The sequence below is a fragment of the Streptomyces sp. NPDC002790 genome, assembly GCF_040295505.1.
GTDB lineage: Bacteria > Actinomycetota > Actinomycetes > Streptomycetales > Streptomycetaceae > Streptomyces.
The window spans coordinates 114,310-229,652 of the sequence record NZ_JBEOVM010000001.1 but is presented as its reverse complement, the minus strand read 5'-3'; the positions used below and the strand labels follow the sequence as shown (position 1 = coordinate 229,652).

The 115,343-nt window shown below is 71.0% G+C and carries 101 protein-coding genes, 4 pseudogenes and 1 riboswitch (2 of these 106 only partly in view); of the genes and pseudogenes, 54 read left to right on the top strand and 51 right to left on the bottom strand.

Going from position 1 to position 115,343, the window contains the following annotated elements:
• Positions 1-958, top strand: partial view of a sensor histidine kinase gene (locus ABT004_RS01050; protein WP_351330527.1) — the 3' portion only. Its footprint begins 290 nt before the window's first position; only the last 958 of its 1,248 coding nucleotides appear in the window; its start codon lies off the left edge, out of view; its stop codon occupies positions 956-958.
• A complete protein-coding gene (locus ABT004_RS01045) occupies positions 955-1,620 on the top strand; it encodes a response regulator (RefSeq protein ID WP_351330525.1) in 666 nt (221 codons plus the stop codon). The genes ABT004_RS01050 and ABT004_RS01045 overlap by 4 nt, the downstream gene beginning before the upstream one ends.
• 21 nt (positions 1,621-1,641) lie before the next feature.
• Here ABT004_RS01045 and ABT004_RS01040 read toward each other — a convergent pair whose 3' ends face one another.
• The 3 genes from ABT004_RS01040 to ABT004_RS01030 form a co-directional block, all read right to left on the bottom strand.
• Positions 1,642-2,385: a maleylpyruvate isomerase family mycothiol-dependent enzyme gene (locus ABT004_RS01040; RefSeq protein WP_351330646.1), complete on the bottom strand. Its 744-nt coding sequence runs from the start codon at positions 2,383-2,385 to the stop codon at positions 1,642-1,644.
• A gap of 71 nt (positions 2,386-2,456) precedes the next feature.
• The gene (locus ABT004_RS01035) at positions 2,457-3,701 is read right to left on the bottom strand and encodes an MFS transporter (protein WP_351330523.1); all 1,245 of its coding nucleotides are present in this window, start codon (positions 3,699-3,701) and stop codon (positions 2,457-2,459) included.
• A gap of 125 nt (positions 3,702-3,826) precedes the next feature.
• Positions 3,827-4,606 (bottom strand): DeoR/GlpR family DNA-binding transcription regulator, encoded by a 780-nt coding sequence (locus ABT004_RS01030; protein WP_351330522.1) that lies wholly within the window; start codon positions 4,604-4,606, stop codon positions 3,827-3,829.
• A gap of 157 nt (positions 4,607-4,763) precedes the next feature.
• Between ABT004_RS01030 and ABT004_RS01025 the strand changes: the two genes are divergently transcribed.
• Complete coding sequence (locus ABT004_RS01025; RefSeq protein WP_351330520.1) at positions 4,764-5,696, top strand: SIS domain-containing protein; 933 nt, start codon at positions 4,764-4,766, stop codon at positions 5,694-5,696.
• A gap of 34 nt (positions 5,697-5,730) precedes the next feature.
• Entirely contained in the window at positions 5,731-6,582 is an 852-nt protein-coding gene (locus ABT004_RS01020; RefSeq protein ID WP_351330518.1) for a class II fructose-bisphosphate aldolase, read from the top strand.
• Between the two features lie 48 nt (positions 6,583-6,630).
• Here the strand turns inward: ABT004_RS01020 and ABT004_RS01015 are convergent, their stop codons facing one another.
• From ABT004_RS01015 to ABT004_RS01005, 3 genes are all read right to left on the bottom strand, one after another.
• Positions 6,631-7,299, bottom strand: coding sequence for a TetR/AcrR family transcriptional regulator (locus ABT004_RS01015; RefSeq protein WP_351330517.1), 669 nt, complete (start codon positions 7,297-7,299; stop codon positions 6,631-6,633).
• A gap of 40 nt (positions 7,300-7,339) precedes the next feature.
• Positions 7,340-7,912, bottom strand: coding sequence for a VOC family protein (locus ABT004_RS01010; protein WP_351330515.1), 573 nt, complete (start codon positions 7,910-7,912; stop codon positions 7,340-7,342).
• Positions 7,913-8,256: 344 nt separating this feature from the next.
• Positions 8,257-9,912 (bottom strand): putative glycoside hydrolase, encoded by a 1,656-nt coding sequence (locus ABT004_RS01005; RefSeq protein ID WP_351330514.1) that lies wholly within the window; start codon positions 9,910-9,912, stop codon positions 8,257-8,259.
• Positions 9,913-10,202: 290 nt separating this feature from the next.
• Between ABT004_RS01005 and ABT004_RS01000 the strand changes: the two genes are divergently transcribed.
• The 3 genes from ABT004_RS01000 (at position 10,203) to ABT004_RS00990 (ending at position 13,095) form a co-directional block, all read left to right on the top strand.
• A complete protein-coding gene (locus ABT004_RS01000) occupies positions 10,203-11,078 on the top strand; it encodes a polysaccharide deacetylase family protein (RefSeq protein WP_351330513.1) in 876 nt (291 codons plus the stop codon).
• Positions 11,079-11,123: 45 nt separating this feature from the next.
• Positions 11,124-11,768: an alpha-ketoglutarate-dependent dioxygenase AlkB family protein gene (locus tag ABT004_RS00995; RefSeq protein WP_351330511.1), complete on the top strand. Its 645-nt coding sequence runs from the start codon at positions 11,124-11,126 to the stop codon at positions 11,766-11,768.
• Positions 11,769-11,835: 67 nt separating this feature from the next.
• A complete protein-coding gene (locus ABT004_RS00990) occupies positions 11,836-13,095 on the top strand; it encodes an ROK family protein (protein ID WP_351330510.1) in 1,260 nt (419 codons plus the stop codon).
• 27 nt (positions 13,096-13,122) lie between these two features.
• Here the strand turns inward: ABT004_RS00990 and ABT004_RS00985 are convergent, their stop codons facing one another.
• Together ABT004_RS00985 and ABT004_RS00980 are read right to left on the bottom strand one after the other, a co-directional pair.
• The gene (locus ABT004_RS00985; protein WP_451186876.1) at positions 13,123-13,536 is read right to left on the bottom strand and encodes a TetR family transcriptional regulator C-terminal domain-containing protein; all 414 of its coding nucleotides are present in this window, start codon (positions 13,534-13,536) and stop codon (positions 13,123-13,125) included.
• The gene (locus ABT004_RS00980; protein ID WP_351330508.1) at positions 13,490-14,188 is read right to left on the bottom strand and encodes a DUF998 domain-containing protein; all 699 of its coding nucleotides are present in this window, start codon (positions 14,186-14,188) and stop codon (positions 13,490-13,492) included. Before ABT004_RS00980 ends, ABT004_RS00985 begins: the two co-directional genes overlap by 47 nt.
• Positions 14,189-14,451: 263 nt before the next feature.
• On the opposite strand from ABT004_RS00980, the gene ABT004_RS00975 reads away from it, so the two are divergent.
• Genes ABT004_RS00975 through ABT004_RS00965 form a run of 3 tightly spaced genes read left to right on the top strand, consistent with a single transcriptional unit; the run spans position 14,452 to position 18,130 of the window.
• Entirely contained in the window at positions 14,452-14,793 is a 342-nt protein-coding gene (locus ABT004_RS00975) for an SHOCT domain-containing protein (protein ID WP_351330507.1), read from the top strand.
• The gene (locus ABT004_RS00970; protein WP_351330505.1) at positions 14,790-15,572 is read left to right on the top strand and encodes an ABC transporter ATP-binding protein; all 783 of its coding nucleotides are present in this window, start codon (positions 14,790-14,792) and stop codon (positions 15,570-15,572) included. Before ABT004_RS00975 ends, ABT004_RS00970 begins: the two co-directional genes overlap by 4 nt.
• The gene (locus ABT004_RS00965) at positions 15,569-18,130 is read left to right on the top strand and encodes an ABC transporter permease (protein WP_351330503.1); all 2,562 of its coding nucleotides are present in this window, start codon (positions 15,569-15,571) and stop codon (positions 18,128-18,130) included. Before ABT004_RS00970 ends, ABT004_RS00965 begins: the two co-directional genes overlap by 4 nt.
• 41 nt (positions 18,131-18,171) lie before the next feature.
• Here the strand turns inward: ABT004_RS00965 and ABT004_RS00960 are convergent, their stop codons facing one another.
• On the bottom strand, positions 18,172-18,684 hold the full coding sequence (locus tag ABT004_RS00960; protein WP_351330502.1) for an ATP-binding protein: 513 nt from the start codon (positions 18,682-18,684) through the stop codon (positions 18,172-18,174).
• Between the two features lie 207 nt (positions 18,685-18,891).
• Complete coding sequence (locus ABT004_RS00955) at positions 18,892-19,206, bottom strand: hypothetical protein (RefSeq protein ID WP_351330501.1); 315 nt, start codon at positions 19,204-19,206, stop codon at positions 18,892-18,894.
• 322 nt (positions 19,207-19,528) lie between these two features.
• Here ABT004_RS00955 and ABT004_RS00950 point away from each other — a divergent pair, with 322 nt between their 5' ends.
• Positions 19,529-20,680 (top strand): PLP-dependent cysteine synthase family protein, encoded by a 1,152-nt coding sequence (locus ABT004_RS00950; protein WP_351330499.1) that lies wholly within the window; start codon positions 19,529-19,531, stop codon positions 20,678-20,680.
• 132 nt (positions 20,681-20,812) lie between these two features.
• On the opposite strand, the gene ABT004_RS00945 is transcribed toward ABT004_RS00950, so the two are convergent.
• Positions 20,813-21,295, bottom strand: a complete 483-nt coding sequence (locus ABT004_RS00945) for an SRPBCC family protein (RefSeq protein ID WP_351330498.1) — start codon at positions 21,293-21,295, stop codon at positions 20,813-20,815.
• 124 nt (positions 21,296-21,419) lie between these two features.
• Entirely contained in the window at positions 21,420-22,271 is an 852-nt protein-coding gene (locus ABT004_RS00940) for a DeoR/GlpR family DNA-binding transcription regulator (protein ID WP_351330496.1), read from the bottom strand.
• Between the two features lie 237 nt (positions 22,272-22,508).
• On the opposite strand from ABT004_RS00940, the gene ABT004_RS00935 reads away from it, so the two are divergent.
• Positions 22,509-24,914 carry a hypothetical protein gene (locus ABT004_RS00935; RefSeq protein WP_451186881.1) on the top strand — a complete coding sequence of 802 codons (2,406 nt, stop codon included), beginning with the start codon at positions 22,509-22,511 and terminating at the stop codon, positions 24,912-24,914.
• Here the strand turns inward: ABT004_RS00935 and ABT004_RS00930 are convergent.
• The 4 genes from ABT004_RS00930 to ABT004_RS00915 form a co-directional block, all read right to left on the bottom strand.
• Positions 24,884-27,289 (bottom strand): right-handed parallel beta-helix repeat-containing protein, encoded by a 2,406-nt coding sequence (locus ABT004_RS00930; RefSeq protein WP_351330495.1) that lies wholly within the window; start codon positions 27,287-27,289, stop codon positions 24,884-24,886. The genes ABT004_RS00935 and ABT004_RS00930 overlap by 31 nt on opposite strands.
• A gap of 161 nt (positions 27,290-27,450) precedes the next feature.
• Complete coding sequence (locus tag ABT004_RS00925) at positions 27,451-28,056, bottom strand: Rv1733c family protein (protein ID WP_351330493.1); 606 nt, start codon at positions 28,054-28,056, stop codon at positions 27,451-27,453.
• A gap of 184 nt (positions 28,057-28,240) precedes the next feature.
• Complete coding sequence (locus ABT004_RS00920; RefSeq protein ID WP_351330491.1) at positions 28,241-29,065, bottom strand: MOSC domain-containing protein; 825 nt, start codon at positions 29,063-29,065, stop codon at positions 28,241-28,243.
• A 77-nt stretch (positions 29,066-29,142) separates the two neighbouring features.
• The gene (locus tag ABT004_RS00915; protein WP_351330490.1) at positions 29,143-29,583 is read right to left on the bottom strand and encodes a DUF6643 family protein; all 441 of its coding nucleotides are present in this window, start codon (positions 29,581-29,583) and stop codon (positions 29,143-29,145) included.
• Between the two features lie 266 nt (positions 29,584-29,849).
• Between ABT004_RS00915 and ABT004_RS00910 the strand changes: the two genes are divergently transcribed.
• Positions 29,850-31,046, top strand: a complete 1,197-nt coding sequence (locus tag ABT004_RS00910) for a TerD family protein (protein WP_351330488.1) — start codon at positions 29,850-29,852, stop codon at positions 31,044-31,046.
• A gap of 18 nt (positions 31,047-31,064) precedes the next feature.
• Here the strand turns inward: ABT004_RS00910 and ABT004_RS00905 are convergent, their stop codons facing one another.
• On the bottom strand, positions 31,065-32,228 hold the full coding sequence (locus tag ABT004_RS00905) for a glycosyltransferase (RefSeq protein ID WP_351330487.1): 1,164 nt from the start codon (positions 32,226-32,228) through the stop codon (positions 31,065-31,067).
• Positions 32,229-32,287: 59 nt separating this feature from the next.
• On the opposite strand from ABT004_RS00905, the gene ABT004_RS00900 reads away from it, so the two are divergent.
• A complete protein-coding gene (locus ABT004_RS00900; RefSeq protein WP_351330485.1) occupies positions 32,288-33,112 on the top strand; it encodes a glutamate racemase in 825 nt (274 codons plus the stop codon).
• A 75-nt stretch (positions 33,113-33,187) separates the two neighbouring features.
• Entirely contained in the window at positions 33,188-33,751 is a 564-nt protein-coding gene (locus tag ABT004_RS00895; protein WP_351330483.1) for a hypothetical protein, read from the top strand.
• Positions 33,752-33,770: 19 nt separating this feature from the next.
• On the opposite strand, the gene ABT004_RS00890 is transcribed toward ABT004_RS00895, so the two are convergent.
• Positions 33,771-34,856, bottom strand: coding sequence for an O-antigen ligase family protein (locus ABT004_RS00890; RefSeq protein WP_351330481.1), 1,086 nt, complete (start codon positions 34,854-34,856; stop codon positions 33,771-33,773).
• A 194-nt stretch (positions 34,857-35,050) separates the two neighbouring features.
• Here ABT004_RS00890 and lnt point away from each other — a divergent pair, with 194 nt between their 5' ends.
• The 4 genes from lnt (at position 35,051) to ABT004_RS00870 (ending at position 40,123) form a co-directional block, all read left to right on the top strand.
• Entirely contained in the window at positions 35,051-36,688 is a 1,638-nt protein-coding gene (gene lnt, locus ABT004_RS00885; protein WP_451186885.1) for an apolipoprotein N-acyltransferase, read from the top strand.
• Between the two features lie 51 nt (positions 36,689-36,739).
• Entirely contained in the window at positions 36,740-37,219 is a 480-nt protein-coding gene (locus ABT004_RS00880; protein WP_351330479.1) for an NUDIX hydrolase, read from the top strand.
• A gap of 55 nt (positions 37,220-37,274) precedes the next feature.
• Entirely contained in the window at positions 37,275-38,063 is a 789-nt protein-coding gene (locus ABT004_RS00875) for a 3-hydroxybutyrate dehydrogenase (RefSeq protein ID WP_351330477.1), read from the top strand.
• 137 nt (positions 38,064-38,200) lie between these two features.
• On the top strand, positions 38,201-40,123 hold the full coding sequence (locus ABT004_RS00870; RefSeq protein ID WP_351330476.1) for a helix-turn-helix domain-containing protein: 1,923 nt from the start codon (positions 38,201-38,203) through the stop codon (positions 40,121-40,123).
• A gap of 93 nt (positions 40,124-40,216) precedes the next feature.
• Here ABT004_RS00870 and ABT004_RS00865 read toward each other — a convergent pair whose 3' ends face one another.
• Together ABT004_RS00865 and ABT004_RS00860 are read right to left on the bottom strand one after the other, a co-directional pair.
• Positions 40,217-41,437 (bottom strand): FAD-dependent monooxygenase, encoded by a 1,221-nt coding sequence (locus tag ABT004_RS00865; protein WP_351330475.1) that lies wholly within the window; start codon positions 41,435-41,437, stop codon positions 40,217-40,219.
• Positions 41,434-42,831 carry an MFS transporter gene (locus ABT004_RS00860; RefSeq protein WP_351330473.1) on the bottom strand — a complete coding sequence of 466 codons (1,398 nt, stop codon included), beginning with the start codon at positions 42,829-42,831 and terminating at the stop codon, positions 41,434-41,436. The genes ABT004_RS00865 and ABT004_RS00860 overlap by 4 nt, the downstream gene beginning before the upstream one ends.
• Positions 42,832-43,221: 390 nt before the next feature.
• Here ABT004_RS00860 and ABT004_RS00855 point away from each other — a divergent pair, with 390 nt between their 5' ends.
• From ABT004_RS00855 to ABT004_RS00815, 9 genes are all read left to right on the top strand, one after another.
• Positions 43,222-44,622, top strand: coding sequence for an MFS transporter (locus ABT004_RS00855; RefSeq protein ID WP_351330471.1), 1,401 nt, complete (start codon positions 43,222-43,224; stop codon positions 44,620-44,622).
• 12 nt (positions 44,623-44,634) lie between these two features.
• Positions 44,635-44,922, top strand: a complete 288-nt coding sequence (locus ABT004_RS00850) for a hypothetical protein (protein WP_351330469.1) — start codon at positions 44,635-44,637, stop codon at positions 44,920-44,922.
• Positions 44,923-44,972: 50 nt separating this feature from the next.
• Positions 44,973-45,326: a sigma-70 family RNA polymerase sigma factor gene (locus ABT004_RS00845; RefSeq protein ID WP_351330467.1), complete on the top strand. Its 354-nt coding sequence runs from the start codon at positions 44,973-44,975 to the stop codon at positions 45,324-45,326.
• Positions 45,323-46,081: a hypothetical protein gene (locus ABT004_RS00840; RefSeq protein WP_351330465.1), complete on the top strand. Its 759-nt coding sequence runs from the start codon at positions 45,323-45,325 to the stop codon at positions 46,079-46,081. Before ABT004_RS00845 ends, ABT004_RS00840 begins: the two co-directional genes overlap by 4 nt.
• Positions 46,082-46,172: 91 nt before the next feature.
• Positions 46,173-46,568, top strand: coding sequence for a hypothetical protein (locus tag ABT004_RS00835; RefSeq protein ID WP_351330463.1), 396 nt, complete (start codon positions 46,173-46,175; stop codon positions 46,566-46,568).
• Between the two features lie 119 nt (positions 46,569-46,687).
• The gene (locus ABT004_RS00830) at positions 46,688-47,719 is read left to right on the top strand and encodes a PHP domain-containing protein (RefSeq protein WP_351330641.1); all 1,032 of its coding nucleotides are present in this window, start codon (positions 46,688-46,690) and stop codon (positions 47,717-47,719) included.
• A 181-nt stretch (positions 47,720-47,900) separates the two neighbouring features.
• Positions 47,901-48,590: a hypothetical protein gene (locus ABT004_RS00825; RefSeq protein ID WP_351330461.1), complete on the top strand. Its 690-nt coding sequence runs from the start codon at positions 47,901-47,903 to the stop codon at positions 48,588-48,590.
• 169 nt (positions 48,591-48,759) lie between these two features.
• The gene (locus ABT004_RS00820; protein WP_351330459.1) at positions 48,760-50,979 is read left to right on the top strand and encodes an NADP-dependent isocitrate dehydrogenase; all 2,220 of its coding nucleotides are present in this window, start codon (positions 48,760-48,762) and stop codon (positions 50,977-50,979) included.
• A 133-nt stretch (positions 50,980-51,112) separates the two neighbouring features.
• Positions 51,113-53,074 (top strand): M13 family metallopeptidase, encoded by a 1,962-nt coding sequence (locus ABT004_RS00815; RefSeq protein ID WP_351330457.1) that lies wholly within the window; start codon positions 51,113-51,115, stop codon positions 53,072-53,074.
• A gap of 122 nt (positions 53,075-53,196) precedes the next feature.
• On the opposite strand, the gene ABT004_RS00810 is transcribed toward ABT004_RS00815, so the two are convergent.
• The 8 genes and pseudogenes from ABT004_RS00810 to rho form a co-directional block, all read right to left on the bottom strand.
• Positions 53,197-53,916: a dienelactone hydrolase family protein gene (locus ABT004_RS00810; RefSeq protein WP_351330456.1), complete on the bottom strand. Its 720-nt coding sequence runs from the start codon at positions 53,914-53,916 to the stop codon at positions 53,197-53,199.
• Between the two features lie 61 nt (positions 53,917-53,977).
• On the bottom strand, positions 53,978-55,294 hold the full coding sequence (locus tag ABT004_RS00805; protein ID WP_351330455.1) for a hypothetical protein: 1,317 nt from the start codon (positions 55,292-55,294) through the stop codon (positions 53,978-53,980).
• A 402-nt stretch (positions 55,295-55,696) separates the two neighbouring features.
• Positions 55,697-56,287 (bottom strand): annotated as a pseudogene (locus tag ABT004_RS00800) (GTP-binding protein); the annotation flags it as partial.
• Positions 56,280-56,513: pseudogene (locus ABT004_RS00795) on the bottom strand (GTP-binding protein); the annotation flags it as partial. The pseudogenes ABT004_RS00795 and ABT004_RS00800, both read right to left, overlap by 8 nt.
• Positions 56,514-56,659: 146 nt before the next feature.
• Entirely contained in the window at positions 56,660-57,778 is a 1,119-nt protein-coding gene (gene nicT / locus ABT004_RS00790) for a Nickel transporter NicT (RefSeq protein WP_351330453.1), read from the bottom strand.
• A 32-nt stretch (positions 57,779-57,810) separates the two neighbouring features.
• A riboswitch (cobalamin riboswitch) is annotated at positions 57,811-58,026 on the bottom strand.
• 166 nt (positions 58,027-58,192) lie between these two features.
• Positions 58,193-58,696, bottom strand: coding sequence for an inorganic diphosphatase (locus tag ABT004_RS00785; protein WP_351330451.1), 504 nt, complete (start codon positions 58,694-58,696; stop codon positions 58,193-58,195).
• 65 nt (positions 58,697-58,761) lie between these two features.
• On the bottom strand, positions 58,762-59,253 hold the full coding sequence (locus ABT004_RS00780) for a GNAT family N-acetyltransferase (RefSeq protein ID WP_351330449.1): 492 nt from the start codon (positions 59,251-59,253) through the stop codon (positions 58,762-58,764).
• A 30-nt stretch (positions 59,254-59,283) separates the two neighbouring features.
• Entirely contained in the window at positions 59,284-60,429 is a 1,146-nt protein-coding gene (gene rho, locus ABT004_RS00775) for a transcription termination factor Rho (RefSeq protein WP_351330447.1), read from the bottom strand.
• 346 nt (positions 60,430-60,775) lie between these two features.
• Here rho and ABT004_RS00770 point away from each other — a divergent pair, with 346 nt between their 5' ends.
• Positions 60,776-61,486, top strand: a complete 711-nt coding sequence (locus ABT004_RS00770) for a methyltransferase domain-containing protein (RefSeq protein ID WP_351330446.1) — start codon at positions 60,776-60,778, stop codon at positions 61,484-61,486.
• 18 nt (positions 61,487-61,504) lie between these two features.
• On the opposite strand, the gene abc-f is transcribed toward ABT004_RS00770, so the two are convergent.
• Positions 61,505-63,151 carry a ribosomal protection-like ABC-F family protein gene (abc-f, locus tag ABT004_RS00765; protein WP_351330444.1) on the bottom strand — a complete coding sequence of 549 codons (1,647 nt, stop codon included), beginning with the start codon at positions 63,149-63,151 and terminating at the stop codon, positions 61,505-61,507.
• Between the two features lie 256 nt (positions 63,152-63,407).
• Here abc-f and ABT004_RS00760 point away from each other — a divergent pair, with 256 nt between their 5' ends.
• Positions 63,408-64,202 carry a VOC family protein gene (locus ABT004_RS00760; RefSeq protein ID WP_351330442.1) on the top strand — a complete coding sequence of 265 codons (795 nt, stop codon included), beginning with the start codon at positions 63,408-63,410 and terminating at the stop codon, positions 64,200-64,202.
• 19 nt (positions 64,203-64,221) lie between these two features.
• On the opposite strand, the gene def is transcribed toward ABT004_RS00760, so the two are convergent.
• Entirely contained in the window at positions 64,222-64,875 is a 654-nt protein-coding gene (def, locus tag ABT004_RS00755; RefSeq protein WP_351330440.1) for a peptide deformylase, read from the bottom strand.
• A gap of 167 nt (positions 64,876-65,042) precedes the next feature.
• Between def and ABT004_RS00750 the strand changes: the two genes are divergently transcribed.
• Positions 65,043-65,810: a GNAT family N-acetyltransferase gene (locus tag ABT004_RS00750; RefSeq protein ID WP_351330439.1), complete on the top strand. Its 768-nt coding sequence runs from the start codon at positions 65,043-65,045 to the stop codon at positions 65,808-65,810.
• A 52-nt stretch (positions 65,811-65,862) separates the two neighbouring features.
• On the opposite strand, the gene ABT004_RS00745 is transcribed toward ABT004_RS00750, so the two are convergent.
• Positions 65,863-66,315: a MarR family winged helix-turn-helix transcriptional regulator gene (locus ABT004_RS00745; RefSeq protein ID WP_351330437.1), complete on the bottom strand. Its 453-nt coding sequence runs from the start codon at positions 66,313-66,315 to the stop codon at positions 65,863-65,865.
• Positions 66,316-66,467: 152 nt separating this feature from the next.
• Here ABT004_RS00745 and ABT004_RS00740 point away from each other — a divergent pair, with 152 nt between their 5' ends.
• Positions 66,468-68,483, top strand: coding sequence for an oxidoreductase (locus ABT004_RS00740; RefSeq protein WP_351330435.1), 2,016 nt, complete (start codon positions 66,468-66,470; stop codon positions 68,481-68,483).
• 81 nt (positions 68,484-68,564) lie between these two features.
• Positions 68,565-69,092, top strand: a complete 528-nt coding sequence (locus ABT004_RS00735; protein ID WP_351330434.1) for a PadR family transcriptional regulator — start codon at positions 68,565-68,567, stop codon at positions 69,090-69,092.
• Positions 69,093-69,095: 3 nt separating this feature from the next.
• On the opposite strand, the gene ABT004_RS00730 is transcribed toward ABT004_RS00735, so the two are convergent.
• From ABT004_RS00730 to ABT004_RS00700, 7 genes are all read right to left on the bottom strand, one after another.
• Positions 69,096-70,094 (bottom strand): fibronectin type III domain-containing protein, encoded by a 999-nt coding sequence (locus ABT004_RS00730; RefSeq protein ID WP_351330433.1) that lies wholly within the window; start codon positions 70,092-70,094, stop codon positions 69,096-69,098.
• A 140-nt stretch (positions 70,095-70,234) separates the two neighbouring features.
• Positions 70,235-70,648, bottom strand: coding sequence for a dihydroxyacetone kinase phosphoryl donor subunit DhaM (gene dhaM, locus ABT004_RS00725; protein ID WP_351330431.1), 414 nt, complete (start codon positions 70,646-70,648; stop codon positions 70,235-70,237).
• Complete coding sequence (gene dhaL, locus ABT004_RS00720; RefSeq protein ID WP_351330430.1) at positions 70,645-71,253, bottom strand: dihydroxyacetone kinase subunit DhaL; 609 nt, start codon at positions 71,251-71,253, stop codon at positions 70,645-70,647. The genes dhaM and dhaL overlap by 4 nt, the downstream gene beginning before the upstream one ends.
• Before the next feature lie 82 nt (positions 71,254-71,335).
• On the bottom strand, positions 71,336-72,328 hold the full coding sequence (gene dhaK, locus ABT004_RS00715; protein ID WP_351330429.1) for a dihydroxyacetone kinase subunit DhaK: 993 nt from the start codon (positions 72,326-72,328) through the stop codon (positions 71,336-71,338).
• Between the two features lie 781 nt (positions 72,329-73,109).
• Positions 73,110-73,577 (bottom strand): transposase, encoded by a 468-nt coding sequence (locus ABT004_RS00710; protein WP_351330427.1) that lies wholly within the window; start codon positions 73,575-73,577, stop codon positions 73,110-73,112.
• 241 nt (positions 73,578-73,818) lie between these two features.
• Positions 73,819-74,799: an aldo/keto reductase gene (locus ABT004_RS00705; protein WP_351330426.1), complete on the bottom strand. Its 981-nt coding sequence runs from the start codon at positions 74,797-74,799 to the stop codon at positions 73,819-73,821.
• 14 nt (positions 74,800-74,813) lie between these two features.
• Positions 74,814-75,815 (bottom strand): EamA family transporter, encoded by a 1,002-nt coding sequence (locus ABT004_RS00700; RefSeq protein WP_351330424.1) that lies wholly within the window; start codon positions 75,813-75,815, stop codon positions 74,814-74,816.
• 84 nt (positions 75,816-75,899) lie between these two features.
• Here ABT004_RS00700 and ABT004_RS00695 point away from each other — a divergent pair, with 84 nt between their 5' ends.
• Positions 75,900-76,382, top strand: coding sequence for an Lrp/AsnC family transcriptional regulator (locus tag ABT004_RS00695; RefSeq protein WP_351330422.1), 483 nt, complete (start codon positions 75,900-75,902; stop codon positions 76,380-76,382).
• Here the strand turns inward: ABT004_RS00695 and ABT004_RS00690 are convergent.
• From ABT004_RS00690 to ABT004_RS00680, 3 genes are all read right to left on the bottom strand, one after another.
• A complete protein-coding gene (locus ABT004_RS00690) occupies positions 76,379-77,362 on the bottom strand; it encodes an IS481 family transposase (protein ID WP_351330420.1) in 984 nt (327 codons plus the stop codon). The genes ABT004_RS00695 and ABT004_RS00690 overlap by 4 nt on opposite strands.
• A gap of 272 nt (positions 77,363-77,634) precedes the next feature.
• Positions 77,635-78,672, bottom strand: coding sequence for an NAD(P)-dependent alcohol dehydrogenase (locus ABT004_RS00685; RefSeq protein WP_351330418.1), 1,038 nt, complete (start codon positions 78,670-78,672; stop codon positions 77,635-77,637).
• Positions 78,673-78,730: 58 nt separating this feature from the next.
• Positions 78,731-79,528 (bottom strand): SDR family NAD(P)-dependent oxidoreductase, encoded by a 798-nt coding sequence (locus ABT004_RS00680; RefSeq protein WP_351330417.1) that lies wholly within the window; start codon positions 79,526-79,528, stop codon positions 78,731-78,733.
• Positions 79,529-79,638: 110 nt separating this feature from the next.
• Between ABT004_RS00680 and ABT004_RS00675 the strand changes: the two genes are divergently transcribed.
• The 3 genes and pseudogenes from ABT004_RS00675 to ABT004_RS00670 form a co-directional block, all read left to right on the top strand.
• Positions 79,639-80,586 (top strand): AraC family transcriptional regulator, encoded by a 948-nt coding sequence (locus tag ABT004_RS00675; RefSeq protein ID WP_351330415.1) that lies wholly within the window; start codon positions 79,639-79,641, stop codon positions 80,584-80,586.
• Positions 80,587-80,634: 48 nt separating this feature from the next.
• Positions 80,635-80,784: pseudogene (locus tag ABT004_RS36345) on the top strand (IS982 family transposase); the annotation flags it as partial.
• Positions 80,785-80,852: 68 nt separating this feature from the next.
• Positions 80,853-81,585: pseudogene (locus ABT004_RS00670) on the top strand (IS5 family transposase); the annotation flags it as partial.
• Here the strand turns inward: ABT004_RS00670 and ABT004_RS00665 are convergent.
• Positions 81,530-82,726, bottom strand: coding sequence for a TetR/AcrR family transcriptional regulator (locus tag ABT004_RS00665; RefSeq protein WP_351330413.1), 1,197 nt, complete (start codon positions 82,724-82,726; stop codon positions 81,530-81,532). The pseudogene ABT004_RS00670 and the gene ABT004_RS00665 overlap by 56 nt on opposite strands.
• Before the next feature lie 243 nt (positions 82,727-82,969).
• Between ABT004_RS00665 and ABT004_RS00660 the strand changes: the two genes are divergently transcribed.
• From ABT004_RS00660 to ABT004_RS00650, 3 genes are all read left to right on the top strand, one after another.
• Entirely contained in the window at positions 82,970-84,334 is a 1,365-nt protein-coding gene (locus tag ABT004_RS00660) for an MFS transporter (protein ID WP_351330411.1), read from the top strand.
• A gap of 71 nt (positions 84,335-84,405) precedes the next feature.
• Positions 84,406-85,563: an acyl-CoA dehydrogenase family protein gene (locus tag ABT004_RS00655; protein WP_351330409.1), complete on the top strand. Its 1,158-nt coding sequence runs from the start codon at positions 84,406-84,408 to the stop codon at positions 85,561-85,563.
• Between the two features lie 128 nt (positions 85,564-85,691).
• The gene (locus tag ABT004_RS00650) at positions 85,692-86,840 is read left to right on the top strand and encodes a CaiB/BaiF CoA transferase family protein (protein ID WP_351330407.1); all 1,149 of its coding nucleotides are present in this window, start codon (positions 85,692-85,694) and stop codon (positions 86,838-86,840) included.
• A 181-nt stretch (positions 86,841-87,021) separates the two neighbouring features.
• On the opposite strand, the gene ABT004_RS00645 is transcribed toward ABT004_RS00650, so the two are convergent.
• The gene (locus ABT004_RS00645) at positions 87,022-88,197 is read right to left on the bottom strand and encodes a thiolase family protein (protein WP_351330405.1); all 1,176 of its coding nucleotides are present in this window, start codon (positions 88,195-88,197) and stop codon (positions 87,022-87,024) included.
• A 164-nt stretch (positions 88,198-88,361) separates the two neighbouring features.
• On the opposite strand from ABT004_RS00645, the gene ABT004_RS00640 reads away from it, so the two are divergent.
• The 7 genes from ABT004_RS00640 (at position 88,362) to ABT004_RS00610 (ending at position 97,623) form a co-directional block, all read left to right on the top strand.
• Positions 88,362-89,519: an acyl-CoA dehydrogenase family protein gene (locus ABT004_RS00640; RefSeq protein ID WP_351330403.1), complete on the top strand. Its 1,158-nt coding sequence runs from the start codon at positions 88,362-88,364 to the stop codon at positions 89,517-89,519.
• A gap of 59 nt (positions 89,520-89,578) precedes the next feature.
• A complete protein-coding gene (locus ABT004_RS00635) occupies positions 89,579-90,343 on the top strand; it encodes an SDR family NAD(P)-dependent oxidoreductase (protein WP_351330401.1) in 765 nt (254 codons plus the stop codon).
• Between the two features lie 43 nt (positions 90,344-90,386).
• Complete coding sequence (locus ABT004_RS00630) at positions 90,387-91,145, top strand: SDR family oxidoreductase (RefSeq protein ID WP_351330639.1); 759 nt, start codon at positions 90,387-90,389, stop codon at positions 91,143-91,145.
• 62 nt (positions 91,146-91,207) lie between these two features.
• Positions 91,208-93,595: an AMP-binding protein gene (locus tag ABT004_RS00625; protein WP_351330399.1), complete on the top strand. Its 2,388-nt coding sequence runs from the start codon at positions 91,208-91,210 to the stop codon at positions 93,593-93,595.
• A gap of 23 nt (positions 93,596-93,618) precedes the next feature.
• Positions 93,619-94,740, top strand: a complete 1,122-nt coding sequence (locus ABT004_RS00620) for an acyl-CoA dehydrogenase family protein (RefSeq protein WP_351330397.1) — start codon at positions 93,619-93,621, stop codon at positions 94,738-94,740.
• Positions 94,737-95,747 carry an acyl-CoA dehydrogenase family protein gene (locus ABT004_RS00615; protein ID WP_351330396.1) on the top strand — a complete coding sequence of 337 codons (1,011 nt, stop codon included), beginning with the start codon at positions 94,737-94,739 and terminating at the stop codon, positions 95,745-95,747. The genes ABT004_RS00620 and ABT004_RS00615 overlap by 4 nt, the downstream gene beginning before the upstream one ends.
• A 4-nt stretch (positions 95,748-95,751) precedes the next feature.
• Positions 95,752-97,623 carry an alkyl/aryl-sulfatase gene (locus ABT004_RS00610; protein WP_351330394.1) on the top strand — a complete coding sequence of 624 codons (1,872 nt, stop codon included), beginning with the start codon at positions 95,752-95,754 and terminating at the stop codon, positions 97,621-97,623.
• A 68-nt stretch (positions 97,624-97,691) separates the two neighbouring features.
• Here ABT004_RS00610 and ABT004_RS00605 read toward each other — a convergent pair whose 3' ends face one another.
• The 5 genes from ABT004_RS00605 to ABT004_RS00585 form a co-directional block, all read right to left on the bottom strand.
• Positions 97,692-99,392 carry a class I adenylate-forming enzyme family protein gene (locus tag ABT004_RS00605; protein WP_351330392.1) on the bottom strand — a complete coding sequence of 567 codons (1,701 nt, stop codon included), beginning with the start codon at positions 99,390-99,392 and terminating at the stop codon, positions 97,692-97,694.
• 84 nt (positions 99,393-99,476) lie between these two features.
• The gene (locus tag ABT004_RS00600; protein ID WP_351330391.1) at positions 99,477-100,241 is read right to left on the bottom strand and encodes a crotonase/enoyl-CoA hydratase family protein; all 765 of its coding nucleotides are present in this window, start codon (positions 100,239-100,241) and stop codon (positions 99,477-99,479) included.
• A gap of 14 nt (positions 100,242-100,255) precedes the next feature.
• The gene (locus ABT004_RS00595; protein ID WP_351330389.1) at positions 100,256-101,149 is read right to left on the bottom strand and encodes an acyl-CoA thioesterase; all 894 of its coding nucleotides are present in this window, start codon (positions 101,147-101,149) and stop codon (positions 100,256-100,258) included.
• Between the two features lie 9 nt (positions 101,150-101,158).
• Positions 101,159-102,313 carry a thiolase family protein gene (locus ABT004_RS00590; protein WP_351330387.1) on the bottom strand — a complete coding sequence of 385 codons (1,155 nt, stop codon included), beginning with the start codon at positions 102,311-102,313 and terminating at the stop codon, positions 101,159-101,161.
• A 44-nt stretch (positions 102,314-102,357) separates the two neighbouring features.
• Positions 102,358-103,515: an acyl-CoA dehydrogenase family protein gene (locus ABT004_RS00585; protein WP_351330385.1), complete on the bottom strand. Its 1,158-nt coding sequence runs from the start codon at positions 103,513-103,515 to the stop codon at positions 102,358-102,360.
• A 204-nt stretch (positions 103,516-103,719) separates the two neighbouring features.
• Between ABT004_RS00585 and ABT004_RS00580 the strand changes: the two genes are divergently transcribed.
• The 3 genes from ABT004_RS00580 (at position 103,720) to ABT004_RS00570 (ending at position 108,441) form a co-directional block, all read left to right on the top strand.
• Complete coding sequence (locus ABT004_RS00580; protein WP_351330383.1) at positions 103,720-105,180, top strand: aldehyde dehydrogenase; 1,461 nt, start codon at positions 103,720-103,722, stop codon at positions 105,178-105,180.
• 37 nt (positions 105,181-105,217) lie between these two features.
• Entirely contained in the window at positions 105,218-106,312 is a 1,095-nt protein-coding gene (locus tag ABT004_RS00575) for a zinc-binding dehydrogenase (protein WP_351330381.1), read from the top strand.
• 206 nt (positions 106,313-106,518) lie between these two features.
• Positions 106,519-108,441, top strand: a complete 1,923-nt coding sequence (locus ABT004_RS00570; protein WP_351330379.1) for an alkyl/aryl-sulfatase — start codon at positions 106,519-106,521, stop codon at positions 108,439-108,441.
• A 170-nt stretch (positions 108,442-108,611) separates the two neighbouring features.
• Here the strand turns inward: ABT004_RS00570 and ABT004_RS00565 are convergent, their stop codons facing one another.
• Complete coding sequence (locus ABT004_RS00565) at positions 108,612-109,673, bottom strand: PucR family transcriptional regulator (RefSeq protein WP_351330378.1); 1,062 nt, start codon at positions 109,671-109,673, stop codon at positions 108,612-108,614.
• 177 nt (positions 109,674-109,850) lie between these two features.
• Here ABT004_RS00565 and ABT004_RS00560 point away from each other — a divergent pair, with 177 nt between their 5' ends.
• From ABT004_RS00560 to ABT004_RS00550, 3 genes are all read left to right on the top strand, one after another.
• Positions 109,851-110,366, top strand: a complete 516-nt coding sequence (locus ABT004_RS00560; protein WP_351330376.1) for an NfeD C-terminal domain-containing protein — start codon at positions 109,851-109,853, stop codon at positions 110,364-110,366.
• A 101-nt stretch (positions 110,367-110,467) separates the two neighbouring features.
• On the top strand, positions 110,468-111,919 hold the full coding sequence (locus tag ABT004_RS00555) for a flotillin family protein (RefSeq protein WP_351330374.1): 1,452 nt from the start codon (positions 110,468-110,470) through the stop codon (positions 111,917-111,919).
• Between the two features lie 204 nt (positions 111,920-112,123).
• On the top strand, positions 112,124-112,735 hold the full coding sequence (locus tag ABT004_RS00550) for a TetR/AcrR family transcriptional regulator (RefSeq protein ID WP_351330372.1): 612 nt from the start codon (positions 112,124-112,126) through the stop codon (positions 112,733-112,735).
• Between the two features lie 34 nt (positions 112,736-112,769).
• On the opposite strand, the gene ABT004_RS00545 is transcribed toward ABT004_RS00550, so the two are convergent.
• A complete protein-coding gene (locus ABT004_RS00545) occupies positions 112,770-113,342 on the bottom strand; it encodes a TetR/AcrR family transcriptional regulator (RefSeq protein WP_351330370.1) in 573 nt (190 codons plus the stop codon).
• 76 nt (positions 113,343-113,418) lie between these two features.
• On the opposite strand from ABT004_RS00545, the gene ABT004_RS00540 reads away from it, so the two are divergent.
• A complete protein-coding gene (locus ABT004_RS00540; protein ID WP_351330368.1) occupies positions 113,419-114,591 on the top strand; it encodes an FAD-dependent monooxygenase in 1,173 nt (390 codons plus the stop codon).
• A gap of 24 nt (positions 114,592-114,615) precedes the next feature.
• Here the strand turns inward: ABT004_RS00540 and ABT004_RS00535 are convergent, their stop codons facing one another.
• On the bottom strand, positions 114,616-115,343 hold the 3' portion of the coding sequence (locus ABT004_RS00535; RefSeq protein ID WP_451187042.1) for a GntR family transcriptional regulator. The gene runs 73 nt beyond the window's last position; 728 of the gene's 801 nt are visible here — the last part of the coding sequence; the start codon falls outside the window, past its right edge; it ends in the stop codon at positions 114,616-114,618.

Here is a 115,343-nt window from a genome sequence, read left to right as displayed (position 1 = left end):
GTGCGTGACCGTGTACCTGGGCGCCGGGTATCCGTACGGACCCGTGTTCCTGCTCGTGGCCCTCGCGTGCTTCTCCGCGATCGTGGCGGGGCGCCGGTGGGCGGCGTGGGCAGCCGCCGGGATGCTCTGGGCGGGGCATCTGCTCATCGGCCACTGGCTGTACGCGTACCTGCCGCCGACCGGCGACGGGCCCGCCGGGTGGGGCGACGAGGGCATCGTCGCGGCCTGGGTGCTCGCGGTGATGGCGATCGCCGAACTGGCGCGCGTGCGGCGCGAACAGTGGCAGCACGCGCGCGTGGAGCGTGAGAAGGCGGCCAGGCGGCGGGCCGACGAGGAACGCCTGCGCATCGCCCGCGAACTGCACGACGTGCTCGCCCACTCCATCTCCGTGATCAACGTGCAGGCGGGCGTCGGGCTCGCCCTCCTCGACACCGACCCGGAACAGGCACGCACCGCGCTGACCACCATCAAGAGTGCGAGCAAGGAAGCGCTGGGCGAGGTGCGGCAGGTCCTCGACACCCTCCGGACCCCCGGCGACGCACCCCGCGCCCCCGCCCCCGGCCTCGACCGCCTCCCGGAACTCGTCGACCAGGCCGCGGGCGCAGGCCTCACCGTCGACGTCAGCACCGAGGGGCCACGGGCCGCGCTGCCGCCGGGCGCGGACCTCGCCGCGTTCCGCATCGTGCAGGAGGCACTCACCAACGTCGTACGGCACTCGGGCTCGCGCCACGCGCGCGTACAACTGTCCTACGGGGACGCCGAGATGACGCTCACCGTCGACGACGACGGGCCCGCGACCCACGCCCGGGCGGGCGGCAGCGGCAACGGGCTCGCCGGAATGCGCGAGCGCGCCGCCGCCCTCGGTGGCACGATCGAGGCGGGCCCGCGCGCCGACGGAGGCTTCCGCGTCGTCGCCCGCCTGCCCTTCACCGCAACGCCTCAGGAGGCCCCGGAGTGATCCGCGTACTGCTCGCCGACGACCAGTCGCTCGTCCGCGCCGGGTTCAGGGCACTGCTCGACGCGCAGAGCGACATCGAGGTCGCGGGCGAGGCGGCGGACGGCGAGGAAGCGGTGCGCCTGGTGCGCGAACTGCGCCCCGACGTCGTGCTCATGGACATCCGCATGCCGCTGCTCGACGGCCTCGCGGCGACCCGCAGGATCGGCGAGGACGCGGACCTGGAGGCGGTGAAGGTGGTCATGCTCACCACCTTCGAACTCGACGAGTACGTCTTCGAGGCCATCCGCTCCGGGGCCTCCGGGTTCCTCGTCAAGGACACCGAACCGGACGAACTCCTGCGCGCCGTACGGGCCGTCGTGCACGGCGACGCGCTGCTCTCGCCGGGCGTCACCCGGCGCCTGATCGCCGAGTTCGCGGCGCGCTCGAAGGAACCGGAGACCGCGGCGCCGCTCGCCGAACTGACCGAGCGGGAGCGGGAGGTGATGGCGCTCGTCGGCATCGGCCTGTCCAACGAGGAGATCGCCCGACGCCTCGTCGTCAGCCCGCTCACCGCGAAGACCCATGTGAGCCGCGCGATGGTGCAACTGGGCGCCCGCGACCGCGCCCAACTGGTCGTCCGCGCCTACGAGTCGGGTCTCGTCCGGCCGGGGTGGCTGGGCTGAGACGCCCCACCCCGGCGCGTGTCAGACCCCCGAGTTCTCCCGCCAGAGCGCGGCGAGCGTGGCGTCGCCGCGCACGGCCGGGAACGGCAGCCGGTTCCACAGCGACAGGTACAAGCGCGCCGCGCCCCCGGTCAGTTCGCACTCCGCCTCGCCCGAGGCGCCGCGCTCGGTGACCGGGGGATCCTGCGTGATGCGCACCGTCCATACGGCGTCGGGGCCCGCGTCGGTGGCCCGTACGCGCAGGATCCGGGGCACGTCCGAGCGGACCCGGCTGCGCTCCCGGGCGTGGAAACCGGTGAGCAGCTCGTCGATGCCGTCGGCCGCGAACTCCGGTGTGATGGTGGTGGGTTCCTCATCGCCGATCCGCGCTTGGGCCGACTGCGCGTCCACGCGGTGCACCGTCGTCTCGTGCGCCTGACGGCGCGCCCAGAACGCCAGCGGCGAGGGGGCGGGGAGGAAGGCCCAGCAGTCCACGTCGGACGGTGCGCTGGTCAGGGCCTCGACGAGCTGCCGGTGGCCTTCGCGATACCAGGCGAGCAGGTCGGCGCCGTCCAGGTTGGAGCGGTCCTCGATGCCGTGCGGTTTCTGGAGTCCCGCCACGTACGAGGTCGCCCAGCGGTGCACCGCGCCCTGGTGACGTAGAAGATCGCGTACCTGCCAGCCGGGGCACGTCGACACCTTGGCGTCGACGCCCGCCTCCGTGGCGGCCGCGGCCAGCAATTGGCCCTCTTCGTCGACGATTCGGATGTGCTCGGCAATCTGCATGGACTGAGACATGGACTGAGTCATGGGCTGAGTCTGCCGTCCGAAGTACGCATCCATGCAAGCCGATTGATTCAGTTCGTCGCCACGCGCCGCGTCGCGAAGCCTATCGTGGCCGCGACGGCGGCGAGCAGCGCCACGCTTGTCAGGGCCGCGGACAGCGAGAACCAGTCCGCCATGAAGCCGATCGCGGGCGGGCCGAGGAGCATGCCGCCGTAGCCGAGCGTGGACGCGGCCGCGACGCCCGTGGGTCCGGCGAGCGCCCCGGCCCGTTCGATCGCGACGGGGAAGAGGTTCGCGAGGCCGATCCCGGTGATCGCGAAGCCGATCAGCGCGAGCCACACCGTGGGCGCCAGCGAGCCGAGCAGCATGCCGAACGCCCCGGTCAGTCCGCCCGCCACCAATGTCCGGGTCCTGCCGAGCCGTTCGAGCAGGGTCGTGCCGGTGAGCCGGCCGATCGTCATGGCGAACGCGAAGCACGAGTAGCTGGCCGCCGCGATGCCAGGGTGGGCGTGCAGGTCCTGCTCCATGTGCAGCGCGCTCCAGTCGGCCAGCGCCCCTTCGCCGTACGCCGTGCACAGCGCGATGAGGCCGAAGACAAGCACGAGGAGGCGGGTGCGGCCGTCGATGCGCACCGGCTCGCGCCGGTCGTTCTGGGGCGAGTTCTGGGTCGATTTCTGCGGCGAGTTCTGGGGCGTACGGTCCGCCGGGACCGGCGCCGGGTGGCGCAGCAGTGTCGGGGCGGCGCACGCGGTGACGATCAGGCCGAGCGTGGCGATCGCCATCAGGTGCTTCGTGGGTGTCAGGTGCGCCGCGACCAGTCCGCCGAGGCCCGAACCGACCATGCCGCCGAGGCTGAACGCGGCGTGGAAGCTCGGCATGATCGGCCTGCGAAGGGCGCCGACCAGGTCGACGGCGGCGCTGTTCATCGCCACGTTGATGCCGCCGTACGCCGCCCCGAACGCCAGAAGGACGAGGCCGAGCGTGAGGGGTGAGTGCGTGAGGGGCGGAAGGATCACGGTCAGAGGGAGCAGCACGCCGCACGCGACGGTCACCGCGTGCGAACCGAAGCGCCGGCACAGCCGTCCGGTCAGCATCATCGTGATGACGGCGCCGGCCGAGACACCGAGCAGGGCCAGGCCGAGGTCGCTCGCGGACGCCCCGGTCTGCGCCTTCACGGCAGGGATGCGCACCACCCAGCCGGCGAAGACGAAGCCGTCGAGCGCGAAGAACGCGGTGATGGCCAGGCGCAGCCGGGCAAGGGACGCGGCGCGGGGGTCGTCGGCGCTGACGGCCCGTAGTTTGTTCAGTAGCGGCACAAAGTCAGAGTAGGCGGGACTCTGTGGCCGAACAAGGGGGCTGCTCGCAGGTGTGTGTAGGTCACACGGTGAGCGCCCGCATCCGCCCCCCGCCTACACCGTGAGCGCCCCGCACCCGACCCCGCCTACACAGTGAGCACCCGCACCCCCGCCTCCTCGAAGCGTTCAAGGGTCGCCTTCTCCGCCGCCGTGTCCGTGACGAGGACGTCCACCTGCGCCAGGTCGCAGATCCGCGCGAACGCCCGGTGGCCCAGCTTGCTGGAGTCGGCCGCGACCACCACGCGATCCGCCCGCTCGCACAGCATCCGGTTGATCGCCGCCTCCGCCTCGTCGTGCGCGGACGCGCCGTGCGTGACGTCGAGGCCGACGACGCCGAGCACCGCCGTGTCGAGCGTGACCTGGCCGAGCACGCCGTCGGCGAGCGGGCCGATCAACTCGTACGACTGCGGGCGCGCGACCCCACCGGTGAGCACGATCTTGAACTGGGGCCGCACCGCAAGCTCGTTGGCGATGTTGAGCGCGTTCGTGACGATCGTCAGCGCGGGCGTCCCGGAGGCGAGGTCGGGCCGGACGGCGAGCGCCCGCGCCACCTCCGTCGTGGTCGTGCCGCCGGTGAGTCCGACCGCCTCGCCAGGGGCGAGGAGTTCGGCGACGGCCTTGGCGATGCGCTGCTTCTCGGCGGCGCCGAGCGCGGCCTTGTAGCGCAGCGGGAGTTCATAGCTGACTCCGTGCACGACGGCGCCGCCGCGGGTGCGCACCAGCATCTGCTGCTCGGCGAGCCCGTCGAAGTCGCGGCGGATGGTTGCGGCCGAGACGCCGAGCTCGCTCGCCGCGTCCTCCACGTCCAGGCGCCCGCGCTCGACGAGTAGTTCCAGGAGGGACTTCCAGCGGGCGTCGCGGGACATCGGCGGCTCCAACTCGTCGTTCGGTTCGGTGGCACGACCTTAACTGGCATGCGCACGAATGCTTGATTGTGCGCGAAAGCTGGCTATATCTTGCAGGAACACGCATTCAGTCAGCGCGCCCCCAGAGGCGTGACCAACCGCGGAGCGGGGGCACGACATGAGCAACGACCAAGGCCGCACGGGCCACAAGGAAAGCCACGTCAAGGAAAGCCACGTCGAGAACGAACTGAACAGCCAGCCGGAGTGCTGGACCCGGGCCGCGGGGCTCGCCACCCGGCACAAGGCGGCGCTGCCCGCCTCGGGGGAGCGGGTGGCGATCGTCGGCTGCGGCACCTCGTGGTTCATGGCGCAGGCCGCCGCCGCGCTGCGCGAGCAGGCGGGCCAGGGCGAGACCGACGCATTCGCGGCGTCCGAGTTCCCGGCCGGGCGCTCCTACGACCACGTGATCGCGCTGACCCGGTCCGGCACCACCACCGAGGTCCTCGACCTCCTCGCCGCCCACCGGGGCAGGGCCCGCACCACGGCCATCACCGGAGACCCGGCGACACCGATCGCGGACGCCGCCGACGACCTGGTGGTCCTGGACTTCGCCGACGAGCAGTCGGTCGTCCAGACCCGTTTCGCCACCACCGCGCTCACGCTGCTCCGCGCGCACCTGGGCCTGCACTCCGAGCAGGCGGTCGCCGACGCGCGCACGGCGCTCGCCGAGCCGCTGCCCGAGGGGCTCGTGGACTGCGAGCAGTTCACCTTCCTCGGCCGCGGCTGGACGGTCGGCCTCGCCAACGAGGCAGCGCTGAAGATGCGCGAGGCGTCCCTGTCCTGGACCGAGGCGTACCCGGCGATGGAGTACCGCCACGGCCCCATCAGCATCACCACCTCCGGCACCGCGACGTGGATGCTCGGCGAGGCGCCCGAGGGCCTCGCCGAGCAGGTCGCCGCGACCGGCGGGCTGTGGATCGAGGGCCGCCTCGACCCGCTGGCCGAACTCGTCCGCGCCCAGCGCCTCGCGGTCGCCGTCGCGGCCCGCAGGGGGCTCGACCCGGACCGCCCGCGCCACCTCACCCGCTCGGTGATCCTTGACGCCAACTGACTGCCCCGGTACAGGACTTGAGAAGGGAGGGGCTGTGCCCCTCGCAGCAACAGGGACCCTCGTGGGTGCGGCGGCGCCCCGGCGCGGCGCCGTGGCCGCGTTCAACGTGATCACCCTGGAACACATCGAGGCCGTCGTCGCCGGCGCCGAGTCGGCCGACGCCCCCGTCATCCTCCAGATCAGCGAGAACGCCGTCCGCTACCGCTACGGCCGCCTCCTGCCCCTCGCCCGCGCCGCGGTCGCGGCGGCCGAGGGGGCGCGCGTCGACGTCGGCCTGCACCTGGACCACGTACAGAGCGACGAGCTGTTGCGGCAGGCCGCGGATGCCGGGTTCAGTTCGGTGATGTACGACGCCGCGCGTCTGCCCTACGACGAGAACCTCGCGGCCACCCGCGCCGCGGCCGACTGGGGGCACGCGGGCGGGCTTTGGGTGGAGGCCGAGTTGGGCCAGGTCGGCGGCAAGGCAGGTGAGCCGCCCCTGGACGCGCACGCGCCCGGCGCCCGCACAGACCCCGGTGAGGCCCGTGCCTACGTCACCGACACGGGCGTGGACGCGCTGGCCGTCGCGGTCGGCTCCTCGCACGCGATGACCACCCGCACCGCCATGCTCGACCACGACCTGCTGAAGAGCCTCGCGGACGGCCTCGACGTGCCGCTGGTGCTGCACGGCTCGTCCGGAGTGCCCGACGACGAACTGGCGGCGGCCGTTCGCGGCGGCATCTCCAAGGTCAACGTGGGGACGGCCCTGAACATCGCGATGACCGGGGCCATCCGCGAGTTCCTCACCGCACACCCGGAAGCCGTCGACTCCCGCAAGTACCTCAAGGTGGCGCGCGAGGCGATGGTGCGCACGGTGGGCGAACTCATCGGGGTGGTGCGGGGCTGAGGGGGGGGGACTGGGGCCTGATCGAAAACGAAGCCCAAACGACAGGCCCTACGCGCGCCAGTAGACGGACTTGACCCAGATCGTGGCGAGCGCGTCGATGGCGCGCTCCTCGTCCGCCGCGGTACCGCTGTCGTCGTGCCCCATGTGGATGTAGCAGGAGTGCTCCAGCATGGCCGAGAGGGCCGACGCCGTCAGTTCGGGGTCGGCCCCGGGGCAGTACCCGTCCTTCTGCGCGCGCCGGATCTCGGCCGCGATCATCCCGGTCCCCTCGGCGCGGATCGCCAGCCACCGGTCGCGGAACTCCTCCTCCAGCATCGACGCCTGGAACACCCCGACGAGTTCGCCGCGGTGCCTGCGGTACGTGTGCCAGAACGCGGCCACCGCCTCGCGCAGCGCCTCCTGGGGTGCGAGGCCCGCGCGGTAGGGCCGCTGTGTGCGCTCGGACGCCTCGTGGTGGAAGTCCTCGGCGAGCGCCGCCAGCAGGTCGGCCTTGGTGTCGTAGTAGTTGTAGAACGATGCCACCGACTTGCCGGCCTCGGCCGCGATGTCGCTGATCCGGGAGTTGAGGTAGCCGTCCCTGGCGAACACGGTCCGGGCCGCCGCACGGAACGCCTCGTCCGTCTCCCGGCCCTTCCGGGTCGCCTTCGCCGCGCGCTCGGCGCCCGGCGGGGGCACGGTCGTCGCCTTGCGCGCGGGTCTGACGGTGTGTCTCCGCATGCCGCGGCCTTCCCGTACATGCTGCTGGGCCGGCGCGCCGTCAGCGGGCGGTGGTCGGGGAGACCCGGTCGGCCGCCGTCCGCGGGGTGTGGGCGACGTCGCCCGGCGCGCCCATCTCCCGGCGCCAGCAGGCGAATTCGAGCACGATGCCGTCCGGGTCCTGGAAGTAGAAGGACCGCACGAAGACGCCGTCGTGCAGCTTCTCGGCGCGCCCGTCCTCGCTGTCGTCGTGGTCGATGACCGGACTGACCAGGATCCCGTCCTCCTGGAGCCTGCTGTGGTACTCCAGGAACCGCTCCTCGGGCACGTTGATCGCGACGTGGTTCATGGTGCCGACCGCCGAGGTCCACTCGCCGACGCCGGGCACGGTCACCGGGCGGGACACCCCCGGCACCGCGTCGGGCGCGTCGGCGAACCAGAAGAACGCCAGCGCGTTGCCGCCGCCCATGTCGAAGAAGAAGTGCTGTCCGGTGCCGCCAGGGAACTCGATCGTCTTGATCAGGCGCATGCCGAGGACCCGTGTGTAGAAGTCCACCGTGCGCTCCATGTCCGCACACACCAGGGCGAGATGGTTGACCCCGCCCAACTCGTACTTCGGGTTCCGCCATGTCATGGGCCGGACCTCCCTGTCGTCGACCGGTGAATCCGGTTCTGAATCTAAACTCAGATTCAGAACCGCGCCAGGGTGCCGACGCGGCACAGCCGCAGGAGCACGACCGGCACGCCACAGGTGTTCGTCAGCCGTTCTCGTCAGCCGTTCTGCTGGAACACCCGTTTCCGCGGCAATGAGCCGTACTTCCTAGGTCGCGGGCGTCGAGCGCGTCGTCCTGCTCGGCAACTCCGGCGGCGGCTCCCTGATGGCCGCCTACCAGTCGCAGGCGGTCGAGCCGAACGTACTTCCCACGGCGGGCGCCGGCCCCGTGACACCACACACGTACGCGGCCGGATGGGGACGTCTCAGTCCAGCGCCCCCGCGTGGTACTGAACTCCCGGGTTCCACAGCAGGAAGCCCTTGATGCCGTCGGAGCGGGCCGCGTCGAGTTGGGCGCGGACCTCCTTGTCGCCGTAGGAGACACCGAGGGAGAAGTCCTGGATCCAGGGGACGATCTGCGCGTCGGTGTGCCGGGTCTTCTTCGCGAAGGCGGCGAGAGAACGCTTGGTGATCGGGTATGGGTGGGCGTTGGGGTCGGAGACGCCGTACTCGCCCTGCGCCCAGTGCGAGGGGTAGATCATCGGCGCGATGTAGTCGGCCTCCTGCGCGAGCAGACCCACGTCCTGGGCGATCTCCTTCGGCCGGTCGACGGCGATGCCGAACACCGAGACACCGAGGAACGCGTCGTGCTTGCGGACGGCGGCGCGGGTCTCACCGACGACGTCGGCGACGGACCGCTCGGGCGTGGTGTCACCGAGGCCAGGGAAGGACATCTTCGACATCGGGCCGTCGGGGCGGCGGATGTAGTCGTAGAGGATGTCGTCGAAGCCCAGCTTCGCGGCCTCCGCGGCCAGGTCGATGTTGTACCGCCTGACCTCCTTGTTCGCGAAGTTCGTGAACGACAACTGGCCGTAGCTGCCGCCGTTGTAGGCACCCCCGCCGGGGGTCCGCACCACGCGGTCGCGGTGCCCGGACTTCCAGGACTTGGTGGCGAGGATCGGATCACGGAAGGCGACGATGCGGCCGACGACCGTGCCCCCTGCCGCATGGATCTCCTTGATGGCCTTCTTCGCGTCGTAGTACCCCTTGGCGGCGCCCACGCTCTTCGCGAGCGGCACCTTCGAGGCGTAACCGACCTCACCGAGCTCGTCCTTGATGTCGAGCTGCACCGCGTTGATCTTCTTCTGCTTCAGCATCTTCATGACCGGCCCCCGCAGCGCGTCGGAGGCCCAGCCCTGGGCGCTGACGTGCACGGCCTTCAACAACGGCCGGTGCACCGTGAGTTCGGCCTCGTGGCGTGCGGTGTTGCCCGCGGCGTCGGTCGCGGTGACCGTCGTACGTCCCGGTGGGCGGGGGAGCCGGACGGCGAAGGCGCCGTCCTTCGCGGGCTTCGCCGTGTGCCCCGCGACGGAGACCTTCCGCGCGCCGGCCGCCGTGCCCTTGACGGTGACGGGCTGCTGGAAGCCCTCCGCCTTGGTGTCTGCCACCTTGAGTCGGGGCGCCTCGGTGTCCACCGTCAGTTTTCGGACGACCTCGGTGTCACCGGCGGGCCACGAACCGGGTTGGACGACACGTAGTTCGTGGGTGCCGTCCTTGATGTCACCGAGGCCGATGGAGAGGCTGCTGCCGTGCGAGGCCCGCGTCCGCAGGGGCTTGCCGTCGAGGGTGACCTTGAGCTGGTCGCCCTCGGCGCCGGTGACCTCGAACTCCCCCGTGCGCAGGAGCTGCGCGCCCACCTTGCCGTCGTTCGGCAGGCCGACGAGGTTGAGGGTGGTTCCGTGTGCGGCGCGTAGCGAGAGTGTGCCGCCAATGGCGAGAACCAGTGCGAGCAGTACGCAGACGAGGATGACGGGCCTTCGGCGTGGGAAGCCCGCCGGGGAGGCGCCGGCCGCGGGGCCGGAAGCGGAACCGGACGTGGGGGAGGTAGGGGAGCGGAGCCAGTTCTTCCAGTCGAGCCGCATCGGCAGATCCTCCAGGAGGTCTCGTGCGTCGTGGTCTACTGCGTCACCTTCGTGTTCTTCGCGTTCACCGTCTTCTTCGTCTTCACCGTCTTCTTCGGATCGGCACAACTGCCTTAGCTGCTCTGGTCCTTGGGGCGGCCGCGGTCTCCTGTGGCGGTACCGGGAGCGATGCGTCGGATGAGGGGGGAAAGGCCCCGGAGTCCGCCGGTGACCGGCAGGCTTCCCGTTCCCCGACGTCCGGACACCCTTCCGGGGCGGCGAAACCGGCCAAACCTCCGGCGCCGGACAAGGTGCACGCCAACGAGCTGGGCGCCGTGCCGGTGCTCATGTACCACCAGATCCTCGAGCACCCGAAGAGCGCGTACGACCGGACACCCAAGGAGCTGCGCACCGAACTGGAACGCCTCGCCCGCGAGGGGTACGTGCCCGTGACCGCGGGCGCGTATGAGACGGGGAAGATCGACATCCCGGCCGGTGCCCACCCGGTCGTCCTCACCTTCGACGACTCCACCGACAGCCAGCTCCGCCTCGGCGCCGACGGCGAACCCACCGACGACTGCGCGGTCGGCGTCCTGCGCGCCGTCGCCCGGGAGCATCCGCGCTTCAAGGCCCGCGCCACCCTGTTCGTGAACGGCGACGCCTTCGCCGCCACCGGCCAGAAGAAGGCCCTGACCTGGCTGAACAAGAACGGCTTCGAGATCGGCAACCACACCCTCGACCACGCCAACCTCGCGCAGAGCGGCACCGCCAAGGCGCGCGCCCAGATCGCCGAGGGGCAGCGCTCCATTGAGCGCGACGTCCCCGGCACGGACGTCCGCTCCCTCGCCCTCCCGTACGGCATCCAGCCCGAGCCCGCCGACCTCGCCCTGACCGGCAGCGCCTCTGGCACGACGTACAAGAACAAGGGCGTCTACCTCGTCGGCGCGAACCCCGCCCCCTCGCCGTACGCGGACTCCTTCGACCCGGCCGCGATCCCGCGTATCCGCTCGGCCCCCGCCAAGGGCAAGGACGCGAACTACAGCTCCGAACACTGGCTCGACCAGCTGTCCGCGGGAAAGCTCACCCGCTACACGTCCGACGGCGACCCGGACCACATCGCGTACCCGAAGGGGACGGGGACGCGACCGGGGAAGGCGGCGGAGAAGGGGAAGCTCCGGCCGTACTGACCCGCGGACTACGGGAACGCCCGCGCTCTCGGGAACACTGGACCCATGAACGAACTGTTCGCCCGCGACCGCACGGAGGTCGCCCCCGGCGCCGTCCACGTCCCCGACTGGCTCGACGAGCGGGAGCAGCGGTGCCTCATCGAGCTGTGCCGGACATGGGCGCGCCCGCCCGCCGGCCTGCGCGATGTGCGGCTGCCGGGCGGGGGCCGGATGAGCGTGCGGCAGTTCGGCCTCGGCTGGCACTGGTTTCCGTACGGGTACGCGCGCACCGCGGTCGACGGTGACGGCGAGACGGTGAAGCCCATGCCGCGGGAGCTGGAGGCGCTCGGCCGACGCGCGGTGGCAGCGGCCTACGGTGAGTCCTGCGAGGGCGACCCGTACGACATCGCCCTGATCAACTACTACGACACCGATGCCCACATGGGCATGCACAAGGACCGCGACGAGAAGTCGGCGGCGCCGGTGGTGTCCCTCAGCCTCGGTGACACCTGCGTCTTCCGGTTCGGCAACACCGAGACACGTACGAAGCCGTACACGGACGTCGAGCTGCGCAGCGGGGACCTGTTCGTGTTCGGCGGCGACTCGCGGTTCGCGTACCACGGTGTGCCGAGGACCGAGCCGGGGACGGCGCCGCCCGGACTCGGCCTGACCGGGCGGCTCAACATCACGTTGCGGGTCAGCGGGTTGTAGCGGGGATCGGTTCGGGCGGCGCCGACCGGCTACCATTCCTGAGCGTGATCAGGGCGAGGAGTTGCTGATGGGCGGCGGCAAGGCGGCCTCCGGGGCCGGGGGCCACACGGCGGGCGACACGGCCGGGCGGCCACCCCGTCTGGAGCGGGGGCGCAGCGCGCTCGGTCCCGCGCTCGAACTCGTCCACACCGGGCGGGCTCCCACCCGCGCCGTGCTGACCGCCGAGCTCGGTGTGACCCGCGCGACGGCGGGCGCCGTCGCCGCGGAGCTGGAGGCGCTCGGCCTCATCCGCATCGACGCGAAGCCCAGCGCGGCGTCCGGCTCCCAGGGCCGCCCCTCGCACCGTCTTTCGGTGGCCGACGACGGACCGGTGGCACTCGCCGCCCAGGTCCACTCCGACGGCTACCGGGCGGCGCTCGTCGGCCTCGGCGGCGGCATCGTCGCCACCACGCCGGGCTGCGAGATCATCGACCCGGACCCGGCGGACGTACTGCGTTCCCTGGTGGAGGCGGGCGTCCAGCTCCTCGAATCCACGGGCCGACGCTGCGTGGGCGCGGGCCTCGCCGTCCCCTCCGCGGTCGCCGAACCCGACGGCACGGCCCTCAATCCCCTCCACCTGGCCTGGCCGGTGGGCGCGCCGGTGCGGCAGATCTTCACCGACTGCGTACGGGAAGCGGGCCTGGACGTCCCGGCGTTCGCGGCCAACGACGTCAACCTGGGCGCGCTCGCCGAGCACCGCCACGGCGCTGGACGCGGCGCGCGCGACCTGCTGCTTGTGGCGACCGGCCACCGCGGAGTGGGCGGGGCCCTGGTCCTCGACGGTCACCTCCACACCGGCAGTTCGGGCCTCGCCCTCGAGGTCGGCCACCTCACGGTGAACCCCGAGGGCCGCCCTTGCCACTGCGGAAGTCGCGGCTGCCTCGACGTCGAGGCCGACCCGCTCGCCTTCCTCACCGCGGCGGGCCGCACCCCCGACCCCGGCGGCTCGCTCCTCTCCCAGGCCCGCGACCTGCTGGCCGACGCGAAGGACGACCCGGCCGTCCGCGCGGCGACCGAGGCGCTGATCGACCGCCTGGGCCTCGGCCTCGCCGGCCTGGTCAACATCCTCAACCCGGACCGCATCGTCCTCGGGGGCCTCCACCGCACCCTCCTCGACGCCGACCCCGAGCGCCTGCGCGCCGTGGTCGCGGACCGCAGCCTGTGGGGCCGCAGCGGCAGCGTCCCGATCCTGGCCTCGACCCTGAGCCACAACAGCCTGGTGGGCGCAGCGGAGTTGGCCTGGCAACCGGTCCTGGACGATCCGCTGGGGGCGCTCAGCGGGGGGTGACGGCGGGGCGGACGTTCCCGCTCACCACTACTGCCCACGCGGCGGGCTCGCCCGCTCGGGCTGGGAGAGGAGCGCGAGCAGCCCGCGTACCCCCGCGTCGAACGCCGCCGCATCACCCGATGCCCGCGCCAGCACGTAGCCACCCTGGACGGTCGCCACGACCGCCGCCGCGATCTCGCGCGGCACCAGGCGGGCCGCCAACTCGCCGCTTTCCAGGGCCTCTTGGGCGATCTCGGCGATCCGGCTCTCGACGTACGCGATCGTCTCGGTGACCGGTGACCGGTGACCGGCGACCGCAGCTCGTCGCTGGTGATCACGTCCGGGTCCATCGTCAGCCGCCCGACGGGGCCGCCGCGCGGCACATCGCGCTCGCGGAGCAGATGCGCCTGCAGACTCAATGCGTGACCTGGGGTCCGCTCTCTGGCACCCCCTCGATCCCACCCGTGCCCGGAACCAGGCCCTGAACGTACCGGCCGAGCACGCCGACCATGATGACCTCGCACCCGAGCATCAGCCGCTCCACAAGCCCGATCAGCTCCCGGCCACCCGGCCCCGCCGAATAGGCCATCACCCCGGCCCCGACCACCGCGAGCAGGGACAGCGTGCGCAGCCACCAAGACGTACGCCCCGCCGTGGAGTTGAGCCGCCCCGCCAGGACGAGACCGGCCGTCGGCAGCGCCGCGAACGCCGCGACGGACGCGTAGCGGTGCACATATGCGGAACCGGTCAGCTGCGTGGTGAGCGGATCCGTGGGCGCCACGGCCGCGAGCACCAGACCCGCACCCCAGATGGCCAGCAGCACGGACGGCAGCCCGCGTATCGCCGCGAGCCGCTTTCTCGCCACCACCAGGAGCAGCAGCGAGACCACGCCGAGCGAGGCCATCGCGGTCTCGATCGGCCCGCCGCGGTCCAGCGCCGCGAAGTCGCTGACAGTGAGGGACAGTTGGCTGAGTCCCGGGTCGGTGTCCCGAGGAGCCAGTAGCGCCGCCATCATGGCCACGACCACGGTGGTCCACACCAAGGGTGCGAGCCGGCGGCCGAGGCCGCTGAACATGAACCGCCGGCTGAAGGTGTCTCGTCTCGAAGTCCGCACAACCCGATCTTCCGGCCGGACGGCGCCCCTTCACCATGGGGGCCGCCCCGGACGCACCCCTGGTCCGACCCTGACCCGTGTCAGGGGCAGCCGGGCGCCCAGGAGCAGCCCCACACCGCTCACGTACTCCCGCGGAGGTACACACAGTGCCGCTGGCCGTACGACGACCCGGACCCCCTCCCGGCGGGACGCTCGAGTCATCACCACAAGTGGACGCCCGGCACACCGGTCCGGCGCCACCGGAACAAGAGGAGATGAGTCGGATGCAGACCCTCGCGGAATTCGGCCCCGGCAACGGCCCCGGCCCGTGGATCCTGTTCTTCCCGCTGATCTGGGCGGCCGTCATCGTCGGTGTCGTCACCCTGCTGCGCCGCACCGTCTGGCGCGGCCGACGCGGACCCTGGGGCTCCGGCCCCGGCGACCCCCGCCTACGCACCCGCCTCGACGAGAACTCGCCGATCGCCGTGCTTGGCCGCCGCTTCGCCGCCGGTGAGATCGACGAGGACGAGTACTGGCGCCGACTGACCGTACTGAACGAGGAGTTCGGCCACTACGGCACAGACACCGGCACCGACCGCAAGTCCGGCAAGGGCGGCGCGTCATGAGCACCGCCACGACGCTCACCCCCACCACCCTCGCCGCGCGCGTCGACAACGCCGTCAAGGTGTACGGCTCCGGGGACACCGCCGTCCGCGCACTGGACGGCGTGAGCGTCGGCTTCCGCGCCGGACGGTTCACCGCGATCATGGGCCCGTCCGGCTCCGGGAAGTCGACCCTGATGCACTGCGCGGCGGGCCTCGACACCCTTACCGAAGGGGCCGCGTACATCGGTGACACCGACCTCGGCTCCCTCGACGACCGACGCCTCACCCTGCTGCGGCGCGACCGCATCGGGTTCGTGTTCCAGGCGTTCAACCTCGTACCGACGCTGAACGTCGCCGAGAACATCACCCTCCCGATCGACCTGGCGGGCGAGCGCCCCGACCGCGAGTGGCTCGACGCGCTCGTGGACGTCGTCGGGCTGCGCGACCGGCTGCACCACCGGCCCGCCGAACTCTCCGGTGGGCAGCAGCAACGCGTCGCCGTGGCACGGGCGTTCGCGGGCCGCCCCGATGTCGTCTTCGCTGACGAACCCACCGGAAACCTCGACTCCCGCTCCGGCGGCGAGGTGCTCCGACTCCTCGGCGACGCCGCCCGCCAGGCCTCCCGCGCGGTCGTCATGGTCACCCACGACCCGGTCGCCGCCGCCCACGCCGACGAGGTCGTCTTCCTCGCGGACGGCCGCCTCGTCGACCGCATGGAACGGCCGACCGCGGACCGGGTCCTCGACCGGATGAAGGCCTTCGACGGCCCTCCTCCCACTGAAGGCGGTGGCTCGTCATGAACGCCTCCGTGCGCCTCAGCCTCACCTCGCTGCGCGCCCACAAGCGGCGCTTCGCCGGAACGTTCAGCGCGGTCCTGCTCGGCGTCGCGTTCCTCGCCGGCACGCTCGTCATGGGCGACACCCTGCGCGCGAGTTTCGACTCGATGTTCGCGGGCGCCAGCAGCGGCACCGACGCCGTCGTGCGCTCCGGCAACGTGATCACCACCCCCGGCGAGAGCCAGGGCACCCGCCGCCCGGTGGACGCCTCGCTCGCCGACGATCTGGCGAAGGTGCCGGGCGTCGCCGCGGCGGCGCCGAACATCCAGGGCGCGGGCCAACTCGTCGACGCCCACGGCAAACCCATCGGCGGCCAGGGCCCGCCCACCCTCGCCGGAAACTGGATCGACGACCCGAAGCTCAACGCGTACCGGCTCGCCGATGGCCGCACTCCGCAAAAGAGCGGCGAGGTCGTCATCAACCGCGGCGCCGCGAAGACCGGCGACCTGAAGGTCGGTGACACGACCACACTGCGCACACCCGACCCGGTGAAGGTCACCATCGTGGGCCTGGCCACCTTCGGTGGCGAGGACGGCATGGCGCAGACCACCTTCACCGGCATGACCCGCGCCGACGCCGAGAAGTACCTCACCCCGAAGCCGGGGGAGGCGTCCACCATCCAGGTGCGGGCGGGGCCCGGCGTCAGCCAGCAGGAGCTAGTCGATTCCGTGAGTGGCAGGCTCCCCAAGGGAGTTGAGGCGATCACCGGCGAGGAGTCGGCGCAGGAGAACACCGACATGATCTCCGGCCAGTTCCTCACCCTGTTCACTACCTTCCTCCTCGTGTTCTCCGGCGTCGCGCTGCTCGTCGCGACCTTCTCCATCCACAACACCTTCGCCATCGTCGTGGCCCAACGTGCCCGCGAGAACGCCCTGTTGAGGGCGCTCGGCGCGGCCCGCCGGCAGATCGCCACGGCGACCCTGGTGGAGGCGACCGCGGTCGCCGTGGTGGCCTCGGCCGCCGGGCTCGCGGGCGGCATCGGCATTGCGGCCGGGCTCCAGGCGCTGTTTCCCGCCATCGGATTCCCGTTCCCGGAAGGGGACTTGGTGGTCAGCCCGCTCTCCATGCTGCTGCCGCTGGCCGTCGGCATCGTGGTGTGCGTCGGCTCGGCCCTGCTGCCCGCCCTGCGCGCCGGACGCACCGCACCGCTGGCCGCTCTGCGCGAAAGCGCCGTCGACGACTCCGGTGCCTCGCGGCGCCGCGCCGTCCTCGGTGGCGTGCTGGGCGCGGCCGCGATCTCGACGACCCTCGCAGGCGTACTGGTGTCCCCGTCGATCACCCTCGCGGGCGTCGGCGCTGTGCTGGTACTCGCCTCGTTCGTCGTGCTCGGCCCTGTCGCGTCCACGTCCGCCGTACGGGCCCTGGGCGCGCCGCTCGACCGGCTGCGCGGTGTCACCGGCGGGCTCGCCAGGCGCAATGCGCTGCGCAGCCCGAAGCGCACCGCCGCCACGGCGAGCGCCCTCATGATCGGCGTCGCGGTCGTCTCCCTGTTCACCGTCTTCGGTGCCTCGCTGAAGGCCACCATGGACCAGACCGTGAACCGTTCCTTCGCGGGCGACGTAGCCGTATCCACCCCGTCGTTCGGCGCGGGCGGCAGCGGCCTCAGCCCGAAACTGGCGCCCGCGATCGCCGAGCGGCCCGAGGTGGCCACGGCGGTGGGCCTCGGTAGCGGCGTCGCCGACGTCGACGGCAAGGGCCGCGCCCTCACCGTCACCGACCCGGCCGCCCTCGCGAACTCCTTCGACCTCGGCACGGTCACCGGCTCGATGAACGGCCTCGGCAAGAACGGCATCGCGATCACCCGCGCCGAGGCCGACCAGCAGCACCTCGCGGTCGGCGACACGGCACGGCTCGCCTTCACCGACGGCGCGAAGGCGCCGTTCTCGGTCCGCGCGGTGTACGGGCAGTCCGAGCTCGCGGGCGACTACGTGATCTCCCGCGAGGCCTGGGCACCGCACCGCACGCAGGACGCCGACAGGCTCGTCTCCGTCACTTTCAAGGACGGTGTCTCGGCGGCCGACGGCACGAAGGCGGTCGAGAAGGTCGCGGCGGCGTACGGCAATCCGGATGTGCAGACCCGTGACGCGTACGCACAGTCCTCCGCGTCCGGCATCGACATGATGCTGACGCTCGTCTACGCGCTGCTGGCCCTGGCCGTCGTCATCGCGCTGCTCGGCATCGCCAACACCCTCACCCTCGCCGTGCACGAACGGACCCGGGAACTGGGCCTGTTGCGCGCCGTCGGCCAGACGCGCGGGCAGCTGCGGGCGATGGTCCGCTGGGAGTCGGTGCTGGTCGCCGCGTTCGGCACGGCAGGCGGGCTCGTGCTCGGCGGTTTCCTCGGCTGGGTCCTGGTGAAGGCGTCCGACGGGGCGAGCGACAGCGCCTTCGCGTTCGCGCTGCCGCCGGGCCGGCTGGCGATCGTGGCCCTCGTCGGGCTCGCCGCCGGCGCCCTCGCGGGCCTGCGCCCCGCCCGCAGGGCGGCACGCCTGGACGTACTGCGGGCCATCGCCACCGAGTGAGCTGCCGAGTGTGCGACGTACCTTTGGTGATCACCGCCCGGTCAGCCTGCGACGGCCGACCGGGCGGGAGCATGCGGGGACACCGTGCGCTCGTGCGTGTCCGTGCGGTGCGCGGGCTGCGTCGCGTACACCGGGTACGGCGCGATGGCCATCGCGGGGGCGGGCGCCGGCAGGGCGAACCAGACGACCTTGCCGTCCTCGCCGTGCGGCCGCACACCCCAGCTGTCGCTCACCGCGGCGATCATCGCGAGTCCGCGGCCGCAGGTGGCGAGGGGGTCGGCGTCCCGTACCTCGGGGAGCCTCGGGTCGTGGTCGTGCACCGAGACGGTGAGCGTGCCGCTGAGCAGCTCGATCTCCACGGTGCAGAGCTTGTCCGGCTCGGCGTGCCGGTGGACGTTGGTCAGAAGCTCGGTGACACAGAGCGCGGCCATCTCGATCAACGGATCGAGATGCCAGTAGCGCAACTGCGCCGATACGATTCTGCGGACCTGACCTATCCGCGACGGCAGGGCTTGGAGCTCCACCGTGCAATGCCTGTTCGGCTGGCTGATCACGGCTACGACTCCCCGAAATTGAGTCCGGAAGAAGACGAAAACGGATCGAGCGGTGCGACTGCGCTGTGACAGGACTGCCCGCTCCGTGTCCGGCGGGCTGGTTCGCAGCGTTATCGCCGGTAAACCCTGAGTAGTGATGTGTGACCAGCGTTACTCAGGAGGCGTGGGCGTGCAACTTCGCCGGGGGTTCGCTGCGCAGACGGTGCGCTATCCGGTGTGCGAGGTGGCGGCGCGGACGGCCTCGATGAACCGCCGGGCCGCGGGTGGCCCGGCGGCGCCGCCCTGTCCGCCGAGGTGCAGCAGATAGCGCCGCCCGTCCACGGCGGCCATCGCCCGGTCCTCGGCACCGAACCACGGCCTGCCCGCCCGGACTTCACCCAGTGGAGCGCTGTCGATCTCGCTCCCGTAGCTCGTGAGCAACTCCAGCCTGCCGCCCGCGATCCGGACCTGCCCCGCCCGGGTCAGTGACCGCAGGCGCCGGCCGATGCGCACACCCGTCGCCGTGAACTCCGGCTCCGCCATGCCGTTTCGCCCCCTCGAGTGCGTGTCTGCGGTGCAGTCTGCACGCACCTGGCCAGGAGCACCAGTGCGCATGTGGACGCGCTGTGAAGCAGCGGGGGCAACTTCTTCGTGCGCCCCCCTCGCACGTACGTTCCCGGATTCTCCCGGCGTCCCGGGCGCGTGTTCCGTCTCTCTCCCAGGCGTTCCTTTGAGACGCTCAAAGATGCATTTATGCAGGTGAGAAGCGTGCGCAAGGTGCTTATGATCGTGGTGTCCGGCTGTCGTCGGCGTTCCGGACCGGCGCGCGGAACGATGGTCGGGCACGACGAGAAGGAGCCAAGCGGTGAGCACCACGGAACAAGGTCGGCCCACGGGCGAGGGCGCGGCATCCGGCGCCCTCCCGACGCTCGACGTCGACCACACGGACCTCGGCTACCGTGAGTGGCTCAAAGAAGCGGTACGCAAGGTACAGGCGGACAACAACCGCTCGGCCGACACTCACCTGCTGCTCTTCCCGCTCCCCGAGCAGTGGGGCATCGACCTCTACCTCAAGGACGAGTCGACGCACCCCACGGGCAGCCTCAAGCACCGCCTGGCCCGCTCGCTCTTCCTCTACGGCCTGTGCAATGGCTGGATCCGCCCGGGCCGCCCCGTCATCGAGGCGTCGAGCGGCTCGACGGCGGTCTCGGAGGCGTACTTCGCGAAGCTGATCGGCGTCCCCTTCATCGCGGTGATGCCGCGTACGACCAGCGCCGAGAAGTGCCGCCTGATCGAATTCCATGGCGGCCAGTGCCACTTCGTGGACGACTCCCGAACGATGTACGCGGAGTCGGCGGCCCTCGCCTCTCGCACCGGCGGCCACTACATGGACCAGTTCACGTACGCGGAGCGGGCCACGGACTGGCGCGGGAACAACAACATCGCCGAGTCGATCTATCGCCAACTCGCTCTGGAGCGCTACCCCGAGCCCGCCTGGATCGTCGCCACCGCGGGCACCGGCGGCACCTCCGCGACGCTCGCCCGCTACGTCCACTACATGCAGCACGACACCCGCATCTGCGTCGCGGACCCCGAGAACTCCTGCTTCTTCGAGGGCTGGACGACCGACAATCCCGACGCGACGAGCGACTGCGGTTCCCGCATCGAGGGCATCGGCCGCCCCCGCATGGAACCGAGCTTCGTGCCGGGCGCCATCGACCGCATGATGAAGGTCCCCGACGCGGCGAGCGTCGCCGCGGTCCGCGCCCTGGAGTCGGCCATCGGCCGCAGAGCGGGCGGCTCGACGGGTACGGGCCTGTGGAGCGCCCTCAAGATCATCGCGGAAATGGTGGCGGAGGGCCGCACGGGTAGCGTCGTGACCCTCCTCTGCGACCCGGGCGACCGCTACTTGGACAAGTACTACTCGGACGCCTGGCTCCGCCGGCAGTCCCTGAACATCACCCCATACGCCGAGGCAATCACGCGCCTACTGGAGACGGGGGAGTGGACGGACTGATCCCGGGCGGGCGCATCGAGCGTGTGCGTGGGCTTCGCGGGCGGCGGTCCGGCAAAATCAAGCCCCTGCGGCGATTGAGCAGCGGGGTCCGGGGCAGAGCCCCCGAGGCGTCAACCCCGGTCGACCGCACCATCACGCCGCCGCCGAAGCCACCCGCCGGTCAAGCGCCCCCACCGCATCGCGAAACGCCTTCCCGAGCCCACCCCGCCCAAGTCTCATCCCCACCCGCACCGCGCCCCCCGCATCCACCGCGAACGTCCACCGCACCCGAGACCCCCCACCGGGAACCCCTTCGATCCGCCACTCCTCCACCATCGCCCGCAGCCCCGGCACATTCGTCTCGTCAACGCGATACGCGTAGACCTCACCGGGCTCCGCGGCGACGATCGTCTCCAGGAACCGCGTCCCACCCTTGAGCCGAACCTCCCGCCGAGCCCCACCGTCCAACGGCCGCGCCAGCGTCACCGCGGAGAACCACTCGGGCCACCCGACGACATCCTCGGCGAGCGCCCGATACACGGCATCCGGAGAAGCCGACACCTCACGGGCGAACACGAGCCGCAGCGGCGCACTGTCGACGAAGTCGAGCTCGACGGGGAGAAGACGGCGTGCCATGAAGGTTCAGCCCCCAACGGTTGAATCGGCGGACGCGACGCCCGGCCCAACAGGCGCCACCAGTGGCCGAGTTGACGTACTCCAAGTGACGTGACCGGTCCCGGTCACCATAACTGGCGCACCGTCAGATGTCTGTACCGTCCTCCGGCTCAGCCTCAGCCTCAGCCTCCGGCTCCCCGGCCACGACGAGCCGCATGTGCTCGGCGACCTCCGCCCGCGCCTCGACCGGCAACCCGCCGTCCGTCACCAACGTGTCCACCTGGTCGAGCGAGGCGAACGAACTCAGCCCCACCGTCCCCCACTTGGTGTGGTCCGCCACCACGACGACCCGCCGCGCGGACTGCACGAGCCGCCGATTCGTCTCCGCCTCCGCCAGGTTCGGCGTGGACAGGCCGGCCTCCGGGCTTATCCCGTGCACCCCGAGGAACAGCACGTCGAAGTGGAGCGCCTCGATCGCCTGGTCGGCGACAGGGCCCACCAGCGAGTCCGACGGCGTGCGCACGCCACCGGTCAGCACCACCGTCGCCGCCCCCTGCCGGGACGCCGCACCGCGCTGCGAGGCGTGGAAGACATCGGCCACCCGCACCGAGTTGGTCACCACCGTCAGGTCCGGTACATCGAGCAGCTGCTGGGCCAGCGCGAACGTCGTCGTACCACCGGAGAGCGCGATCGCCGTGCCCGGCGCGGCCAGCGGAGCCGCGGCGCGCGCGATGTCCTCCTTGGCGGTCAGCTCCAGGCCCGACTTGGCCTCGAAACCGGGCTCATGGGTACTGGCCTCGACGACCGGGACCGCTCCGCCGTGCACCTTCTCGACGACGCCCTGCCGGGCCAGCGCGTCCAGATCGCGCCGGACCGTCATGTCGGAGACACCGAGCTTCCTGGTCAGCTCGTTGACCCGGACGCCGCCGCGCCGACGGACCTCGTCGACGATCAGGGCGCGGCGCTGCTCCGCGAGGAGGTTCTGATTCTCGCTCACGTCCGTCGGATCCCTTCGGCTCGTCCCGCCTGTCACCACCGCCGTACAGGCCAGCGCTTTCTCGTCATCCTCGCACGCGCCACCGACACCGGGACCACCGCCCGCGCTGCCGACCTGCGCCGCGACGGGGGCGACACGGGGTGAATGGGGCGGGGTGCCTCGGGGAGATTCCGTGACGAGGGGTGCCCGTGGGGGCGCCAGGCCGGGATCCTGGTCGTGTTCAGAAACGGGGGACACATGAGTACGACGCACGAGCACGAACAACAGAACGGCCCCGCCGCGGAGCCGACGCCGACGCCTTCCGCGACACCGCCCATGACCTCGGACGAGACCGCCCTGGAACTCCTCGTCCACGGAGTCGGCGGCACCACTCCTCAAGAGATGCTCGACGACCCGCAGCCCGTGCGGGTGTCGGGCGACGAGACGGCGGCCGTCTTCCGGCGCGGCGAGGACGCCGACGCGGAGGCGCGCCCCGACGACTACCGGGGCAAGCCCGTCCCCGAGGCGTACGTGTGGTGCAACCTCACCTCGGGCAACGGATCACGCGCGCTGTGGCTGCTGCTGCTCCCCTTCATGGTGGTGAACCTGTCGCACTGGATGCGCCCCAACGCCCGCCGCAGGTCCCGCACCGTACGCCTCTACGGCCTGCTCGTCCGCCTCCTGTCGCTCACGCTCACGGTGCTGCTGGTCGGCGCCGCGTGCGAGGTCGCCCTGGACCTGACGGCCTGGCAGTGCGCGGGCACGCCCGCCTGCGCCGAGCAGCGGGCCTGGCTGGGCTTCCTCGCGGAGGGCTGGTGGAGCCAGCCCGGCCGCCGGCTCGCCCTCGCCTCGCTCGTCCCGAGCGCTCTCGCCGTCCTGCTCTGGTACCTCTCGCACCGCACCTGGAGCGCGTACGAGGCTCAGCGCCCGCTGCCGCACATGCCCGAGCCCACCGACGGCGAGATCGACAACGCGCTCGGCAGGCCCGGCTTCTGGTACGGGCGGCGTCTGGTGTCCCGCCTGCGCTCGGCGCACACCGCGGCCGCGCTGCTCACGGTGGCCGCGGCCGTCGGCACGTCCGCGGCCCGCTTCGACCGGGAGTCCGGGGGGCCGGTCCTGCTCGACGTACTGGGGTGGGCGATCGTGGGCGCGCTGGTCCTCGGCACCCTCGCCGTCATCGGTGTGATCGTGCACCGCGGCCGCAGCGAGAACCGGGTCGACGACACCCTGGACCGCACGGTGGTGCGCGCCCTGCCCTACGCGGCGCTCGCCCTGCTCGTCGTGACCATGGTGTACGCGGCCTGGTCGCGACCCGGTTGGCAGTCCTCCGGCCGGCTGCCCGGGGACACGAGCTTCGGTGGCATCGTCCTCGTCCAGGGCGCGCTGGTGGTCGCCCTGGCCTTCGTCGCGCACGCCATCTACCGCACGGCCCGCGACCCGCGCACCGCCCTGCGCGGCCTCGGCGGGCCCGCCACCGCGATGCTCGCGTGCGCGCTGGGCGGCGTGATGACCGGAGGCGTGGCGCAGCGCGTCGCCGACTGGCTGGACGGCACCAGCGGCCTCATCAAGGGCCCGCCCATGCTGCTGACCTGGCAGGCCTCCGTCATCCCGCCGCTGCTGATCGTCCTCGCCGTCCTGTGCGGAGCGCTCGCTCTGCGCACGGCCCGCATCAAGAAGCGCGAGACCGCTCAAGTGGCTGTCGACTACCACCTCGACGAGAAGCCGGGCGCCACCGCCGAACCCCCGGACGCGGCCCGTACGGCACGCATCGCGGGCACACGCGCGCGTGCCGCCCTCACCGACAAGGCACCGGAGATGATCGGCGTCGTAGCCTCGGTGGCGCTGCTGCTCGGAGTCCTCGCCGTGGTCGGCGCCTGGACCACAGGGAAGGTGCCGGGGAGCGCGGCCCGCGGTTCGTACGCGGTCGTACAGGGGGCGGCGGACTCCGCGCAGGCGCTCGGCTCCTGGCTGATCGGCCTGGGCTTCATACTGTTCGTCACCTGGGGACGCCGCGCCTACAAGGACGCCTCCGCACGCCGCACCATCGGCATCCTGTGGGACGTGGGCACCTTCTGGCCGCGCGCCGCGCATCCCTTCGCGCCCCCGTGCTACGCCGAGCGCGCCGTCCCCGACCTCACCTGGCGCATGGCCACCTGGACGCAGGCCACCGGTGGCCGGCTCATCCTGTCCGGGCACTCACAGGGCAGCGTCCTCGCGGCGGCGGCCGCCTGGCAATTGCACCCCTCCGTAAGGAAGCGCGTCGGACTGCTCACCTACGGATCGCCGCTCGAGCGGCTGTACGGGCGCTGGTTCCCCGCCCAGTTCGGGCCCGAGGCGCTGGCCTCGCTGCACCGCCAGGTCGACTGCTGGCGCAATCTGCACCGCAAAACCGACCCTATCGGCGGGCCGATCAACCTGCCGGGCAATTGCGGCCCCCAGGTCGACCACAAGGCACTCCTCGACCCGCTCGCCTACGGGCGTACGGCCGAACACCCGCTCCCCGCACCGATCCTGGGCCACGGTGACTACCAGGCCGACCCGGTCTTCGCCGAGGAGCGCGCCCGGCTGCTCGCCCGCCTCAAGCCGGGCGTACCGCAGCAACGACCGGAGGGAGACCAAGAGCAGGCCGAGGCTCAGGGCAGCTCCGGCAGGTCCTCCGGGTAGAGCAGCGTGAGGGCGTCGGTGTCCAGCGCGTCGAGCTGGGCGACCCGGCCCGCGTGCCGCTCCACCATCGACTCGAACGACTGCCGCGCGGTGCGGCCGTTGCCGAAGGCGGGCCCCTTCGGGAGCACCGTGAAGTACTTGAGCAGTGCTTCCGGCGTCCCGTCGGCCAGCCGGTACTCGTGCTCGTCGGCCTGCTGCTCCACGATGCGCAGCAGTTCCTCGGGCTGGTAGTCGCAGAACGTGATGGTCCGTGAGAAGCGAGAGGCCACACCGGGGTTGGTGGACAGGAAGCGCTCCATCTCCGCCGTGTAGCCGGCGACGATCACGACGACCTCGTCGCGGTGGTCCTCCATCAGCTTCACGAGCGTGTCGATCGCCTCGCGGCCGAAGTCGCGCCCGGAGTCCTCGGGGGACAGGGCGTACGCCTCGTCGATGAACAGGACACCGCCGTGGGCCCGTTGAAAGGCCTCCTGAGTGCGGATCGCGGTGGAGCCGATGTGCTCGCCGACCAGATCCACACGGGACACCTCTACGAGGTGGCCCTGGCCGAGGACGCCGAGCGAGGCGAGGATCTCGCCGTACAGGCGTGCCACCGTCGTCTTGCCGGTGCCAGGGGAGCCCGTGAACACCAGGTGCCGCCGCACGGAGGCCGCCTTGAGGCCCGCCTCCTGCCGCTTGCGGCCCACCTCGATCATGTCGGTGAGCGCGCGCACCTCGCGCTTGACGCTCTCCAGGCCCACGAGCGCGTCGAGTTCGCCGAGGACGCGCTGGGACGTGCGGGACTCCTGAGCGGGCTCCTGGGGCGCCGCCACGGGCCGCTGGTCGGGCACGGCGCTGAGCAGGCCGACGGTCTGCGTCGCGGTCTGGAGGGCCGGCTGCGGGGCCGCCGCCGCGCCGGCGCGCACGCCGCCGCTCTCGTCGCTCGCGCAGTCCTCGATCAGCGGCCCGTCCTCGGCGAACTCGTAGCCGCCGCGCGAACACCGCTCCGTACGACACTTCTTGAGGCTCGTACGGCAGCCGTCGATGACGTGGAATCCAAAGCCGCCGCTGTCCGCGACCCGGCAGCCGTGGAAGCTGCCCCGGCCGCCCGCGGACACGTAGAAGCCGGCTTCGGCGGGCGAGGTGACCGTGCACCGCTCGATCGTGGGGTCCGCGCCCTTCGTGACGATCACGCCGGTCTGCGTGGCGTCCACGGTGCAGTTGGCGAGCGTGCCGCCGCTGCCGTGGTCGCGGAACCAGGCGCCCGTGGCGGCCTCGCGGATGCGGCAGTCGTCTAGTTGGGCGGTCGCCCCGTCGCTCACCGACACGGCCGTGTTGCGCACCTGGGAGAGGTCGCTGTCGACGACGTCCACGCGCGAGCCGCGGTCGAGCACGAACAGCGCGTCCGGCACGTCGTGCACCCGGCAGGAGTCGAGCACGGCGGTCGCGCCGTCACTGACCCAGACGGCCGGATAGTCGCCCGTACTGTCGTGGATCTCGGTCTGGTTGGCGTCCACGCGCGTGCCGGGGTCCCACACCGAAAGCCCGTTGCGCCCGAACCGGCTGACGGTGGAACGGGTCAGGGTGAGCACGGACCGGGAGCGCAGGTCGATCGCGTTCTCCGGGACGTCGTGCACACGGCAGTCGGCGAGGGTGAGCACCGCGTCCGTGTCGAGCGTGACGCCGTCCCCCGTCGTGCGGTGCACATCGCAGTCCGTCAGGTGCGCGGCGGCCCGCCCGGTGATCTGCACACCGGAACCCTTGACCTCGTACACCTCGCAGCCCACGGCCTCCAGGCCGGAGTGCTCGCCGGTCGCGGACAGGCCCGCACCCGACGTGTGGTGCACCCGGCAGCGCTCGAGCCGGGGATGCGCGCCGCCGCGCACCGCGACGCCCGCCTGCCCGGCGGCGACGACCTCGCACTCCTCGAACACGCCGCCCCCGCCGTCCAGGACGGCGATGCCGATGCCGCCGGGGTTGTCGACGGTGCACTGGCGCACCATGGGCCGGGCGCCGCCGCGCACCTCGACGCCGACCGCGGACCGGGTCACCACGCGGACACCGACGATCTCCGGGGCGCCCTCCTCGACGAGCAGCGCGGGCGACGCCGCGTCCTGCCCTTCGACGTGCAGGTCACGCACGGTAGCGGAGGCCCGTACGGTCACGGGGACACCGTCCGCCGGTGCGATCCGCACGGAACCGGGGGAGCCCTCGGGGCCACGCAGCGTCACGGCCCGCCGCAGCACCAGGTTCTCCCGGTACGTACCGGGGGCCACGGTCAGTACGTCGCCGTCGGTCGCCGCCTCAAGCGCGGCGGCCAGCGACGCGTACTCACCCGTGCGGCGCCGCCACCGCGAAGTGCTGGTGTGCGTCACCTGGACCGAGCCCTGTGCCATGGCGCTGATCTGCCCCCACCTCGTCGTACGCAGGAAGTGTGCGCGCCTCGCGCGGCGCTGTTTCCTGGCTTCTTCCTGTGCTCTGCCTGCCTAAAGGTGGCTCCACCGTAGCGTGCGCGGAGCACGGCAGTTGACCAGAGCGGCGAGCCTGTGGACGGCGGTCAGCTGCCCGTGCCGGTCCTTCCCCAGTCGGGTCCCGCAATGTCCCAGGCGCTGTCCCAACGCGCGTACCGGCGGCGCATCATGCGCCACAGGGCGAGCCGCCGGGCGCCCTCCACCAGGCCGGTGACGGCGACGGCCGCACCGAATCCGGCGAGCGCCGCGTGCGTGGCGGCGGTGGGCCGGTCGAGGGGGCGGCCGACGGCGCGACCCTGGTCGTCGGTCCACACGGTGAACTTGTCGCCGCGGTGCGGGGTGCTGAGGGCGGCGACGACGCGGTCCTGCCGGGTGGAACCATCCGGGGCCCGCCAGGTCGCCACCACGCGCGTGTGCGCGTCACGCGCCGTGGAGGTCTCCGGGTCGGGGTCCAGCGGCGGCTGCGCCACCTTGTGCAGCACGGTCGCCGTCACCTCGTGGCGCATGCTGCGCTGCTCCTCCACGGAGCGGTACAGAGCGTCACGCGAGACGGACCCCGCGACGATGCCGACCACCGGGGCGGCGACGACGATGAGGAACAGTGCGATCAGGGCGACCCAGGCCTCTGCCAGGTCGGTCCTGCGGCACACGGGATTGTGGCGCCAGCGCCAGAGCCCGATCAACGCTCGCACGGTCTGCACCCCCTTCCGGGTCTGTCATAACCCCGAACGGCAGCGCCCGCATGCCGGAGGGGAGAAGAGAGAGCGACGTCACCCGACCCAGGTCCCGGCTCGCCCCTGACCACCGGCGCTTCCGACACTGCCATTGTCTCTCAACGAGCATGTCGCGGCGCCGGGTTCCCCGACCGGGTGACGGTTATTCGAGGATGGTCAAGGGATCCCCGATACGCATGGTGCCGGTCGATTCGGGTACCAGGTTTGTGCCGAAGCACAGTTGGTCGCCGAAGCGGCGGTGCCGCGCCAGGGTGCGCAGCGGCTCCTTGCCACGCTCCGCGGTCTGCTGGTTCGTCGTCGTGACCACGCAGCGGCCGCTCCTCTTGGCGATGCGGAAGGTGACGTCGCCGATCGCGATGCGCGACCAGTCGTCCTCCGCCCACGGGGGTGTCTCGGAGACGACGACATTCGGCCGAAACCGGTTCATCGGCAGCGGGCCCTCGTCGGCATGGTCACCTTGAGCGATCAACGAGTTGAGGGCGTCGAGGGACGAGAGCGTCGTGAGGAGCAGCGGGTAACCGTCGGCGAAGCTCACCGTCTCGCCCGGACGCGCGTACTCGGGGTCGATGGGCCGCCTGGTCGCCGGGTCGTCCAGGTGCATCAGGCGTATCTCGGTGTCCAGGTACGCACTCCACCACGCGTGGGCCGCGCGGTCGGCGGGGACCGCCTCGACCTTGTCCGACCAGACCTCGATCGTGGTCGTCTCCCGCGGCTCGGGCACCTCGACGCTCAGCGGGTCCATCGCCGGGGCCGACAGACGAACGCCGCCGCCGGGGAGCTGCTCGGCGGCGGCCAACGCCAGGCGGGGATGCGGCCGTTGCGTGACGATCTTGTCGTCCGCGCCCACCAGCACCCAGCGCCGGTCTCCGGCCAGGCCCCACGGCTCCACGACGACCTCACGCGGAGCGTGCCCCCGAACCGCCTTGAGCGGGTGGACATGGATCGAACTGAGTGCTGGCTGCGACATGCCGGTAATTCTGCCAGCAGCCACGGACATCGCCCGTGGCTGCTGGGGGTGGGCCGGGGCGTTCCGGCCGTGTCGGGTCAGTAACCGCGGTACTGCTGGCGGTTGTACGGATCCTCGTACGGCGCGGGGGCGGGCCGCGGCGTGGCCGGGCGCATCGCCTCGTAGCCGGTCGCCTGGCCGGGCGCGGGACGCTGCGGCTGCTGGACCTGCGGGCCCGGATAGCCGCGCTGGGCGTGCGCCTGCTGTGGGATGTACGCGGCCGGGGCCGCCTGCATCGGGGCGGCCTGCGGGTGCGGATACCCGTACTGCGGCGCGGGCGCGGAGTGCGCCGACGGCAGGGCGGGCAGCGCGGCCGGCAGCGCCGGCAGGTGGCTGTTGCTGTCGTACGCGGAGGGAACCCGGATCGGGGCGATCTGCGGAGTACCCCGTTCCGCGACGAGTGAGTCGTAGATCGGAGTGTCCGGGAAGGACGGCGCGGAGTAGTAACCGCCGCCATATGTGGAGCGGGGGGAGGTCATGACACATAAGTTAAGCCCACGATGTGGTCGTTGGGGTAGACCGATAAGAGGGTTCTTTTGCGTGTCGTGTGTGACCGCGCGTCCTCAATGCGAGCGAACTTGGGGAAAACGGTCGTCACTCGGGGCAGTTTTCCTGTAGAGGTCGAAGATTTCGGGGGTTACCGGCGGTTGGCCAGTGATCTTCGAACGAGCCTCTGGGAGTCGCTGGGCCACAGGGAATATGTTGGCCGGTAAGCCGAGGTCGGGCGTTTGGGGCGGACATGACAATGGCTAAAGGCGCGAATGTCGGGGTGCGGGCTTCGGCCGTGCGCGTCGAATTGGTCCGGCGTGCGGGCCCCGGTGTGCCCGACGTCGACGCCTCGGCGCTCCTGCTCGCCTCCGGAAAGGTCCGCTCCGACGCGGACTTCGTGTTCTACAACCAGCCCGCGCACGCCTCCGGGGCGGTCCGGTACGAGGGCAGGTCCACCGGCGGGGGCGCTGTCACCGACACCCTCTTCGTCGACCTCGCGCGCGTGGAGCCCGCCATCGAGCGGGTGGTCCTCGCGGCATCCGCGGACGGCGGGGCGTTCGGGCAGGTGCCGGGTCTGTACGTCCGCGTCGTCGACGCGGCGGACGGGACCGAACTCGCCCGCTACGACAGCGCGGACGCGACGGTGGAGACGGCCTTCGTCCTCGGCGAACTGTACCGCCGTCAGGGAGCCTGGAAGTTCCGGGCCGTGGGCCAGGGCTACGACAGCGGCCTGGCGGGCCTCGCGACGGACTACGGCATCACGGTGGACGAACCGCAGAAGGCAGCGCCGCCCGCCGCCGCCCCTTCGGCTCCGCCCACCCCCGCGCAGCCCGCGCGGCTGACCAAAGTGACGCTGACGAAGGCGGCACCCACTGTCTCCCTGGCGAAGCAGGGCGGCACGTCCGGCGCCCTGCGCGTGAACCTTAACTGGGAGATGCGCAAGCAGTTCGGCGGCCGGGGGAACAAGCGCGCCCGGAACCTCGATCTCGACCTGTGCGCCCTGTACGAACTGACCGACGGGAGCAAGGGGGTGGTGCAGGCCCTCGGCGACGCCTTCGGCGCGGTGGGCAGGGCCCCGTACATCCACCTCGACGGCGACGACCGCAGCGGTGGCCTCGCCGCCGGCGAGAACCTCACCATCAACCTCGACCACACGAACGCGTTCCGCCGCATCCTCGTCTTCGTGACCATCTACGAAGGCGCGCGCAGTTTCGCCGACCTCCATGCGACGGTCACGCTGCAACCGGCGCACGGAGCGCCGATCGACTTCTCCCTGGACGAGTGCACGGTGCCCTCCACGGTGTGCGCGCTCGCCCTGCTGACGAACGACGGCGGCGATCTGACCGTGCAGCGCGAGGCCCGCTATCTCGTCCCGGAGCGGGGCGTCAGCCCGCAGCGCACCGTGGACCGCGCCTACGGGTGGAACATGAGCTGGACACGGGGTCGCAAGTAGCTTGGCGCAGCGCGGTGTTCACCCCCGGTCGGGCGCGGCGTACGTGCGTCCCTTCCAGGCCGCGCCCCGCCCCCTGTGGTGCTGCACGGCGGAATCCACCGTCATCAGGAGGTACAGCAGCGCGGTGAACGGCAGCAGCGGCGCCAGCCACAGCGTCTGCCGGTAGTAGCGCAGCATGGGGATGTACGTTCCCGCCATCACCGCCCAGGCGAGCGCGCCGAGCAGCGCGGTCGGCGCGCTGCCCGCGACCAGGCCGGCGATCAGCGCCGCGGGCGGCACCAGGTAGACGAGGGCGAGTCCCAGCACGGTGGCGAGCAACACCAGCGGGTTGTGCCGCAGTTGGGCGTACGCGCTGCGGGACACCATGCGCCACAGATCCGCGAGGCGCGGATACGGCCGCACACTGTCGACGCGCTCGGCCAGGCCGAGCCAGATGCGGCCGCCAGAGCGCTTCACGGCCCGCGCGAGCGACACGTCGTCGATGACCGCCTGCCGGATCGCGTCCGGGATCCGCGCCCGCTCGGCTGCCTCGGTACGCAGCAGGACGCAGCCGCCGGCCGCCGCGGCCGTGCGCCCGCCCTGCCGCGCGATCCAACGGAACGGGTACAGCTGCGCGAAGAAGTACACGAACGCGGGCACCACGAGCCGCTCCCACACGCTCTCCACGCGCAGCCGCGCCATCTGCGACACCAGGTCGAAGCCGCCCGTGCGCGCCGCCGCCACCAACTCCCGCAGGCTGTCCGGTTCATGCGCGATGTCGGCGTCGGTCAGCAGCAGGAACTCGGGGTCACGCGCGCGTGCCAGGCCGATGCCGTGCCGCACCGCCCACAGCTTCCCCGTCCAGCCCGCGGGCGGTTCGCCCGGTGAGTCGACCGTGAGGGAAAGCCCGCCGAATCGGTCCGCGAGGGTGCGCGCCACCTCGCCCGTGCCGTCCGAACTGCCGTCGTCCACCAGGAAGATCTCCGCCCGCCCCGGATAGTCCTGGGCGAGCAGCGACGGCAGGCTGTCGGGCAGCACCTGCGCCTCGTCGCGGGCCGGCACCACGACACACACATCCGGCCAGCTATCAGGTGCGGTGCGCGGCGGCAGGCGCAGGTCCGTACGCCAGAAGAAGCCCTGACACAGCAGCAGCCACAGCCACGCGGCGAGCGAAGCCGCGGTGATCCACACAACGACGTCCATCCGCCGCAGTCTGCCCCACCGGCACGGGCATTGTCGGGCCCATCGTCTATGGTTTTGGGGTGAAGATCGCGCTGATGGACTCCGGAATCGGACTGCTCGCGGCCGCCGCCGCGGTACGGCGACTGCGCCCGGACGTCGACCTCGTGCTCTCCTCCGCCCCCGAGACCATGCCCTGGGGGCCGCGCACGCCCGAGGACGTGACCGAGCGTGCGCTCGCCGTCGCCGAGGCCGCCGCCGCACAGGGCCCGGACGCGCTGATCATCGCCTGCAACACCGCCTCCGTGCACGCGCTGCCCGCGGTGCGCGCCCGGCTCGAGCCAGGCATCCCGGTCATCGGTACCGTCCCCGCGATCAAGCCCGCCGCCGCGGGCGGCGGCCCGGTCGCGATTTGGGCCACCCCGGCGACCACCGGAAGCCCCTATCAGCGGACGTTGATCCGGGATTTCGGGGGCGGCGCCCAGGTCACCGAGGTGCCCTGCCCCGGCCTCGCCGACGCGGTGCAGTGGGCCGACGAGGAGGGCATCGACCGGGCCATCGCGGCGGCGGCGGCCCTCACGCCTCGTGATGTAAGGGCCGTTGTCCTGGGCTGCACCCATTACGAACTGGTCGCGGAGCGTATCCGTGCCGCGGTGCAGCAGCCCGACGCATACCCTTCCCCAAGCTCTCAACAGAGGTCGAGCAGGGGAGACCCCATTGTCCTGCACAGTAGCGCGGGCGCCGTCGCCGCACAGGCGCTGCGCCGGATCGGCGAGAGTCTGCAGACCGAGCCCGATACGCGCGGCCGGCTCACCGTGCTGCTGGGCGGCCGGGAGGACACGCTGCCCAAGGAGGCGCTCGCCTACGCGGAAGGTCGCGATCTGCAGGCGCTGAGCCACGCGGGGTGAGCAACCGCACCGGCCCGACGCACAGGGCTGCGCAAGCCGGTGCCGGACCCGCGGAACATGAGTAGGCTCGAGGGCATGAGGGAACACGCCCCCGACGAGCACGCAGGGCGACGCTCTTCCGCCCACGCGACCGACATCTGGACCGGCCGCGCACACAACCGTGTGCAGTGGTTCCTGGCCTGCGGCGGGCTCGCCTGCCTGGCCCTGGGCATCGAGCTGGCCGTGGACAACTCCTGGGCCACCGGAATACTTGCCCTGGCCATGTCCGTGGTCGGCCTGATCGCCGTGGGCCTGCTCATCCTGTTCGGCACCCTCGCCTTCCTGCACGTCGCGGTGAAGGTCGACAAGGACCACCTCGAAGTGCGCTGCGGCCACGTGGGCCTGCCGCGCCGCCGCATCCCGCTCGCCCATGTGGTGGAGGCGGACGTCGCGCCCCGCGTCACGCCCCGGCAGTGGGGCGGCTGGGGCTACCGCTGGCGCCCGGAGATCGGCACGGCCGTGGTGGTGCGGCGCGGCGAGGGCGTGGTGCTCCGCCTCGGCGACGGCCGCAGGTTCACGGTGACCGTGGACGACGCGGAGAGCGCGGTGCGGCACATCCGCGACCGCCTGAAGCCGACCGCCGCGGGCCCGGTCGTCTGAGCCGACCCGCCCGACCTACTCAGTCGAGGCCGCCCTGGAGGAATTCCAGGGCGGCCTCGTCGTCGCCCGGCGGCCCGTTCGTGAACGGTTCCGCCGTGGCGATCCCGGCGAGCAGGCCCACGCCCGCCGTCACGGTCGTGAAGCTGAGCGCGTTGCCCACCGTCGCCATCGCGGCCACCGCGGTCAGGGCGGCGCCCGCCGCCAGCACCACCTGCGTCGAGCGTGCGGAGCGCCACAGGACGTACAGCAGCCAGCAGTAGGCCGCCGCGAGCAGCAGCACGCCGATGAGCCCTTGTTCGGCCGCCACCTGGAGGACGGCGGAGTGCGGCTTGCCATCGGAGAGCGGGGCTTGCGCGAGCGTCGGGCTGAGGTCTTCGAAGCGCCCGGGCCCCGTGCCGAGAGCGGGATGCACCTCTGCGAGGTGCACGGCGTCGTGCCACAGCAGGATCCGCCGGTGCGAGAGCCACGTCTCCAGGGAGGCCGTCGATCCTGCCGGCAGGACGCCCTTGGCGAGCGCCACACCGAGACCGGCCACCACCGACGTCGCGAGGCCGAGGCCCGTCAGGCCGAGCGCCCGGCTGCGCAGGCGGGCCGCCGCGAGCGAGCACAGGACGACACCCGCGCACACCGTGATCCCGGCCGGCGAGTCGACGGCGGCGGCCACCGCCACGCTGCCCGCCGCCAGAACGTGCAGCACGACCCGCTGTGGCGGCTGCCGCGCCGACCAGGCCGCGCAGCACAGCGCCCCCGCCGACAGGGCGAGCAGCGCCGCCGTCGCGCCGACCCGGCCCAGCGGCGTCACGACATCCGGTGCGGGGGCCGCGTACGGGGCGGTGAGCGCGAGACACAGGCCGCCGAGCCCGACCGCGCAGGACGCGGCGACCGGCACGAGCGCCCCGCCGATGCGCCCGCACGCGTACCCCGCGATCACGGCGAGCACCGCCAGGAGGATCCCCTCCGGTCTGCCCGCGCGCGCGGTCGCGCTGATCAGCGACCACGCCGCACAACACCCGAGAACCGCGACACCCACGGCGTCCGAGGCGCCGCGGTGCTCCCGCAGCGTGCCGTCCGTCGCCGCACCCGTCGACCACCCCGTCGCATCCACCCGTCGCCCCCCGACGTAGCCGGGCCCCGGACGCGAGGCCGGACGCGGCCGCGCTGTCGGGAACCCGGCCACACGCTAACGGCTGGTGGCCCGCGGCGGACCGGTGTTGCACAGGAACGTTCCGCCGTACGGGCCGGAGCGGGGCGCGCCGACCGTCATGTCGGTGTGACAGTGTCGCGCCGTACACTCCCCGGGTGACCGCCACCGCACCTCCCGTAGCCCCGTCGGACGAGCCCGCAGAGCAGTCTGTGCTTTCGAAGGTTCGCTCCCACCTGCGGCGGTCCGTTCCCCTCGCACTCGCGGTGATCGCCGGACTGCTCCTGTACGTGAGCTTTCCGCCGCGTGAGCTCCCGTGGCTCGCGCCGATCTCCTTCGCGCTGTTCGGCGTGGCCGTGTACGGGCGGCGGCTGAGGGCGGGCTTCGGACTCGGCCTCGCCTTCGGGCTCGCCTATTTGGTGCCGCTGCTCTCCTGGACCGGCGTCGACGTCGGGCCCCTGCCGTGGCTGGCGCTCGCCGCCGCGGAGGCACTGCTGGTCTCGCTCGCGGGCATGGGCATCGCCTATGTGTCGCGGCTTCCGCTGTGGCCGCTGTGGGCCAGTGGCGTCTGGATCGCGTCCGAGGCACTACGCGCGCGTGCCCCGTTCGATGGATTCCCGTGGGGGAAGGTCGCGTTCGGGCAGCCCAGTGGGGTGTTCCTGCCGCTCGCCTCGCTGGGCGGCACCCCGCTGCTCGGCTTCGCCGTGGTCCTGTGCGGCTTCGGGCTCGGCTCCCTCGCGCTGCGGGTCAGGAAGGTGCGCCGGACGTCGTCCGAAGGCGCATCGTCCCTCAAGGGCCTGTCCTTCCTGAAGGACAAGGGCATCGCCGTCGCGGCCGCGTTCACCGTCGCCCCGGTCGTCGCCGGAGCGCTCGCGATGCCCCTGGTGGCGACCTCCGCCGAGGCCGGCACCGCGCGCGTGGCGCTCATCCAGGGCAACGTGCCGCGGATGGGCCTCGACTTCAATTCCCAGCGCCGGGCCGTGCTCGACTACCACGTGCGCGAGACCATGAAGCTCGCCGCGAAGATCAAGTCGGGGCAGGTCGAGCGCCCCGACCTGGTGCTGTGGCCGGAGAACTCCTCGGACATCGACCCCTACACCAACCAGGACGCCTACGACGAGATCACCAAGGCCGCGCAGGCCGTCGGAGTGCCCATCTCGGTGGGCGCCGTGGTGACCCCGCAGGACGGCAAGCCCCGCAACCGGCTCATCCAGTGGGACCCCAAGACAGGACCGGGGGCCGTCTACGACAAGCGGCATCTGCAGCCGTTCGGCGAGTACATGCCGTACCGCGGCTTCTTCCGGATCTTCAGTAAGGACGTCGACCGGGCGGGCAACTTCGTGCCCGGTAAGAAGCCCGTCGTCTTCGACATGTCGGGCACCAAGGTCGGCAACATCACCTGCTACGAAGCCGCGTTCGACGACACGGTGCGCGACCAGGTCCGCGAGGGCGCGCAGATCCTGTCCGTGCCGAGCAACAACGCGACGTTCGAGCGCAGCCAGATGACCTACCAGCAGCTGGCCATGGACCGCGTGCGGGCCGTCGAGCACGGACGGGCCGTGATGGTCCCGGTCACCAGCGGGGTCAGTGCCGTGATCGCGGCCGATGGCTCGCTCGAGCAGCAGACCGGCATGTTCGAGCCCGCCACCCTGCTCGCCGACGTCCCCAAGCGCACCTCGCAAACGCTCGCCACGCGCGTGGGCGCGTGGCCTGAGGCGCTGCTCGTCGCGATCGGCGTCGGGGGCCTCGGCTGGGCCGTCGTGCGGGCCCGCGCGGGGCGTCGCTCGGACGCCTGATGGGGCTTGTGGCCTGCCGGTTCGTTGGGGCGCACAGGTAGGCTCGTCGGCATGGCGACTCCTGAATTCATCCGTACGATCCGGGCCTCCGCGGGCCACCAGCTGCTGCTTCTGCCGGGGGTCAGTGCCATCGTCTTCGACGACGAGGGCCGGGTGCTGCTCGGGCGGCGCGCCGACTCCGGCAAGTGGTCGATCATCGGCGGGATCCCCGAGCCGGGCGAGCAGCCCGCGGACGTCGCCGCGCGCGAGGTCTTCGAGGAGACCGGAGTCGAATGCGTCGTCGAGCGGGTCGTGCTCGTGCAGGCGCTGCAGCCGATCACGTATCCCAACGGCGACCGGTGCCAGTTCATGGACACGGCCTTCCGCTGCCGGGCCACCGGCGGCGCGGCGCGTGTCAACGACGACGAGTCGCTGGACGTCGCCTGGTTCGCCCTGGACGCGCTGCCGCCGCTGGAGGAGTTCTCGCTGTTCCGGATCAAGCAGGCCCAGTCGGAGGGACCCACATGGTTCGAGACCATGACCGAACGCTGAAGTATGGGTGCCGCCCATATCGGGCGGCGCCGATCGGCTGCCTAGGGTGCCAGTCATGACGCCGCACACCCCGCTGACCGCACCCGCCGCCCCCGAACTGGATCTCGGCGGGCGCACCGCACTCGTCACCGGCGCAGCCAGTGGCATCGGCCGGGCCTGCGCCCTGCGCCTCGCCGCGGCGGGCGCCAAGGTGAGAGCCGTGGACCGGGACGCGGCGGGGCTCGAGGCACTGGCAGGGGAGGCCGAAGGCGTCGAGCCGTACGTCCTGGACCTGACCGACCTCGACGCCGCGGAGGAGGCGGCGGTCGGCACCGACGTCCTCGTGAACAACGCCGGGATCCAACTGGTGCGGCCCATCGTGGAGTTCCCACCCGAGGTCTTCCACACCGTGCTGACCGTGATGCTGGAGGCCCCGTTCCGGCTGCTGCGCGGTGCGCTGCCGCACATGTACGGGCAGGGCTGGGGCCGCATCGTGAACGTGTCGTCGGTGCACGGACTGCGGGCCTCCGCCTACAAGTCCGCGTACGTCGCCGCGAAGCACGGGCTCGAAGGCCTGTCGAAGACCGCCGCGCTGGAAGGCGCGGCGCACGGTGTCACCTCGAACTGCGTGAACCCCGGCTATGTGCGCACGCCGCTCGTCGAGCAGCAGGTCGCCGACCAGGCCGCCGCGCACGGCATCCCCGAGGAGCGGGTGCTCGGCGAGGTGATGCTGCAGGACAGCGCGATCAAACGGCTCATCGAACCTTCCGAGGTCGCCGAGGCGGTCGCGTATCTGTGCACGCCGCATGCCTCGTTCATGACCGGCACCTCTCTCGTTCTCGACGGCGGCTGGTCCGCCCACTGAACTCCGGTTCATTTGTCCGGTGTTGATGGGTTTCACGAGTATTGCGGTCCCTCGATCGGGTGGCCGCGATTTCGAGAAGACGCGAGTTGTCCACAGGGCTGGCAGGCCCGACCGTTCGACGGGTAATCCTTGTCCGCATGTCGCGCCACCAACCGCACTCATCCGCCGCCTCCGGCCCGGTGACCACCGAGGACCCGCAGGCCCCGTTCCTGGAACTGCTCGCCAGGGGCGCCTCAGCCGATGCCTACGAACAGCCCGTGCTGCTCGCCCGGGCCGAGGGCCGGGCGCCCGAGCGGATAGCGGCGCTCGAGGCGGCCAAGGCGCTCGCGCTGCGCGTACGGGCGGAGATGGAGGGCAGACGGCGCCGCGAGGCCGAGCTGTCCGCGCTGTTCGAGACCGCGCACGACCTCGCGGGCCTGCGCGACCTGGACGCGGTGCTGCAGGCCATCGTCCAGCGGGCCCGCTCGCTGCTCGGCACCGACGTCGCGTATCTGACGCTGAACGACCCGGTCAGGGGTGACACCTGCATGCGCGTCACCGAGGGCTCGGTGGCGGCGCGCTTCCAGCAGCTGCGCCTCGGCATGGGGGAGGGGCTCGGCGGCCTCGTCGCGCAGACCGCGCGGCCGTATGTCACCGACGACTACGGGCACGACGTGCGCTTCCAGCACACCCGCAGCATCGACGCGGGCGTGGGGGACGAGGGGCTCGTCGCCATCCTCGGTGTGCCGCTCATGCTGGGGGCGCAGGTGATCGGGGTGCTGTTCGCCTCCGATCGGCGCGCGCGGGTCTTCGAGCGTGAGGAGATCGCGCTCCTCGGGTCGTTCGCCGCGCTCGCCGCCGCGGCCATCGACACCGCGAACCTGCTCAGCGAGACCCGGCAGGCGCTGAACGAGCTGGAGCGCGCCAACGAGATCATCCGCGATCGCAGCGGCGTCATCGAGCGCGCGTCCGACGTGCACGACCGGCTCGCCGAGCTGGTGCTGCGCGGCGGCGGAGTGCACGACGTGGCCGCGGCCGTCTCCCAAGTCCTCGACGGCACCGTGGAGTTCACGGAGGCGGAGGCGGCGCCCGACCACGCCCTCGAAGCGTCCCGCGCCGACGGGCACGCGGTGCGCCACCGCGATGACTGGGTCGCGGCCGTCGCCGCGGGCGGTGAGCTGCTCGGCGCGCTCGTGCTGCGCGGCCACCCCGGCCTCGACCCGGTCGACCAGCGCACCCTGGAGCGCGCCGCCATGGTCACCTCGCTGCTGCTGCTCGCCCGGCGCTCCGCGGCCGAGGCCGAACAGCGGGTGCGCGGCGAGCTGTTGGACGACCTCCTGGACGGGCGTGACCGGGACCCGCGGCTGCTGCGCGAGAGAGCGGAGCGGCTGCACGCCGACCTCGACGCGCCCCATGTGGTGCTCGCCGCCCGCCTGGAGAGCACCGACGGCGCCGAGCAGCAGGCGGCCGCGCGCCGCCGCCTGTGGTCCGCGGCCAACCACCTCGCGGCGACCCGGCACGGCCTCGCCGCGGCGCGCGACGGCGGCACCGTCCTGCTGCTCCCGGCGGACACCACCGCCGCGTCGGAGCTGGCGTCCCAGGTCGCGGCCCGGCTCTCCGAGGCGATCCACGACAGCGTCACCGTGGGCGCATCGGCGCCGGTCACCGACCCGGTCGGGACGGTGGCCGCCGCGTACGCCGAGGCGCAGCGCTGCCTCGACGCGCTGCGGCTGCTCGGCAGAACGGGGCAGGGTGCGGCGGCCGAGGACTTCGGCTTCCTCGGACTGCTGCTCGCCGACAGCCGGGACGTCGGCGGCTTCGTCGCCCGCACGATCGGCGACATCGTCACCTACGACGAGCGCAAAGGGACCGATCTGCTGCGCACCCTCGACGCCTACTTCGCGTCCGGCATGAGTCCGGCCCGTACCAAGGACGCGCTGCACGTGCACGTGAACACGGTCGCTCAGCGTCTGGAGCGGGTGGGCCGGCTCCTCGGCGATGACTGGCAGTCGCCGGAGCGCGCACTGGAGATCCAGCTCGCTTTGCGCCTGCACCGCTTGTCCGCCCCCGACATAGCCTGACCCCGCCCGCGAGGCCGAGCGCGAAGGCGATGGTGGAGGTGGTCGCGTGGCCAGTTGGTGTCCGTTCGGTTTGGTGTCCGTTGGGTCAGTGGCTCACGGCATGGGCCTCGATTCGGGCAGAGTGAGGGCGGAGTGGGCCGGTCGCCTCTCCGGGGAGGGCATGGTGGTGAGGCTGCGCAGTCTGTCGTTGCGTCGCTCCAGAGCTTGGGGTGTCGTCGGGAAGAGGGTGGCGCCGCCCTTGCCGACCAGTGCCTGGTTCATGGTCACGAACTCACGGGTGTGGTGTTCGTAGGCGTCGAAGCCCGTGACGTGGCCGTTGTCCGCCAGGGAGTCGGCAAGCATGTACGCGCCCACGAGAGAGAGGCTGGTGCCCTGTCCGGTGAGGAACGAGGGAGCGTACGCGGCGTCGCCGAGGAGTGCGACCCTGCCGCTGGACCAGCGGGGCAGGTGAATCTGCCCGACCGCGTCGAAGAACACGTCGTCGGCGTCGCGCATGGCGGCCAGCATGTCCGGGACGTGCCATCCGGCGTCGGCGAACACCTCGGCGACAAGGTCGCGATGGGCTATCGGGTCCCTGAAGGCGTCGAACGGTGGGTTCGGCCGGGCGAAGTTCAAGAAGGCGTGCACTTCGTCGTCGTCCCCCGCGGCATACAGCGCCGCGGCTCTGCCCGGGGCGTTCCACATCACGGTCTCGTGGGAGAGCCCGAAGGTGTTGCGTATGGGGAACACGGCGAAGCAGTAGCCGAGGTACCGATGGAACTGTTCTTCGGGGCCGAACAGCAACTCCCGTGTACGCGAGTGCATCCCGTCCGCGCCGAACACCATGTCGAACGTGCGCCTGCTGCCCCCGTGGAAGGTGACATCGACTCCGTGGTCCGACTGGTCGAGGGCGGCGATGGAGTCGTTGAACATGAACTCCACGTCGTCCCGGACCGCTGTGTAGAGGGCGTCGGTCAGATCCCCGCGTCGTACCTCCAGGTCGTGCCCCGCGACACCACCGGTGACGTCGTGCGGGTGGACCGAGGCCACCTGGCTGCCGTCTCCTTCGAAGAAGGTCAGACGGCGCAAGTCGATGTGCGCGTCGCGCAGTTGCGGCAGGATGCCCATCCTGCGGACGACTTCAAGTGCGGTGCCGCGCACGTCGATGGGGTAGCCGCCGCTTCGCAGCGTGGCCGCCTTCTCCACCACCGTGACCGAGTATCCGTAGCGGTTCAGCCAGAACGCGAGGGTGGGGCCCGCGATACTGGCCCCGGAGACGAGGGCCGTGCGCCTCGGTGCGGTTCGTGTGCCGGTCGGCTCCTCGGTGCGGGTCATGCGTTGGCTCCTTTGCTCATGGTGCGTGTGACGAAGAGGGACAGCGCCGTGACGACGCCGGCGACGATGAAGCCGGTGACGAAGGCCGATTCGGCCGGCACATCCGACCCGGAGGGGGTCCGGGCGGTGAGGAGCGCACCCGCGAACTGCGCACCCACGGCGAAGCCGATCACGCGGGTCACCAGGACCAGGCTGGTGGCGATGCCGGTGTCGCCTTGGTCGACGGAGGTGGCGGTGCTGGTCACCATCGCCGTGACGCACAGCCCGTTGGCCAGGGCGATCAGTGCCTTGCCGGCGACGAGGTGCCAGGTGTCGGTGTGGACGGCTGCCAGGGCAAGCAACGCGGCGGCCATCATGACGACTCCGGTGGTGACCACCGCACGCGAGCCGAACCGCCGCGCACCCATCCCACCGATGGGCCCGGCCAGCGAGGCGACCAGGGCGCCAGGTAGCAGGAAGAGGCCGATCTGGGTGGCACTGGCCCCGAATCCGTAGGCGTCGGTGGGCACCGCGAACAGTTGCGGAACGAGATAGACCGCCACCGAGGTGCCGACGCAGATCACGAACGTCAGTACGCAGGACTTCCACACCGCGGGCCGGGCCAGCATGCGCAGGTCCACCATCGGTGAGACCGCACGGCGCTCCACGGCTGTCCATCCGGCCACCAGCCCGGCCAGGACCAGGAGGAGGGCGCCGAGCACGAGTGGCCGCGAACCGATGTCGGGTGCCGTCGCGAGGACGAGCATGAGGGTGACCAGCGTCCCGCTCAGGAGAAGAAGGCCGGGCCAGTCGATCCCCGCACCGTCCTGCCGTCCCGGTGAATCATGTGGCATCAGTCTGTTCACCAGCAGCGTGGAACCCATGACCGCGATCGTCGGCAGCGCGAACATCCAATGCCGGGACAGGCCTTCGGCCACAGGGCCCGCCGCCAGTGTTCCCGCCATCCCGCCGCCGACGAACAGCCCGCTGACCACTCCGATGGCCACCTTCGACTCTCCCGCAGGGAGATGCTTGCGCACCACGATGAACGACAGGGGCAGCGCGCCCACCATGGCGCCCTGCAGTACCTGACCGAGCAGCAGCACGGGCAGGTTCGGCGCCAGGGCGGACACCAGGCCACCGGCCGAGACGACGGCCATGAGCCGCGTGAGGACCCGCTTCCCTCCGTAGCGGTCGCCGAACTTGCCCGCGACGGGTGTGATGAGCGCGCCGGTGATCAGGAGCACGATGCTGAGCAGCGCTCCTTCGGAGGGGCTCATGTCCAACTCACGTTGCAGAAGCGGGAGCGTCGGTGTCACCACCGACTCCAGGGCACCTGTGGCGACCGCCAGCAGGCCGAGGGCCCCGACTGCGGTCTTCCCGATGGGGACCGGTGGCGCCAGGGTCGTGGTCATGGGCGTCCCTTCGTTCATTGCCGGGTGGGGGAGGCGGCGCGTTCGCCGTGCTGATGACGAGGAGTGTGTGGTGCCGACCACGCGTCAGGCGTCATACCGGGGAGCCAAGTTGAAGGTGCTACCCCGGTAGGGGGTGGAGGCGCGGGGGAGCAGACACCCCGCCATGTAGCCCCCGAACCCACTGCGAAGCCCCGCGGTGTAGTGGGCCGACACATGGATGTCGGAGCGCAGCGACCTTAGGTTTCCGGCCGTGAGGCGTACACGAGCAGACCCGCTCGCCCGCTCCCGCCCCCGCCGCACAGTCCGCCGCTCAGCCGCCGGCCCGGCACACGAAGCCGTCCGCCCGCCGTCCCGATCGCCACGTCCCCGCAAGTGAAACTGGTGACCTTCATGAATGACACCCAGACCGCAGGAACGGCCGACCAGGCCCGTTCCGGCGGCATCGGCCGCATCGTGGCCGCGAGCCTCATCGGCACCACCATCGAGTGGTACGACTTCTTCCTCTACGGCTCGGCAGCGGCGCTCGTGTTCAACACGCTGTTCTTTCCCAACAGCGACCCGCTCGTCGGCACCCTGATCGCCTTCGTCACCTACGCGATCGGGTTCGCCGCCAGGCCGCTCGGCGGAGTGGTGTTCGGCCACTTCGGCGACAAGATCGGGCGCAAGAAGCTTCTGGTGATCAGCCTGCTCATGATGGGCGGCGCCACCTTCGCGATGGGCCTGCTGCCCACCTACGAGTCGATAGGCGTCGGCGCGCCCGTACTGCTCACGCTCCTGCGCCTCATCCAGGGCTTCGCGCTGGGCGGCGAATGGGGCGGCGCGGTGCTCCTCGTCTCCGAGCACGGCGGCGACAAGCACCGCGGCTTCTGGGCTTCCTGGCCGCAGTCCGGCGCACCCGGAGGCAACCTGCTCGCCACGGGTGTCCTTGCGCTGCTGGCCGCGGTCCAGTCGGAAGAGGCGTTCCAGTCCTGGGGCTGGCGCATCCCCTTCCTCCTCTCCGGAGTACTGGTGATGATCGGCCTGTGGATCCGTGTCTCGGTCAGCGAATCCCCGGTGTTCCTGGAGGCCCAGGCGAAGGCGGAGGCCGCGGCGGAGCGGGGCGTCGAGGAGAAGCCGCCGGTCGTGGAGGTCTTCCGCAAGAACTGGCGCGGTGTCCTCGGAGCCATCGGCACCCGCTTCGGCGAGAACATCTCGTACTACGTACTCACCTCCTTCGTACTGGTCTACGTCACCACGCACCTGGAACTCTCCAAGAGCACCGCTCTGAACGCCGTCCTCATCGGCTCTGCCATCCACTTCGTGACCATCCCGCTGTGGGGCGCGCTGTCGGACCGGGTCGGACGCAGGCCCGTGACCCTGATCGGGTCCGTCGGCATGGCGGGGTGGGCGTTCGCCTTCTTCGGGCTCGTGGACTCGAAGTCGTTCGGTGTGATCACGCTCGCCGTCACCGTGGGCCTGGTGCTGCACGGCGCGATGTACGGGCCGCAGGCCGCGTTCATCTCGGAGATGTTCGACACCAAGGTCCGCTACTCGGGGGCCTCGATGGGCTCCCAGCTCGCCTCGATCATCGCCGGCGCGCTCGCCCCGATCATCGCCGTCGAACTCCTGAAGGACTTCGACTCCTCCACGCCGATCGCCGTGTACGTATCCGCTGCGGCACTGGTCACGACAATCACGGTCGCGATCCTGAAGGAGACACGGGGACGCGACCTGAGCGAGGTCAGGACCGCCGGGGAGGGGGCAGCGGTGCGTGATGCGGCGGAGTCTGGGGCGAGCAGGGCGAGCCAGTAGACGCGACGGGCGGTGGACGGTCAGCTCGCCCCCGTGGCGCTCCAGCTCTCGATCCCGACCGGACCGCTGTACCGGCTGTGGCGGCAGGCAGCCCCGGAGATCCGTCTGAAGACCACCACCCGCCGGCACGAGGAGAACACGACCGAACCCGATACGCAGCCGCTGCCTCCGTTGGACCACTCGGCCTTCCGCGACCTGACCGAGACGCAATACGACTTCTACGCAGGTGTCTTCCTGTCTTCCTGTCGGACGTCGAGCGCCGGGCCGCGATCCGCGACACCTATGACCAGCTGTGGCTGACCTGGACGAAGGCGCTGTCCAGCGCCGACATTCGGCGGTACGCCTGGAGCGTGCTGCGCACCACCGTGATGCGGCGCACCCCCCACTTCGACGGGCGCCCCCGCTTCGAGCACTCCGCCTTCGACACCCTCGCCCTGCGGGAGCTGAACGGACCGGACCACGCGCGGCAGGCCGTGGACCAACTCGGCGAAACCCAGGACCTGTTCCGCGCCATGAGCCGGCTGCCCGACTCCCAGCTCGACGTGATGGTGCTGCGCGCGCTGGGAGGCCTGAGCGAGGAAGCCGTCAGCAGCCTGCTGGGCGTTCCGCTGGCCGGCGTCCGCTCCGACGAGCGCTACGCGATCCAGGTCCTCGCCAGCATCCTGTGCTGCCCGCCGCACCCCTCGGAAGGGAACCCCACGTGACCAGCCACAAGACCACCATCCAAGCGATCCTGTCCCGCGCCCTGTTGGCCCGCGACCGCAGGGTGCCGGCCGACATCGTCCCCCCGCGCACGCTCCGCGCCGCCGCACGGCTGGTCCTTGGCGCACCGGGCACGGGCCCTGAACAGGCGGACGAGACCGGCGGGTACCCGAGGGACATGTGCGAGACCGTCCTGTCCCAGATCACCCCCGCCGAAGTCGACTTCGTCACCGACGACTTGCCCGGGCCCCGTGGCGCGCTCGCGCTGGCCTGTGTCCTGCAGCTCACCGACACCGACGACGGCGCCCGGTTCTGGTGGCAGTACGCCGCGGGCGCGGGGCAGGGCGCCGCCGCCTACTGCCTGTACCTCCACCACCTGGCCTCCGGCGAGGACGAACTCGCCCAGTGGTGGCTCCGCCAGACCAACGACATCGCCGCCCCGGTGATGACCGATGTCTCCCCGGCGCGGACGGACGACGAAGAAGAGCGGGCATCGGCCAACCACTTGCTCCTCGGCGCACCCATCACCACCATGCTCCGTCTCCTGCGCTGCCTGGCGGCTCACCCCCGCCACCGAGGTCCTGTCGTCTCCCAGCTGATGAACTACCTGTCCACCGCGGTCGGTGTCGGCTACCTGCGCCACGACTTCGAGATCCCGCTGCCCGGCGCCGACTTCGCCAGTCAGGTCGCCGCTCGGCTCCTGCCCGACCCCGACGGCAAACCAGGAAATCAAGGCCTCCTCCATCACTGCGCCTGAGGCCGGTCCGACGGCTACGAGTTGTCCGACGGCTACGAGTTGGGGGAGCTGTTCGGGTTTGTGATGACCGTGGAGGGCTAACCGGGATCCCATGAGTGAACCGAACAAGGGAACTGATCAGCAGAACAAGACGACGAAGCGGGATGCCGCTTCCCGGGCGCGTGACAGCGCCGACAAGGCCACCGCTCCCGTGAGCGACGCCGCCAAGAAGACCGAGGCCAAGGCCGACGAGGCGGCCTCGATCGCGCAGCAGGGCGCAGAGCGGGCGACCGAGGGCGCGGCCGGAGCCGTGGGCAGCGCGGCGCGGAACGTCGAGGCCGGGCGGCAGGCGGCCGTCGCGGCGACCGGGCAGGTCACCACCGTGGCCCGTACGGCCTGGACCGCTGTGGCCCACCGGAAGATGCTGGCCATGGGCGTCGGGGCCGGGGTCACCGCCGTCGGCGCCGCTTCGTATGCCGTGGGGCGCCGCGCGGGTCGGCGTCCGTAGGACGCGGTGCGCCGGGTGCCCCGCTTCGCCCGGACACGCGCGTGGCGTTCACGGATGCCGGTCGCCAGGTCGTACGGCACGCTGGAGACGTACGCGTAGGTGCGTGGCCGGAGGTGGCGATGGAGCCCGTGCGGGCGCTGGAGCGGATCGCGTTCCTTCTGGAGCGGGAGGGTGCGCCCACGTATCGGGTGCGCGCGTTCCGTACCGCCGCGGGGGTGATCGCCGGCCTGGCGGACGCCGAGGTCGCGCGGCATGTCGAGGCCGGGTCCCTGGAGTCACTCAAGGGCATCGGGCCCAAGACCGCCGCGGTGATCCGGGAGGCGGCCGCGGGGCAGATCCCCGACTACCTCACGCACCTGGAGGACGAGCTGGCCCGCACGGTGCCCTTGGAGGGTGACGCGGGCGTCGGGTTGCGGTCCCTGCTGCGTGGCGACTGCCATCTGCACTCCGACTGGTCGGACGGCGGCAGCCCGATCGAGGAGATGGGCCGTGCCGCGCAGGACGTCGGTCACGAGTGGGCGGTGCTCACGGATCACTCGCCGCGGCTGACGGTGGCCCGTGGGCTGTCGCCGGAGCGGCTGCGGGAGCAACTGGAGGTGGTGGCCGAACTCAATGCGACCTGGGCGCCGTTCCGCCTGCTCACCGGCATCGAGTGCGACATCCTCGACGACGGGTCGCTCGACCAGGAACCCGAGCTGCTCGACCGTTTGGACGTGGTCGTCGTGTCGGTGCATTCCAAGCTGAGGATGGACGCCGCCGCGATGACACGGCGGCTGGTCGCCGCGGTCGGCAATCCGCATGCCGATGTCCTGGGCCACTGCACCGGCCGGCTGGTCACCGGCAAGGGGCGTCCCGAGTCGCAGTTCGACGCCGACGAGGTGTTCGCGGCGTGTGCGGACAGCGGCACCGCGGTCGAGATCAACAGTCGGCCCGAGCGGCTCGATCCGCCTCGGCGGCTGCTGCGTAAGGCCGTGGCGGCGGGGACGTTGTTCGCTGTCGATACGGATGCGCATGCGCCGGGGCAGCTCGATTGGCAGCGAATCGGCTGTGCGCGTGCTGAGGAGTGTGGGGTTCCGGTGGAGCGGGTCGTTACCACGTGGGCGGTGGAGAGGTTGCTTGCCTGGACCGGTGGTGACTCGAGGCCTGCTTAAAGGGTGTGCGGCAGCGGGGGAAAGATCGGGGCTGCCCCGGACCCCGCTGCTCAATCGCCGCAGGGGCTTGAATGCCTGCTCAATCGGCGCACGGGCTTGAAGAGCCTGCTCGATCGGCGCAGGGGCTTGATCGGGCGGAACCGGGCGCCCGGGTGGCCTCGTGATTGGCATCACGGGGGGCGTGCAGATCATTGAGGTGACTGGATACGGCGTGCGTTCCGCGGTGATCACCCTGCGGCGGCGCGGGGCGTCGCTGGAGTTCGTGGTCTTTCCGATGCTGCACGTCGCGTCGCCGACGTTTTACGCGCAGGTCAAGCGCCGGTTGCGGGAGTGCGACCTGGTCGTCATGGAGGGCATCCGCGGGAAGTCGGCCGTCGTCAGCACGCTCACGCTCGCCTACCGGTTCGCCCCGCGCCGCAGCCGTAACGGTTTGCAGCAGCAGACCAGAGAGGCGCTGCTCCCCGCGTCCGTGCCGGTCCTGTACCCGGACGTGACCGCGGCGGAGGCGGTCGCGGACCTGAAGACGTTGCCGCGGTGGACCTACCTGCTGATGCTGCTCGCGGCCCCCGTGATGGGCCCGGTCTTCGCGCTGCGCGGGCCGCGCGCCTTCCTCGACGGGGACCTGGAGGTCGACGACCTGCCCACGACGGCGCGGGCCGAGATGCTGGCCGACCGCCCGATCGGGCACGCCATGTCCGACCACCGCGACCTGCGGCTGCTCGACGCGCTCGACGGCATCCACGCCGAACCGCTGCGGGTGGCCGTCGTCTACGGCGCCGGGCACGTCCCGGCGATCGTGGCCGGACTGCGCGAGTGCCACAGCTACCGCCCCCGGAACGCGGAGTGGCTCACGGTCCACGTCCCGACGTGAGCCACTGGTACGCAGGTCGGACCCGGTCCGGCCCCGTCTCATCGCCTGGCCGGGAAGATCTTGGCGGGTGGACCCCTTTCGAATCCTGGCCGGGGAGGAGATATCTTGATGTCGAGCAATCCGATCCAAGACTGCAGATGACGTGGAAGACGTGGAAGCGGAGCACCCGGTGACTGACTCGACCATTATTTACACGCACACAGACGAGGCCCCGGCCCTCGCGACGTACTCCTTCCTGCCGGTCATCGAGGCCTACGCGTCCACCGCCGGTGTCGGCGTCGAGACCCGTGACATCTCCCTGGCCGGGCGCATCCTCGCCCAGTTCCCGGAGTACCTGACCGAGGAGCAGCGCGTCCCGGACGCCCTCGCCGAGCTCGGCGACCTGGCGAAGACGCCGCAGGCCAACATCATCAAGCTGCCGAACATCTCGGCCTCCGTCTCGCAGCTCAAGGCCGCCGTCGCCGAGCTGCGCGAGCACGGCTACGCGCTGCCGGACTACCCGGACGAGCCGAAGACCGACGAGGAGCGCGAGGTCGGCGCCCGCTACGACAAGGTCAAGGGCTCCGCCGTCAACCCGGTGCTGCGCGAGGGCAACTCCGACCGCCGCGCCCCCGCCTCGGTGAAGAACTACGCCAAGGCCCACCCGCACCGCATGGGCGCCTGGACCGCCGAGTCCAAGACGAACGTCTCGACCATGGGTGAGAACGACTTCCGCTCGACCGAGAAGTCCACCGTCCTCCCGGCCGCCGACAAGCTGAAGATCGAACTCGTCGCGGACAACGGCACCACCACCGTGCTGCGCGAGTCCGTACCGGTCCTCGCCGGCGAGGTAGTCGACGCCTCCGTGCTGCACGTCGCGCCGCTGCGCGAGTTCCTCACCGCGCAGATCGCCCGCGCGAAGGAAGAGGGTGTGCTGTTCTCCGCGCACCTGAAGGCCACCATGATGAAGGTCTCCGACCCGATCATCTTCGGTCACGTCGTGCGCGCCTTCTTCCCGGAGACCTTCGCCCGCTTCGGCGCCGACCTGGCCGCCGCGGGCCTCTCCCCGAACGACGGTCTCGGCGGCATCTACAAGGGCCTCGAGACCCTCGCCAACGGCGCCGAGATCAAGGCCTCCTTCGACGCCGAACTGGCCGCGGGCCCCGACCTGGCCATGGTCGACTCGAACCGCGGCATCACCAACCTGCACGTCCCGTCCGACGTCATCATCGACGCCTCCATGCCGGCGATGATCCGCACGTCCGGCCACATGTGGAACAAGGACGACCAGGAGCAGGACACCCTCGCGGTGATCCCCGACTCCTCGTACGCCGGTGTCTACCAGGCCGTCATCGACGACTGCCGTGCCAACGGCGCCTTCGACCCGTCGACCATGGGCACCGTCCCGAACGTCGGCCTCATGGCGCAGAAGGCCGAGGAGTACGGCTCCCACGACAAGACCTTCGAGATCCCCACCACCGGCACCGTCCGCCTGGTCAACCAGGCCGGCGACGTCGTCCTGGAGCAGGCCGTCTCCGAGGGCGACATCTTCCGCGCCTGCCAGACCAAGGACGCCCCGATCAAGGACTGGGTCAAGCTCGCCGTCACGCGCGCCCGCGCCACCGGTGACCCGGCCGTGTTCTGGCTGGACGAGGGCCGTGCCCACGACGCCCAGCTGATCAAGAAGGTCGAGCAGTACCTGCCGGAGTTCGGCCCCGAGGGCCTGGACATCCGGATCCTCAACCCGGAGGACGCCACCAAGCTCTCCGTCGAGCGCATCCGCCAGGGCCTGAACACCATCTCGGTCACCGGCAACGTGCTGCGCGACTACCTGACCGACCTCTTCCCGATCCTGGAGCTGGGCACCAGCGCCAAGATGCTCTCGGTCGTCCCGCTGATGAACGGCGGCGGCCTCTTCGAGACGGGCGCCGGCGGCTCCGCCCCGAAGCACGTCCAGCAGCTCGTCAAGGAGAACTACCTGCGCTGGGACTCCCTCGGTGAGTTCCTCGCGCTGGCCGTCTCCTTCGAGCACCTCGCCACCACGACGGACAACGCCCGTGCGAAGGTCCTCGGCGAGACGCTGGACCGCGCCACCGGCACCTTCCTCAACGAGGACAAGTCGCCGACCCGTCGCCTCGGCGGCATCGACAACCGCGGCAGCCACTTCTACGTCGCCCTGTACTGGGCCCAGGAGCTGGCCAAGCAGACCGAGGACGCGGAGCTCGCCAAGGCCTTCGGCCCGCTCGCGGAGAAGCTCGCCGCGAACGAGCAGAAGATCGTCGACGAGCTGATCGCCGTGCAGGGCTCCCCGGCCGACATCGGCGGCTACTTCCAGCCCGACTCGGCCAAGGCCGACAAGGTCATGCGCCCGTCGCAGACCCTGAACGAGGCGCTGGCGTCGCTCGCCTGATCCCGTTCGCCAACAGCTCCGCCCCGGTCGGCCGTGCCGTCCGGGGCGGAGCCGTTTGCGGTGTTGTTCACGCTGCGCGGAAGGCGCCGTATTTGACGCTCTTCCTACGCCCTGACCTGGGTAAGGTGCAGCGATGAGCACTCTGGATGACGCACGCCCGGGCATGGACCCGGCGATCCGACCGCAGGACGATCTCTTCGGGCATGTCAACGGCCAGTGGCTGGCGACCGAACCCATCCCCGACGACCGCTCCAGCTGGGGCCCCTTCGTGGAGCTCGTGGACGTGGCCGAGCAGCGGGTCAAGGAGATCATTCAGGAGATCGCGGCCGGCGGTCCCACGAGCCTGGACGCGGACGCGGCGCGCAAGATCGCCGACCTGTACGCGTCATTCATGGACGAGGACGCCGTGGAGGCCCGCGGGCTCGACCCGCTGCGACCGCTGATCGACGAGGTGGCGGGCCTCGGCGAGGTGAGCGAGCTCGCCGGCTTCCTCGGCCGCTTCGAGCGCAAGGGCGGCTCCGGCCTCTTCGGCGCCTACATCGACAGCGACGACCGGAACTCCGACCGCTACCTCTTCAACATCCTCCAGGGCGGCCTCGGCCTGCCCGACGAGTCGTACTACCGCGAAGAGAAGTTCGCCGAGATCCGCGAGAAGTACGAGGCGTACCTCATCGAGCTGTTCACGCTCGGCGAGCACACCGACCCCGCCGGCGCCGCCCGCACCGTCCTCGCCCTGGAGACCCGGCTCGCCGAGGGCCACTGGGAGCGCGCCGAGACCCGCGACGTACAGAAGACGTACAACCTCACCACCTTCGACGAACTCACCGCGCTCGCCCCGGCGTTCGACTGGCGGGGCTACGTCACGGGGCTCGGAGGCAAGGAAGAGACGCTCGCCGAGTCGTGCGTGCGCCAGCCCTCCTACCTCACCCACCTCTCCGCGGTCCTCACCGAGGTGCCGATCGAGCAGTGGCGAGACTGGCTGCTCGCGCGCGTGCTGCGCTCCGCCGCGCCGTATCTGTCGACGCCGTTCGTGCGCGTCAACTTCGAGTTCTACGGACGCACGCTGAACGGCACGCCGGAGCTGCGCGCCCGCTGGAAGCGCGGGGTCGCCTTCGTCGAGGGCTCCATCGGCGAGTCCGTCGGCAAGGAGTACGTGGCCCGGCACTTCCCGCCGCGCTCCAAGGCGCTCATGGACGAGCTGGTCGCCAACCTCCTGGAGGCGTACCGCCAGTCCATCTCCCGCCTCGACTGGATGACGGACGAAACGAAGGAGCGGGCGTACGAGAAGCTCGCCACGTTCCGGCCGAAGATCGGGTACCCGGACGAGTTCCGGGACTACTCGGGGCTCTCCGTGGTCTCCGACGACCTGCTCGCCAACGCGTACGCCGCCGATGCCTTCGAGCACGACCGGCAGATGGCGAAGATCGGCGCGCCGGTCGACCGCGACGAGTGGTTCATGCTGCCGCAGACCGTGAACGCGTACTACAACCCGGGCACGAACGAGATCTGCTTCCCGGCGGGCATCCTCCAGAAGCCGTTCTTCTCGCCGGACGCCGACGCAGCGGAGAACTACGGCGGCATCGGCGCGGTCATCGGGCACGAGATCGGGCACGGGTTCGACGACCAGGGTGCGCAGTACGACGGGCAGGGCAACCTGAACGACTGGTGGACCGCCGCCGACAAGACCGCCTTCGAGGCGAAGTCCAAGGCGCTCGTCAAGCAGTACGACGGGTTCTCGCCGCGGAACCTTCCGGGGGAGTTCGTCAACGGGTCACTGACCGTGGGGGAGAACATCGGTGACCTGGGTGGGCTGACGATCGGGCACACCGCGTACAAGATCGCGCTTGATGGTGCGCCTGTGCCGACGGACGGTGAACTCAGCGGTTCTCAGCGGCTGTTCATGAACTGGGCGTACTGCTGGCGTACGAAGCGGCGGCAGGAGCAGGAGCAGCAGTATCTGACGATTGATCCGCATTCGCCGCCGGAGTTCCGGGCGAACATTGTGCGGAATCTGGATGAGTTCCATGAGGCGTTTTCGACGGTGGTCGGGGACGGGTTGTGGGTGGAGCCGGGGGATCGGGTGCGCATTTGGTGAGACGGTGTTGGGCGGGGCCGGATGGTTGAGGCCGTCCGGTCCTACGTCTCGGGGCGCTGCCCCGGACCCCGCTGCTCAATCGCCGCAGGGGCTTGAAATGCCCACCCGCCGCTGGGGGTTGATCAGCGGAGCTGGGAGTTGAGGAAGGTCAGTGTCGATGCCCATGCCTCGTGGGACGCCGACGCGTCGTAGACCTCTGGGCGGCCGTCGTTGAAGAAGGCGTGGTCCGCCGGGTACATGCGGAAGTCGGGGTCGACGCCCGACTGGGATGTGATCGCCGTGCGGAGGCCCGTCAGGGTGGCCTGGGGGATGGCCTCGTCGTGGTCGCCGTAGTGGCCCTGGATCTGCGCCGTGAGGCGGGAGAAGTCCGGGACCTCGCCCTGGATCACGCCGTAGAACGGGACGGCCGCGCTGACCCGCTGGTCCTCGGCGGCCAGGTACAGGACGAAGCCGCCGCCCATGCAGAAGCCGACCGCGCCGACCGTGTCGGACGTGACCGCGGGCAGCGCGAGTAGCAGGTCCACCGCGCCGGAGAGCAGTTCGACGCCCCGGCTCACCGGCAGGTCCCGCATCATGCGGAACGCTTCCTGGGAGTCGTGCGCCACGTTCCCGCCGTACAGGTCGGGGGCGAGTGCCACGAAGCCCTCGGCGGCGAGGCGGTCGGCGACGTCGGCGATGTGGTCGGTCAGGCCCCACCACTCCTGGATGACGATGACGCCGGGGCCGCTCCCCGAGGCAGGCAGCGCCAGATAGCCGTGGGCCGTGCTGCCCTGGCTGTCGAACGTCACGTTCTGGCGGGCCGGGCGGCCCGTGGACCGGGGGGTGTGCGGAGTGTGTGCCATGAACCCACGATGCCACCGCGGATCGCCCGCGGTGGCATCGGTGGGGTCGGGACCGGCCGGGTCAGTCCTTCTTCTGCGCCGACTGCAGCGCCGTGATGCACATCGCGATCGCCGACTGCAGCTCCTCGAGGCGCTGCAACATGTCGTCCTCGACGATGTCGTCGATCTCCTCGGCGGCGACGTCGTCGAAGGTCAGCTCCTCGAACGCCTTCGTGGCCTTCTGGAGGCTGCTGTAGAACTTCGCGCGCCGCTCCTGCACCCGCAGCTCGGGGTCCTTCTCGACGGTCTCGGCGACGAGCGTGCGCACGGTGTCGTACGCCTCGCGGGCCCACTCGCCCGCCTCCTCGTCCTCGTCCAGCTCGTCGATGAGGGACAAGTGGCGCTCGGCCTCCTGGCGCAGCTCGGGGGAGGCCTCGATCTTCTGGCCCGCGGGGGTCTTGACCTGCCCCTCCTCCGCGATCCTGCGCACGTACTCGAGCTGGCCGCCGGTCTTGGTCTCCTCGGCGACGGCCTTCTTCAGGTCGTCCGTGCGCACGACGTCGCGCGCCATGCCCGTACGCAGCACCGGGTCCTCGTCGAGGCGGTCCATCAGCGCCTTGCGGGCGGCCTCGGCGGTGCCGGGGTCGGCGAGGATCGCGGCCCGCAGCGCGGTCGGGTTCTCCGCGACCTCCAGGGCCTTCGTCGGGCGGATGCCCTCGGACTCGGCGGCCGCGGTGATCGCCTGGCCACGCATCGAGGTCGCGCTGTTGCGGGACACGTAGTACGACAACCAGACGTCGGCGTCCGGGAGTTCGATGTCGGCGCCGGGCTCGAGGCCCTCGAACTGGGGGACCAGACCGTCGTCCGCCGCGCTGTCCCACGCCTTGTAGAAGCGCATGACGCGGTCGGGGGAGCAGCCCGCGAGTTCGGCGAACTTCCGGGCCGAGACCTTGACGGACTCCCCGGCGGACTGCCCGCCGGGCCGCACGCTGCGGGCCACCTTCAGGGCGAAGGCCCAGCCGCCGGTGCGGGCGTAGACGCCGAACTCGTGGGCGTCGCGGGTGATGGCCTCCGGTACGTCGCCGGGGGCGGGGTCGTCCTCGGCCGCCGCCTCGGCGTCGACCTCGGAGCTCTCCGCGAAGGGGACCTCGGTGGGCGGCGTCCAAAAGTCGCCGGACGGGCTGTCGGGCGCGCTTTCGGGGGCCGGGGCGGCGGCGTCCGGGGTATCGGTGGTCGGCGGGGTCCACATGTTCGTGGTGTCCCAGGGCTCGGCCGTCTCCTCGTTCGCGGGCGCGGCGGGGCCGGCGTCAGGGGCGACGGCCGGCGCGGGCACGGGCTCCGCGGGAACGTCGTCGCCGGTCGGGATGGCGGCGTCGGACGAGTCGATGGCTACGGACACGTAGGCACTCCTGAGTGATCGGGCGCGTGCGGGTTGACGAGCCACTTTATCGTTCCGATTGGGCCGTTTTGCGCGCGAGTTGCCACAACGGCGCGGCGGACGCGTGTACGAAGCCGGGGCGGAGGCCCGGACGGGCCCGCCATTCGCGGCTCCCCCTTCTGCGAACAGCGGGCCCGGGCTCGGCCTCGACCGCGCGCCGCTGCGGGAGGACGAGGGCACGGGAGGCTCGATACCGCAGCATCTCAGCGCGCGGCTCGCGGCGGACGGGGCCAAGGGGCCCTACCGGTGGGCCGAATGGCCCGGATTCGCCCGCCCCCTCCCGTGTGGCACCCCACCGGCGTCACGGCCTCGGGGCTCTGCCCCGGACCCCGCGGGCTCTCGTCCAAAGGCCGGGCTTGATCCGTGGTCCGTGCGGGAGCGGCGCGGGGCGCCCTCGCGGACCGGGGCGTAGTGGTCGAAGGCGGCCTCCAGGGCGCCCTCGCCCCGGGTGAGGGACGGCAGTTGCTGCTCCAGGGCGCGCACCCGGGCCGCGGGGGTCAGCCCGTCGACCGTGGTCCATGCCCCGCCGTCCGTGCGTTGCCCCGTCGGCACGGCCCGCAGTCGGGTGATCAACGACAGTACCGCTCCGTACAGGTCGGCCGGGATGTCCAGGCGGAAGTGGTGCATCGGTTCGCACACCGCCGTGCCCGCGCGCGTGAGTGCGCTCATCAGGACCAGCGGGGTCAGCCCGCGGAAGTCGCCCGCCGTGCTCGACATCGACTTGTCGAAGACGGCGTGCGCGTGGCTCTGTCGCGGCGCGTATCCGGAGTGCGTCAGCGTCACCGTGCAGTCGGTGACCTGCCAGCAGAGCATTCCCTGGCGCAGCGTCCTGTGCACGGCCTCCTCGATGGCCTTGATGAAGGCCAGGGGGAGGGAGCCGAGTTCGATGCCGAGCCGAAACGCGACGCCCGAGCCGATCGGCGCCGGGTCGACCCGCAGACCGATGGTGGCCAGGCGTGTCCACGAGGTTGACGTTCGTGCCGGCCACCGGGAACGACACCACGGCCGACTTGATGGTGATGCCGCGCCGGCGCTCCAGGTCGAGGGAGTCGGTGCGGGTGCTTCCGTCGTCGACGCGGCCGAGCTCGTCGATCACCCCGGCCGTGTGCAGGAGGCGCTCGGTCAGGCTGGTCTTACCGGCGTCGACGTGCGCGAGAATGCCCAGATTCAGAGTGTGCACTGACAGTCATGTCCATGGGGGAGAGGGCAGGGGCCTTCTGAAGGAACATGTCTGTCGTGCGCATGGATCGGTCCTCACGGTAGGGGCGCGCGGGAATGCCGCTGCGATCAGTGCAGCAGTGGACCGCGCGCGCCCCGGCAACCGAATTACGTGCCGTCGGCCATCCTCGCCGACCACCGCTGCTCGACCCTCGCCAGGCGCCAGTAGGCGATCGCCGCGACCCACACGACCACGAACAGGCCCACGATCACGTACCCGACGTTGTCGAGGTCGAGACCGGCGATCCACCCGGTGACGGCGTCACTCAGGTCGAGCTTGTCGTGCAGGACGCCGACGAGTTCGATCGTGCCGATGAAGAACGCCACCGCGATCGACAAGCCGGTGATGGTGAGGTTGTAGAACACCTTGCGCACAGGGTTGGAGAACGCCCACTGGTAGGCGAAGTTCATGAACGTGCCGTCGAGCGTGTCGAACAGGCTCATGCCCGCGGCGAACAGTAGCGGCAGGCACAGGATCGCGTACCACGGCAGGCCCGCCGCCGCGCCGCTGCCGGCCATCACCATCAGCGTCACCTCGGTCGCGGTGTCGAAGCCGAGACCGAAGAGGAAGCCGAGCGGGAACATCTGTCCCGGCCGGGTGATGGACTTGGTGAAGCGGCCGAGGATCCGGTTCATGAAACCGCGGGAGTCCAGGTGCTCCTCGAGCTTCCGCTCGTCGTACGAGCCCGCGCGCATCGCCTTGAAGACCTTCAAAATGCCCATCAGGGCAACGAGGTTGAGCGCCGCGATGAGGTACAGGAACGTACCGGACACGGTCGTGCCGACGACGCCGAGTACCTGGTGGGTGCCCGAGTTGTCGTTCAGCAGGGTGCCGGCGAGCGCAGCGCCGCCCGCGACCAGCGCCGCCATCGCGACCACCACGCTGGAGTGGCCGAGCGCGAACCAGAAGCCGACCGAGACGGGCCGCTTGCCGTCCGCCATCAGCTTGCGGGTGGTGTTGTCGATGGCCGCGATGTGGTCGGCGTCGAAGGCGTGCCGCATGCCGAGCGTGTACGCCGTGATGCCGAGGCCGATACCGAAGGCCTTGTTGCCCACTTCGTAGTGCTCGGGGACGACGAGCAGGAACAGCACGCCGAACGCGACGACGTGCAGCGCGGCGATCACCGCGATCAGGCCGGCCGTGCGCAGCGTGTCCTCGCGGCGCCAACGGAAGGCAGGGGAGGGGGAATTCAGGGCAGGGTTCGGGGAGTTCCCGGGCAGGGTCATGCGTCGATCACGCTCCAGCACCTCGTGGAATGACTTCGTGAGATGCCGCGGCCGGTCTCCTGGCTTACGGGCGTGCCCGCCGCTCCGGCCTTCCCAGTGGCCGACGGCCGCCAGTGGCGTACAGGGTGGAACGGCGCGCTCCGGACGGCGCTGTCCGAAACCCGATCACAGTGGCGAGGGCCGCTCCGGAATGGGCCCCTTGGGGGCCGTCACCGGTCTTCCCGAGCACCACGGCCCGGCCACCCTACTAGGGGCCTGTATTGGGTTCTACTCTGGGCTCGCGGGGGCTGGCGCCTCCGTCTCCGGTGTTGTCGTCGGTCGACGACGCTCCGCGTCGCCTCCCTCCTCCGCCTTGGATCCGAAGGCGCCAGCCCCCGCTCCCTGATCCAGACCAGAACCCAATACAGGCCCTACCTACCCTGAAGCGCGCTGACGGGCCCGGTCGATCTCCTCGTAGGCCTTCTCCCGGCCCTCCCAGTGGGAGCCGTCGACCGATTTGCCGGGTTCCAGGTCCTTGTAGACCTCGAAGAAGTGGGTGATCTCCAGGCGGTCGAACTCGGGGATGTCCTCGATGTCCCGGGTCGCGCCGTGCCGTGGATCGTGCGCGGGCACGCACAGCACCTTCTCGTCCGGGCCCTTCTCGTCGCTCATCACGAACATGCCGATCGCCCGGCACTCGATGACGCAGCCGGGGAACGTCGCGTCGCCCGTCAGGACGAGTGCGTCCAGCGGGTCGCCGTCGCCGCCGAGCGTGCCCTCGATGTAGCCGTAGTCCGCGGGGTACTGCGTCGACGTGAACAGCATCCGGTCGAGCCGGATCCGGCCGAGATCGTGGTCCATCTCGTATTTGTTCCGGGACCCCTGCGGGATCTCCACGATCACGTCGAACGCCTCGGCGCGTGCCTGACTGCTGCCCAATGTGGCCTCCTTGCCGCATTCCGACGCCCACGAGTGTGCGCTGTACCGGGCAAGGGCGGAAGACCTCAGACGGCCGGAGGAATGGCGAATTCGAGTTCGGGTCGGTCCCAGGCGACGGCCGGCGGGCGCGCGGGCACCGTGCCGGTGCGGTGTGCGCCCATGGAGCGGTAGAAACCCTCGGCGGGCGGGTGCGCGACGACGCGGACGTGGTCGAGGCCCGCGGCCAGCGCCTGGGCCCGCATGTGGTCGACGAGCAGCCGCCCGATGCCCCGGCCCTGCGCCTCGTCCGCGACGAACATCAGGTCCAGCTCCGGCGGCTCGGTGAGCAGCGCGTAGAAGCCGAGCACGCGCTCGTCGGCCGAATCCACGGCTACGTAGACGTGGTGCGCCTCTACGTAGTCGGGTCCCACCCGGTAGCCCGCGACCATCGAGGCGTACGGATCCCGGTAGGCACTGGAGCCGCGCACGAGGCGGGTGAGGCGCCGGGCGTCCTGGGTGGTGGCCCGCCGGATGCCGACCGCCGGAGTTCCCCCACGGCGTGTAATGCTCGCGTTCATGTGTCGAGTATTACGCATATGGGGGCGGCGTCAGGAGGTCGGCACGGTCGACTGGGCCTGGCGCAGGAACGTGGCGTTGTCCGGGGTCTGGCGCAGCTTGTCGAGCAGGGCCTCGTAGGAGGCGGCCGGGTCCCGGCTCTGCAGGGCGCGCCGCAGTCCGCGGATGACGGTCAACTCGGCTGCGGGGAGCAGGAGTTCCTCGCGGCGGGTGCCGGACGGGGTGAGTTCGACGGCCGGGTGGACGCGGCGCTGCGCGAGGACGCGGTCCAGGCGCAGCTCCATGTTGCCGGTGCTCTTGAGCTCCTCGAAGTAGTAGTCGTCGGCGCGGGATCCGGTGTCGACGAGCGCGGTGGCGAGGATGGTCAGCGAGCCTGCCTCCTCGGCGTCGCGGGCCGCGCCGAAGAAGCGCTTCGGGCCGTGCAGGGCGGCCGCGTCGACACCGCCCGACAGAGTACGGCCGCTGGTGGAGGCCGCGTTGTTGTACGCGCGGCACAGCCGGGTCAGGGAGTCGAGGAGGATCACCACGTCGCGGCCCTGCTCGGTGAGGCGCTTGGCGCGCTCGACCGCGAGTTCGGCGAGCGCGATGTGCGCCTTCGCCGGCTGGTCGAACGTCGAGGCGTACACCTCGCCGCGCACGGAGCGGCGCATGTCGGTGACCTCCTCGGGGCGTTCGTCGACGAGCACCACCATGAGGTGGGCCTCGGGATGGTTCGCGGCGAACGCGGCGGCGAGCTGCTGCAACAGCACCGTCTTGCCGGTCTTCGGTGGGGCGACGATCAGGCCGCGCTGCCCCTTGCCGACGGGCGTGAACAGGTCGACGACCCGTCCGGCGAGCGCCGCGGCCGGGTGCTCCAGGCGGAACCGCTCACTGGGGTGGAGCGGGGTGAGGTCGGCGAAGCGCGGGCGGCGACGGGTCGCCTCCGCGGGGGCGCCACCGACGGTCTCGACGTGCGCGAGGGAGTGCGGCTTCCCGCACGTCCCGTCGACGAAGTCGCCCTTGCGCAGGCCGAGTTGGCGGATGAGGTGGGCGGGGACCTGGACGTCGTGCGACGTCGGGATCAGGTCGGCCGCCCGCAGGAAACCGTGCCCGTTCCCGCCGATGTCGAGGACGCCGGCGGCGCGGACGGGTTCTTGGGGTGGAGCGGAGGTCGTGCTCATAGTGGTGGCCGTGGTCATGGTGATCACAGGTCCTTTCGCGGGCCGAGCCGCGGACGCGGCAGGCATACAAGGGCAGGGAAGGGAGGGGATCCGGCGAAGGGCAGGGGCGGCTGAGCGCGCCCTGCGGCCGGGGAGAACCTGGTGCGTACGGCGACGGGTGAAGAGCCCGCCAGAAGCCGCTGACCAGGGATGACGTGCGCTGCGTGGCGACGGGAAAACCGTCGGATCAAAAGCGCTGAAGAGAGTGATTCGGTACCGGCGCCTCGAAACGGGCGAGCACATGTACCACTAAGACCGTACCACCCGAACCCTGCCGCGCGGCAAGCCCCGGCTTCGGAGGCGGCGCGCCCTATGCTGATCCGCCATGTTCTCCGATCACGGTCCCACCCTCCGCGAGCTGGCCGTTCAGGCGCTCTCCTCGGTCGAGCGGGGGTACGACCTGCTGGCGCCGAAATTCGACCACACGCCGTTCCGTACGCCGGATGTCGTGCTCGATTCGGTGGGCCGCGCGCTCGCCGGGCTCGGCCCGTACGACACCGGGCTCGACCTGTGCTGCGGCACCGGGGCGGGCCTGCGTGTGCTGCGCGAGGCGGGTGTCGGGCGGTCCGTGGGCGTGGACTTCAGCGGCGGCATGCTGGACGTCGCGCGGCGCGGCGAACCGCCGGCCCACTGCGTCCGCGCGGACGCGCTCGCGCTGCCCTTCGGTGAGGTCTTCGATCTGGTGGTGAGCTTCGGGGCGTTCGGGCACTTCCTGCCGCGCGAGTGGCCGCGGCTGTTCTCCGAGGTGTGCCAAGTGCTGCGCCCCGGCGGGCAGTTCGCGTTCCCGCTGCCCGCGCCCGCGGTCCCCGGTTCGGTGGGCTACTGGGCAATGCTCGGCTTCGACGGTGCGATGCGGGTGCGCAACGTGGTGTGGCGACCTCCGTTCGTCATGTACTACCGGCCGTTCCGACTCGGTGACGTACGACGGGAGTTGGGCCGTGCCGGATTCGACGTGGCGCTGCACGCGCTGCCCGAACTCGGCGCGCGGCCCGACGGCAGCCCGCGGTGCAGACTGGTCGTGGCCACGCGCCGCTGAGCGGGGCGCCTGGGCTGATCAGTGTCGGCGACCCGCCCGCAGTTCGAGGCGCCGCCCCTCGAACTTCGCGCGGAAATCGCGGTCGTGCGAGACGACGGCCACCGCTCCCGGGTACATCGCGAGCGCCGCCTGGAGGTCCTCGACGAGGTCGAGCGCGATGTGGTTGGTCGGCTCGTCGAGGATGAGGAGGTCCGCGGGGCGGGTCACCAGGCGGGCGATCTGAAGGCGCCGCTGCTGGCCCGCGGACAGGGCGGCCACCGGTACGTGCAGGTCCTCCTCGCGGAACAGGCCGAGCGTCAGGAGCTGTTCGGCGTACTCGTCCGGCAGCCCGGGCCGCCCGGCGGCGAATGCCGCGAGCAGCGGGAGCCGTGTGGAGCGGGTGGGCAGTTCCTGCGCGAGGTAGCCGATCCGGGCGGGGCGGCGGGCCGTGCCCGCGTCCGGCTCCAGGTCGCCGGCCAGGACGCGCAGGAGGGTCGTCTTGCCCGCGCCGTTCTCGCCGGTGACCAGGAGGCGGTCGCCGGGCGTGAGCGTGAGGAGCCCGTCCAGGCGCAGCCGCTTGCCGACCTGTACGCCGTCGAGCTCGGCGAGGGGCCCCTGCGCGGCGGCGGGTTCGTCCGCCGCCGACAGCGCCGTCGTGAAGCGCAGTGGTGCCGGTGGCTTCGGCGCCGGGTTGCGGCGCAGTTGCCCCAGGCGTTCGCGGGCGGAGCGCACCTGCCCGCCGAGCTTCGCCTCGCTGGAGCGGCGGTGCTTGCCGAAGCCCTGTTTCGGGTCGCCGCCCGTGACGGCGAGCCGTCTGGCCGCGGCCTCCAGCAGCTCCTCCGTGCGGGCCACCTCCTCGACCCAGTCGGCGTACCGCTGCTCCGCGCCGCGCCGGGCGGCGGCCTTCGCGGCGCGGTAGCCGGCCCAGCCGTCGCCGTACCGGTGGACCGTGCGTGCGTCCCGGTCGACCTCCAGGATCGTGGTGGCGATGCGCTCCAGGAAGCCGCGGTCGTGGGTGACCGCGACGACGGTGCCGCGGTGCGCGCGCAGTTGTTCCTCGAGCCAGCGCACGGCTGCCGCGTCGAGGTGGTTGGTCGGCTCGTCGAGGAGGAGCAGTTCGGGGGCGGCGGCCAGGACGCAGGCGAGCGCGAGCCGGGACTGCTCGCCTCCGGACAGTGATCCGAGCACGCGGTCGCGGGTGATCCGGGCGAGCCCGAGGCCGTGCATGGCGGCGTCCACGCGGGCGTCCGCCTCGTATCCGCCGCGTTCCTCGTAGGCGATCAACAGCTCGCCGTAGGCGGCGAGTTCATCCTCCGAGGCCGCGCCGAGGGTCTCCTCCGCACGCCGCAACCGGTGTTCCATGGCGCGCAGTTCGGTGAGGGCGAGGTCGACGGCGTCCTGCACGGTGCGGTCCGCGTCGAGGTCGAGGGTCTGGGTGAGGTGGCCGATGCCGCCGGGGAAGCCGACGGTGACCTCCCCGGCATCCGGTGTCTCGGCCGCGGCGAGCAGCCGCAGCAGGGTCGACTTTCCGGAGCCGTTCTCGCCGATGACGGCGGCCTTCTCGCCCGGACGGACGGTGAAGCGGACCTGGTCGAGGACGGTCCGGGTGCCGTAGGACTTGGTGACGTCCTTGACGGACAGCTGTGCCACGGCAGTGGGCACGAGGGTATGGGCGCGTTCGCGCATGGGGCTTCCCTGGAATGTGAAGGGGGTCTACGGACAGCGGAAACGGCGGCATCGGCCGTGCCGGACTCAGACGTAGAAGTAAAGGAAAGCCATGACGTCACCATAACAAGACGAACCGTCTCGCCTCAAGTGGGAAAGTGGGAAACGGGCTGCCCTCCGGACCCGACCGGATCGCGCCGCACGCCCGCCGCGCCTAGCGTGGACGCATGCCTGCCGGGCCGTGTCGTGCCCGGCGACCGACGGAAGGGTGTCACTCATGTCCGCTCGTCCTGAAGGCGCGCCGGTCTGGGCCGACGCCATGTTCCCCGACGTGGAGGCCGCGAAGAGCTTCTACGCGGAGCTGTTCGGCTGGACCTACGACGAGGGCAGCCCCGAGTTCGGCAACTACACGCAGGCGAAGACGCCCGACGGCAAGAGGGTCGCCGCGCTCGTGCCGCAGATGCCGGGCGCGGAGGGCGTGCACCCCGCCTGGAACCTGTACCTCGCCACCGCGGACATCGGGTCGGTCGCCGAGCGGATCAGGGACGCGGGCGGCAGCCTCATGATGGACCCGATGCAGGTCGCCTCGTTCGGCACGATGGTCACCGCCCAGGACCCCGCGGGCGTCGTCTTCAGCGTCTGGCAGCCCGACACCCACGAGGGCTTCGAGAAGGTCAACGAGCCCGGCGCGTTCTGCTGGGCCGAGGTCAACACCCGCAACGCCGCGAAGACCGACTCCTTCTTCCCCACCGTCTTCGGCTACGGCGTGAAGAAGATGGAGGACGACCAGATCGACTTCAACGTCTGGGAGCTGAACGGCGAGCCGACCATGGGCCGCATGGCGATGACGGACGACTTCCCGCCGCATGTGCCCTCGTACGTCAATGTGTACTTCGTCGTCGGCGACTGCGACGCCGCCGTCTCCACCGTGCAACGCCTGGGCGGGAAGCTGCACTTCGGGCCCACCGACACCCCCTTCGGCCGGTTCGCGGCGGTCGCGGACCCGCAGGGCGCCGCGTTCTCCGTCATCGACGTGACGGCGGCCAAGGGTGAGATGCCGAAGGTGTCCTGACGTTCAGTCGGACGACACGTCAGTCGGATGAAGGGAGCTCGAACCCCAGCTCCCGAGCGGCGAGTTGGGGCGTCGGCTGCACCCAGCGCTCCACCGCCGCGGCGTTCTGCGTGGACGACAGGGACCGCAGCTCGGCCCGGTCCAGGTAGAGCGTGCCGCTCAGGTGGTCCGTCTCGTGCTGCACGATCCGCGCGGGCCAGCCCGTGAACTCCTCGTCCACCGCCCGCCCTTGCTCGTCGAGGGCGCGCAGCCGCACGCGCTCGTGCCGGGCGGTGACTGCCTGATAGCCGGGCACGCTCAAGCACCCTTCGTAGAACGCCACTTGGCGCGCGCCCACGCCGTCGTACGACGGGTTGACCAGTACCCGGAACGGCTGTGGAACCCGCCCACGCGCCGCCCGCACCTCCTCGCTGACGGCCGCCGCGTCCTCGAGGACGGCGAGCCGCAGCCCCACCCCGATCTGCGGCGCGGCCAGGCCCACGCCGGGTGCGGCGTGCATGGTGGCCCGCATCGCGGCGATCAGCCGGGCAAGCAGCTCGTCCGGGAGCTGCCCGTCGACGGGCTCGGCGGGGCGGCGGAGCACCGGGTCGCCCGCCGCGACGATCGGCAGTGGCTCCCCGGCGGCCTCGTGCAGGAGGGACTCGACGTGATCACTCAGTGACGTGAACGGCATCGCGCCAGGATGCCAAGCGTGATCGCGCGCGCAGTGTGCGGGGTCCGGGAAGGGGTCCGTTGCGGGGGTCCGGGAATGCGTCGGCCCTTCCGGAGGTTCTGATCTTGTGGCCGCATCCCACGGATGGTGCGGCAGAGGCACAGGAGAAGGTTCGAAGGTTCCGACGGATGACGCAGACGCCGACGCACACGCAGACGTACGCACCGCACGAGGGTGCCACCGGCCCCGCCGCGCCGCACACCGAGGACGGCGGGTTCCACCCCCTCGACCACCCCGCGTACGCCGCGCTCACCGGCCCGCACGCGCATTTCGCCGAGCGTGGCGGCAGCGGCATGGCGCTGCGCTACCCCACCGACGTCACGCCGTGGACCGCGCTGCCCCCTGACCCCGGCCCCTCGGACTGGGCGGGCCTCGCCGCGTTCGCGGCTCCCGACGGAACGCTGCCGCTGCTCGGCACGGACGTCGAGCTGCCGGAGGGCTGGGAGACGACGGTGGACTTCGCGGGCGTGCGGATGGTCGGCGACGCGGTCGACGCGAGCCCCGACCCGGAGGCCGTCCTGCTCGGCGCCGACGACGTGCCGGAGATGCTCGACCTGGTGGCCCGCACCCGGCCGGGCCCGTTCACGCCCCGCACCATAGAGCTCGGCACGTACCTGGGGATCCGCCAGGACGGCGCGCTCGTCGCCATGGCGGGGGAGCGCCTGCACCTGCCCGGATACACCGAGGTCAGCGCCGTGTGCACCGATCCGGACCACCGGGGCAAGGGCCTCGCGGGCCGCCTGGTCAAGGCCGTCGCGGCCGTCGTCCAGGAGCGCGGCGAGACCCCGTTCCTGCACACCGGCGAGGGCAACAAGAGCGCGATCCGCCTGTACGAGTCCCTGGGCTTCCACCTGCGCAACACGACCCGCTTCCGGACGGTGCGCGCGCCCCGGTAGGGCGGAGTGGCGGCCGGAGTGGTGGCCTGGGGCCTGTCGTTTGGATCAGGCCCTACGGCTCTTCCTGTGTCGCGTGGTTGTAGCGCACCAGATAGTCCGCGAACCGCTCCAGGTCCTCCTCCGGCCAGTCCGCCAGGCGGTCGCCGAATATCTGGCGGCGGTTGACGGTCACCTGACGCAGGACGTCGGCGCCCGCCTCGGTCGGGTGCAGGACCTGGACCCGGTGGTCGTCGGGGTCGACGCGCCGGATCACGAGGCCGGCCCGCTGGAGGGCGCCCACCTGGCGGCTGACGGTCGACTTGTCGAGGGCGTAGTGCGCCGCCAGGTCCGTGGCGCGGCAGCCGCCCCGCTCGTCGAGGTGGGCGAGCAGCGAGTACGAGACGAGCGAGAGCTCCGGGTGCATCCGCGCGGCGGTGGCCCGCGCGCGCCGGGCGAACGAGGTCAGCTCGCGCTGAATGGTCTCCACGGCCGCCTCGCGGTCGGCCGGGTGATCTGGCTGGGCCACGACGGTTCCTTTCCCGATGCTCGTTGCACTCTACAACCCAGTTCTGTCCGGCACCGGTCGGACGTGGCGCGAATCTCTTATGCAACTTGTTGCAAAAGCGGTGGCGGGTCCTCTACAACTGACTCGACCGTTCACCGCTCACGGAGGGCCCCATGAGCCGCTACCCGCACCTTCTCGCCCCGCTCGACCTCGGCTTCACGACACTGCCGAACCGCGTTCTGATGGGCTCGATGCACGTGGGCCTGGAGGAGGCGCCCAACGGGTTCGCGCGCATGGCCGAGTTCTACGCCACCCGCGCCCGCGGCGGCGTCGGCCTCATGGTCACCGGCGGCATCGCGCCCAACGCCGAGGGCTGCACCTTCGACGGCGGCGCCAAGATGACCACCGAGGCGGAGGCCGCGCAGCACCGCGAGGTCACCGACGCCGTGCACGCGGCGGGCGGCAAGATCGCCATGCAGATCCTGCACTTCGGCCGGTACGCACACCACGCGGGGCTCGTCGCCCCGAGCGCCGTGCAGGCGCCGATCAGCGCCCACGTCCCGCGCGCCCTCACCGACGAAGAGGTCGAGCGGACCATCGAGGACTACGCGCGCGCCGCCGAGCTCGCCAAGTCCGCCGGGTACGACGGCGTCGAGGTCATGGGCTCCGAGGGCTACCTCATCAACGAGTTCATCGTCTCCGCCACCAACCACCGCGAGGACCGCTGGGGCGGTACGTACGAGAACCGGATCCGGTTCGCCGTCGAGATCGTGCGGCGCGTGCGCGAGCGGGTCGGCCCGGACTTCATCCTCATCTACCGGCTTTCCATGCTGGACCTGGTCCCCGGCGGCTCGACCCTGGACGAGGTCGTGCACCTCGCCAAGGAGATCGAGGCGGCCGGAGCCACCATCATCAACACCGGCATCGGCTGGCACGAGGCCCGCATTCCCACCATCGCCACCTCCGTGCCGCGCGGCGCGTACACCTTCGTCACCAAGAAGGTCATGGGCGAGGTGAGCGTGCCGCTGGTGACCACCAACCGCATCAACACCCCGGAACTCGCCGAGGAGTTGCTCGCCGACGGCGCCGCCGACATGGTCTCCATGGCGCGCCCGATGCTCGCCGACCCGGAATTCGTGAACAAGGCCGCCGCAGAGCGCTCCGACACCATCAACACGTGCATCGGCTGCAACCAGGCCTGCCTCGACCACATCTTCAGCCTCCAGATCACCTCCTGCCTGGTGAACCCGCGCGCCTGCCACGAGACCGAACTGGTGCTGACCCCCACCCGGTTGAAGAAGCGCGTCGCCGTCGTCGGCGCGGGCCCCGCCGGACTCGCCTGCGCCGTCAGCACCTCCGAGCGCGGCCACGACGTGACCCTCTTCGACGCCGCCGCCGAGATCGGCGGGCAGCTCAACGTGGCCCGCCAGGTCCCCGGCAAGGAGGAGTTCAACGAGACGCTGCGCTACTTCCGCACGCAGCTCGAACTGCACGGCGTGACCGTCAAGTTGGAGACCCGCGTCGAGGCCGACGACCTCGACTCCTACGACGAGGTCGTCGTCGCCACCGGCGTCGCCCCACGCACCCCCGCCATCGACGGAGTCGACCACCCGAAGGTCGTCGGCTACCTCGACGTCCTGCGCGGCCAGGCGCCCGTCGGCGACCGCGTCGCGATCATCGGTGCCGGCGGCATCGGCTTCGACGTCGCCGAGTACCTCACCGACGACGGCTCCAAGGCGAGCCTCGACCCGGCCACGTACTTCCGGCAGTGGGGCGTCGACATGGACTACGCCGACCGCGGCGGCCTCACCAGGCCCGAGCGCCCCACCCCGCCCCGCCAGGTGCACCTCGTCCAGCGCAAGACCACCAAGGTCGGCGCGGGCCTCGGCAAGACGACCGGCTGGATCCACCGCACCGAACTGCGCCACCGCGGCGTCACCATGGTCGCGGGCGCCACGTACGACCTGATCGACGACGCGGGCCTGCACGTCACCGTCGAGGGCGAGCAGTCCCTCATCCCCGTCGACACCGTCGTCCTGTGTGCGGGCCAGGAACCCCACCGCTCGCTGTACGACGACCTGGTGGCCGCCGGTCGTACCCCGCACCTGATCGGCGGCGCCGACCTCGCGGCCGAACTCGACGCCAAGCGCGCCATCAAGCAGGGCACCGAGGTCGCGGCGGCCCTGTAGGACCCTCTCCGAGACCGGGTGGTCACGTGTCCGGGCCCGCCGGACGCGTGGCCGCCCTCACCTACTCGTACTCTGGGCGACATGTCACTCCCGCACGCGATCCTCACGGCGCTCCTGGAGAAGCCGTCGTCGGGCCTCGAACTGACCCGCAGGTTCGACAAGTCCATCGGCTACTTCTGGTCGGCCACGCACCAGCAGATCTACCGGGAGCTCGGCAAACTCGAACGCGAGGGTCTGATCCGCGCGCTGCCCAACGAGACACCCGCGCGCGGCCAGAAGAAGGAGTACGAGGTGCTGCCGCAAGGCCGCGCCGAACTCGCCCGCTGGACCGCCGCCCCGCAGGATCCGAGACCCCTGCGCGACCCACTGCCGCTGCGCCTGCGTTCGGCCGCGGTCGTCGGCACGGACGGCATCGCCGAGGACCTGACGCGTCATCTCGCCCTGCACCGCGAGCAGTTGGCCACGTACCAGGACATCGAGAAGCGGGACTTCCCGCCGGGCAAGAACAGCGAGGCCGACCGTCTCCAGCACGCGGTGCTGCGCGCGGGCATCGACCTCGAACGGTTCTGGGTGGACTGGCTGGAGCGCACCCTGACGGAGTTGGACTGATCCTCAGCGGCCCCCCGTGGTCACGGTCCGCTCCGCCGAGAAGGCGCCCCACGTCCCGTCCGGCAACTGCGCACGCAGCTTCACCCGGTGCCGCACGTGCGGCTTCTTGCCGATGTAGAAGCTGTACGTCGACGAGTCGGCCGGCGCGCTCTCGCCCCACATCACCGTCGTCGCCTCCCGGCCGTCCAGGAACACCTGGTATGCCGGGACCTCGCCGCCGGTCCGAGGCGGCGTCCACGCCAGGTCGATGTAGTACGCGCCCTTCGAGCCGCGCGCCGACGCCTCGAACCCCGATGGGGCGGTACCCGGCCCCGCCTCGCCCTTGCCCCGCGCGGTCGTCAGGCGCAGCGTCCCGCTCGCGGCCGAGGTGTTGTCGGCGGCGTCCCGGGCCCGCACGCTGAACGCGTACGCGGTCCCCGGCCGCAACCCGGTGACCAGCGCCCGCGTCTCCTTGCCGCCCACGCTGTGGATCTTCGCGGCGCCCTGATAGATGTCGTACGAGGCGATACCCCGGTCGTCCGTCGCCTTCCGCCACGTCAGCGACACGGCCCGGCCCCCGTCCGCCTCCCCGCGCAGCCCGGTCGGCCGGCTCGGCGCGGCGCGGTCCTCCTTGACGGCGGCCGGGGTGGTGACGGTGACGCGGGTGCTGGCGGGCCCCAGCGAGCCGTCGGTGCCGCGGGCGCGCACCGTGAACACGTAGCGGGACGTGGGGTCGAGCCCGGTGACGTCGACCATGTGCTGCCGCGCGGAAAGCCGCTGCACGCGCTTGGCGCCGCGGTACACCTCGTACCCCTTGACCTCGGCCGTGCTCGCGGGCCGGTTCCACATGACGTGCACGGAGGTGGCGCTTCCGGCCTGCGCGGTGACCCCGGCCGGCGCGGAGAGGGCGGGCCCCTCGGCCTTCGCGCTGTCGGAGAGGAGACCGCAGGAGGTGAGCACGGGCACGAGCGCGGCGGCGCAGGCCGCGTGGGCGAGCGGGGCGCGTGGGGGGAGGCGTCGCACGGAGGGCCTTCCGTTCGAACGGATTGGTACAGACCTGTATGGCACGAGAGGAGGGATTTCCTCAAGGGGTTCGCGCCAACAGGTCTGTACCAAAGGCCCGTTGAGGGGGCGGGGAGGTCACTCGTCGCCTCCCTACCTCCTCATTCCTTCCGGTACGTGTACGCCTCCGAGGCCGCCGCCGCGACCGCGTCCAGGTCCGCCCCGGTGGAAGCGGTGACGACCGCGGCGATCGCGCCCTCCACGAAGGGGGCGTCCACGAGGCGAGTGCCGTCCGGGAGTTCGTCGCCCTCGGCCAGCAGCGCCTTCACGGTCAGCACGGCGCTGCCGAGGTCGACGAGGACCGCGACACCCGCGCCCCGGTCGACCTCTGCGGCGGCCGCCGAGATCAGCTCCGAGCTGGTGCCGAGGCCGCCGTCCTCCGTGCCGCCGGCCGCCGCGACGGGCGCGGTGTCGCCGCCCCCGGAGAGCCCGGCCGCGAGCCGCGCCACGGACTCGGCGACGTCCTTGCTGTGCGAGACCAGCACGATGCCGACGGACTTGTCGGGGGCGCTCACGACTCGGCCCCCGCCGCCTCGGCCAGCGCGGCGATCAGCAGCGCCGACGACGTGGCGCCCGGATCCTGGTGCCCGATGCTGCGCTCGCCGAGGTAACTCGCCCGCCCCTTGCGAGCCTGGAGCGGAATGGTGGCCTCGGCCCCGTGCTCGGCCGCCGACCGCGCCGCGGCGAAGTCCCCCTCGGCGAGCGCCTCCACCGCGGGTACGAGGGCATCGAGCATCGTCTTGTCGCCGGGAGCGGCCCCGCCGAGCGCGGCGACGGCGTCGACGCCGGCCTTCAGCGCCTGCGCGAAGTCCGCCTCGCCGACCTCGGCCGCGTCGCCCAGTGCCTTGCCGGTGCGGCGCAGCAGCGTCCCGTACAGCGGCCCCGAAGCGCCGCCCACCGTCGAGATCAACTGCCGTCCCGCCGTGGTGAGTACGGCTCCCGGGGTGTCCGGGGCGTCCTTGTCGAGAGTGGCGCGCACGGCGTTGAAACCGCGCTGCAGATTGCTGCCGTGGTCCGCGTCGCCGATCGGCGAGTCGAGGTCGGTGAGCCGGTCGGCCTCACGGTCCACGGCCGCGGCGGCCACCGTCAGCCATCGCCGGAAGAAGTCGGCGTCGAGCACGTGATCTCCTTGCGTTACAGGTTCGTTGACGTGATGGTGTGCGTGATGTGTGCGTGGTGGTGTGTCGGATTTCCGTGAACCGTCACATGCCCCAGCGAAGGCCCGCCGTGCTGACGGGCGCGTCCCACAGGCGCAGCAACTCCTCGTCGGCCTGGCAGATCGTGACGGAGGCGCCGGCCATGTCGAGTGCGGTGACATAGTTCCCGACGAGTGTGCGGGCGACCGGCACGCCGCGCTCCTCGAGCGCCCGCTGCACCTCGGCGTTGAATCCGTACAGCTCCAGCAGCGGCGTGGCACCCATGCCGTTGACCAGAACCAGCACGGGACTGCTGGGGTTGAGGTCCTCAAGGACGGCGTTCACGGAGAAGTCGGCGATCTCCCCGGACGTCATCATGGGGCGCCGCTCCCGGCCCGGCTCGCCGTGGATGCCGATCCCCAACTCCAGCTCGCCGGACGGCAGGTCGAAGGTGGGCGCACCCTTGGACGGCGTACTGCAGGCGCTCAACGCGACGCCGAAGCTCCGCGCGTTCTCATTGACCTGCCGGGCGATCGCCTCGACGCGCTCCAGCGGCTGACCCTCCTCGGCGGCGGCACCGGCGATCTTCTCCACGAAAAGGGTCGCCCCGGTGCCGCGCCGCCCGGCGGTGTAGAGGGAGTCGGTGACGGCGACGTCGTCGTTGACGAGCACCTTGGCGACCTGCACACCCTCGTCCTCGGCGAGCTCGGCGGCCATGTCGAAGTTCAGCACGTCACCGGTGTAGTTCTTCACGATGAACAAGACGCCGGCGCCGCTGTCCACCGCGGCGGCGGCCCGCACCATCTGATCCGGCACGGGCGAGGTGAACACCTCACCGGGGCAGGCCGCGGCGAGCATCCCGGGACCGACGAACCCACCGTGCAGAGGCTCGTGCCCGGACCCGCCCCCCGACACCAACGCCACCTTCCCGGCCACCGGCGCGTCCCGGCGAGCGATCACCCGGTTCTCGACGTCCACGTTCAGCTCGGGGTGGGCGGCGGCCATCCCGCGCAAGGCGTCGGCGACGACCGTCTCGGCTACGTTGATCAGCATCTTCATTGGTACCTCCGGGTGGCGTGAGCAAGGAATGCCGTGACCTGCGTCGTGCCTGGTCATGTGGGTATTTTGTAGTTCTCGATCTTGGTGGTCCGGGTCGGTCGGTGGCGAGGTCGGGCCGGGCTGTTGCTGACTCAATGCTGACTTTACTGACGGGTTGTCATGTGGTGTTTGTCGGTGTCTGCGGCTCTGTCGCCAGTATCGATGGAGGAGCCGTGTTGGGCACCTGTTGAGACCTGAACCATTCGACGGTGCAGTTTGAGCTGCAGCTGCAGCTGCCGGTGGGTGGAGCTTCATTGGGCCGAGGCGTCAGGCGTCCCGCTGGTTCACGAATCCCAGGCATGCCCTACGGCGGAGCACAGCCGGTCGGAGGGTCCCGCCGAGGTTCTGGCCGCGATTCCGTGAATCGGGGTATCTCGCGCTGGTCGAGGTAGTTCTGGGAGGCAGTCGGCCGGCGGGGCGTGGGTGCTTCTTCGGTCGGCGGCAGTCCGCTGAGGCGCTCGATGTTGACGGCGATGGCCGTCAGGGGGGGGCGGCAGCCCAGGTCCGCATTCCGTCTCGGCGGCGTGCCGGCGCAGGTGTCCTGCGGCGTCGCGGTGGTAGTTCTCACCATGATCTGGCGCAGAGCCTGGATACGAGGCCGGACGTGCAGTCTGCTCCGTGCCCGTAGAGGTGGTCCAGGAGCCGGACAGCGTCGTTTCCGGTGGCAAGGATCCTGGTCTTGGGCTTGGTGGGGTTCTTGCTCAGGCGGACCGGGTGGCCGTAGCGGTGCCCCCAGTCCTCATCAACCAGCTCGTCCAGCAGATGAGAGGGAGGTGTCGGCGATTTCTTCCAGTGCGGCGAGGACCGCCTCGGTGATCAGCTCCAGGCGGGTCAGGTCACGCACCACGGCCAGGACAGGGGTGGAGTCGGTGCGCTGTGTGGTGCGCTCGCGCACCAGGCCGGCCTCCTTGAGGCGGGCCGGCGCGAGGTCGAGGAGGCGGTCAGCACGGTCGCTGTCGGCGAGACGGTCGCGGAAGTCGGCCAGCACGCTGTGGTGGAAGCCGGGGTCATCCAGCTCCATGGCCACGGCGTGCTTGAAGTCGATGCGGTAGCGGACCGCCTCGGCGGCCTGCCGGTCCGACAGGCCGAGCAGGAACCGCAACACACAGACGGTAGCCAGTTGAGCAGGCGAGAGAACCGGGCGTCCGTCACGCGGGTACCAGTCGACGAAGTCCTCGTCACGCCACAGGCCATCCAGCCGGTCGCGCACCCATGTCGCCGTCGTGCCGCCGGGTTGCTCGCCCGCGCGACCTGCGCAGTCAGAGGCGGGACTTGTTCATCGGAACGCGGGCGGAGGGACAACGGGCACCTCGACAGCTGCATCGGTCATCGGAACTGCCCGAGCATGCCCCTTGACCATGCAGCCGCACCGCGAAACTCCAAGATCCCCGACAGGGGCAAGCCAGCTCGCAGGGCCCCTTCGGTGCTGATCGTCGGCCTGCGGGGGTTGGTCAGGTGTGGTCGAGGATGCGGTGGGGGCGGTAGGGGGCCTCCAGGCGTTTGCGTTCGTCGGGGGTGAGGGTGACAGTGACGGAGGCGAGGGCTTCTTCCAGGTGGGCGGGTTTCGTGGCGCCGATGACGGGGGCGTCGACGACGGGGTTGTCCAGAAGCCAGGCGAGGGCGATCTGCGCGGCGGAGACGCCTCGTTCGGCGGCGAGGGCGCGGACGGAGTCGACCACGTCGAAGTCGGCGTCCTCGTACATCTCCTCGGCCAGCGGATCGTTGGCGGCCCGTACGGTGCTGCGCACGCCGCCCCGCTCGCGTGCGCCCGCGAGCAGCCCGCGGGCGAGCGGGCTGTGCGGGATCACGCCGACGCCCTGGTCGGCGCAGAGCGGGAGCATCTCGCGCTCCTCCTCGCGGTAGACGAGGTTGTAGTGGTTCTGCATCGAGACGAACCGCGTCCAACCCGCCTCGCGCGCCGTCTGCTGCGCCTTCGCGAACTGCCAGGCGTACATGGCGGAAGCCCCGATGTAGCGGGCCTTTCCGGCGCGTACGACGTCGTGCAGGGCCTCCATCGTCTCCTCGATGGGGGTCTCGGGGTCCCAGCGGTGGATCTGGTACAGGTCCACGTACTCCGTGCCCAGCCTGCGCAGGGACGCGTCGATGGCGGCCATGATGTGTTTGCGGGACAGGCCGCGGTCGTTGTGGGAGGGACCGGTGGGGAAGTAGACCTTCGTCGCCAGTACGTACGCCTCCCGGTCGGGGAAGAGCCTGCGCAGCAGGTTGCCGGTCACGACCTCGCTGGCGCCGCCGTCGTACACGTCGGCGGTGTCGAAGAAGGTGACACCGGCCTCGACGGCGCGTCGTACGAGGGGTTCGGCCGCCGTCTCCTCGAGGTGCCAGGCGCGCCGGGAGCGGTCGCCGTAGCTCATCATGCCCAGGCAGATGCGGGAGACGGTCAGACCGGTGGTGCCCAGCCGGGTGTAGTCCATGGGTGTTCCTCGTTCTAGGGGTGTTCGTCGTTTCGGGGGTTGGCTTCGGTGACGGCCCCGTCGGCCCTGTCGGCGCCGCCGGGTTCGGGCGCGTTTGGCGCGCGTTCTCGGTGTACGGCGACCCCCAGCACCACGAGCACGACCCCCGCGATCTCCAGCGCCACCGGGACCTGCGCCAGCACCACCACCCCGATCACGGTCGCCGTGGCGGGCATCAGGCACACGAGCAGCGCGTACGTGCCCCGGCTCAGGCGGGCCATCGCCAGCTGGTCGCACACGTAGGGGATCACCGACGAGCAGATGCCCACGCCGGCGCCGGCGGCCAGCAGAACGGGGTCGCTGAGCGCGGGTACGGCCTGGGTGACGCCGAAAGGCAGGGCGGCGGCCGAGGCGATGAGCATGGCCAGCGCGAGTCCGTCGATGCCGCTGACGGCCGGGTTGCGGGAGGCGCGGTGGGCGAGGACGACGTAGAGCGTGAAGAGCGCGGCGTTGACGGCCGCGTAGAACAGCCCGAGCGGTTCGACGGCCAGGTGCACATCGGTCAGCAGGGACACCCCGGCGACCGCCGTGACCAGCGCGAGCAGGTTGCGCCCGCTGCGTACGGCGACGGTCGCGAGGGCGATCACGGGCAGGAATTCGATCGCCGCAACGGTGCCCAACGGCAGTCTGTCGAGGGCGAGATAGAAGCTGGAGTTCATGACCGCGAGCAGTACGCCCCAGGCCAGCAGCGACCACCGCGTCGCCCGGTCGGCGGCACGCCACCGCCGCCAGGGTCGCCGCCACACGGCGAAGACGGCGGCGGCCGTCACGATCCGCAGCCAGGCGACGCCCAGCGGCTCCACGCGGGCGAAGAGCAGGACGGCGAAGGCGGGGCCGAGGTAGTGGAAGACGGCGCTGACGACGAAGTAGGCGTGCGGCGGCACGCGCCGGAAGCGGGGAGTACCGGGGGTGCGCGGGCCCGGTCCTTCGCGGGTGGCGCCGTGCGTGCGGGCGGTTCCCGTGTCGGGGTTCTGCATGCCATCTAACCTAGAAACCAGCAGCGCACAGAGCTATCGATCATTGAAGGCGGGGCGGGTTCGTTGTCTTCGGACGGGAAAGCGATGACCAGCGATCACTTTCGGAACGGAAAACGGCCCTCCGCGGCGGCCGCGATCGACGAGCTGAGCGGCGCCCTGCTGCGCCTGCTGGCCGCCGACCCCCGCAGGGGCGCCTCGGACCTCGCCCGCGAACTGGGCGTCTCGGCTCCCACGGTGCGGGAGCGCGTGCGGCGGCTGGAGGAGGCGGGCGTCATCCGCGGCTACCGGCTCGACGTGGACCCCGCGGCGCTGGGTCGCCCGGTCGCGGCCTGGATCCGGTTGCGCCCCGGGCCAGGCCAGATGTCCCGTATCACCGAACTCGCCGAGCGGACGCCGGAGGTGAGCGAGTGCCACCGGATCTCGGGGGAGGACTGTTTCCTGTTCAAGGTGCATGTGGCGGCGCTGGAAGACCTCGAAGTCGTGCTGGACCGCTTCCTGTTGCACGGGCAGACGACCAGTTCGCTCGTCGTCTCCACGCCGGTGCCGCCGCGCCCGCTGCTGTCCTAGATGTATTGACCCGCAGGGTTGTTTACGCGGCTGATGGGTGGCTGGCCGCCAAGAGCGGTGTGGCATCGGTGGTAGTTATAGGTGTGCAGGAAGTCTGCCAGGGCTTCGGTTCGTTCGGCGTTGCTGGAGTACGGGCGCACGTATGCCCATTCGTCGAGCAGGGTGCGATTCAGACGCTCGACCTTGCCGTTCGTCTGAGGGCGATAGGGACGTGTGCGTTTGTGGACGATGCCGGCTGCGTTGAGAGTCTGGGCGAATAGCTGGGATCTGTAGCAGGATCCGTTGTCTGTGAGAACGCGCTCCACGGTGATGCCGTGGGCGGCGAAGAAGACGTTTGCGCGCTCCCAGAAGGAGGCTGCGGTCTCTTTGCGTTCGTCGGTCAGAACCTCGCTGTAGGCGAGCCGGGAGTGATCGTCGATGGCAGTGTGGATGAAGCTGTAGCCGATGACGGGGCTGCCGCCCTTTTGTGCTCCGGTCGTGGCCTGACGGTTCGCGAGGGCTTGCTGGCGGGGCATGATCCGGTGGCCGCCGCCGTCGGGAATGTTGCCGAGCTTCTTGATGTCGACGTGGATCAGTTCGCCGGGGCGTTCACGTTCGTAGCGGCGAATGACCTGGCCGGTGGGCCGGTCCATCCAGCGCAGCCGGTTCATCTGGTGGCGGGTCAGGACGCGATGGACGGTAGAGGCGGGTATAGCCAGGATCGGACCGATGCGTGCGGGGCCGAGTTTGCGCTCGCGCCGGAGCTCGCAGATGCGTTCCTCTATTGCGGTGGGGGTGCGGTGCGGGGTCGACAGGGGGTGACTGGAGCGGTCATACAGTCCGTCGTCGCCTTCGGCGCGCCAGCGTCGAACCCACTTGTAGGCGGTGGTGCGGGAGATACCCATTTCGTCGCTTACGTGTGCGACGGGGCGGCCGGAGCGTACCCGGGCGACAAGGAGACGTCTGCCGTGGACGGTGAGTCGGGCATTGGGGTGGGACACGGAGGACCTCTTTGGTCGGGACAGCCTCCGCGCGCGAGGGGAGCGGTGCGCATGGACTGGCGGGCTGGTGGCGCAGCGGTGGGAGCGCAGGTCAAAGGGGTACGGCCGTAGGTCTGCGGTCGTGCGTGGCTGGTCTTGCGTAAGACCGGGCGGGAGTGCGCTGATCGCGCGGAGCGCAGTCGGTGGTCTTGGGGCAAACCCATGTCGGTCCAGGGCGCCGCCATGTTCCATCGACCGCGCGACGGCTGAGTATGGCCGGTCTCGGGCTACTGCTACCGGGCCATGTCGAGGACGAAGCGGTAGCGCACGTCGTTGCGTTCCAGGCGGTCGAGTGCTGTGTTGATCTCGGTGGCGGGGAGCAGTTCGATGTCGGCGGTGATGTTGTGTGAGGCGCTGAAGGCGAGCATGTCCCGGACCATGCGGGTGCCGTCTCCGCCGCTGCCGGTCAGGCGCTTTTCGCCGTAGCGGAGGCTGGAGGGATTGATCTGCCAGTCCTGTGGCGGGGCGCCGACCGTGACCAGGGTGCCGTCGAGTTTGAGTGCTTGCAGGTAGGGGTCCAGGCGATGGGGGGCGCCGACGGTGTCCAGGATCAGGTCGAAGCGCCATTTCGTTGCGGCCATGGCCGCGGGGTCGGTGGTCACGATGGCCTCGGCCGCACCGAGTTTGCGTGCCTGGTCGGCTTTGCCCGGTGAGGTGGTCAGGGCGACCACGTGGGCACCCAGGGCGTGGGCGTATTTGATGCCCAGGTGGCCGAGGCCGCCGATGCCGACGACGCCAACCGTTTTGCCGGGACCTGCTGCCCAGCGGCGCAGCGGTGCGTAGACGGTGACGCCGGCACACAGCAGGGGTGCTGCCGCCGCGGGGTCCAGGCCGGCGGGCAGGGCGTGGACGAACCTTTCACGGGCGACGTACTCGCCGGAGAAGCCGCCTTGGGTGAGGGTGTGGTCGACGCGGTCCCGGCCGCCGTAGGTGACGGTCGGGTAGTCGAAGCACCAGTTCTCCCGGCCTTGGGTGCAGGCGGGGCAGGTTCCGCAGGAGTCGACCACGTTGCCGATGGCGACCGGGTCACCGGGCTTCAGGGCTGTGACGGCGGGCCCGATCGCGGTGACGGTGCCGGTCATCTCGTGTCCGGCGACCAGCGGGGTGTCCTGTGGACCGGTATGGCGCACGGCGTGCAGATCCGAGCCGCACACACCGCAGTAGTGGATCTGCACAGCGATGTCGTCGTCGCGCAGGTCACGGCGCGTGAAGGGCCACGGGGTGAGGGGGCTGCCGGGCTCGTGGACGGCCCAGCCGACGGTGGAACGCATGAGTGAGTGCATCCTTCGCAGAGAAATGCCGGAGATCTGTGACCGGGTTCGGTTCCGGTCAGCGCAGGCGGGTGGCTGCGATCCCGCCGTCGACGTCGAGCGTGGCGCCGTGCACGAACGCCGCCTGGTCGGAGACGAGGAAGCGGACCGCGTAGGCGATGTCGACCGGCCGTACAGGGGCCCCAGCAGGGGTTCCCTTGGTCATTTCAGCCAGTTGGTCCGCGCCGCCCGACGTGCCCGGGGTGGCCGTTGCTCCCGGCGCGACGGTGTTCACACGGACCCCACGAGGGCCGTACTCCGCCGCCCAGGCCCGGGTCAGCTGTTCGACGGCCGCCTTGGTCGCCGGATACAGGGCCTTGAAGGGGACGCCCACTCGGGCCATCCACGAGCCGATGTTCACGATGACGCCGGCTCCCCGCTCGGCCATGCGTGGCGCCAGCTCGGCGACCAGCACATGCGGGGCGCGGATGTTGGTCGCCCACAGCGCCTGCATCTCCTCGTCAGTCACCATCTCGGTAAGTAGGCCCGGGTACACACCCGCGTTGTTGACGAGGATGTCGACGGCGCCGCCAAGGGCGTCCTGCGCCCGCAGGGCGAAAGCACGGATGTCGGCTGGCTCGGCGCCGAGCTCCGCAGTGATGGCGTGGGCCCGCCCACCGCTCTTGACGATCCGCTCCACGACGCGCTGTGCCCGTCCGGCATCCCGGCCACTGACGACGACCTCGACACCCGAGGCAGCGAGAACCCGGGCGATGGCCTCGCCGATCCCGCTCGACGACCCGGTGACCAGCGCGGTACGCCCGGCAAGTGCAGTGTCGGAGGTGAGGGAGGCCAGAAGCTGCTCATTCGTTTCCATGCCTCAATCGTCTGCCTTCGTGCCGCCTTGCGCCTTGCCTGACACGATCAGCCCCTTGCCAGATCGTGTCCCGCACGGCGACCGGCCGGGACGGGGTTTTGGATAGGGGGATGGACGCCGCGACTACCCAGAGCCTCGAACGAGCCGCCGAGATCGTGATGCGCCACGCCCCGGACCGGGCACGGGCGCAGACGCTCGGTCTCCGGCTCAGCCACGTCACCGCTGCGACCGAGCCCGGATACCAGCACTACACCCCGTCCCTGTCCACTGTTCTCGCGGGACAAAAACGCACACTCATCGGCGATGACGACCAGGTCTGGGGCCGGGAGAGGTTCATCATCACCCCGGTCGGCCTCCCGCTCGTGTCCAGCGTCGTCGAGACCGACCCACAACGAGGCTTCCTGGCAGCCCGATGGCAGCTCGACCCGACACTCCTGGCAGAAGTCGCCGCCGTGATGCCCCACAAGGCCCACCGTGCGGTACGGATGGACCGGCTCGGCGTGTGGTCACCTGCCCTGACCGACGCCTTCTCACGACTGCTCGCCTTGCTTGACGAGCCCGAACACATCCCCATCCTCGGCCCGCTGATCTCCCGGGAACTCGTGCTGCGCCTGCTGCAAACCGACCAAGCACCCCGTGTCCTGGCCGCCCTCGACGACAGTGACCCCATCGTGCCCCGTGCCGTGAGCCTGCTGACCGACCGCATGGCCGAGCCGTGGTCCATGAAGACACTCGCCACCGAGACCCGCACCAGCCAGCCGACCCTGCACCGACGCTTCAAGGAAGCGACCTCCATGACACCCATGCAATACCTCAAGCGCCTGCGCCTAGGCGAGGCCCGCCACCGCATGGTCGTCCTTGGAGAATCCGCAGCACAAGTGGCCCTCGCCGTCGGCTACCGAAGCGTCCCCCACTTCACCCGCGACTACCGTCATCTCTACGGAGCCTCGCCTGCAGCGGACGGTACCCGCCTGCGCGAACAGCTGCGTCAAGGAGGGATCGATGGTTTGCCCGGTCGCAGCGACGCCTCCACTGTCGCTCGTGGTCAATACACCTAGACGAATGAGTCCGGTGTCTGGCTGGCCGCGACCACGGAGAAGGGTGCCCGCCGGATCGGGCGACCCCCGAAACTGTCCGACGCCGAGTTGGTATGTCTGACCGTGGCACAGGTGTTGCTGGGTTTTCCCTCGGCCCGGCACTGGATCCGCTTCGCGCACGCACGGCTGCCTCACCTGTTCCGCTGCCTTCCCCAGCAGTGATGAGGATTCTTGATTTCACTCGGTTCACGGTGCCCGCCGGAGCGGTACGCAACTGGCGCGGCGTCTACAACCGGCTGCGGATATGGGCCGTCGACGGCATATGGGAACGCGTCTTCACCGCGCTGATGGCCCAGGCCGATGCCGACGAGGACCTCAACTGGGTGGTCCCGGTGGACTCCACGATCGTGCGCGCCCACCAGCACGCCGCCGGAGCGCAAAAGGGGGCCCGCCCGGCGAACCGGCCGACCACACCGTCGGCCGCTCCCGCGGCGGACTGACCACAAAGATCCACCTGGCTGGCCTCCGACGGCCGCTGCTGGCCTTCCAGCTGACGGCCGGACAGGCCGGGGACGCACCCGTGTTCACCGACGTCATGGCTCGGCTCCGGGTTCCCCGACGACGTGGACGGCCCCGCACCAGGCCGGACATGGTCTTGGCCGACAAGGCCTATTCCTCCCGCGCGATCCGTGACCACCTGCGTCAGCGGGGCATCCAGACGATCATTCCGAGTCCGGCGGACCCTACCAGCTCCGTCATCGCATGCGGCGCGGCAGCGACGGTGACAGGCGACCCGCCTTCGACCGCGAGGCGTACAAGCAGCGCAACACCGTCGGGTGGAACATCAACCGTCTCGAGCAATGGCGCGGCATCGCCACCCGCTACGACAAGACCGCCGAGTCCTACCAAGCAGCCGTCACCCTCGCCTCGCTCCTGATGTGGGCGCGACATTTGAAGACAACTCCTAGGCGGCGCCGCCCTGGCCCTCCGCCAACAGCAGCGCCGTGCCGATCTCGATGAGGCGGTCGGCAAGGTCGGGGCGCTCTCCCGTGGCCCTCGTGCGGGCCGCGTTGTCGACGACCGTGAGGACCGCCATGACGATGATCCTGGCCTCGGTCGCGTCGAGCCCGGGTCGGACCTCGTCGAGCAGGCGCGCCCACAGCGCGAGGTACTCCCGCTGCGTCTGTCGTGCTGCCTTGCGTTCCTTCTCGGGGAGTTGGTCCAGCTCGCCGATCAACAGGCCGATCAAGTGGCTCTGGCTCAGGGCGAAATCGATGTACGAACGCAGCAGCCGGTCCAGAGTTTCCCGCGGCGTGCCGGGCCTCGCCAGGGCTTGCGCCGTCCCGGCCCTGCGCTGCTCGCCGCCGCGCAGTACCGCGGCCACGAGCAGGTCGGTCTTGGTGGGGAAGTGCTTGTAGATGCTGGGGCCTGTGGCTCCTGCGGCCTCGCCGATGTCGTCGGTGCTCACCGACTGGAAACCCCGCTCGTCGAAGAGCCGGATCGCCTCGATGAGGATCTCCTCCCGGCGGGACACGGCGAGCCCGGCGTAGTCACCCAGCAGGGGCGCCTCGCCGGACGCGCTTCGGGTGCCGAGCGGGCAGTGTGCCGCCGCGTACCCAAGGCGGTACAGGAGTTGCTCGAAGCGGCGGCGGGGCAGCGACGCGCGATGCCACGACGTGGACCCGTATACGGACAGGACCGACCAGGCCAACAACTGTCGGTCGGCCTGGTCGAGTTCGGGGCGCTCGACGTGGAGGAGGTCGCCGATCCGCTCGGCGATGCCGATCAGGGCGCGAGCCTGCTCCCGGCGCCGGTCCTCCGGCAGGTGGCGTGCTTCGCGCTGCCACAGGACGGCCGAGCCGCGCCGATCCAGGGTCTGCGTGGCCGAGGTGCGCAGGTAGGTGTCGAGGTCGGGGGCGGCTGCCGCGGAGTCCGTGATGGTGGTCATGGTGGCGTCGACGACGTGCACCAGCAGATCGGGCTTGCCCTTGAAGTGGCGGTAGAGGGCGGGGGCCGTGATGCCGACATCGGCTGCCACATCAGCGACTGAGACATTGTGGTAACCGCGCTCCCGGAACAGGCCGGAGGCCGCGGCGATGATCCGGGCCCTGCGGTCAGAGGGTCTGCGCGCGGTCGTCCGCCGTGATGCTTCCGTCTGCATCCCACCCTCGCTCTTCACCGTCAGTCATGTCGCCTCAACGTACAACATGCGGTCACGGTCCCGATCATGATCCTGTGCAGTCGTAGCTGCCTTCGTGTCAAAGAGAAGACAGTTAAGGCTACGTCACTCTGAACGTCTTTGATGCCAACAGGCAGGTGTCTTCTGTTCAATCTCTTGCCCAGTCGAGTTAGGGCTGATTCACTTCCGGCTCACATCAGCCCGCTGGACCAGGAAGGGTCGCCCATGGTTGTCGAAGACCACGATGCGCCGGGAGTCGTATCGGCGTGCACGTCCGGGGCTGCCGCGCCCGCATCGGGGCGCCGGCCTTGGATCGTGCTGGGACTGCTCGTCTGTCTGATGCTCGTCAACTTCGCCGACAAGGTGGTCGTGGGCCTGGCCGGAATGGGCATGAAGAAGGAGCTGGGCCTGGACTCCGCGCAGTTCGGCGTCATTCAGAGTGCCTTCTTTTGGCTCTTCGCCGTCGGTGCCGTGCTCGGCGGCCGACTGGGTGGCAAGGTGCGGGCGCGCTGGTTGCTCGCCGGGATCGCGACGGTGTGGGTCCTGAGCCTCGCTCCGATGATCGCCCAGGTCGGGTTCGCCACGATCGTCGTGTGCCGCGTCGTGCTCGGTTTCGCGGAGGGGCCGACCGTGGCCCTGGCCATGCAGGTGGCGCACTCCTGGTTCCCCCCACGCAAGAGGGGTGTGCCCAGTTCGATCGTCATCGCGGGGGCCGGGATCGGGCCACTGGTCGCGGCTCCCGGCCTCACCTGGGTCATCGAGACGTACTCGTGGCACGCGGCCTTTGGCGTCCTGGCGGCGTTCGGGGCCGTGTTCGTCGTGTTGTGGCTGTTCGGCGGCGACTCCGGTCCTGAGGCCGCATCCCCGGTCGCGGGTGCGAAGGTGGCCGTACTGCCCGAACGGGTGCCGCTGCGGCGGCTGTTCTCCACCGGCACCCTCATCGGCCTGTCGCTGCTGTTCTTCGTCGCGTACGCCAATACGTCGGTCGCCGTCAGCTGGCTTCCGCTCTATCTGCGCGAAGGGCTCGGCTACGACGCGGGCATCGCGGGCAAGCTGGTCGTCCTGCCCTATCTGGGAGCCGCGGCGGCGGTGATCCTCGTCGGTGTCATCTCCAGCGTGCTGACCAGGCGCGGGGTCGGCAACCGGATCACCCGCGGTGTGCTGCCCGCCGTCCTCGTTGTCGTCTCGGGCATCTGTACGGTCGCCTTCGCGTCCCTCGATCGAGGTGCGCCGCAGATGACGTTGCTCGTGATCGGGGCCTGCCTGAACTCCGCCGGCTACGGCGTCGCCTTCGCCGGCCTCTCGGACGTCGCCCCCGTGAAGCAGCGTGGGGCCGTCTTCGGGATCGTCACCGGAATCTACAGCCTCGGTGCGGTCGTGGCCCCGCTCGTGATCGGCAGGCTGATCGACGCTGCCTCCTCCGATGCGGCGGGGTACGCGAACGCGTTCCTCGTGCTCGGCGTCACCATGATCGCCGGTGCCGGTGCCGCACTGTTCCTCGTGAACCCCGACCGGGATGCCGAACGGCTGGCCGCGACTCGCGACATCGGAACGCTTGAAAACCGTGAGTCATTGGAAGGCAAGGCTTGACGCCAGGGGTTATCTGCAAGAAAGTGAATCCACAGTAACCAGAGAAGTTCGTCCTCAGGAGCCTCCCACCCATGAAGCGCACCCTCTACACCCAGGAACACGAGGACTTCCGGGCGATGATCCGGGACTTCATCGCCAGGGAAGTGACGCCGCACTTCGAGCAGTGGGAGCGGGACAACCTCGTCGACCGTGACCTCTTCCGCAAGCTCGGCGCGCTCGGGGTCATGGGCTTCGACATCCCCGAGGAGCTCGGCGGTGCCGGCGAGACCAGCTACAAGTACCAGGGCGTCATCAACGAGGAGTGTGCCCGCGCCGCCGTCTCCTTCGGCCACTACGGCGTCTCCACCGGCATCGTCCTGCCCTACCTGCTGGACCTCGCGGGCGAGGAGCAGAAGAAGCGCTGGCTGCCAGGCATCGCCGCGGGCGACATCATGCTCTGCATCGCCATGACCGAGCCCGGCACAGGCTCGGACCTGGCGGGCATCCGCACCACTGCCAGGCTCTCCGAGGACGGCACGCACTACGTCCTCAACGGCGCCAAGACCTTCATCACCGGCGCCCGCAACTCCGAGCTGTGCGTCGTCGCGGCCCGCACCGCGCCCGCCACTGCCGAGAACCGCAGGCACGGCCTCAGCTTGTTCGTCGTCCCGACCGACAGCGAGGGCTTCGCCTACGGCCGCAAGCTGGACAAGATCGGCCTGCGCTCCTCCGACACCTCGGAGCTGTCGTTCACCGATGTGTGCGTTCCGGCCGAGAACCTGCTCGGCGAGCAGGACAAGGGCTTCTCCTATCTCGGCCGGAACCTGCCCCGCGAGCGGCTCTCGATCGGGGTCGGCGCCGCGGCCACCGCCACCGCCGCCGTCGAGTTCGCCCGCGCGTACGTACGGGAGCGGCAGGTGTTCGGCAAGCCGGTGGCTGCCTTCCAGAACACCAAGTTCGTGCTCGCCGAGTGCTCCACCGAGGTCGAGGCGCTGCAGGCCATGGTCGACCGGGGCATCGAGCTCGACGACCTGGGTGAGCTGACCGGTGCCGACGCCGCGAAGATCAAGCTGTTCGGCACCGAGGTCGCGGGGCGCGTGATCGACAAGTGCCTTCAGTTGCACGGGGGTTACGGCTACATGCTGGAGTACCCGATTGCCCGCCTGTACGCGGACACCCGCGTCTCCCGCATCTACGGCGGTACCAGCGAGGTCATGAAGACCATCATCGCCAAGGACCTCGGGCTGTAAGAGCCTGACCTCAGGCTCCCGGCTCCGCCCCGCGCCTCGGCCGCCCCGCTCGCCCCCGGCGGGGCGGCCGAGGCCCTCCCTGTCTTCGTCGTCTTCGCCCTCGGGCCGTACGGAAAGTCGAGCGCCTCGTGACCACCGCACCCTCCGCCCCGGCCGGACCGCTGTCCGGAATCCGCGTCGTCGAACTCGGCGGCATCGGCCCCGGTCCCTTTGCCGGCATGCTCCTCGCCGACCAGGGCGCCGACGTCATTCGCGTCGACCGGCCCGCCGAGGCCGGTGCCGCGTCCAAGCATCCGATCCTGCACCGGGGTCGCCGCTCGGTCGCCCTCGACCTCAAGGACCCGGCGGGCGTCGAGGCCGTGCTCGCTGTCGTTGACACCGCCGACGCGGTGATCGAGGGCTTCCGCCCCGGTGTCGCGGAGCGGTTGGGGGTCGGCCCCGATGCCTGTCTGGCCCGCAACCCCCGGCTCGTCTACGGCCGGATGACCGGCTGGGGTCAGGACGGGCCGCTGGCGCAGGTGCCGGGTCACGACATCAACTACATAGCTGTCGCAGGGGCGTTGGGCGCGCTCGGCGGCGCCGAGGAGAACCCGCCGGTTCCGCTGAACCTCTTCGGTGACATGGGTGGCGGCGGCATGCTGCTGGCCCTCGGGATCACCACCGCGCTGGTGAACTCGCGGACGACCGGCAAGGGGCAGGTCGTCGACGCCGCCATGACGGACGGCACCGCCGTGCAACTCGCACTGATCCACGGTCTGTTGGCGACCGGCCGGTGGGTCGACGAGCGGGCCTCGAATCTCTTCGACGGCGCCGCGCCGTTCTACCGTACGTACCGGACCGCCGACGGCGGACACCTGGCGGTGGGCAGCGTGGAGCCGCAGTTCTACGCCACCCTTCTCGACCTCCTCGGCCTGAGCGGCGACCCGCTCTTCGCCAAGCAACTGGACCGCGACGCCTGGCCCGCGATGGGAGACCGGCTCGCCGAGATCTTCGGCGGTCGTACGCGCGAGGAGTGGGCGGAGCTCTTCGACGGGACGCAGTCGTGCGTCACGCCCGTGTACGGCCTGACCGAGGCGGCGCGCCACCCTCACAACGTCGCGCGCGGTACCTACTACACCGACGGCGGCGTACTCCAGCCCGCGCCTGCGCCCCGGTTCCTCGGGACTCCGGCCACGACGCCGAGGCGTGCGCCGGTCGTCGGTACCCACACCCGCGAGGTGCTCACCGAGATCGGCCTGGCCGAGGACGTGGTGGAGGCGTTGGGGGCGCGGGTCTGAGAGTGGCCCCCGCAAGCGGGCAGGCCCAGGTCGCGGCGGTGACCCGGGCCTGCTGTTCGTGTCGCGCGGCGGTGGTCGCCCCTGAACGCGCGGTGGCGTCGGGCACGCCGTAAAGCGCTCGGGACGCGTGTGAGTCCGGGCGTGGCCCGGACTCACGCCGTCGTGCGGCGGTTCTGTCGGCTCAGAGGAGTTCGAGAATCGTCGCGTTGGCCATGCCGCCCGCCTCGCACATCGCCTGCAGGCCGTAGCGGATGCCGTTGTCGCGCATGTGGTGGACCAGCGTCGTCATCAGGCGTGCGCCCGAGCCGCCGAGGGGGTGTCCGATCGCCATCGCGCCGCCGTTGGGGTTCATGAGCGCGTAGTCGGCGCCGGTCTCCCTCAGCCAGGCCAGGGTGACCGGGGCGAACGCCTCGTTGATCTCGAACGCGCCGATGTCGCCGATGGACAGGCCCGAGCGCTTGAGTGCCTTGGCGGTCGCGGGGGCCGGGCCCAGGGCCATCGTGACCGGGTCGCAGCCCGCAAGGACTGCCGTGTGCACGCGCGCCATCGGTGTCCAGCCCTGCGCCTTCGCGATCTCCGGGGTGGTGATGAGCAGCGCGGCGGCGCCGTCGGAGATCTGCGAGGAGTTGGCCGCGCTCACCACGCCGTCCGCCTTGAACGGTGTCTTCAGCGTCGCGAGCTTCTCCAGTGTCGAGCCGCGCCGTACGCCCTCGTCGGTGTCGAAGACCCGCTCGGCGCCGTCCTCACCGGTGACGGTGACGGGGGCGATCTGCGCGGTGAAGCAGCCCTCGTCGACGGCGCGGGCGGCGCGCTCGTGCGAGTCCAGGGCGTGCTGGTCGAGTTGGGGGCGGGTGAACCCGTACCGCTCGGCGATCAGCTCGGCGCCCACGCCCTGGTCGAACTGGCCCTGGCCGTCGGGGAAGTAGCGGTTCATCACGGAGGGGCCGTACGGCGTACCCGCCCCCGGGGCGCTGCGCGCCGCGCCCATCGGAACGCGGCTCATCGACTCGACACCGCCCGCGACGGCGATGTCGTACTGCCCGGCGATTACCAGGCCCGCGGCGAAGTGGACCGACTGCTGGGACGAGCCGCAGGCGCGCGAGACGGAGACGCCGGGCACTGACTCGGGCCAGCCGGCCGCGAGCGCCGCGAACCGGCCCACGACGCCGGCCTGCTCGCCGACCTGGGAGACGGTGCCCCACACGACGTCGTCGACCAAGGCGGGGTCGAGCCCGGTGCGCTCGGCGAGGGCGGTCAGGACGTGGGCCGACAGATCCACCGCGTGGATGCCGGAGAGGGAACCGCCGCGCTTGCCGACGGGGGTGCGCACGGCGTCGACGATCACTGCGTCACGCATGGGCTGCTCCTGGGGGAGGGCTGAAGGATGGGCGAGAACCGGCGTCAAGTTATTTCTCGCTAACTTGGCTGACCTCTCGCATGGTGCGCCATTAGAGCCCTTGACAGCAAGGCAACCGGAGGTAAAAGTGAAACTCGGCTAACCCAAGGTCAGGAGATGCAGGCATGCCGTGCACGGTATTCGGCGAGGAGCACGAGGTGTTCCGCGAGATGGTCCGGGACTTCCTCGGGAAGGAAGCGGTCCCGCACCTGGAGGAGTGGGTCACGGCCAAGGCTGTCTCCCGGGACTTCTACAAGAAGCTCGGGGAGCTCGGCGTCCTCGGCATCGAGGTGCCCGAGGAGTACGGCGGCGGGGCGCAGAGCAGTCACCATTTCGGCGCGGTGTTCGCCGAGGAGGTCGCCCGCGCCGGTGCCACCGTCGGCACCGCCATGACGCACGCCAACATCATCCTGCCGTACCTGCTGCACTTCGGGACCGAGGAGCAGAAGCGGCGCTGGGTCCCGGGCTGTGTCTCCGGCGACCTCATGCTGTCCATCGCGATGACAGAGCCCGGCACCGGCTCCGACCTCGCCGGCATCCGGACGAAGGCCGAACTGTCCGCGGACGGGACGCATTACGTCCTCAACGGCGCCAAGACGTTCATCACCGGCGGCACCCAGTGCGACCTCGTCCTCGTCGTGTGCCGCACCGCGCCCGCCCCGGCCGACAACCGGCGCAAAGGCCTGTCGATCCTCGTCGTCGACACCACCAGTGAGGGCTTCCAGGTCGGCCGGAGCCTGGACAAGATCGGCCTGCACGCCTCCGACACCGCCGAACTCTCCTTCACCGACGTCAAGGTGCCGGTGGACAATCTCCTCGGTGAAGAGGGCGAGGGCTTCTTCTACCTGGGCCGCAATCTGGCGCGCGAGCGGCTCGTCATCGCCGTCCAGGCCGCCGCCGCTGCCGACGCCGCGGTCCGTTTCGCCAAGGAGTACACCCAGGACCGCGAGGTCTTCGGCAAGGCGGTCGCGTCCTTCCAGAACACCAAGTTCGTACTCGCCGAGTGCGCCACCGACGTCGAGGCGGCGCGGCTGATGGCGTACGAGGCGCTGGAGCGCGACGCCCGGGGCGAGCTGAGCGCCGACTACGCCGCGATGGCGAAGCTGCACTGCACCGAGGCCGCGAGCCGGGTCATCGACAAGTGCCTTCAGCTGCACGGCGGTTACGGCTACATGCTGGAGTACCCGATCGCCCGCCTGTACGCCGATACCCGCGTCATGCGGATCTACGGCGGCACCAGCGAGGTCATGAAGACGATCGTCGCCAAGTCGATCGGCCTCTGAGGCCACCTCCGTTCCCTTCGACTCCCACCCACTGTCCACACAGGAAGCAGGAAGCAACCATGCAGATCAACGGAGTCTCCGCCGTCGTCACCGGCGGCGCCTCGGGCCTCGGCCTGGCCACGGCCACCCGCCTCGTCGAGTACGGCGCCCAGGTCGTCCTCCTCGACCTGCCGACCTCCAACGGCGAGGCGGTGGCCAAGGAGCTCGGCGAGCGCGCCCACTTCGTCGCCGGTGACGTGCGCAGCGCCGACGACGCCGCACGTGCCGTCGCGACCGCCGCCGCCCAGGCTCCGCTGCGCGTCACCGTCAACTGCGCGGGCCTCGGCAAGGGGGGCAGGACGGTCGGCCGCGACGGCACGCCGTACGCCCTGGAGGACTTCGAGTTCGTCGTCGGCGTCAACCTCATCGGCACCTTCAACGTGCTGCGCCTCGCGGCCGCCGAGATGGCGAAGACGCAGGAGGTCGACGGCGAGCGCGGCGTCATCATCAACACCGCGTCCGCGGCCGCCTTCGAGGGGCAGATCGGGCAGTGCGCCTACTCCGCCTCCAAGGGCGGCATCGTCGGCATGACCCTGCCCATCGCCCGCGACCTGGCCGCCGCCAAGGTCCGGGTGATGACCATCGCGCCCGGCCTGTTCTCCACACCCCTGCTCAACAAGAAGCCGCAGAGCTTCCTCGACGCGCTCGGCGCCCAGGTGCCGCACCCCTCGCGGCTCGGCGACCCGGCCGAGTTCGCCCACCTGGCCACGTCGATCATCGAGAACCCGATGCTGAACGGTGAGACGATCCGCCTCGACGGCGCGATCCGGATGGCCCCCAAGTAGACCGTCACCCACCCCTCGCCGCCCGGAGTCAACTGTGTCTGAGATCAACCCTGTTCAACGTGTCGCCATCGTCACCGGTGCCGCGCGTGGCATCGGTGCCGCGACCGCCGTACGTCTCGCCGCCGACGGATTCGCCGTCGCCGTGTTCGACCTGGACGAGGCCGCGTGCGCCGCGACCGTCGCGACCATCGAGAAGGACGGCGGGCGCGCCCTCGCCGTCAACTGCGACGTCTCGGACGCCGCGCAGGTCGAAGCCGCTGTCGCCCGAGTGGACGCCGAACTCGGAGCACCCACCGTCCTCGTCAACAACGCCGGCATCGTCCGGGACAACCTGGTCTTCAAGATGACCGACCAGGACTTCGACTCGGTCATCGGCGTCCATCTGCGCGGCGCCTTCCTGGTGGCCCGTGCGGTGCAGCGCCACCAGACCGCCGCAGGCTGGGGCCGCACCGTCAACCTGTCCTCGTCCGCCGCCCTCGGCAACCGCGGCCAGGCCAACTACTCGTCCGCCAAGGCCGGCCTCCAGGGACTGACCAAGACCCTCGCCATCGAGCTCGGCCCGTTCGGCGTCACCGTCAACTGCGTGGCACCCGGCTTCATCGCCACCGAGATGACCGAGGCCACCGCGCAGCGCATGGGTATCACGTTCGAGGAGTTCACCGACCGGTACGCCAAGGCCATTCCGGTACGCAGGGGCGGCCGGCCCGAGGACATCGCCCAGGCCGTCTCCTTCTTCTGCCGCGAGGAGGCCGGATTCGTCAACGGCCAGATCCTGTACGTCGCCGGTGGGCCCAAGGGCTGACACGTCGCCACCGCCACCGCCACCGCCGCATCCTCTGCCAACGACGCCTGAGGGAAAGCCACATGGAACTCACGGGCCTGCATCTGCCCGACGCGATCCGCCTGCACGCCCGGGAGCGCGGCACGTCCGCCGCGCTCGTCTGCGCGGACCGCACGATCCGCTACGCCGATCTGCACACCCGCACCAACCGGCTCGCCCGCGCCCTGCTGGCCGCGGCCCCCGCCGGATCGCGGATCGGCTTCCTTGCCCGGACGCGTACCGAGGCGGGCGAGATCGTGACCGCCGCGGGCAAGGCCGGCCTGGTGGCCGTCCCGCTCAACTGGCGGCTCGCCGTACCGGAGTTGACGGCCGTGGCGCGCGACGCCGAGCTGCGGGTCCTGCTCGTCGAAACGGAGTTCAGGGCGGCGGCCGACGCCGTGCGCGCGGCCCTGACCGGCCTCCGCCTCGTCGCCATCGGACCGTCCGACGACCCGGACGTCCCGGCGTACGAGAGCTGGCTCGCCGCCCAACCGGACGACGACCCGGGGCGCGGCGGTGCGGCGGATGCCGACGAGGTGTTCCTGCAGATCTACACCTCCGGCACGACCGGCCTGCCCAAGGGCGTGCTGCTCACCCACGGAAACTTCTTCGCCGACGGCACCGAGCTGGAGGAGTACCTGTGGGACGCCGATTCGGTGGCGATCAACGCCCTGCCGATGTTCCACATCGGCGGCCTCGGCTGGCTGCGTGTCGCCCTGACCGCCGGGGCCGCGAGCCTCATGGTCCCCAACTTCACCCCCGAGGGCGCGGCCGAGGCCATCGAGCGGGCAGGCGTCACGCATGCCTTCCTCGTCCCCTCGGTGCTGCACCTGCTCACCGCGCTCCCGGACATCGACCGGCGCGACTTCTCCCGGCTGCGGCTGATCACCTACGGCTCCGCGCCCGTCACACCGGCCCTGCTACGCCGCTCCATGAGCGTCTTCGGCTGTCACTTCATGGGCAAGTACGGGCTGACCGAGGGGGGCGGCACGGTCACCCAGCTGCCGCCGGAGGACCACGCGGGCGACGGGTCAAAGCGCCGGCTGCTCAGGTCCGTCGGGAAACCGCGCCGCGGCGTCGACGTCATGATCGCCGACCTCACGACCGGTCGCCCCGTTCCCGCCGGGACGCCCGGCGAGATCCGCGTCCGCTCCCGCCACAACACGCCCGGGTACTGGAAGCGACCGGACGAGACGGCCGAACTGTACGACGCAGAAGGCCTGTTGAGGACCGGAGACGGCGGATACCTCGACGAGGACGGCTACCTGTACCTCACCGACCGGATCAAGGACATGATCGTCAGCGGTGGCGAGAACGTGTACCCGGCCGAGGTCGAGGCCGTCCTCGCGGAACACCCGGCGGTCGCCGAGAGCGCGGTCGTCGCCGTGCCCGACCCGGTGTGGGGCGAGGCCGTTACGGCCGTGGTCGCACTGCGGCCCGGCGTCGCCCGCCCCACCGCGCAAGAGCTGATCGAGTTCACGCGGCCGCGCATCGCCTCGTACAAAAAGCCACGGAACGTCCACTTCGTCGACGCGCTGCCCCGCAATCCGGGCGGCAAGGTCCTCAAGCGCGAACTGCGCGCCTCGCTCATCCAGTCACCGCTGGTCACCGACAGATTTACTCATTCGTTCGACGAGAGAGGGACGGCCATGGCCGATCTCGAGTACACCGTCCGCGACGGGATCGCGACCATCCTGCTCAACCGCCCCGACCGCAAGAACGCCTTCACCATCGAGATGGTGCACGCCTGGGCGGACGCGCTGATCGAGGCCCAGCGCGACCCGGAGGTGCGGGTCATCGTTGTCACGGGCGCCGGGGGGTCCTTCTGCTCAGGTGTCGACCTCTCCGCCTTCAAGGGGGAGCAGCGGGCGCCGCTCGGCGAGAAGGAACTCCTCACCCAGAACGTGCACCGGGTCGCGCTCGCCCTGGAGGACGTCGACAAGCCGGTCATCGCTGCCGTCGCCGGGCCCGCCGTCGGCGCCGGGATGGACATGGCGCTCCTGTGCGACCTGCGCTTCGGCGGCCGCTCCGCCCGCTTCTGTGAGGGATACATCAAGGTCGGCCTGGTGCCCGGCGACGGTGGCTGCTGGCTCCTGCCGCGCGCCGTCGGCACCTCCACCGCCCTGCGCATGCTGTGGACCGGCGACTTCGTCGGCGCCGACGAAGCGCTGCGCATCGGCCTGGTCGACGAGGTCCACGACGACGAAGACCTGATGGACGCGGTGTACGCCTACGCCGCGCGGCTCGCCGAGCGCCCGCCCGTCGCGATCCGCACCATCAAGCGCGCCGTCCGCCAGGGCGCCCGCCACGACCTGCGCACGGCGCTCGACCTGGTCTCCTCGCACATGGCCGTGATCACCTCCACCGAGGACTCCGCGGAGGCGTTCGCCGCCTTCCAGGAAAAGCGCCCCGGCGTCTTCACCGGCCGCTGAACCCCCTCGCCCGAAAGGCCCTCATGCAGCACATCCCAGATACGGATCCCTGCGCCGAACTCCGTTCGCAGGTACGGCAGTTGACCACGCAGTGGCGGGACGCCGGACGCTACGCGCCCCGCAGCGACTCCTGGCTGCGCTCCTTCGACCTGGAGTTCAGCAAGGAGCTTGCCGCCCGCGGTCTCATCGCGATGACGTACCCGAAGGAGTTCGGCGGCGCGGGGCGCACCAACGTCGAACGCCTCGCCGTCACCGAGGAGTTGCTGCGGGCAGGTGCGCCGGTCGCCGCGCACTGGATCGGCGACCGGCAGATCGGCCCGGCCGTCCTGCGGCACGGTACGCGCGAACTCCAGGAGGAGATCGTGCCGCGCATCGCCTCCGGCGACGCCGTCTTCTGCCTCGGCATGAGTGAACCGGAAGCCGGCTCCGACCTCGCCTCCGTACGCACCTCCGCGGAGGCCGTCGACGGTGGCTGGCTGGTCACCGGCCACAAGATCTGGACGACCCAGGCCCATCAGGCCACCCACGCCTATCTGTTGGCGCGGACCGCGCGCGGGGAGCGCAAGCACGACAGGCTGACCGAGTTCATCCTCGACATGGACAGCGAGGGCGTGAGCGTCACCCCGATCGTCGACCTCGCGGGCGAGCACCACTTCAACGAGGTGCGCTTCGAGAGCGTCTTCGTCCCCGCCGGGCGGGTGCTCGGCGAGGTCGGCCGCGGCTGGAAGCAGGTCGTCGAACAGCTCTCCTTCGAGCGTGGCGGTGCCGAGCGCGCCCTGTCCAGTTACCCCGTCCTCGTGGAACTGATCGCAGAGACCGCCCGGCAGCGTGACGACCGTGAACTGCACGCCCTGCTGGGCGAGTTGGTCGCCCGCCTCGCCGTTCTGCGCCGCCTGTGCTTCGAGGTCGCCCGCGCCATGGACGACGGGCAGGCCCCCGTCCAGCAGGCAGCCGCGCTGAAGTACCTGGGCAACGCGTTCGAGCGCGATGTCATCGAGGCGCTGCGCCGCACCGACCTGTGCCAGGACCCGGCCTTCGACTCCGTCTTCGGGCAGGCCCTGCTCGCTTCGCCCGCGTTCGGACTGCGCGGTGGCGCGGCCGAGGTCCTGCTCTCCCTCATCGCCCGACAGGAGGCCCGCGCATGAGCGAGTTCGCCGAAGAACTGCGGAGCCTGGTGGACGGCCTGGCCGCCACGGACGACACCTCCAAGCTGTGGGACAACCTGGTCGAGCTAGGCCTGCCTCGCGTCGGCATCGACGAGGACAAGGGCGGCTCGGGCGGCCACCTCGACGACCTGCTTGTGGTGGCCGAGGCCCTCGCCGGGCACGGCATCGGCGTCCCCCTCGTCGAGGCGGCCACCGCCGACTGGGTGCTCGCTCACGCGCGACGCCTCGACGCCGATCAGGCCACGGTCCTCCTTCTCGACAAGGCGCCGGACAGGGGGTCCGCAACCGCAACCGTCACGGCGGAGCTCAACGCGGTCCCGTGGGCCTGTGATTCCGCCCAACTGGTGCTGTGTGCCGAGCAGTTCGGGCCCGTCGTCGTCGACCTGCGGCACCCTTCTGTGAGCGTACGTCCCGGCGAGAACGTCGCCGGTGAACCGCGCGACACCGTGTTCCTGACGGACACCCCTGCCCCGCGCCTCGACGAAGCGCCCGGCTACGACGCGATCCGCGAGCGGCTCGCCCTCCTGTGGTCGGCGGCCGTGCTCGGCGCCGCCCACGGCGCCTACCGGCTCACCAGGTCGTACGTCGCGGAGCGGGAGCAGTTCGGCGCGCCGCTGCTCAAGATCCCGGCGGTTTCCACGAACTTGGCCCGCATGCGGGTCCAGCTCGTCCAGGCCGACGCGGCGCTGGCCCTGGCGCGCGAGTCGCCGCCACTCGGCGGAGCCGTCGACATCGCCCGGCTCACCACGGCCGCCGCGGCCACCGAAATCGCCCAGCTGGCACACCAGTTGCACGGCGCCATGGGCATCACCGCCGAGTACCCGCTGCATCACCTCACGCGCCGCCTGTGGGCCTGGCGCGACGCCGTCGCGAGCGAGCGGCACTGGGCCGAGCGCCTCGGACGCCGCGCCGCCGAGGCCGGCGAGAGCGGCGTCTGGACCCGTATCACCACCCCTGCACCCACCTCCATGGACGGCGAGGACTGAGCCCATGACCCACACCACCCCTGATCTCGACTGGGGCGACACCGGTGACCAGGCCGCCGCCACCCGTGGCCTGGTCGACAAGCTGGAGCCCTGCGTCGTACGCAACGAGGCGGGTCGGGTCGTCTGGGACAACGACCGCTGGGACTTCCTGACCAAGGACGACTGCCCCGACACCGTCCACCCGAGCCTGTGGCGACAGAGCGGCCTCAACACCGCGCAGGGCCTCTTCGAGGTCGTACCCGGCATCTACCAGGCCCGGGGCCTCGACGTCTCCAACATGACGATCATCGAGGGCGACACCGGTGTGGTCGTCGTCGACCCGCTGACCTCCAAGGAGGTCGCCGAGGCGGGCCTGGCGCTCTACCGGCGCAACCGCGGTGAGCGCCCCGTGAAGGCCGTCATCTACACGCACAGCCACGGAGACCACTTCGGCGGCGTGCTCGGCGTCACCACCACGGAGGCGGTCGAGGCCGGCGAGTGCGCGGTGATCGCCCCCGAGGGGTTCATGCAGCACGCGGTCAGCGAGAACATCTTCGCGGGGCCGGCCATGCTCCGGCGCGCCGTCTTCATGTACGGCCGCTCGCTGCCCGTCGGCCCCGAGGCGGCGGTCGGCTTCGGCCTGGGGCAGGCCTTGTCCACCGGAACCGTCGGCCTTGTTCCTCCGACCCAGGACATCACCGGGACGGGCCAGGAACTGGTGCTCGACGGGGTGCGTCTCGCCTTCCAGCTCACCCCTGACACCGAGGCTCCCTCGGAGATGAACTTCTACCTGCCCGACCACCAGGTCCTGCTCATCGCCGAGAACGTCAACCACACCCTGCACAACGTCCTCACCCTGCGCGGCGCCCAGGTCCGCGACGCCCACGCGTGGGCCTCGTACATCACGGAGTCGATCCAGCTCTTCCCGGAGGCCGATGTGCTCATCGGCTCCCACAACTGGCCGACCTGGGGGCGGGAACAGGTCATGCGGATGCTCACCGAGCAGCGTGACGCGTACGCCTACCTCCACGACCAGACCGTGCGGCTGATGAACCGCGGACTGACCGGCACCGAGATCGCCGAGGAGATCCAGGGCTTCCCCGGCGAGCTGGGCCGGGCCTGGAGCGCGCGCGGCTACTACGGCTCCATCAGTCACAACGTCAAGGCGATCTACCAGCGCTACATGGGCTGGTACGACGGCAACCCGGCACACCTGTGGCAGCACCCGCCGGTCGAGCAGGCCGAGCGGTACGTCACCGCGATCGGCGGCGCGGACGCCACGGTCGAGTCCGCCCGCAAGGCGTTCGAGGGCGGCGACCTGCGCTGGGCCGCCGAACTCCTGAACCACGTCCTGTTCGCCGAGCCGGAGCACCTGGCCGCCCGGGAGCTGCAGATCGCCACGTACGAGCAGCTGGGGCACGCCCAGGAGAACGGCACCTGGCGCAACATCTACCTCACCGGCGCGAAGGAACTGCGCGAGGCGGGACAGGAGAGGCGCGGCAAGGGCGCACCCCGCGTCGACAGCATCGACATGCTGGCGGCTCTCGGCACCGGGCAGATCTTCGACTCGATGGCCGTACGTCTCGACGGCCCGCGCGCGGCCGCCCACCGGCTGCTGCTGCGCTGGGAGTTCACCGACACCGACGAGGTGTGGACCCTGCTCGTCGGCAACGGCGTCCTCACGCCGATGCGCGGCGACGCCCCCGGCGGCGAGGCGCCGCAGCTGACGCTGCGCCTGGCGCGGACCACGCTCAACTCGGTGCTGGCTCAGCACGCTTCATTCCCCGAGGCGATCGGCTCCGGAGCCGTCACGGTGGACGGCGACGTCACCGTCCTGTCCACCTTCCACGGCCTGCTGGAGAACCCCGCGCGCAACTTCCCGATCGTGCTGCCGTAGCGGCCGGGTACCCGAAGGGGCCGGGCGGAGTCACACTCCGCCCGGCCCCTTTCGCCTGCCCGGAAGTCTCAGGACTCGGCCGCTCGCTTGCGCAGCTCCGACTTGAGGATCTTGCCGGTGGCCGACAGCGGGAGTTGCTCCACGATCACCAAGTCCCTGACGCGCTGATAGGGGGCGACGCGCTCGGTGACGTACTCCATCAACTCCCGTGCCAGGAAGTCCGGTTCGGCCGTGTGTGCCTCGGTCTTCAAAGTGACGAAGGCTACCGGGATCTCGCCGTGCTCCGCGTGCGGCCGGCCCACGACGGACACCTGGGCGACCGCCGGGTGCTCGCGCAGGATGTTCTCCAGCGGGCCCGGGTACACGTTGTAGCCCTTGTAGATGAGCATGTCCTTCGCCCGGCCCACCAGCGACAGCCAGCCCTGCTCGTCGAGCGTGCCGAGGTCTCCGGTACGCAGCCAGCCGTCGACGTACTGCCCCGCGGTGAGCTCCGGGTGGCCGAGGTAGCCGGCCGTGACCTGCGGGCCCCGGACCCAGACCTCGCCTTTCCCGCCCGCCGCCTTGGGCGTGACGCCGTCCATGTCCCTGATCTGGATCTCGGTGTCGAAGAGCGCCAGGCCGGTGCTGCCCTGCGGACGGGGCAGCGTCGTGTCCAGCGGACTGATCGCGACACCCATCGTGGCTTCGGTCAGCCCGTAGCCGTCACTGACCACGGCGTTCGGGAAGATCTCCGTGAGCTCCGCGACCGCGGCCGGGTTGATGGGTGCGGAGCCGCTGCTGACCACACGTACGCATGTCAGGTCGCGCTCCCGCACGTCCGCGACGGCCAGCAGTGCATGGCACAGGGCCGGGGAACCCGTGATGGCATGGACACGCATCCGCTCGATGGTGTCCAGATACCTGACCGCGTCGAACCGGCCGAACACCACCATCGAGAGCCCCGCGGCGGCGAAGACGCTCTGGCTGACCATGCCCATGCCGTGGAAGAGCGGAGCGATGGAGATGCCGGTCGCCGCGCCCAGCGGGATGTGGTGCGCGGTCCGGGCCTCCGGCACATGGCGCAGCATGATGCGGCCCTGCTCGTCCGTGAACGGGACGGCGGCGCTGCGCCAACATGCCACCTGGAGCACGTTCTTGACCAGGTTGCGGTGCAGGACCCGTACCGCTTTGGGGACGCCCGTGGTTCCGCCGGTGAACGCCAGGTGCGCCACCATGTCGCCGGACACTTTCGCCGGCGGAGTCGCCGGAGCCTTCATCAGGTCGTCGAACGCGAGGGTGGGCACCGCGAAAGCGGTGTCCGGCCGGTCGGCGGCAGGCGCCGCGGCCGTCGGGGGCGTCACACAGACGAACCGGATGCCGGCCGACCCTTCCAGAGCCTGCGCAAGCGGTGTCGCGACCGCGGGGTGCGTGAAGGCCGCGACCGCGCCGGAGTCGTCGAGCTGTTGGCGCAGGGCGAGCGCCGGCTGGGTGGGATTGAGCGGCACCACGGAGGCGCCCGCCAGCAGGGTGCCGTAGTAGGCGACCGTGAACCAGACCGAGTTGGGCAGGTGGAGGCCGATGGCGTCGCCCGGTGCGATGCCCTGGTCGCGCAGCCCCTGGGCGACCCGCAACGCGCGTTCGTGCAGCTGGGCGAAGCTCAGCCGCACCTCGCCGTCGATCAGGGCGGTCCGGTCGGGGTAGGCATGGGCGGAACCGGCGAGAAGGTCCGCGATGGTGCCGTCGGGATAGTCGAGCGTGCGGGGCAGCCCTGCGGGCCAGGCGGTGGTCATGCCAGAACTCCTTTGTCCGGTCATGCCCGAGCGTTGTCTCGGGACTCTAGTTGTGGATCACCCGGTGTCCTCGTAGCTGGGCCGTCAGCGTCCGGTCCAGGTGGGTCGGCGCTTCTCGGCGAAGGCGCGCGCCCCCTCCTTGGCCTCGACCGAGGCGAACACCGGGGCGCACGCGGCGGTGTTGCGGGTCCACGTCTCCTCGGCCGGCCAGCCGAAGGACTCGGTCACGATCTGCTTGGTCGTGCGGACGGCGAGCGGCCCGTTCGCCGCGATCCGGCGGGCCAGGGCCAGCGCGCCGTCCAACGCCCCGCCCGCCGGAGTCAGTTCGTTGACCATGCCCAGGTCGTACGCCCGCTGGGCGTCGAGGAAGTCACCCGTCAGCGCGTACTGCATGGCGATGTTGGCGGGGATCTTCCGCGGCATGCGGACAAGGCCGCCACCGGCGGCGATCAGGCCGCGCTTGGTCTCCGGCAGGCCGAACCGGGCGCTCTCGGCGGCGACGACCAGATCGCAGGCGAGGGCCAGTTCGGTGCCGCCGCCGAGCGCGTATCCCTCGACGGCGGCGATCAGCGGCTTGGCGGGCGGGGTCTCGGTCACGCCGCAGAAGCCGCGGCCCGGGATGCCCGAGCGCTCTCCGGCGGCCAGCGCCTTGAGGTCGGCGCCCGCGCAGAACGTGCCGCCCGCGCCGGTGACGACGCCGACGACGAGGTCGTCTCGGGCGTCGAGTTCGTCGACGGCCGCGGCGACCGCGTCGGCGACGGCGCGGTTGACGGCGTTGCGTGCCTCGGGGCGGTTGATCGTGATGACGGCGACACCGTCGTCGAACGAGGTGAGGACGAGGTCGGACATGGTGGTTCGGCTCCTTAACGGGAGGAGGGAAGGGGGAGTTCGGACGCCGTGGGCCGGGCCGGGCGCACCACCGTCTCCTGCACGACGTGCGCGAGGAGCCGGCCGTCGACGCTCCACACGTCGGCGAAGGCGAGCCCGCGCCCGTCGCCCGCGGTGGGGCTGCGCTGGGTGAACAGCATCCATTCATCGGCGCGGAACGTCCGGTGGTACCAGACCGCGTGGTCGAGGGAGGTCAGGAACACCGAGGCCGGTGTGTCCCGCAGCATCCGGGGCAGGTCCGTCGACAGGGCGACGGCCGGGGCGAGGAAGAGGTCGGAGGCGTACGTGAGCGCGCAGGCGTGCAGCAGCGGATCGTCGGACAGCCGCTCGCGCGAGCGGATCCACAGCTTCTGCTTCGTCATGCCGGGCACGGGCTCGGCGGGCCCGGGAACGTACCGCATGTCCAGGACGCGACGGAACTCGGCCTGCACGTAGTCGTCGGGGTTGGTGCGCTCCCAGACCTCGTACAGGTCGGGGAGTTCGTCGGGCCCGGGAGCGCTCGGCATCGCGGGCTGTCGGTCGTCGGTGTGTTCCGGCCGCTTGAACGAGGCGGACAGCGTGAAGACGGTCGCGCCGTCCTGCGCCGCGGTGACCCTGCGCGACAGATACGAGGATCCGTCCCGCACCCGCTCCACGCGGTAGTCGAGCGGGCGGGACGTGTCCCCGGCGCGCAGGAAGTAGCCGTGCAGGGAGTGCACGGCCCGGCCGTCGGGCACGGTGCGGCCCGCCGCCGTGAGGGCCTGACCGCCGAAGGCGCGCAGCGGAACGCCGTCATGGCACCAGCCGCGGAACAGGTCCCGGTCCAGTCGCTCCAGGCCGAGGAACCCGCCGAAGTCCTGGCGTCCAGCCAGCGGCGTCGCGTGCAACACCAGGCGCCCTCAGAGGAGTTCGAGGATCGTGGCGTTGGCCATGCCGCCGCCCTCGCACATGGACTGCAGGCCGTAGTGGATGCCGTTGTCGCGCATGTGGTGGACGAGCGTGGTCATGAGGCGGGCGCCGGAGCCGCCGATGGGGTGGCCGATGGCCATCGCGCCGCCGAGCGGGTTCATCCGCCCGTAGTCGGCGCCGGTCTCACGCAGCCAGGCCAGCGTGACAGAGGCGAACGCCTCGTTGATCTCGTAGGCGCCGATGTCGTCCAGGGCGAGACCGGCCTTCTTGAGCGCCTTGGCGGTCGCCGGGATCGGGCCCTTGAGCATGGTGACCGGGTCGGTGCCGGTCACGACGGCGGTGTGGACGCGGGCCATCGGGGTCCAGCCCTGGGACGCGGCGAACTCGCTGGTGGTGACGAGCAGGGCGGCGCTGCCGTCGGAGACCTGCGAGGCGTTCCCCGCGGTGATCGAACCGTCAGTGCGGAAGGCCGGCTTGAGCCCGGCCAGGGTCTCCATGCTGGAGCCGCGCCGTATGCCTTCGTCGGTGGCGAAGACGGCGCCGTTGTCCAGGGTGACGGGGGCGATCTGCGCTGTGAAGCGGCCCTCGTCGACGGCGCGGGTGGCCCGCTCGTGGGAGTGGAGGCCGTGCTGGTCCATCTCCGCGCGCGTGATGCCGTACTCATCGGCGATCAGTTGGGCGCCCATTCCCTGGTTGAAGCGGACGCCGTCGTAGCGGGCGAAGACGTCCGGGCCGAACGGTTCGCCGAAACTGCCGTCGCCGCGCGTCGTCCCGAGCGGGAGTCGGCTCATGATCTCGACGCCGCCGGCCACGGCCACGTCGTACTGCCCGGATACGACCCCGGCCGCCGCCTGGTGGACGGCCTGCTGTGACGAGCCGCACTGCCGGTCGACGGTCAGCCCCGGCACGCTCTCGGGCCAGCCGGCCGCGAGCACGGCGGCCCGTCCGACACAGCCCGCCTGCATGCCGACCGCCGAGGCGCAGCCCCAGATGACGTCGTCGACGAGGACCGGGTCGAGGTGGTTGCGCTCGGCCAGCGCCTTGAGAACGTGCGCGGAGAGCGAAGCGGAGTGCAGCGTGGAGAGCGAGCCGCCGCGCTTGCCGACCGGGGTGCGTACGGCGTCGACGATCACTGCGTCGCGCATGAGGGTCCTCCTGGGGAACGTGGGGCAGACAGCGGGCAACGGGCTCAGAGCCCGAGGTCCTTGGCGATGATCGTCTTCATGACCTCGCTGGTCCCGGCGTAGATCCGGTTGACGCGGGTGTCGGCGTATAGGCGGGCGATCGGGTATTCGAGCATGTAGCCGTAACCGCCGTGCAGTTGAAGGCACTTGTCGATGACGCGGCCCGCGACCTCGGTGCAGAACAACTTGGCCCGGGCGGCGTCGGCGGGCGTCAGTTCGCCCGCCGCGTGCTCGGCCAGGGCGCGGTCGACGAGGCACTGCGCGGCGTCGACCTCGGCGGCGCACTCGGCGAGCACGAACTTGGTGTTCTGGAACCCGGCCACCGGTCTGCCGAAGACCTCGCGCTCCTGTACGTAGTCCCGGGCGAGGCCGATCGCCCCGGCGGCGTTGGCGTAGGCGCCGACGGCGGCGCCGAGACGCTCCACGACGAGGTTGTGCGTCAGGTACGAGAAGGCCGCGCCCTCCTCCCCGAGGAGGTTCTCCACGGGGACGCGGACATCGGTGAAGGACAGCTCGGCGGTGTCCTGTGCCCGCAGACCGATCTTGTCCAGCTTGCGGCCGACCGCGAAGCCCTCCGAACCCGTGTCCACGCACAGGATCGACAGACCGGCGCGCCTGTTCCCGGGGTCGTACGGCGTCGTGCGGCACACGACCAGGATCAGATCCGCCCGAGCGCCTCCGGTGATGAAGGTCTTGGCGCCGTTGAGAACGTAGTGCGTGCCGTCGTCCGAGAGTCGCGCGCGGGTGGCGATGCCCGCCAGATCGGAGCCGGTTCCGGGCTCGGTCATGGCGATGGCGGTCATGATCTCGCCGGAGAGGAAGCCGGGCAGCCAGCACCGCTTCTGCCGGTCGCTGCCGAACTTCAGCAGATAGGGCAGTACGAGGCAGGTGTGCACGGACTCCGCGCCGAGGACGATGCCCACCCGCCCGCACTCCTCGCGCAGCACGGCCAGGTACGTGAGGTCGGTGACGCCCGCGCCGCCGAACTCCTCCGGCACGTTGATGCCGAACACGCCCAGCGCGCCGAGCCTGCGGTACAGCTCGCGCGGGACGTGGCCCTGACGCTCCCAGTCCGCGTAGTGCGGGACGACCTCGTCGGCGAGGAACGCCCGGATCGTCGTACGGAAATCCTCATGGTTCTCGGTGAACACGGTGCGACGCACGGTCACGTTCCTTCCTGGCCTGCCCGACCACGGGCCGCTCGGCCTCGGCCTACTCGACAGGCATCGCCGAACGGCGCCTAAGTTAATTCGCAATAACCTCTGTGTCCAGAGTCTTGATTGCATATTCCCAGTAAGAAGGCTGCTTGGCCTCGGTGTCGTGAGTCAACGCTTGCCAATGTGACGAATGCAGAGCAGTCTTCCTGCGTGACCGAGATCCTGGAACATCACACGCTCTTCATCGGCGGCCGCTGGGTCGAACCCGCCGGGTCCGACACCATCGAGGTGGTCTCGCCGGTGACCGAACAGGTCGTGGGCCGCGTCCCGCACGCGACCCCGGCCGACGTGGACCGCGCGGTCGCCGCCGCACGCGCCGCGTTCGACCAGGGGCCCTGGCCCCGCATGGCACTCGCCGAGCGCGCCGAGATCGTCAGCCGCGCCAAGGACGCCCTGGCCGCCCGCCACCGCGAACTCGCCGAACTGATCAGCGTGCAGAACGGTTCCCCGACGCTGTTCGCCGTCCGCGGGCAGGCGCTGTCCGCCGTCGGCGTCTTCACCACGGCACTCGCTGCCGCCACGCGGTTCCAGGAAGAGGGCGAACGTCAGGGAACCGGCGGCCCCGTCCTCGTACGCCGCGAGCCCGTCGGCGTCGTCGCCGCCGTCACCCCGTGGAACGTGCCCCAGCTGACCATCGCGGGCAAGCTCGCCCCGGCGCTCCTCGCGGGCTGCGCCGTCATCCTCAAGCCGTCGCCGGAGACGCCGCTGGACGCGAACTGGCTGGCGCAGGTGTGCGCGGACGCCGGACTGCCCGACGGCGTCCTGAGCGTGCTGCCCGCCGACCGCGAGACCAGCGCCTACCTGGTGGCGCACCCCGGCATCGACAAGGTCGCGTTCACCGGCTCCGTCGGCGCGGGCAAGGCGATCATGACGGCGGCCGCCCAGAACCTCACCCGGGTATCCCTGGAACTGGGCGGCAAGTCCGCCGCGATCGTCCTCGACGACGCGGATCTCTCCGTCGCGGTCCCGGCGATCGTCGGCGGTACCTGCGCCGCCAACAGCGGCCAGGCGTGCGTCGCCCTCACCCGCGTCCTGGTCCCGGCCTCCCGCTACGACGAAGTGGCCGCGGCCCTGACAGGCGCCTTCGCGGCGCTCAAGGTCGGCGACCCGGCCGATCCGACGACCGTCGTCGGCCCGATGGTGACCAAGGCGCAGCAGCAGCGGAACCTCGACTACATCCGCATCGGCCAGGAGGAAGGCGCGAAGATCCTCACCGGCGGCGGCGTCCCCGAGGGCCAAGGCACCGGCTGGTACGTCGAACCGACCCTCTTCGGCGACGTCTCCAACGACATGCGGATCGCCCGCGAGGAGATCTTCGGCCCCGTCGTCTGCCTCATCCGCTACAAGACCGAGGAGGAGGCCGTCGAGCTGGCCAACGACTCCGAATTCGGCCTGTCCGGCGCCGTGTTCGGGTCCGACACCGAGCGGGCCACCGCCGTCGCCCGCCGGATCCGCACCGGCACCATCACGGTCAACGGCTTCCGTCTCGATCTCGCCGCGCCCTTCGGCGGCTACAAGAACTCCGGCATCGGCCGCGAGTTCGGGCCCGAGGGGCTGGCCGCCTACTTCGAGCACAAGACCGTCAACCTGCCCGCCCCGGCCCGGTCCTGACTTTCCCAACCCCCTTACTCAAAAAGGAGTTTCGCGCATGCACGCAGCAGTCCTGCACCAGACCGGCGACGAGACGCTGGACGTCGTCGACGCCGAGACCGTCTCCTTCGGCCCCGGCCGGGTCCGCGTCAAGATGCACAAGGCCGGCCTGTGCCACTCCGACGTGTCGGCCATGAGCGGGGTGCTCACCCACCCCGCCCCGTTCGTCCCCGGGCACGAGGGAGCCGGCGAGGTCGTCGAGGTCGGCGAGGGCGTCACTCATGTCAAGGCGGGCGACCGCGTCATCGTCTGCTGGATGCCGCCCTGCGACAGGTGCCCCTCGTGCAAGAGGGGTGAGGGTCACATGTGCCGCAGCGGCTACCGCAACCTCGGCACGCCCAACTTCCATACGGGACACGCCGGATCGGACGGGACGACCGTGCCCGGCATGCTCGGCGCCGGCACCTTCGCCGAGGAGACGGTCATCGCGGCCTACGCGGCCATCCCCATCCCCGACGACGTCCCGTACGAGATCGCCGCGCTCATCGGCTGCGGCGTCACCACCGGCGTCGGTGCCGCCCTCAACACCGCGAAGGTGAAGCCGGGTTCGTCGGTCGTCGTGATCGGCCTCGGCGGAGTGGGCATCAGTATCCTGCAGGGGGCCAAGGTCGCGGGCGCGGCGCAGATCATCGCCGTGGATCCCACAGCGAACCGCCGCGACTGGGCCCTGAAATTCGGTGCCACCGAGGCTGTGGCGCCACAGGACCTGGCGGCGACCGTGAAGCGGCTCACCGGTGGCTTCGGCGTCGACTACGCCTTCGAGGCCGTCGGAAAGTCCGCCACCCTGCGCGCCGCGTACGACGCGACCCGCCTCGGCGGCACGGTCTGTCTGGTCGGCGCCGGCTCCCGTACCGACCTGCCCGACATCAGCATGGCGGAGCTGGTCATGAGCGAGAAGGCGATCCTGCCCTCGTTCTACGGGGGCGACGACATCCGGCGTACGTACGCCACGATCATCGACCTGTGGCGCGCGGGCCGCATCGACCTCGACTCGATGATCACGCACCGTGTCCCGCTCACGGACATCAACGAGGCGATCCGCCAGATGCACACCGGTGAGGCGTTGCGAACCGTCATCGACATCGCCGAGTGACGTCAGGGGCAAGGAGCCGTGCGGTCGGACGCGACCGTGGCACACCGCACGGCCCTTGCCCGGAGGGCTCGCGCCGTTCACTCGAACGGCCGACCTGCCTCGCGGTGCTGAGCGCCCACGGGGAGCGTGGCTGTCAGTCGAACTGGCCCACTGTGTCCGGCGCCCAGAACAGGCAGGCCCGGCCGCCGCGGGCAGGAGGAGCCGTCATGGCCTACACGCCCAAGGGTGCGACGCCCGCCACCGCCGAAGTCAACCGCGCGGCCGTCGCCCGGTATGCCATGGACGACCGGCAGGACTTTGCCGACAACGACCGCGGGTTCATCGCCCCGTTCCCCGACAAGCTGTACGCCACCGATGGCCGCGTCATCTTCGACGCGAGCCGGTTCGACTACATCGCCGACGACGCCCCGGCACCGGACACCGTGAACCCGAGCCTGTGGCGCCAGTCGCAACTCATGCGCAAGGGCGGCCTGTTCAAGGTCGTCGACGGCATCTACCAGGTGCGCAACAACGACATCGCGAACCTCACCGTCGTCGAGGGTGACACCGGACTGGTGGTCGTCGACTGCATGGCCTCGGTCGAGGCGGCCACGCAGGGCATGGCCATGATCCGCGAGCACGTCAGCGACAAGCCGGTGGCCGCGGTCGTCTACACGCACACCCACATCGACCACTACGGCGGCGTCAAGGGCGTGGTCAGCGCCGAGGACGTCGCGTCGGGCAAGGTCCCGATCGTCGCTCCAGGCACCATCGCCTCCTTCGACAAGCACGCCATCGGCGAGAACGTGATCGCCGGCAACGCCATGTCCCGCCGCGCGTCCTACGCCTTCGACAGCCTGCTCGACTACTCCGCGACCGGCTGCGTGACCTGCGGCATCGGCATCACGACCGTCCCAGGTGTGACCGTCTCCTACATCTCGCCGACCGACGCCATCACGGAGACCGGCGCCAGACGTGACCTGGGCGGCCTCGAATTCGAGTTCCTCTACGCCCCGGACACCGAGGCGCCCGAGGAAATGCACATCTGGATCCCGCAGTTGGCCGCCCTCACCTGCGCCGAGAACGCCAACCACTCCCTCCACAACGTCCAGACCCTGCGCGGCGCCCGCACCCGCGACGCCCGCAACTTCGCCCGCTACCTCGACGAGACGCTGGAGCGATGGGGCGACGAGGCACAGGTGCACTACGGCCCGCACACCTGGCCGGTGTGGGAGAACGAGGCTGTCACCTCGTTCCTGGCGTCACAGCGTGACACCTATAAGTACATCCACGACCAGGCGCTGCGCCTCGCGAACAAGGGATACACGCCTCTGGAGGCGGCCGAAGTCATCGAACTGCCAGCGGAGTTGGGTCGCAAATGGTTCAACCGCGGCTACCACGGCACGCTTCACCACGACGTCCGCGCGGTGTTCACCAAGGAACTCGGCATGTGGGACGGCGACCCCGTGTCCCTGCACCCGCACCCGCCGACCGAGTCGGCCCGCCGCTTCGTCGACCTGATCGGCGCGGACCAGGTCCTGGCCGAGGGGCGGCGGGCCTTCGACGCGGGCGACTACCGCTGGGCCGCGCAGATCCTGCACGCCCTCGTCTTCGCGCAGCCGGACAACCAGCCGGCCCGCGACCTCCAAGCCGACGCCTACGAGCAGATGGGCTACCAGGCCGAGGGGCCGCAGTGGCGCGGCATCTTCCTCACCGCGGCCAAGGAACTGCGCGAGGGAGTCCAGCCTGCCACGTTCGCCACCGCGAGCCCGGACACGATCCTCGCGATGCCCATCGACATCCTCTTCGACTACGTCGCCGTCCACGTGGTCGGCGACAAGGCAGCACAGACCGACCTGCGCATCGACTTCTGCTTCACCGACACCGACACCGACGCCGATAACGGCGAGACGTGGACGATGTGGGTCGCGCGCGGCGTCCTCAACGCTCGTCGCGGTGCCTCGCCGGACACACGACTCACCGTCACGGGCCCCAAGGCGGCACTGGTGGGTGTGCTGCTGAACCCGGCGGGCGCGGCCCCGCTCGCCGAGGCCGGAAAGATCAAACTCGACGGCGACGACACCGTCCTTCCGGCGCTGGCCGAGCTCATCGACACGTTCGACCCCAACTTCGACATCGTGACGCCCTGAACGGGCAGCAGTCTGCCGATGGCCTGGGATGCGCCCGCCGCGCACGATGGCCCACAGCATGGGCCTGACCTGCGGCCACGCCAACCTGGGGCACGTTGGTCAGCATCACCCGTTGGGGTCCGAACCCGCGTGGCAGCCGCCGCGGCCCCGCACGGTGGAGGTCCTTCGTGTCAGACGGTGTCCGTCGGCCAGTCCATGAGGCGGGCGCCGATCACCGCGGTCTGGAGCGTGTAGCGGTCGGCCGGGACCGCCGGGTCGATGCCCGTGAGCTGGTGGATGCGGGCGAGGCGATACGTGAACGCCCGTACGCTGAGCGAGAGTTGGCGGGCCGCTTCGGCCGACACGCAGCCGGAGTCGAAGTACGCCATGAGCGTGTCGATCAGCGGCTGGGCGCCGCCGCGTGCCTGGTGCAGCGGGCCCAGCGTGTTGTGGACCAGGTCGGTCATGGCCTGCCGGTCGCGCGTGAGGACGGGGTAGACGAGGAGGTCGGCCGAGTGCAGCACCGGGGTGTCAAGGCCCAGACGGGTGGCCAGGTCGAGCGCGCCCAGCGCCTCCTCGTAGGACTGGACGACGCCGCCGGGCCCTGACTGCGGGCGGCCGATGGCGACCTGGCCGCCCTCGGCAGCGGCGTACGCCTGCTTGGCGAAGTAGGTGAGGACCTCGCTCTGGTCACCGGGGGCGATGCAGACGAGCCGCCCTTCCTTCGTGGTCAGCAGGATGTTCCGGTTGCCGAAGCGTGCGATGACCGCGCTTTCGATCTCGCGCGCGACGGTGTCGCCCTCCTCGTACGCGGCGTCGCCGCGGGCCACCGCAATGGCGTGCTCGCCGGACAGGCGCAGCCCGAAACGCTCGGCGCGCTCGCCCAGTTTGCCCAGGTCGCTGCGGCCGTAGAGCAGGTCGTCGATGAACTCGCGGCGTGCCGCTTCCTCCCGGCGCATCGTCTGGCGCTGCGCGCGCTCGTACCCTTCGGCGAACGCGTCGATGGCCTGCGCGCTGGCCGCGACGACGGCGTCGACCGTCACCCTGGCGCCGATGTTGCCGGTGTGCGTCCGCGCGAGATGGGCGGCGACCAGGGCACGCAGCCCGAGCCCCGCCTGCGCGGCGCGCTCGCCCAGCGCGCGGCGCGCGTCGAGTTCGTCCCGGGTCAGCCGGCGTCCCGTGGCGGCGGCGTCCGCCACCGCCTGCACGTACCCGTCCAGATACCCGTCGGGTACGTCCTGCTGCGACGTCATGCCCACCCCCCATCGCCGTGCCTTCTACTCCCCGGACTTTTTAACGTATGCGCAAGTAGGCATCAAAATCGCGTAAAGATTGCCGGGATCCGGAAGGTACTTCAGGTGGTTGCCCATGACAACGTTCAGGGCAGCACACAGTGCACGCGGAAACAGGAGAGCCAGGGGGTCAGTGACATGACGTGGTTTCTCGGGCTCGGCATCGCGGGAGTGGTGCTGCTCGTCCTGTCCCTGGTGCTCGACGGGGTGCTGGAGGGGCTCTTCGACGGGATCGGGGCCCTGGACGGGCTCTTCGACGGACTGCTGTCGCTGCCCGTGATCGCCGGCTTCGTGTCGATGCTCGGGTTCGGCGGCGCGATCGTGCTCGGCACCACCGACCTCGGTGCTGGGCCCGCAACCGCAGTCGGCGCCGTCGCGGGGGGCGGCGCCGGCTGGCTGACGTGGAAGGTGACCCGCGCGCTGATGCGCGACCAGACCGCGGTGACACCCCGCGGCGCCGACCTCGTCGGCAGCGCGGGCACCGTCGTCACCGCCATCCCTGTCGACGGATACGGCGAGGTGCTGCTGCACCTCGCGGGCCAGCCGACGAAGTTCTCGGCGAAGAGCGCGGTCGCGGTAGGCCGCGGCGCCGAGGTGTGGGTGGCGGACCTCCTGTCGCCGACCTCGGTCGAGGTCCGCACCGTCGACCGCTGACCACCGTCCGCGGGCACCGCCACGAACCATATGAACCGCACGCACCATCACCAACCGACTGCCGTTCGCCGGGAGGCGAGGGGGCAGAGGGGGAAGCCATCATGAGCCCTGTCACCATCGCCGTGGCCGGAGTCGTCGTACTCCTGGTCCTGCTGGCGCTCGTCGTCATCACCCGCTACAAGGTCGCGGGGCCCAGTCAGGCGTTCATCGTCACCGGGCGGCGCGGCAAGAAGTCCACCGACCCGGAGACCGGCCACGTCATCACCGACAACAGCGGCCAGAAGGTCGTGGTCGGCGGCGGCGTCTTCGTCGTCCCGTTCGTACAGCAGAAGTTCACCCTTGACCTGTCCTCGCGGCACATCCCCGTCGCGGTGCGCGGCGCGGTCACTCTGCGCGGGGTCAAGGCGCACCTCGAAGGCGTCGCGATCGTCAAGGTCGGCGGCACCGAGGACTCGATCCGGGCGGCCGCCCAGCGCTTCCTGATGCAGCAGGACGGCATCGTCGGCTTCACCCAGGAAGTGCTGTCCGGTGCGCTGCGCTCCATCGTCGGACGCATGTCGGTGGAGGACGTCATCCGCGACCGGGCCGCGTTCGCCGGGCAGGTCGCCGAGGAGGCGGAGGCGTCGCTGTCCGGACAGGGCCTGGTCCTGGACGCGTTCCAGATCCAGGACATCACCACTGAGGGTTCGTACCTGGAGGACCTGGGCCGGCCCGAGGCCGCCCGCGCCAGGCAGGAGGCGGACATCGCCGAGGCCGTCGCACGCCGCGCCGCCGAGCAGGCGCGGCTGAAGGCCGAGGAGGAGATCGCGATCGCGCAGCGCACGTTCGCGCTGAAGCAGGCCGAGATCAAGGCGGAGACCGACCAGGCCTCCGCGCAGGCGAACGCGGCGGGCCCGCTCGCCGACGCCGCCCGGCAGCAGGAGGTGCTGACCGAGCAGGAGAAGGTCGCCCAGCGCCAGGCCGCCCTGACCGACCGCGAGCTGGACACCAAGGTCCGCAAGCCCGCCGACGCCGCCCGCTACCAGGCGGAGCAGGAGGCCGAGGCCCGCCGGATCGGCCTGGTGAAGCAGGCCGAGGCGGACGCCGAGCGGTCCCGCCTGACCGGTGAGGGCGAGAAGGCGCACCGTGCCGCGCTCGCGGACGCGGTCCGTCTCGAGGGTGAGTCCGAGGCGGCGGCGATCGGTGCGAAGGGCGCCGCCGAGGCCGAGGCCATGCAGAAGAAGGCCGACGCGTTCGCGCAGTACGGCGAAGCGGCCGTGCTGCAGATGCTGGTCGAGGTGCTGCCGCAGGTCGTCGCCAAGGCGTCCGAACCGCTGAGCGCCGTCGACAAGATGACGGTGATCTCCACGGACGGCGCGAGCCAGCTGTCCCGTACGGTCACCGACAACGTCGCCCAGGGCGTGGAACTTCTGAACTCCACGACCGGCGTCGACCTCGCCGCGCTGCTGAAGAACCTCACTGGCGGCAAGGGTGCGGCGGTGCCTGCCCCGAAGCCCGCCGAAGCGGCTGCCGGCGCCGAATCGGCGAACGGCCACATCGAGATCACCGACTGACCGTCTGACTGGTCGTCAACGGCTTAACGTTCGTTCGGCACGGGGCTCCCCGCCCCTCGTGGGAGAAGCGGGGAGTCCCTGCCGTACGAGTTCCGCTGCGGGCTCGGCGATGGGGACACGCGGCGCTACGATGACGGCGCCGTCGCCGGCTGTACGGATGTTCAGTGGCGGGGCGGACTGAGCGGCCCAGCAGATCGGAGCATCGTGTCCACTCGCCCCGCAGGTCACAAGGCGATCATCGAGGCCGCCCGCGAAGAGTTCTCCGAGCAGGGCTACGGGGCCACCTCGATCCGCGACATCGCGGGGCGCGCCGGGGTCAGCCTCTCCGCGCTGTACTACTACTACAAAGGCAAGCAGGACCTGCTCGTCGCCATCCTCGAAGAGGGCCTCGACGCCTACTTCGGCGCCTGCGGGACCGCGCTCGAAGAGGCCGGCGACGATCCCGCGGAGCAGCTGGAGGCCCTCGTCACCGCGACGGTCCAGTTCCGTATCGAGCACCCGGTCAAGAGCAGCATCGTGCTGACCGAGGGCCGCAGCCTGGAACCCGAGCACCTGGCCCGCTACCGCAAGAACGAGGAGCGCGGCACCCAGCAGTTCCGTGAGGTCATCGAACGGGGCGTCGCCGACGGCGTGTTCCTGACCCCCCACCCGGACGACGCCCGCCGCGCGGTGATCGCCATGTGCAACGCCATCGCCCAGTGGTACCGCACCGACGGCGAGGTCACCCCGGGCGAACTCGTCGACCGGTACGTGTCGTTGGCGCTGACGGTGGTGGAGTACCGGCCGCGCTCCGTCCGGCGCGCGGGCCGCAAGTGAGGACGGTCGGCGCACCCGACGGTGGGTCGAGTACCTACCGCAGGGCCGCTGTCACCAGGCCCTCCAGGGCCTCGCGCGGTACGTCGCCCCCGCTCACGAGAGCGTCGAGGATCAGGCCGTCGACGCAGGACAGCAGCGTGTGCGTGCGGGTCTCGGCGTCCGCGACACCGCGCTCGGCGAGGAACGCGCGAACCGCCTCGCGGCCGGCGTTCTCGCGGGCGACGAGGATCTCCCGCAGTTCCGGGTCGCGCACGCTCTCGACCGTGCAGGCGTAGCGGGCCAGCGAGCGGCGGCGGCCCTTGCCTGCGAGACGCCGACGGGCCAGCAGCGCCAAGCCGTTCACGATGTCGTTCGCGGTGCGCAGTGGGACGAGGTCCTCGGCCGTCGACTGCAGCTCCGCCTGGTCGAGTTGGGCGAGGCGCGTGACGAGTGCGGTGAGCAGAGCGGCCCGGGTACGGAAGTACGCCGATGTGGTGCCTGTCGGCAGGGCGGCTCGGCGGTCCACCGCGCGATGGGTGAGGCCGCGGATCCCGTCGTCGGCGAGTACGTCGAGCGCCGCGTCCGCGAGGAGGGTGCGCCGGTCGATTGCCCTGCCCGTTGTCGCCATGGCTCATTTCTACACCTGTAGAGGTTCGGGTAAGGTCCGCCTTCTACAGGTGTAGAAGGCGGGTGGAGGGGTCGGTATGGGCGGACGTGCGGACGTCGTCGGAGGCGGAATCGGTGGGCTCGCCGCGGCGATCGGACTGCGCCGCGTCGGCTGGAAGGCGACCGTCGTCGAGCGCGCGGCCGTGCTCGACGATGTGGGCGCGGGCATCTCGCTGGCCGCCAACGGGCTCCGGGCGCTGGACGAACTCGGTGTGGGGGAGGCGGTGCGGCAGGCGTCGCGCGGGCAGTACACCGGAGGCACCCGCACACCGGGCGGCCACTGGCTCGCCCGGATGGACGGTGCGGCGCTGGAGAACGCGGTCGGCACACCCATCATGGGGATCCCGCGTGCCACCTTGCACCGGCTTCTGCGCGAAACCCTGCCCGCCGAAGTGCTGCGCATTGGCCGGGAGGCCGGACCGGTCGGGCAGTGTGGTCCCGGGGCGGTGCAGGTCGAGTGCGGCGACACGACTCTGGACGCCGATCTGGTCGTGGCGGCCGACGGGATCGGCAGCAGGCTCCGCGGCCAGCTCTTCCCCTCCCACCCCGGACCCGTCCACAGCGGCTCGGCCGTCCTGCGCGCCATCACCGACCAACCGATGGGTCTGCGCACCGACTTCGAGCTGACCTGGGGCCACGGCGTCGAGTTCGGGCACATCGCCTTCCCCGACGGCCGCGCCGAATGGCACGCGGTCCTCGACCTCCCCGCAGGGACGCGGTTCGACGACCCACTGGGCGAGTTGCGCCGCCGGTTCCGTACCTGGCACGAGCCGATCCCCGCGCTTCTCGACGCGACGAACCCCGACGCGGTGCTGCACCACGACGTCAACGAGCTGCGTACGCCGCTCCCTTCGTACGCCGTCGGCCGGATCGCGCTGCTCGGGGACGCGGCGCACGCCATGACACCGAACCTGGGGCAGGGGGCGTGCCAGGCGCTGGAGGACGCGGTCACCCTGGCCGCCGCCCTCGGCTCCGAGCCCACCGTGGAGGCCGCCCTCACCCGGTACGACGCCGAACGACGGCCTCGCAGCCAGGCCGTCGCACGCGCCGCGCGTCAGGCCGGACGCATGGGCCAGCGGCTCAGCCATCCGCTGCGCGTCGCCCTGCGCAACACGGCGATGCGCCTGACGCCCTCCCGCGCCGCCGTCCGCATGATCCTCCGGCACCACGACTGGACCCCACCAAGCCTCCGCCACACGGAAGTTGACTGACACTCACCCCGGTGGCCGGGCTCGTCAGGGCGTAGGTACCGGCGCGCCCAAGCGGTACCCGTCGTCCGCGGAGAAGGCCGCGGCCACCGTGAAGCGGTCCGCGCGGACCAGGGTCTGGCGCCATTCGACCTGGCGGTGGGCCGCGTCGTGACCGAGCCGGTCGATCGCGAACAGCGCCGTGGAATCGGGGCAGCCGAGCAGCGTGCGCTCCGCGCGGGTGGGTACGACGGCGCGGATGCGCTCCCAGCCGCCGCTGATGTGCGTACGGCAGTGGCGTTCCAGCTCGTCGTAGAGCGAGGTGTGTGTGAAGTCGACGGCGAGGAGCGGGCGGGCGACGTCCGCGGGGAGCCAGACGCGGTCGACGGCGAGCGGTTCCCCGTCGGCGAGGCGCAAGCGTTCGAGGTGCACGAGTGGCGTGGACTCCTCCAGGCCGAGGCGGGCCGCGATCACGCCATCGGCGCGCTCGTCGAGGCGGCGGATCACGCTGCGCTGGACCGCCCCCACCTCCTCGACGGAGCGGAAGAGGCTGTACGCCTCGCCGACCTTCTGCTCCAGCGGCCGGCTCGCCGCGAACCGCGACACCCTGCCCCGCTGCGCCGTCACCAGCCCCTCCGTGCGCAGCGTGCGCAGCGCCTCGCGGACGGTGTGCCGACTGACCTGGTACTCGGCGACGAGGTCGTGCTCGCCGGGGAAGACGTCCCGGAACTCGCCGTCCTCGAGGCGCCGCAACAGATCGGCGCGGAGCTGGGACC

Coding starts and splice junctions, on each gene's coding strand:
- ABT004_RS01040 (WP_351330646.1), bottom strand. CDS start 2,385: ATGCAGATTGCCGAGCACATCCGAATCGTCGACGAAGAGGGCCAATTG.
- ABT004_RS01030 (WP_351330522.1), bottom strand. CDS start 4,606: ATGTCCCGCGACGCCCGCTGGAAGTCCCTCCTGGAACTACTCGTCGAG.
- ABT004_RS01025 (WP_351330520.1), top strand. CDS start 4,764: ATGAGCAACGACCAAGGCCGCACGGGCCACAAGGAAAGCCACGTCAAG.
- ABT004_RS01015 (WP_351330517.1), bottom strand. CDS start 7,299: ATGCGGAGACACACCGTCAGACCCGCGCGCAAGGCGACGACCGTGCCC.
- ABT004_RS01010 (WP_351330515.1), bottom strand. CDS start 7,912: ATGACATGGCGGAACCCGAAGTACGAGTTGGGCGGGGTCAACCATCTC.
- ABT004_RS01005 (WP_351330514.1), bottom strand. CDS start 9,912: ATGCGGCTCGACTGGAAGAACTGGCTCCGCTCCCCTACCTCCCCCACG.
- ABT004_RS00995 (WP_351330511.1), top strand. CDS start 11,124: ATGAACGAACTGTTCGCCCGCGACCGCACGGAGGTCGCCCCCGGCGCC.
- ABT004_RS00990 (WP_351330510.1), top strand. CDS start 11,836: ATGGGCGGCGGCAAGGCGGCCTCCGGGGCCGGGGGCCACACGGCGGGC.
- ABT004_RS00975 (WP_351330507.1), top strand. CDS start 14,452: ATGCAGACCCTCGCGGAATTCGGCCCCGGCAACGGCCCCGGCCCGTGG.
- ABT004_RS00970 (WP_351330505.1), top strand. CDS start 14,790: ATGAGCACCGCCACGACGCTCACCCCCACCACCCTCGCCGCGCGCGTC.
- ABT004_RS00965 (WP_351330503.1), top strand. CDS start 15,569: ATGAACGCCTCCGTGCGCCTCAGCCTCACCTCGCTGCGCGCCCACAAG.
- ABT004_RS00955 (WP_351330501.1), bottom strand. CDS start 19,206: ATGGCGGAGCCGGAGTTCACGGCGACGGGTGTGCGCATCGGCCGGCGC.
- ABT004_RS00945 (WP_351330498.1), bottom strand. CDS start 21,295: ATGGCACGCCGTCTTCTCCCCGTCGAGCTCGACTTCGTCGACAGTGCG.
- ABT004_RS00935 (WP_451186881.1), top strand. CDS start 22,509: ATGAGTACGACGCACGAGCACGAACAACAGAACGGCCCCGCCGCGGAG.
- ABT004_RS00930 (WP_351330495.1), bottom strand. CDS start 27,289: ATGGCACAGGGCTCGGTCCAGGTGACGCACACCAGCACTTCGCGGTGG.
- ABT004_RS00920 (WP_351330491.1), bottom strand. CDS start 29,065: ATGTCGCAGCCAGCACTCAGTTCGATCCATGTCCACCCGCTCAAGGCG.
- ABT004_RS00915 (WP_351330490.1), bottom strand. CDS start 29,583: ATGACCTCCCCCCGCTCCACATATGGCGGCGGTTACTACTCCGCGCCG.
- ABT004_RS00910 (WP_351330488.1), top strand. CDS start 29,850: ATGGCTAAAGGCGCGAATGTCGGGGTGCGGGCTTCGGCCGTGCGCGTC.
- ABT004_RS00905 (WP_351330487.1), bottom strand. CDS start 32,228: ATGGACGTCGTTGTGTGGATCACCGCGGCTTCGCTCGCCGCGTGGCTG.
- ABT004_RS00895 (WP_351330483.1), top strand. CDS start 33,188: ATGAGGGAACACGCCCCCGACGAGCACGCAGGGCGACGCTCTTCCGCC.
- ABT004_RS00880 (WP_351330479.1), top strand. CDS start 36,740: ATGGCGACTCCTGAATTCATCCGTACGATCCGGGCCTCCGCGGGCCAC.
- ABT004_RS00875 (WP_351330477.1), top strand. CDS start 37,275: ATGACGCCGCACACCCCGCTGACCGCACCCGCCGCCCCCGAACTGGAT.
- ABT004_RS00870 (WP_351330476.1), top strand. CDS start 38,201: ATGTCGCGCCACCAACCGCACTCATCCGCCGCCTCCGGCCCGGTGACC.
- ABT004_RS00865 (WP_351330475.1), bottom strand. CDS start 41,437: ATGACCCGCACCGAGGAGCCGACCGGCACACGAACCGCACCGAGGCGC.
- ABT004_RS00860 (WP_351330473.1), bottom strand. CDS start 42,831: ATGACCACGACCCTGGCGCCACCGGTCCCCATCGGGAAGACCGCAGTC.
- ABT004_RS00855 (WP_351330471.1), top strand. CDS start 43,222: ATGAATGACACCCAGACCGCAGGAACGGCCGACCAGGCCCGTTCCGGC.
- ABT004_RS00835 (WP_351330463.1), top strand. CDS start 46,173: ATGAGTGAACCGAACAAGGGAACTGATCAGCAGAACAAGACGACGAAG.
- ABT004_RS00830 (WP_351330641.1), top strand. CDS start 46,688: ATGGAGCCCGTGCGGGCGCTGGAGCGGATCGCGTTCCTTCTGGAGCGG.
- ABT004_RS00815 (WP_351330457.1), top strand. CDS start 51,113: ATGAGCACTCTGGATGACGCACGCCCGGGCATGGACCCGGCGATCCGA.
- ABT004_RS00810 (WP_351330456.1), bottom strand. CDS start 53,916: ATGGCACACACTCCGCACACCCCCCGGTCCACGGGCCGCCCGGCCCGC.
- nicT (WP_351330453.1), bottom strand. CDS start 57,778: ATGACCCTGCCCGGGAACTCCCCGAACCCTGCCCTGAATTCCCCCTCC.
- ABT004_RS00780 (WP_351330449.1), bottom strand. CDS start 59,253: ATGAACGCGAGCATTACACGCCGTGGGGGAACTCCGGCGGTCGGCATC.
- rho (WP_351330447.1), bottom strand. CDS start 60,429: ATGACCACGGCCACCACTATGAGCACGACCTCCGCTCCACCCCAAGAA.
- ABT004_RS00770 (WP_351330446.1), top strand. CDS start 60,776: ATGTTCTCCGATCACGGTCCCACCCTCCGCGAGCTGGCCGTTCAGGCG.
- abc-f (WP_351330444.1), bottom strand. CDS start 63,151: ATGCGCGAACGCGCCCATACCCTCGTGCCCACTGCCGTGGCACAGCTG.
- ABT004_RS00760 (WP_351330442.1), top strand. CDS start 63,408: ATGTCCGCTCGTCCTGAAGGCGCGCCGGTCTGGGCCGACGCCATGTTC.
- def (WP_351330440.1), bottom strand. CDS start 64,875: ATGCCGTTCACGTCACTGAGTGATCACGTCGAGTCCCTCCTGCACGAG.
- ABT004_RS00750 (WP_351330439.1), top strand. CDS start 65,043: ATGACGCAGACGCCGACGCACACGCAGACGTACGCACCGCACGAGGGT.
- ABT004_RS00740 (WP_351330435.1), top strand. CDS start 66,468: ATGAGCCGCTACCCGCACCTTCTCGCCCCGCTCGACCTCGGCTTCACG.
- ABT004_RS00735 (WP_351330434.1), top strand. CDS start 68,565: ATGTCACTCCCGCACGCGATCCTCACGGCGCTCCTGGAGAAGCCGTCG.
- dhaK (WP_351330429.1), bottom strand. CDS start 72,328: ATGAAGATGCTGATCAACGTAGCCGAGACGGTCGTCGCCGACGCCTTG.
- ABT004_RS00705 (WP_351330426.1), bottom strand. CDS start 74,799: ATGGACTACACCCGGCTGGGCACCACCGGTCTGACCGTCTCCCGCATC.
- ABT004_RS00700 (WP_351330424.1), bottom strand. CDS start 75,815: ATGCAGAACCCCGACACGGGAACCGCCCGCACGCACGGCGCCACCCGC.
- ABT004_RS00695 (WP_351330422.1), top strand. CDS start 75,900: ATGACCAGCGATCACTTTCGGAACGGAAAACGGCCCTCCGCGGCGGCC.
- ABT004_RS00685 (WP_351330418.1), bottom strand. CDS start 78,672: ATGCGTTCCACCGTCGGCTGGGCCGTCCACGAGCCCGGCAGCCCCCTC.
- ABT004_RS00680 (WP_351330417.1), bottom strand. CDS start 79,528: ATGGAAACGAATGAGCAGCTTCTGGCCTCCCTCACCTCCGACACTGCA.
- ABT004_RS00675 (WP_351330415.1), top strand. CDS start 79,639: ATGGACGCCGCGACTACCCAGAGCCTCGAACGAGCCGCCGAGATCGTG.
- ABT004_RS00665 (WP_351330413.1), bottom strand. CDS start 82,726: ATGCAGACGGAAGCATCACGGCGGACGACCGCGCGCAGACCCTCTGAC.
- ABT004_RS00660 (WP_351330411.1), top strand. CDS start 82,970: ATGGTTGTCGAAGACCACGATGCGCCGGGAGTCGTATCGGCGTGCACG.
- ABT004_RS00655 (WP_351330409.1), top strand. CDS start 84,406: ATGAAGCGCACCCTCTACACCCAGGAACACGAGGACTTCCGGGCGATG.
- ABT004_RS00645 (WP_351330405.1), bottom strand. CDS start 88,197: ATGCGTGACGCAGTGATCGTCGACGCCGTGCGCACCCCCGTCGGCAAG.
- ABT004_RS00640 (WP_351330403.1), top strand. CDS start 88,362: ATGCCGTGCACGGTATTCGGCGAGGAGCACGAGGTGTTCCGCGAGATG.
- ABT004_RS00635 (WP_351330401.1), top strand. CDS start 89,579: ATGCAGATCAACGGAGTCTCCGCCGTCGTCACCGGCGGCGCCTCGGGC.
- ABT004_RS00625 (WP_351330399.1), top strand. CDS start 91,208: ATGGAACTCACGGGCCTGCATCTGCCCGACGCGATCCGCCTGCACGCC.
- ABT004_RS00620 (WP_351330397.1), top strand. CDS start 93,619: ATGCAGCACATCCCAGATACGGATCCCTGCGCCGAACTCCGTTCGCAG.
- ABT004_RS00615 (WP_351330396.1), top strand. CDS start 94,737: ATGAGCGAGTTCGCCGAAGAACTGCGGAGCCTGGTGGACGGCCTGGCC.
- ABT004_RS00610 (WP_351330394.1), top strand. CDS start 95,752: ATGACCCACACCACCCCTGATCTCGACTGGGGCGACACCGGTGACCAG.
- ABT004_RS00605 (WP_351330392.1), bottom strand. CDS start 99,392: ATGACCACCGCCTGGCCCGCAGGGCTGCCCCGCACGCTCGACTATCCC.
- ABT004_RS00600 (WP_351330391.1), bottom strand. CDS start 100,241: ATGTCCGACCTCGTCCTCACCTCGTTCGACGACGGTGTCGCCGTCATC.
- ABT004_RS00590 (WP_351330387.1), bottom strand. CDS start 102,313: ATGCGCGACGCAGTGATCGTCGACGCCGTACGCACCCCGGTCGGCAAG.
- ABT004_RS00575 (WP_351330381.1), top strand. CDS start 105,218: ATGCACGCAGCAGTCCTGCACCAGACCGGCGACGAGACGCTGGACGTC.
- ABT004_RS00570 (WP_351330379.1), top strand. CDS start 106,519: ATGGCCTACACGCCCAAGGGTGCGACGCCCGCCACCGCCGAAGTCAAC.
- ABT004_RS00565 (WP_351330378.1), bottom strand. CDS start 109,673: ATGACGTCGCAGCAGGACGTACCCGACGGGTATCTGGACGGGTACGTG.
- ABT004_RS00560 (WP_351330376.1), top strand. CDS start 109,851: ATGACGTGGTTTCTCGGGCTCGGCATCGCGGGAGTGGTGCTGCTCGTC.
- ABT004_RS00555 (WP_351330374.1), top strand. CDS start 110,468: ATGAGCCCTGTCACCATCGCCGTGGCCGGAGTCGTCGTACTCCTGGTC.
- ABT004_RS00545 (WP_351330370.1), bottom strand. CDS start 113,342: ATGGCGACAACGGGCAGGGCAATCGACCGGCGCACCCTCCTCGCGGAC.
- ABT004_RS00540 (WP_351330368.1), top strand. CDS start 113,419: ATGGGCGGACGTGCGGACGTCGTCGGAGGCGGAATCGGTGGGCTCGCC.